This is a genomic window from Mycobacterium sp. NGS45, assembly GCF_059812645.1.
Map to the genome: position 1 here is coordinate 1 of NZ_JCALDB010000022.1, position 93,403 is coordinate 93,403.

Below are 93,403 nucleotides of genomic sequence, written 5' to 3' on the forward strand. Positions count from 1 at the left end.
TACCCCCGCGGCCTGCGTGAGTGACTTCACCTGTTTGGACCGGCCAATCCAGGTCTGCTGGCGGCCGCTGCGCACATCACGCAATGCCTCGTCCATCCAGGCTTCGTTGCGTCGTTCCATGCTGAGTGCGCTTTCGGCCAGCGCGGAGACCCGAGTACGCAGTTCGTCGCGGAGTTGGGGAGCGAGTTGCCGGACGAAGTCAAATGACTCGTGTGCGAAAAGTTCGGCGAAGCCGTCCTTTCGCGACGCCGCCTTCGCTTCGGTGGCAACCATTTCCGCGAAGTCCTGCGGCGCTGGAAGTTCCGACAGGTTCGGCAGCGCACGGGTAGCCTCATCCTCGTTGGCAGCGAGATCTTCACTGCAAAGGAGACTGCGCCATCGCTCGATCTCAGCGGTGGACACCGTCGTCCCGACGCCGTCGTGGTCCACCTCGAAGGTCCGAATCCACTCGTACTGCTGCTGGTTCTGCAAGTGTTCGAAGGCGATTGCGGCGAGGGTTCCAGAGACGGGCCCGTCCGTACGAGACTGCACCTCTTGTTCCCGTGCGACCAGCAGTCGGTTGCGGGTGGCCGCTCGTTGCCGACGCAGATCGTCGATGGTATCGAGATACCGCGCGATCTTGCGGCGGGATTCATCGGCATCGAAGTCGTCGGCGTAACGCGAGATGGTGTCGACGGCAGTACGCAGATCCGCCATGTCGGAACGAGATTGGCCGATCACCGCGACTGCCAGCGATCGGATCTCCTGCGGCAGCTTGTCCCGAACCTCGCGCAATGCCCGGTCGCTTTGCGCCGTAATAAGGATGCGTTTGCCCTGAGCGAGGAGATGCGACACCAGCGCTGCCGCCGTATGTGTCTTTCCGGTTCCCGGCGGGCCCTGCACCACGGTCTGGGCGCGGCTATCGACCCGCTCGATGATCTGGCGTTGTCGGTCGTTCACCGGCAATGGGAGAAAGTCCTCGTCGTCGACCGTGACGACGGCCCCCTACGTCGACGTACCCTCGGTCGCCGCGGGCTGCCGATCTGGGTCGATCAGCGGGAGGACACCTTCCGGTACTTCACCGGCATCGCGAATCTGCGCGATGATCTGCTCGTAGATCTGAACCAATCCCCGGTTGGTGCGCCGCCGCAAGATCAGCGCTGGGGCGAATGCGGCACGTGGTTCGGTTCCCGTCGGTGCAGCGACCTCGTCGTCGTACTCAGCGTCCGGGTCGAGCCGATGGATCAGCCGGCCACAGATCTCACCGATCGCCAGTTTGTCCAGGAGGTGGCCCTCGTAGGCTGAGGCGAGTTCTTTGACCTCGTCCAACTTCGCGGGGTTCGGGATAACTGCGGGATCGAGCATGTCCAACTCAACGCTTACCGCGTCCTGAGCACTCGCCTTCGCCACGGTCAGACGCCCGGAGACTTCGTCGAAGCGGATTTCCACCGGTGCTGTCGCCACGTGGCGCAGCACCCGCGGGTGATCTTCGGGTTGCCAGCTCAAGCAGCCGACGCCGATGACTAATTCGAACTCTTCGCTGTGTTCGGCGGAAGTCACCTGGAGACCGAAGAGCTCTTTATAGACGTCGCGCGCCGCGGCGTCGCGCCGCTCACGCTCGGCCCACAGTTCCCAGTCGACGAGCCAATTGTCGAAGGCTTCGCGGATGGCTGGATGCTCATCGAGCACTACCCGCCACGGTCCTGCGCCGCGCCCTTCCTTCTCTGCAGGTGCCAGTGCCGGATCGTGGGTGTAGATAGCTTCCCGGATGGTCGGCGGCTTGTTCGCGTCATCGATAGCATCGTCGAGCCATGCGTCGACGCCGTCCGGGACTGCCGGCGGATCGAGTTTGGCGACTCGATCGACAGTAAGCAGCGGCGCATCCGGTTCGAGTTCAGCCACCCGGTGCGCCGGCCGGATCGCTTGATGCTCCGGCAACATGCCGAACCAGACTGTGCGGTCATACTTCTCGACGGTACGGACGGTGTTGACCAGCTGTTCCTGGGCGCGGCCAAGAAAAGTGAAGAGGGCGACCGCCCGTTGCACCAACCGCTCGTTCACTGTTTCTTGGTCGCCGGTCACCGATCCCCCTCGTCACTGAGCCATACGCACGCGGGGGACATATCATCACCCCCGTCAATCAGCGACGATTATGGACTGTTGCACCGACAAGTTGACGCGCACCCCTCCCCAGTATCATCAACGGTGCCGAACCCGTTCCGCGTGCTCTGAGGCCTGAACAGCAGAACGTCGTCCATTCATCGACAGCTTCCATGTCAGCTGTGCAAGGACAAGATGGCGGGATGCGCAGAACACCCGCAACCCGAAGCAACTCGTCCCCCTTGCACCGCAAGACCTATGTTCTCCACTGCACCCATCTCCTCCAACTCGCACATCAAGACTGTGGTCGCGGCACCGTCGACGCCCCAAACCAAAGTGACCACAGCAACCCCTGAGACCCCTGTGACACGACACGCCCGACACGCCCCGCGCTGACGTCGTCGTCGCCCGGAGATGTCGCCCGGGTGCCCTAAGTTGGACCGGCCGAGCCCGCACACGCAGGCCCGTACGACACCGACAAGAGCACAGTGCGAGCAGGGAGGATGCAGGTGAACGAGCCCACGTCGCCCACCACCAGCGCCTCCGCACCGCCGTCCACCACCAGCGCCTCCGCACCCACCACCGCCGCCGACCTGCTCGAACTCAACCGCGACATCCAGTCCTCCCCCACGGTGCGGCTGCTCGCCGCGACCAACCTGAACCTGTACGCCACCCTGATGGAACGTCACCTGTCCGGCGGCGTGACCCCAGAGACCGAGTTGGTGGTGGCGCTGGAACGCGACCTGGCCGAACTCGGCGACGGCCAATCGGCCCTGGCGTTGATCAAGAACTGGGCCAGCCAGGGTTGGCTGCACCGGGTCGCCGACACCCGCTCCGGCCAGGAGCGCAACCTGTGCCACCTGACCCAGGAGGCCCGCCGCGCCCTGGACTTCGTCCGCGGCATGCGCCGCCAGGACACCATCGCCACCGGCGGCTCGATCAACGGCATCGCCGCCCGGCTCAAGCAGGTCGCCCTGCGCGTCGGCACCGACCCCGACCGCATCCGCGCGCACATCGAAGCCGAAATCGCTGCCCTGCACCGACAACTCGACGACCTCGCCAACGGCGCGCCCGCCGAGCGACCCGAACTCGATCTGACCGACTCCTACGACGAGGCGCGCGCCATCGCGCTGCAGATGGAACGGCTGATCACCGACATCGGCCAGTACGGCACCATGATCGAACGCGCCACCGCCGCCCTGGACGAGCCGATCGACTCCAACGCCGAATACCGCGACCGGCAACGCCAGATGTACGCCGACTATCAGGCCGCCTGGGATTCCCAGGGCCGCGACAGCCACCGCGCGTTCCTGCGGATGATCAACGACCCGGATCAGCGCGCCGAGTTCGAGGCCGACGTCGCCGCGGTCGCCGACGCGCTGCCGGCCCTGGACCCCGCGCTGCGCAAGGTGATGGCCGGCTTCTTCGAACTGGTCGGCCAGCAGATCGACGAGGTGGAACGCATCCAGCAGCGCTGCGCGCAGCGCGTCAAGCGGTTCACCGCGTTCGGCACGCTGGAACAGAGCCGCGGCGTGGCCCGCCAACTCAACGAGGCGATCGGCGCGGCCCGCAACCTGCTCAAGTCCTCGCTCACCGATTCACGCCTCGACCTCGAACTCCCGCTGGCTCGGCATGCCATCAGTTCGGTTGGCGCGCTGAGCTTTCGGATCGGCGACCTGTCCGCACCGCAACCGGCCGCCGCCGCGACCACCGAGGTGGATCTGTCCAGTTTCGCCGCGTTGACCACCCAGGTCGACGCGCCGGCGATGTCGGAGATGATCAACGCCGCGATCACCGAACGCCCGCTGTCGCTGCCCGAGGCCGTCGACCGGCTGGATTCGGCCTACCTGGGCCACGTCATCGTGCTGTGGTCCTGGGCGCTGCAACAGCCCGGCGCCGGCCAGGTGCACGAATCGACCACGGTGCGGTTCCAGTCCCTGGACGGCCGCGACCGTCAGATGGAGGTCCCGGCGTTGATGTTCACCGAACCGATCTCGACCCTGCAGGGAGCCGCTCCATGACCACCACTCCCGACGTCGACCTGGCCGCTTTCTCGTCGCTGCCGCAGGTCGACCAGGTCACCCGCACCCCGGCAGCGCGCCGGCCCCGCTTCGACGGCGACGTGTCCGAACTGCCGGACCGGGCCTGCTGGGCGCTGCAACACCTGCTGACCCGCCGCTACATCTCCGCCGACTCCGACCCGGACCTGTACAGCTGGGTCCGCGAATACCGCAGCCAGCTCACGGTGCGACTGTCCGAACTGGATCTGCAGTTGCGCATCGCCGAAGCCTCCGACATCGCGTTCATCGAGCAGGCCCGCTACGAATCCGCCCGCGGCGTCAAGCTTTTGCGCCGTGAACCGCTGGGCACCTACGACTCGATCCTGGCGCTGCACCTGGCCCAGCTGATGCGCGCCGCCGGGGATCAGAACGTGCTGATCAGCCGCGAGGAGATGCACGGCATGTTCTCCGGGGTGCTCAACGACGTCGACCGCGACACCGTCACGTTCACCGCCCGCATCGACGCCGCGATCACCCGCCTGACCGGTCTGGACATCCTGCGCCGCAGCCGCGACGACGAGGACTCCTACACCGTCAGCCCCGTCATTACCGCGGTGATGACGGCCTCGGTGATCAGCGAACTGCAGCAGCAGTTCGAGCTGCTGCTGCGCGGCGGCGCCCCGGCCGCCGCCGACACCGACGAAGAACAGGACGCCGACCTCGATGACTGAGCAGTTCCACCTCGCGCGCCTGCAGGTCATCAACTGGGGTGTGTTCGACGGCTACCACGACGTCCCGATCAGCGCCGGCGGCGCGCTGATCGCCGGCGCCTCCGGAAGCGGCAAATCCTCACTGCTGGACGCGATTTCGCTGGGATTCCTGCCGTTCAACCGGCGCAACTTCAACGCCTCCGGCGACAACACCGCCGCCGGCTCGAGTGCCGGGCGGCGCACCGTGGACAAGTACGTGCGCGGCGCCTGGGGCCAACGCAGCGACGGCGGCACCGCCAAGGTGATGTACCTGCGCGGTGAGGGCACCGCGTGGTCGGCGATCGCGGTCACCTACCGCAGCGACGCCGGACGCACCGTCACCGGCCTGGTGCTCAAGTGGCTGACCGGGGAATCCCGCTCGGACTCGTCGAGCCGGTTCGTGCTGGCCGACGGTGACCGCGACATCGAAGAGGTCTGCAACCGTTGGGCGGCACGGCGTTTCGACGCCGCGGTGTTCAAGGACGACTGGCGGTTCTCCACCAAGGTGGAATCGCAGTATCTGGCCCAGCTGTATGCCACCATCGGCATCCGCGCCTCCGACGCCGCCCAGCAGCTACTGGGCAAGGCGAAGTCACTCAAGAGTGTGGGCGGGCTCGAACAGTTCGTCCGCGAGTTCATGCTCGACGAACCCGAAAGCCTGGCCCGGCTGCCCGAGGCGCTCAAGCAGATCGACCCGCTGGTGGAGGCCCGCGAACTGCTGGCCGTCGCGCAGCGCAAACGCAAGATCCTCGGCGACATCGAGAAGATCCAGCAGCGCTACGCCTCGGAGTCCTCGGATCTGGGCATCATCGACCTGGTGGACGCGCCGATGGTGCGGGCCTACACCGATCACGTCCGGCTGGCCCAGTGCCCCGCCCAGATCGCGTCGCTGGATCAGACCATCGACCAGCTGGGCAACGAATACGAAGACGTCACCCGCTCCCTGAATCTGGCCAAGGCCGAAGCGGATTCGCTCAACGCGCAGATCAGCGGCTCCAGTTCCAGCATCGGCCCGCTGCAATCGCAGGTCGCCGCCGCCGAGGCCCAGGCCGAAGAGGTTTCCCGGCGCAGCGCCGCCTACGAGGCGTTGCTGGCCGCGCATGATCTGGACGCGCCGGAAAGCGCCGACGAGTTCTGGAACCTGCGTGAAGAGTTGACCAACCAGGCCACCGAACTTCTGGCCCGGCTCGACCGCGGCCGGGAGGCCTCCACCGACGCCGAGTACGCGCAGAAGGTGGCGCGGATGGCCCGCGACGACGCCGCAAAGGAACTCAAACGCGTCGAGCAGGTCGGCTCGGCGCTACCCGAGTCGGCGATCACGATGCGTGAGTTCATCTGCGCGGCAGTCGGAATCGACGCCACCGAGCTGCCCTATGTGGCCGAGCTGCTGGACCTGCGTCCCGAGCAGAGCCGGTGGCGGGTCGCGGTGGAGAAGGTGCTGCGCGGGGTGGGGCTGCGGCTGCTGGTGCCCGACGCGCACTACGGCGCGGTGCTGCGCTTCGTCAACGAGACCAACATGCGCGGCCGGCTGCAGCTGCACCACGTGCGTGCTTCCCTGGTCGGCGCGGTACCGCTCGAGGCCGAGCCGAATACGTTGGCGGGCAAGCTGTTCGTCGTCGACCCGCACCATCCGTGCGCGACCGAGGCCGCCGACATCGTCGCCGCCGCCGGTGACCACATCTGCGTCGACACCCCCGAGGTGTTCGACCGGTTCCGCCGCGCGGTCACCGACACCGGCCTGCACAAGGACTCCGACCGGCTCGCGATCAAGGACGACCGCCGCCCGCTGCGCCAGGCCGAATACATCTATCAGGGTGAGGTGGCCACCAAGATCGACGCGTTGACCGTCGAGCTGGCAGACGCCGAGCAGGCCTATCAGCAGGCCCGCCGGCGCGCCGACGACATCGCCGCCGAACGCCAGCAGTGGCGCGACCGGGCCGGGGCCTACAAGGCGATCTGCGAGCAGTTCCCGCAGTGGAACCACGTCGACACCGAGACCGCCGACAAGCACGCCGACCGGCTGCGCGAGCAGTTCGAGATCCTGCTGGCCGATCACCCTGACATCGAGGCGCTTTCGGCGCGCGCCGAGGAATGCTGGGCCGAGATCCAGACCCTGATGACCCGGCGCGGCGCGATCCAGACCCGCCGCGACGACCTCGATCACCGTCGCACCCAGCTGCTTGAGCTGTCCGAACGGTTGAACCCGACGTTCGTTTCCGAGCCGTTGACCGAACTGCTGCACCGCTATTCGGCCGACGTGCCGGTGCCCCTGGAGCTGCTCGGACCGGAACCGCACCGCGACGCACTGTTCGCCGCGATCCGCCGCGAACGTGAGCAGCTGCGCGAGAACCGCAGGCGCTCTTACGATGAGCTGGCCCGCATCCTCAACACCTTCGACACCGCGTTCCCGGATGCCATCCCGAATGACAGCGAGGTGTTCGACGAGCGGGTGCACGACTACGTGGCGCTGTGCCGGCACATCGACGAACGCGAACTGCCCGAGGCCTATGAGCGGATGATGCGGCTGGTCACCGAGCAGGCCCCGGATGCGATCCTGACCCTGCATCGGGTGGCCGAGCAGGAGACCCGCCGGATCAGCGAGCAGATCAAACGGGTCAACACCGGTTTGGGTGCGGTCGAATTCAACTCCGGCACCCGGTTGACGTTGCGCGCCAACCCGCGTCAGCTCACCGCCGAAGCCGAGCTGACCGAGATCGTGCGGGCCATCTCGCGCCGGATCGCCGAGGTCGGCCTGGGCGACAAGCAGGCCATCCTGGATCAGTACGCCGACATCCTGCGGCTGCGCAACCGGTTGGCGTCGTCGGCGCCGGAGGACAAGGCCTGGACCCGGGATGCGCTGGATGTGCGCAACCGGTTCACCTTCGACTGCGCCGAATGGGACGCCGCCAGCGGTGAGCTGATCCGCACGCACAGCAACGCCGGCGACAACTCCGGCGGCGAGCAGGAAAAGCTGATGGCGTTCTGTCTGGCCGGCGCGCTGAGCTTCAACCTCGCAGCGCCCGGTGCTGATGACAACCGGCCGGTGTTCGCGCAGCTGATGCTCGACGAGGCGTTCTCCAAGTCCGATCCGCAGTTCGCCCAGCAGGCGTTGCAGGCGTTCCGCAAGTTCGGTTTCCAGCTGGTGATCGTGGCGACCGTGCAGAACGCCACCACCATCCAGCCCTACGTCGACTCGGTGGTGATGGTGTCCAAGCGGGAAGCCAAGGGCCGCGACGCGCGCCCGGTGGCCAGCGTGGCGACCAAGACCATCAGCGACTTCACCACGTTGCGTCAGGAGATGACGGCGTCGGCAGCGGCCGGTCGGGTGCCGGCCGGTGTCTGACACACTGGGCATCGTGGTGTCAGTGCCGGACCCGGGCGAGGGACTTCGTGAGCGCAAGAAGGCCAAGACCCGCCTGGACATCCGGCGCGAGGCGATCCGTCTGTTCGCCGAGCAGGGCTTTGCCAATACGACCGTCGAGCAGATCGCCGAGGCCGCCGAGGTGTCGCCGCGCACCCTGTACCGCCATTTCGGCGTGAAGGAAGCACTGCTGCTCTCCGACGATCAGATCCCGCCGATCATCCAGGCGTTCATCGACGCGCCGGCTGAGTTGCCCATCGTGGATGCCTACCGTCACGGTCTGGCGGCGGTGTACGCCGGGTTGTCCGAGGAGGAGCGCGCGGACACCGCTGCCGGCGAACGGATGATGTATGAGGTGCCGGAGGCCCGGGGACTGATCTACTCCGAGTACATGCGGTTGATGGATGTCATCGCCGAGGCGCTGCTGCACCGGCCCGACGGCCCCCGCGACGAAGCCGAGCGACGGGTGATCGCCGGCGCGATGGTCGGGGTGCTGATGGCCGGTTCGTACAACAACCCGCTGCCCGACCAGGCGTTGGCGACCTACCTGGAGATCCTGAGCCGACGGCTGAGCTGACGGGCCACGGTGGCTGACCCTGAAAACACCGTCGGGCTGCGCATGACCGTCTAGCGTCGGTGCAGGGCAGATCACTTTCAGGAGGTTGGCAGTATGCGCGTTCTGGTCACCGGCGGTACCGGGTTCGTCGGCGGGTGGACCGCGAAAGCGATTGCCGATGCCGGGCATTCGGTGCGTTTCCTGGTGCGCAACCCTGCCCGGCTGGACACCAGCGTCGCCCAGCTCGGGGTGGACACCTCCGACTACGCGGTCGGCGACATCACCGATCGGGACTCGACGCTGGCCGCGCTGGACGGGTGCGACGCCGTCGTGCACAGCGCAGCGCTGGTGGCCACCGACCCGAGCCAGACCGCGCAGATGCTGGCGACCAACATGGACGGCGCGCAGAACGTGCTGGGCGGGGCCGCCAAACTCGGCCTGGACCCGATCATCCACGTCTCCAGCTTCACCGCGCTGTTCCATCCCGGACTGAAGACCTTGACCGCAGACCTGCCGGTGGTGGGCGGCACCGACGGCTACGGCCAATCCAAGGCGCAGGTCGAGATCTATGCGCGCGGTATGCAGGACGCCGGCGCCCCGGTGAACATCACCTACCCGGGCATGGTGCTCGGCCCACCGGTCGGTGATCAGTTCGGTGAGGCCGGTGAAGGGGTGGCCGCTGCGTTGCAACTCGGCGGGATTCCCGGACGCAGCGCTGCCTGGACCATCGTCGACGTGCGCGACGTCGCGGCCCTGCACGTCGCGCTGCTCGAACCCGGCCGCGGACCGCGCCGCTACATGGCCGGCGGGCAGCGCGTCACGGTTTCTGAGTTGGCCAGTCTGCTCGGCGACGTCGGCGACAAACGCATGCTGACCGTCCCGGTCCCGGACACCGCGCTGCGGGTGGCCGGGCAGGTGCTCGACCGGCTCGGGCCGTTTTTGCCGTTCGAGACGCCGTTCACCGAGGCCGGGATGCAGTACTACACCCAGATGCCGGCGTCCGACGATTCGCCCTCAGAGCGCGACTTCGGCATCGTCTACCGCGATCCGCGCACCACGCTGGCCGACACCGTCGCCGGGATCCGGGCGCTGCAGGGCTGAATCCTGTTCGCGGGCAGTTGGTTTCAGCCCCGGCGCCGCGACGCCCGCAGTCCCCAGGTGCGGCGGCCGATCTCGATCAGGATCTGCTCGAGTTCGTCGTCATCGATGTCCGACGACGCCGCACTGGCGGCGCCGGCCAGGCCACTGAACACCGCATGCGCGCGAGCTGAGGTAGCCGGGTTCGGATCGTCGCCGGTCAGCAGATGGAGTTGCCGCTCGATCAGGGCACGGGCCTCGGGTTGTTCGGACAGCGCCTTGCTGACATGCGCATCGAACGCCAGCACCGCACACACTGCCCGGTTGCGGGCCACCACCGCGGCGTAACCACGGATCATGGCGTCGGCGCGGGCGGCGGGGCTGCGTTTGTGTTCGGCGGCCTCGACGGTGACGCGGACCTGCTCGAGTTGCGGCGCCATGGCCGCCAGCAGCAGCTGCTCCCGGTTCGGGAAGTGGTAGAAGATCGCGGCCTTGGTGATGCCGAGCTCGTCGGCGATCATCTGCAGCGAGGTGCCCGCAACACTGTTCTGCACGAAGAGCGCCAACGCGGTGTCCAGCATCCGCTGCCGGGTGTCGGTGACTTCTTCGACGTTTGCTACTGCGGCGGGCACGGCGGCTCCTTCGTCCTCTTCGGGCCTCAGGCTAGCCGATCGACGCTGCGCAGCGCACTGACCGATCGGTAAGTGAGTTCGCTTACCTTTGCTTGTTCGGCCACTTACCGATCGGTTAGCGTTCGAGGTGATCGAGGAGAGCGGGCGATCCGCCCTGACCTGCCGAGGAGTTCCCAATGCGTTTGACGCCACTGCCCAACCACGAATGGGACGAGACGTCACGAAACTCGCTGGCCTCCGTGGTCACACCGGACCGTTTGAACGCCGAGGGCGCGGGCAACGCGCTGGCCACCCTGGTCCGCAATCCCACCTTGGCGGCGGCGTATCTGCCTTTCAGCGCGCACCTCAACGCCACCTCCGCGCTGCCCGTCGTTCCGCGCGAATTGGCGATCCTGCGTCTGGCGCACCGGACCAAGTGCGAGTACGAGTTGGTGCATCACACCACCGCTGCGCGCAGTGCCGGGATCAGCGAGACGGAGATCGAGGCCGCCGCCGAGGGCCGCTCGGACGATCCGCAGACCCAGTTGCTGTTTGCTGCCGTCGACGAACTGGTCGACGACTTCCGGGTCTCCGATGCCACCTGGGCCGGGCTGGCCGAACATTTCGACGAGCAGGCCCGGATGGACTTCGTGTTCACCGTCGGCGGCTACGCGATGTTGGCGATGGCGATCAATTCGTTCGGCGTGCAGGTCGAAGACGAGCAGTGGCGCGCCGAGGCGCAGGCCAGCCGTAAGCCGGCTGTGCTGCAGGGCTGAGCTCAGCGGCGGCGTCGGCGTTCCGCGAAGGCGTTCTGCAGCAGCTCGGCATCGAAGCCCGCAGGTGCCGCACCGCCGACGGCGTACTGGTAGACCGCGACCCGGAACACCTGGTTGAGCGCACTCGAGACCATCGCCACGGTCAGGAAGGCCACCGCAGCGATGACTCCGACCACCAACGCCAGCACATTCAGCTCGATCGCGGCCAGCGCCAGGACAGCGGCGAACCCGCCGAACATCACCGCCAGCGAGATCAGCCCGGTGATCAGTGAGATGGTCACCGTGCCGGTCACGCTCTCACCCCAGCGGTCCTTGATCACCGCCGTCGAGCGCTTGAGCGACTGCCAGGGCCCGACGCCTTCCAGGGCCAGTACCGGGACGACGAAGAAGGTGGCCACCGCCCAGGCCGCACCGGCCAACCACACCGCGATCTTGCCGCCGAGCGGCACCCGTTCCTCGAGCAGACGCAAGATCAACCCGACCGTCGTCGCCACGGCCGCCCACCCCAGGATCGGGCCGAGCCGGCGACCGGCGTCGGCGATCCCGATACCGATTCCGGTCGGCTGACCGCGCATGCCGCGCACCACGCAGGCGGCCAGCGCGACGTTGAAAAAGATCGCGATCGCCGTCGAGACGTAGGCGGTGACGGCGGCGGCGAGGTAGAGCACCGGGTCGTGCTCGCTGGTGCGTTCCATCGTGACTTGGAAGATCACCACCGGCACCCAGATCGCGATGACCGCCAGAGTGGCGAACAACGCCGACAACAACGGGAAGGCGACCAGCGACTTGTCTCGCTGCAGCACCGCCCAGCTCTGCTTGGTCAGTTCCCAGCCACGCGCGAACTTACCCATCTGCTCCTCATCTCTCGATGTCCGTAGCAAAGCCTAAAGGCAGTCGGGCCGCCGACCGGACGCCAATTTCGGCGAGCGTGACTAGATTGGCGAAGTGGCCGAACCCAGGAGCTGCGCATGATGGCGCGGAGAACCGTCGAGGAAGCCGGCTCGACCTGGGCGCCGCTGCGCTCGCCGATCTTCCGCGCGTTGTGGATCGCGCAACTGGTCTCCAACCTGGGCACCTGGATGCAGACCGTCGGCGCGCAGTGGATGTTGGTCGACGACCCCCGCGCGGCGGTGCTGGTTCCGCTGGTGCAGACCGCGACCACACTGCCGGTGATGCTGCTGGCGTTGCCGTCGGGCGTGCTGGCCGATCTGGTGGACCGACGACGGCTGCTGATCGCCACCCAGGGCGCGATGGCCGCCGCGGTCGGATTGCTGGCGACCCTCACCGGTATCGGCCTGACCACCCCGGTGCTGTTGTTGACCCTGTTGTTCGTGATCGGCTGTGGTCAGGCCTTGACCATGCCGGCGTGGCAGGCGATTCAGCCCGATATCGTTCCGCCCGAGCAGATCCCGGCTGCCGCCGCGCTGGGCAGTATGGCGATGAACAGCGCCCGGGCGATCGGGCCGGCCATCGCGGGCGCCCTGGTGTCGCTGTCCGGGCCGACGTTGGTGTTCGGGCTCAACGCGATCTCGTTCTTCGGCATCGTCGCGGTGCTGCTGATGTGGCGCCGCCCGGCCGCGGTGCAGGATCTGCCCTCGGAGCGGGCGCTGGCCGCGCTCAGCGCCGGCGGCCGCTACATCCGCAACTCGCGGATCGTGCGGCGCATCCTGCTGCGCACTGCACTGTTCGTCGGGCCGGGCAGCGCGCTGTGGGGTCTGCTGCCGGTGATCGCCCGCGACCAACTGGGGCTCGATTCCACGGGTTACGGATTGACGCTGGGCGCACTGGGATTCGGGGCGGTGCTGGCTGCCTTCGCGTTGTCCCGGCTGCGCGCCCGGTTCGGCCAGAACGCGCTGCTGACGCTGTCCGCGGTCGGATTCGGGCTGACCACCGCGGTGTTGGCGTTGGTACCCAACTTCGCGGTGGTGATGGTCGCGCTGGTGTTCGGCGGTTCGGCCTGGCTGCTGTGCCTGTCCACGCTGAACGCCTCGATGCAGCTGAGCCTGCCGTCGTGGGTGCGGGCCCGCGGGCTGTCGGTCTACCAGCTGGTGTTCATGGGCGGGCAGGCGCTGGGCTCGCTGCTGTGGGGCGTACTGGCCGGCGCCACCAGCAGTGTGACCAGCCTGCTGGTCAGTGCGGCTCTGCTGGGTCTGAGCGCCGTCTCCTCGGCGTGGTGGCCGCTGCACGCCAACACCGGGCGGCTGGACCTGACCCCGTCGACGCACTGGCCCGAGCCGACGTTGGTGTTCGAACCGCACCCGCTGGACGGGCCGGTGATGGTGACCACGACCTATCGGGTGCAGCCGCAGGACGAAGAAGAGTTCCTGACCGCGATGGCCAAACTCGGGCGTTCGCGTCAGCGCACCGGGGCCTCGCAATGGCGGTTGTACCGCAGCATGGAACGCGAGCACGTCTTCGTCGAGACGTTCATCGTGCGGTCCTGGGGCGAGCACCTGCACCAGCACCACACTCGTCTGACCGGTCAGGATCTGCTGATCGAGCAGGAGGTGCGGAAGTACTCCGAAGGCGCGTCGGTGGCCGAGCATCTGCTTGCCGTCCGCGAGATACGGTGACGGGACTGCGGGCCGGATCCTTTGCGCCGCACTGAGTCGCGCCGCGACGACGGCGTGCCGAGCAGCGTTTCGGTAGTGCTACGCGGCCGCTGTCGGCATTTGCGACTCTTGCGCGAGTGCCCGTAACACCGGCCAGATGTCCGGGCACATCGTATTTGCCGCAGCGATGACGATGATGCTGCGCTCGGCCGGCGCGTAATAGCCCGCCGAGATCAGCCCGGTGTTGACCTGCCCGACCGCGTAGCTGTTCTGACCGACCCGGATGGTGCGGCAGACCGACTTGCCGAGCTCGATGACGTCGAACATGTTGTTGTAGTAGACGCCGTTGGCGTCCAGTTCGTACACGAAGTCGTATTGGTCAGCGTGTGCCGGCGGTGCCCCCAACACCGCTGCGGCGACCGCCGTGACTACGACCAGAATTGCCTTCCTCATCTCGTGACCCCCACGAATTTTGCGTTCTTCCGTGAGGGTACGACCGGCCACCGACAAGTCCGGGCACTCACCGAAGGACCTTGCTCGCGCTTCCGTCCCTTCCCCGCGCGCTCTAGGTGTGAAGAGCGGAAGGAAACGGAAACCAGCCTGACAACGTGCGCAGGCAAGTGATGCAGCCCGCCTACTATTAGCATCATTTATACGGCTAAGTGATGCTAACGTGGTCCCATGGCCTCACTTGCCGGGGTTGCCTACGAAACCTTGACTTGGCCGGCCCCGACCGAAGCCGGTTACGGGCGGGCTGACTTGCGCGCAGCCCAACGGCAAGCCGGCAACTACCAAGCGGCCATCCCCGCCCCGATCGCCGAACTCGACATGTCGCTGCCGGGCAGTGTCGTCGCCCTCGCAGAGGAGGCCAGCCATGAGATCGCGAGGTTCGACGCCGAACTGGGCGACGAAATCGCACCGTTCTCTTCGGTGTTGTTGCGCAGCGAATCGGCTGCGAGCTCGAACATCGAAAACCTCACCGCCTCCGCGCGAGCGATCGCCGAAGCCGAGGCGTTGGGCGTGACCAGTCGACGCAACGCCGCATTGATCGTCAGCAACACCGCCGCCATGAAAGCTGCTGTGGCACTGGCAGATCAGCTCGATGAGGCGGCGATATTGGCGATGCACACCGCGTTAATGCAGAGCAGCGATCCCGATGGCGCCGGTAGCTGGCGCACGCAGCAGGTCTGGGTCGGTGGTGGCAGTTTCGGCCCGCGTGGAGCCGACTTCATCGCGCCCAGGCATGAGCGGATCCCGGCCGCGATCGCGGATCTGCTTGCGTTCTCGCGCCGCGACGACGTACCGGTGCTGCCGCAGATCGCCATTGCCCATGCGCAGTTCGAGACGATCCACCCGTTCGTCGACGGCAACGGCCGCACCGGACGTTCCCTGATCCAGGCGATGCTGCGCGGTAAGGGACTCACTCGGCAGGTCACCGTGCCGGTGTCGGCCGGATTGCTGACCGACACCGAGAAGTATTTCGACGCCCTCGGCGCCTACCGGGCTGGTGACCCCGCGCCGATGATCGAACGGCTGTCCGCCGCTTCGCTATTGGCCGTCGTCAACGGACGTCGACTGGTCGATGAGCTGCGGGCGATCCGGCGTGGCTGGGACGCGCTGATCACCGCGCGCCGGGACTCCGCTGTGCACCGGGTTGCGGATCTGTTGCTGCGGCATCCGGTGCTCGATGCCCGTCTACTGCACCGCGAACTCGGGATCTCAACGGGCAACGCCCGGCGCTACTTGGACCCACTCACCGAAACCGGCGTCATCGTCGAGTTCACCGACCGGGCCCGGAACCGGGCCTGGCGGGCACCCGAGGTGCTCAGTGCACTGGATGCGTTCGCCGAACGGGCCGGCCGGCGCCGGTGGAACGGATGATTGGCTGTTGGCTGTGCGCGCGGCTCGAACCCATAACCCGCGCATACGGCTTGATGAAATGCCGCGGTTACGGGACGTCGCGCGTGTCATCCTTTCGAACATGACCGTCGTACTGGTTCATGGCAATCCCGAGACCGACGCGATCTGGGACCCACTGGTCGATGCTCTGGCCCGTGACGACGTCGTGCGATTGTCCCCGCCGGGATTCGGCGCACCGCTGCCCGACGGCTTCGCGGCCACCTACCTCGCCTACCGGGATTGGCTCGAGGGCGAGCTGGAAAGGATCGGCGGGCCGATCGACCTCGTCGGGCACGACGTGGGCGGAATCCTCGTCGTCAACGCGATGATGCATCGACCCGAACTCGTACGCACCTGGACCACCGACTCCATCGGCATATTCGACCCCGAGTACGTCTGGCATGACCTTGCCCAGGTCTGGAAGACGCCGGAGGTGGGCGAGCAGGCGATCGAGGCCATGATGAGCACACCCGTCGAAGATTGGGTCGCCGCGATTGGGACGGTCGGAATGCCCGCCGACATCGCAACCGCAGTCGCGCAAGCCCATGGCCCGGAGATGGGACGGGCGATCTTGGCGCTGTACCGCTCGTCCGGACAGCCGGGTGCGATGGCCGAGGCGGCCGGGGGCTTGGAACGAGCCAGTGCGCGGCCAGGCTTGTCGTTGTTGTGCACCGCTGACACCTACGTCGGCTCGGAAGGGATCCGTCGCCGCGCGGCGGAGCGGGCCGGAGCGCGCACGGAAGTGCTCGACGGACTTGATCACTACTGGATGATCCAGGATCCCGCGCGCGGCGCTGCCGTGCTCACGCAATTTTGGGAAGCAGTTGGCTGACGGCGAGTTGGCCGGCCCCGACGCGGCGATCAGTTCGGACAGGTCGTTTGCGGATCGGGCACTCGCGGTGGGCTGATGGTGGGGCGGGCGGGGCTCGAACCCGCGACCAGCGGATTATGAGTCCGCGGCTCTAACCGACTGAGCTACCGCCCCCGGCGCGTTGCGCGGCCCCTATGTTCCCATGACCGGTTCGGAGTAGCGCACACCGCTCCCGTCCGCCGACCGTCCCCTCGCCTCCCGCGCCCGAGGAATGGAGGCGACAGCGCCCCGAAACCTGGCCTACATTGCCTCCATGGCCATCATCCGCGTCGTCTATTACGAGAAGTATGCGTACGAAGACGCCGTAGTGGCCGGAATGGATCAGGGCGGCGTCGTCGAGCTCAACGCCGCGATCAAGAAAGCCCAGCAACACGGCCACGCCCAGTTGAGTAACGGCGGCGTCACGCACGGGTTCGTCGTCGCCGAGGGTGGCCCAGTCGAGATCGAGTTGGGCGAGGATCACGTCAACTGGCGGCTGGATCCTCACACCGTCGACGAAATGTCCTGGATGCTGGATAGTCTCGCCGAACCCGATAGCGGTCCCGGTCATCACTACATCGACGACTTCACCGCCCCGTGTGCAACCTTGGTGCTCTCCCGCGACGAGTACGTCGGCCCGATAGCCCGCCAGAGAAACATCGTGCGCGCTTTCCTCGATGACTGACTCTGCACTCTGGCGGCCCAACGTGGAGGATGGAGCCCATCCCCGACCTGACAGGAGCCGCATGCCGCACGCCCTCCCGCCGTCGGCCCGCCGCCCCGGCACCCGTTCCGCCGCGTTCGCTTCGGACAACGCCGCACCGGCGCACCCGGCCTCGCTGGATGCGCTGACCAGGGCCAACGCTGGTTTCGCGCTGGCCTACGGCAACGACCCGACCACCGCTCGGGCCGCCGATGCGCTGCGCATTACGTTCGCCGCGCCCGAGGCCGAAGTGCTGTTCGCGTTCACCGGGACCGCCGCCAACATCATCGCGTTGACCGCCGCCACCGCACCGTGGCAGGAGATCCTGTGCAGCGACATCGCGCACTCCTTGCTCGACGAGGCCGGCGGCCCGGTCCGGCTCTCCGGCGCGCAGTTGACCGCACTGCCCAGCGACGACGGCCTGATCTCCCCCACCGAACTGGACAAGCGGGTCGCGCGCCGCGGCGATGTGCATCACTCCCAGCCGGCGGTGGTCACGCTGACCCAATCCACCGAGAACGGTCGGGTGTGGTCGACGGCCCAGATCGCGGAATTCGTCGACCACGCCCACGAACTCGGCTTCGTGGTGCATGTCGACGGCTCTCGGATCGCCAATGCTGTTGCCGCCTTGGGATGTTCACCCGCAGAAGCGGTCGGTGACGCCGACGTCGTCACGGTCGGCGGCACCAAGAACGGAATGCTGTTCGGGGACGCGGTGTTGATCCGCCGGCCCGAGCTGTTCTCCGGTATCAGGTTCGTGCAGAAGCAGATCGGGCACCTGGCCAGCAAGCAACGCTATGCCGCAGCACAATTCGAGCAGTTTTTCACCGACGATCTCTGGCTGCGCAACGGTGCACACGCCAACGCCATGGCCACCCGACTGGCGGCCGGTCTGACAGAACTGGGGCTGAGCTTGGCGTCGCCGGTCGAGGCCAACGAGGTGTTCGTCGACCTGGATCCCGCGGTGTTCACCGAACTGTCCGAACACTATGCCCTGCACCGGCCCGACCCGTTGGCCCCGACTGTGCGGTTCGTATGCTCCTGGGCGACGACCGATGAGCAGGTCGACGACGTGCTGAAACTGCTGCGGGACAGGCTGGTTCAGCCCAGGTAGGCAGTGGCCTCGATCTCGACCAGGAATGCGGGTCGACCCAACGCGGCGACGCCGACGACGGTGTGCGTCGGTGGTATCGACCCGGTGAACCAGCGGTGCCGGGCCGCCGAGACGACCGGCGCGTCGGCGGTATTCACCAGGTAGGTGGTGGTGGCCACGATGTCGTCCATCGTGCCGCCGGCAGCCTCGACGACCAACTTCATGTTGGTGAAGACCTGCTCCACCTGGGCTTCGATGTCTCCCTCGCCGACGATCGATCCGTCCGGCGCGAAGGCCACCATGCCGGAGATGTGCAGGGTGTCGCCCGCCCGCACACCGTAGGAGTAATTGCTCGGCGCGGCACCTTCGGCGGGCAACTCGGCGGGCATGATGGCTTCGATGCGACGTTCCGGCATGACTCTCCTGACCTAGACCTGGTCCTGGTATTGCGGCAGCCCGTCGGGACCGAGCCGATAGCGTTCGGTGCCCTGCGTGACTCGCGGTTGGTCGAACCCGAGGGACACCGCAACCTTGTTGCACGCGTTGCGCATGACGTCCAAGGTGAGCTCGACGGCTTCGGCTTGCGAGAAGTACATCCGCAGTTCGTCGGCGTTCACCTGCGCCGGGGTCCAGATCAGTGCGTCGACGTAGCGCAGCGCGGCCTGGTGGCGTGCCGACAGCGACGAATTCTCGAAACCGTCGATCGCGTCGTAGATCGACTCTGACCCACCGGCATCCAGCGCACCGACCTCACGCAGCGACTTGCACAGCCGGCAGTTGTGCTGTCGGGCCCCGCGCAACCGGATCAGTTCGGTGGTCAGCGGATCCAACGCCTGCATCCGGCCAACCGCCGCGACGAACGTCTCCAGCAGGTAGCCACCCGGCGAGGTGTCGTGATCCCATTCGACGGATGCGAAGTCGGCGTCGATGCCGATTGCCTGCAGACCGGCCCGCACCCGCGGGCCGAAATCTGCGATGAAGATCAACGCCGTCACGTCCAAGACGTCGGACTGCGTGGCATCGGCGAGGGCCTGACGCTGCTCAACAGTGATCGCGGAAACGTCGACGCTGAACTGTTCGGCGAACTCACCGATGCTCGGATCGACCGGGCCGCCGCCGGATTCGGCCGGCAACGCGGGCAGGCGCAGCGTCGTCGCACAGATTTCGCGGACGCCGGCGTTGACGTCGGACAGTTTCGGCGGCCACAACGCCACCAGGCGGGTCAGCTCGTCGAGCATCCGTCCAGTGTGCCCGCACGGACGCCGTTCAGCTGACGAATCGCTACCGTCGTGACTGCCGATTGATACGGGCACCGCGGCATGTCGCGTATGAAACCGCAGGCTCGGCGCGCGAGGGCGGGAGTTACCGTCCGAGGGCGGGAGTTACCGTCCGAGGGCGGGAGTTACTGCGCCTGGCTCACCGACGACATGTGGAAGTCCGGGATCACCAGCGCGGGCATCGCGGCGCGGTTGAACCAGTCGCCCCATTCCCGCGGCAAGGTCACCTCGGTGGCCGACGCGGCAGCGGCTCGGCGCAGCAGATCCAGCGGGGATTCGTTGAACCGGAAGTTGTTCACGGCCGCAACCACTTCACCGTCCTCGACCAGGTACACCCCGTCGCGGGTCAGCCCGGTCAGTAGCAGCGTGGTCGGGTCGACGGTACGGATGTACCACAAGGTGGTCAGCAGCAGACCGCGCTCGCAACCGGCAACCAGATCAGCCACCTCGCCACTGCCCCCGGTCATCAGCAGGTTGGTGCACGGAACCGCGACCGGCGCCGCGAACTCGGCGGCCGCCGCGCGCGAGTAGGCCAGCGCGTTGATCGTGCCGTCTCGAATCCAGTCCACCCGACCGACATCGAGACCGTTGTCGAAGACCGAACTGCTCTCCGAGGACGCCTCGGCGGTGACGAACGGCGCGCACTCCAGGCCGGGCGCGCCCGGATCGGAGTACAAGGTCAACCCGAGATCGCTGAGCTTCTCCCCCACTCGGGTTCCACCGCCGGGTGCGGACAGCGCGGTACGGCCCTCCTGCGCACCGCGGCCCTCCATGCTCCAGAACAGGTAGATCATCATATCGGCGACCGTCGAGGCCGGCATGATCGTGCGATACCGACCCGCGGGCAGTTCCACGGTGCGCGCCGACCAGTCCAGCCGCGTCGACAAGTCGGTCAGCATCGCATCGACCGGCACGTCGGCGAACCACGGTGTCCCCACCCCGGCCCAGGCGCTGCCGCCAGCACGTTTTGCGTTGATCTCCACCGAACCCGTCGGCTGGGTGAACCGGCGCCGCAACCCGGTTGAGGTACCCAGGTAGCTGGTCTCCACGACGTGGTGGGCGAACCCGTAAAGCGTGTCGTGTCCGCGGAATCCGCGGCTCAACGCCCCGGCCACATCGCCGAACACATCGGCCGCGGTGCCGGTCGACGCGGCATCCCAATCCGCGGGGCCACCATCACCGTCGAGCAGCGCGAATGAATCCCGGGCCTCTGGCGCAGCGGCTGCCGCGTCCTGGGAGGCCGCGACCAGGTCCGGCAGCGCGGCCGGATCCACGTCGCTGGTCTGCACCGACCCGACATGCGCGCGCTCGCCGCGCCACACGATCGAGATCACCGTCGTGGTCCGGCTGATCGATTCACCGTTGGTGGTCATCGAGTTTCCGGCCCAGCGCAGCGAAGCCTCGGAACGATCGGACACCAGCACGATGGTCTGATCGGCGCGACCGCGGCGGGCGGCTTCGGCCAGCACCGTGTCGATGGCCTGCTGCGCGCTGATCACTTTGCGCCCCCTTCTTCGCGGGTGTTGAGCACGTTGATGCCGCGGAACAGTGCCGACGGGCAGCCGTGGCTGACCGGCGCCACCTGTCCGGGTTGGGCCTTGCCGCAGTTGAACGCCCCACCGAGGCGCCAGGTCGACGCCCCGCCAACGGCTTCCATCGCATTCCAGAAGTCGGTAGTGGTGGCCTGGTAGGCGACGTCACGCAGCTGGCCATCGAGCTTGCCGTCGCGGATCCGGAAAAACCGCTGCCCGGTGAACTGAAAGTTGTACCGCTGCATGTCGATCGACCAGGATTTGTCGCCGACGATGTAGATGCCGTCGGGCACCCGGGCGATCAGATCCGCGGTGCTGAGGTCCTCGGCACCGGGCTGCAGGCTGACGTTGGCCATCCGCTGGATCGGCACGTGGTGCGGCGAATCGGCATACGAGCAACCGTTGGACCGCGTCAACCCGAGCCGGGGCGCGAAGACCCGGTCGAGCTGATAGCCGACGAACATGCCGTCGCGCACCAGATCCCAACTCTGCGCGGCCACCCCCTCGTCGTCGTAACCGACCGAGGCCAAACCGTATTCGACGGTGCGGTCGGCGGTCACGTTCATCACCGATGAGCCGTAGCGCAGCACATCGAGCTTGTCCGGGGTGGCGAACGAGGTGCCGGCGTAGGCGGCCTCGTACCCGATCGCGCGGTCGTATTCGGTGGCGTGCCCGATGGATTCGTGGATGGTCAGCCACAGGTTCGACGGGTCGATGACCAAATCGGTGGGCCCGGCGACCACACTGGGCGCCTTGACCTTCTCGGCGAGCAGCACCGGCAGCTCGGCCAGTTCCGATGTCCAGTCCCACACCTCGTCGGAGACGACGACTTCCCAACCGCGCCCGCTCGGCGGGCACAACGTCCGCATCGATTCGAAGCTGCCGGCGGCAGCGTCGACGGCGACCGCGTCCAGCGTGGGCTGCACCCGCACCCGCTGCTGGGTGATCGAAGAACCGAAGGTGTCGGCGTAGAAGGTCTGCTCCTTGACCGCATTCAGCGAGGTCGACACGTGGTCGACGCCGTCGGCGGCCAGCAGTCGCTGCGAGTACTCATCCAGCACAGCGATCTTGTCCGCGGTGGACACCGTGAACGGGTCGATCTGGTAGTTCGACACCCAGCGGGCGTCGCGGTAGACCGGTTCGTCGGCCAGTTCGATGCGTTCGGCGTTCAGCGGAGCCAGGGTGCGCGCCACCGCGACCGCGCGGCGCGCGGTGTGCGCGGCGACGTCCGGGGTCAGCTCTGCGTGCGAGGCGAAACCCCAGGTTCCGTCGACAATGACACGCACCGCCAGCCCGATCTCGGTGCTGGTCACCGCGGTCTCGAGCTCGCCGTCGCGCAGCTGCACGATCTCCCCGGCGATCCGGTGGATGCGCAGGTCGGCGTAGCTGGCTCCAGCGGCCTTCGCCGCGCTCAGCGCAGCGTCGGCGAGTTGCTGCCGGGGCAGGTCTAGGAAGTCGGCGTCGACGTCACGAACACTCACGGCTCCCCACCGTAGCGGGGAGCCGTAAGTCAGGCGGGCAGCGCCGAGTCCGTGTCCTTGTGCAGGCCGTAGGGCACCGCTGACACCAGGGTCACCTCGGCCTTGCCACCGTTGGGCAGCTCATAGGTCCGGGTCTCGCCGGGGCGGGCACCCATCAGCGCAGCACCCAACGGCGAGTCCACCGAGTAGACCTCGATGTCGCCGAAGTCGGCGCCGCGCACGCCGAGCAGGAAGGTTTCGACGTCGTCGTCGTCATCGCCGTAGCGCACGGTGCAGACCATGCCGGGTTCGGCGATACCGTCGTTGGGCGGATCCTCGCCGACGACCGCGTCGCCGAGCATGTCGTGGATCTGCCGGATCCGGTTCTGCATGGCCTGACGCTCATCGAGGGCACCGGCGTCGTCGCTAGAAGCGGTCTCCTCCAACGCCGCTCGCAGTTCGTTCACCTCGTCCTGCAGTTTCTCGCGGGCGGCTGGGGTAAGCCAGACAGTCATCGTGGGTCTCCTCAAGGTTGGTAGGGATGATCGTTGGTTGTTTTCGTTTCGAACGGGTTTGCCGTCAGGTGCGACGGACCGCGGTCTGGCGCACCTGGCAACTGTGAGAAAAGTCAGCGCAGCGGGTCGAACTCGCGGAGTGCGTCGGGTTGCTTGCCGGTGGTGATCTGTTCGGCCAAGGCCCGACCCGTTACCGGGCCGTGGGTTAGACCCCACATGCCATGTCCGCCAGCCATATACACACCTGGACGGACTTTCCCGATCAACGGTCGTCCGTCGGTGGTCACCGGACGTGGCCCCACCCAGACGTCTTCGCGTTTGTCCCAGTCCACGCCTTCGAGATAGCGCTGCGCGGCGTCGACGATGGCGTCCACCCGGGCCGGGACGATCGGGTCGTCGGGGCCGAGGAACTCCATGGTGCCTGCGATTCGCAGCCCGTCCCGATAGGGAGTGGCCACCACCCGAACCGGCGGCAGATACAGCGGACCGTACACCGGCCGGTCGATCGGCACGGTGAACGAATAGCCGCGACCGGCGCGCACCGGGACCTTGACCCACGGCTTGACCAGTTCGGAGATCCACGCCCCGGTGGCGACGACGACGGCGTCGGCGGTCAACTTGGGTCCGTCGACTCCGTCGGTGCCAAACACCATGGCGCCGTGGTTTGTTGAGGTCACGGCACCGACGCGCATCTGCTCCAGGCGCGCACCGCGTTCCAGCACGGCAGCACCGAGCGCGGTGACGAACTGACCCGGATCGACATAGCGCTGATGATTGATCGACAACGCGTTGCCGACGGTGCGCGAGGCCAGCGGAATCCGTTCGTGCAGTTCCTCATCGGGGATCACGCGCACGTCGATCGACTGTCCGGCGCGTTCCAGCGCACGCAGTTCGTCGCGCAGTTCCAGCAGGTCGGCGTCGAACCGGAACAGCGCGGTGATCGCGGCGTCGTGGATCTCGACGTCCACACCGTTGGTGGTCAGCACGTCGAAGGCTTCGAAGCACTCGTCGTTGAAGGGCAGGTTGGCCGCGACGTTGCGCCGCGCGTTCTTGTGCGTACAGCGACGCGCGAAGCCGGCCAGGAACTTGGCCAGTCCCAGGTTGGGGCGCAGCGGCACACTCAGCGGCGCGGCCGGGTCCAGCAGCGAACTCATGCCGTAGCGCAGCACGGCGGGTTGGTTCAGCGGCAGGGTCAGGGCAGGCGAGATCCAGCCGGCATTACCCCAGGAGGCACCCGCGCCGATGCCGTCGCGGTCCACCACCGTGACCTCGACGCCGCGTTCCTGCAGGAACCATGCCGTGGACAGGCCGACGACCCCGGCCCCGACGACGATCACCGAACGAGGGCCGCCGTCGATGCGTTCGACCATGCTGCACCTCCAACGATTGATCGGTCCGCTTCATATCCATGATCGTCGCCACGACCTGCCGAACCATTGCGAAAATCGACAACCACGGGTTTTCTGATTGTCGGCTCTCGACAATTATAGCGCAGCGAGCTCGATCATCATGGCCAAACGCTTACGCGGATCGTCCAGTCCTAGCTGCGTGACCTCGGCAATCTTGCGCAACCGGTACCGCACGGTGTTCTCGTGCACGCCCAAAGCGGCCCCGGCGGCCACCGGATCGCCCTGCGCCTCCAGCCAGGCCCGCAGCGTCGCGAGGTAGGGCGTGCCGTTCTCGTCGTCGTGTCGAGCCAGGTCAGCGACCGGTCCGCGGGTCGGGGCCCGACCCGATCCGGCGGCGGCGCGCAGCCGCTGCAGCAGCACGTCGTCCCAGCATTCGTCGTAGGCGGGCACGGTGTGCTCGTCGGAGTGCTGGTGCAACGCCAGGCATTCGTCGGCCTCGCGGCGCGCGGCGGCCAGCTCGGTCACCCCGGCCGGCCCACTGATCCCGGCGAGCACGTCGGCCTGACCGGGCAGCGCCTCCTGCAGGGCCGCGACCCAGCGCCGCGCGGTCTCGGCGTCCACCCCGGGCAACACGGTGTAGATCGTGGTCTCGGCCAGTGCGCTGCGGCCCGGCCGGGACCAGCCGAACCCCGAGGTGGCGTACTCGAAGGCGACCAGCGGGGCCAGCTGCGGCTCACCGGCGATCCGGGCCCGCGCGGCGATCACCCGCAGCTGCTCGGCGCCCAGCCCGAGCCGGCTGGCCACCGTCGCCGCGTCCGGGGCTCCGTCGAGTAGCCGCAGCACCGACTCGGACTCGACCTGCCGTTCCAGATCGGCGCTGGCCCGCGAACGCATCAAATGCAGCGCCACGGTGCGCCCGCCGGTACGCAACGCGTCGAGCGCGGCGCCCTGCAGCGGTTCGCTGCTGCTCACCCACACCGAGCCGAGCAGTTCGCGGCCCACCCGGGCAGCGACCACCATCCGGCCGGCCAGGCCCAGCTCGGGTTCGGGTGCGACGAACAGCGGCTCGTCGGAGCCGGCCAGGTGCGCGGCCACACCGTGCTGCTCGAAGTGCTCGACCAGCGCCGCGGGTGTGCGCCGGTCCAGAATGGCCTGCACCCGGGCCGGGTCGGCGTCGTGCCTGCGCGAGTACGCCAGCACCTGGGCGCGGCGACCTTCGATCACCAGTGGGGCGCCGATGGTTTCGGCCAGACTGTCGGCGAGCGCGAACAAGTCGGTGGGTCCGCGCCCGGATTCGGTTTCCCGGCCCTCCAGCACCAACCCGTAGACCACCGCGGCGATCTCGCTCCACGGCACGTGCTCGCCGACGGTCAGCACGGCGACGTCGTCGGGAACGTGGGCGGCTTCTGCACTTTCGGCGCGCACCAACACCGCGGCCGCGGCGGCATCGCGCGCCCACCCCACAGCCTCGGTCACCGACTCGGCGCCGATGGCCAACAGCAGGTCACCGCGCATGGCCGGTTCCGGGATCACCACCGAACGCAACTCCACCGAGCGGGGCACCGCGCCCAGGCGCGCGACGACGCCATATCCGCCAACCACGTTCACCAACCGGTCCAGGGTGATCACCTTGGCAGCGTAGCGACGGTTTAATGAGCAGATGCTCGGCATGGCCAAACCTCGCGCGCGCCGCGACACCGCGCTCGGCTATGCGTTGCTGGCGCCCAGCCTGTTCGGGGTGTGCACGTTCCTGCTGCTGCCGATGCTGGTGGTGTTGTGGCTCAGCCTGCACCGCTGGGATCTGCTCGGCCCGATCAGCTATGTCGGCCTGGACAATTGGCGTTCGGTGCTCACCGATCCGACGTTCGGCAACTCGCTGCTGGTGACCGTGGTGTTCATCGCACTGGTGGTGCCGACGCAGATGGCGCTGGGCTTGTTCGCGGCGTCGCTGTTGGCCCGGGAGCTGCCCGGGTCGGGACTGTTCCGCACTCTGTATGTGCTGCCGTGGATTTGCGCGCCGCTGGCCATCGCGGTGCTGTGGCGCTGGATCCTGGCTCCCACCGACGGCGCGGTGAGCACGCTGCTGGGCCATCGGATCGAGTGGCTGACCGACCCGGGTTTGGCGTTGCCGGTGGTTTCGGCGGTCACGGTGTGGTCAAACGTCGGCTACACCACGTTGTTCTTCGTGGCCGGGATCCTGGCCATTCCGCCGCAGGTGTACGCCGCGGCCCGGATCGACGGGGCCAATTCCTGGCAGCGGTTCCGGTATGTCACGTTGCCGATGCTGCGCCCGACGGTGTTCTTCGTGGCGGTCACCGGGGTGGTCAGCGCCGCCCAGGTCTTCGACACCGTCTACGCGCTGACCGGTGGTGGTCCGCAGCACCGCACCGATCTGGTCGCGCACCGGATCTACGCCGAGGCGTTCGGCGCGGCCGCTATCGGCCGGGCCGCGGTGATGGCGGTGGTGTTGTTCGTCATCCTGGTGGGCATCACCGTGATCCAGCAGCTGTACTTCCGCCGACGGATCAACTATGAGCTGGCGTAACAGCGTGCGGCGAGGCGCTGGGTGGCCCGGGTGGGCGCGCCCGGGCCGCACCGCGGTGATCTATCTGTTCCTGCTGCTGGGCGCCGCGATCACGCTGGTGCCGTTCGGCATGGGCCTGTTGACCTCGTTCACCTCCGCGCAGCAGTTCGCCACCGGCACCCCGCTGTCCTGGCCGGCGCCGCCGACGCTGGCGAACTACACCGGGTTGGCCGACGCCGGGTTCGGCCGTGCGCTGGCGGTCACCGCGCTGATGACCGCGGTGATCCTGGTGTTTCAGCTGAGTTTCTCGGTGCTGGCCGCATATGCGTTCGCGCGGTTGGACTTTCCGGGCCGCGAGGCCCTGTTCTGGGTGTATGTGGCCACCCTGATGGTGCCGGCGACGGTCACCGTGGTGCCGCTGTATCTGATGATGGCCCAGGCCGGTCTGCGAAACACGTTCTGGGCGTTGGTGTTGCCGTTCCTGTTCGGTTCGCCGTATGCGATCTTCTTGCTGCGCGAATACTTCCGCTCCATCCCGAACGATCTGATCGCGGCGGCCCGCCTGGACGGCGCCAACACGTTGGACATTCTGGTGCACGTGGTGCTGCCGGCCAGTAAACCGATCCTGGTCACGTTGACGTTGATCACCGTTGTTTCGCAGTGGAATTCGTTCCTGTGGCCGTTGGTGATCACCAGCGGCGAGAAGTGGCGGGTGCTGACCGTGGCGACCGCGGGCCTACAGTCGCAGTACAACGCGCAGTGGACGGTGGTGATGGCCGCGACCACGGTGGCGATCGTGCCGCTGGTGGCGTTGTTCCTGGTGTTCCAGCGGCAGATGGTCCGCTCGATCGTGCTGACGGGCCTGAAATGACCCGTCCCCGGTTTTCCACGCTGTTCGTCACCGCCCTGGCGCTGCTGGGCGTGCTGCTGCTGGTCGCCGCGATCCTGATGGGCCGCAGCAGTGCACCCGAGGGCAAGACGGTCTTGACAGTGCGGTTGTGGGATCCACAGGTGGCCGCGGCCTACCGGCAGTCCTTCGAGGCGTTCGGCGCCGCCCATCCGGACATCGAGGTGCACGTCGATGTGGTCTCCTACGCCAGCTACTTCGACACGTTACGCACCGACGTGGCCGGCGGCAGTGCGGCCGACGTGTTCTGGTTGAGCAACTCCTATTTCGCCGAGTACGCCGACAGCGGCCGGCTGCTGCCGATCGACCCGTCGCCGACCTGGGAACCCGCCGTCGTCGAACAGTTCACCCGCAACCAAACCCTGTGGGGTGTACCGCAACTGACTGACGCCGGGATCGCGGTGTACTACAACGCCGACCTGCTGGCCGCCGCCGGGCTGAGCCCGCAGGATCTGGCCGACCTGCGCTGGGGCGGGCCGGCGGACACTTTGCGCTCGACGGCCGCCCGGCTCACCCTGGACGCCTCCGGTCGGCGCGCCGATCAGCCCGGGTTCGACCCGAGCCGGATCCGGCAGTGGGGCTACAACGCGGCCAACGACTTTCAGGGCATCTACTTGAACTTCCTGGCGTCGGCCGGCGGGCAGTTCCACGACGGGCAACGCTTCGACTTCGCCAGCCCGGCCGGCGAGTTCGCCTTCGGTTATCTGGTGGACCTGATCAACCGCGACCACGTCGCCCCGAGTGCGGCCGACACCAACGACAACGGGGATTTCTCCCGCAACCAGTTCCTGGCCGGGCGGATGGCGCTGTTCCAGTCCGGCACCTACAACCTGGCCAATGTCGCCGAATCGGCCCAATTCGACTGGGGTGTGGCGATGTTGCCCACCGGCCCAGCCGGACGGGTCAGCGTCACCAACGGCATCGTCGCGGCCGGCAACGCCGCCAGTGCCCACCCGGAAGCGGTCCGACGGCTGCTGGGCTGGCTCGGCAGCACCGCCGGAAACCGCTACGTCGCCGAATCGGGTGCCGCGATCCCCGCCGTGCTCGACGCGCAGCCGGCCTACCTGGACTACTGGGCGGGGCGCGGCGTCGACGTCGGCCCGTTCTTCGACGCCCTCGACGGACCGCATGTCAGCGCGCCCGGCGGCACCGGCTTCGCCGCCGGATATCAGGCGATCAAACCGTATTTCGCCGAGATGTTCCTGGGCCGGCTCCCGGTGCCGGACGCGCTGCGCCACGCCCAGCAGGCCGCCAACGAGGCGGCGGCGCGGTAGCTTTTTGGGGGCGGCGGGGTGACACTCAGGAGTTGGGCGTCGGAACGGTCTTGAGCACGAACACCTCGAAGCAGATCGAGCCGATGCAGGCCAGCGCCACGACCGCGAGCACGATCCAGTCCCGTCGCTGCGGGCCGGCCGGGTTCGCGGCGAACTGCCCGGTGCCGCCGCGCGCGGTGATGGCGTCGCCCATCTCGTCGCCGCGGCGCAGCGCTGCGGTGATCGCCGCGGCCAGCAGGTCGACCAGTTCGAAGCCGACCCGACGCATCCGGGCCCAGCGGCGCGGCAGCACCGGCCGGGGCCGCAACCGCCGCGCGGCGTACAGCACCCGGAACTCGTCGATCAGCATCGGGAAGGACCGCAGCGCCAAGGCGGTGGCGACCGCCCAGTCGCCGACCGGGATGCGCAGCGCACGCAGCGGCCGGCCCAGTTTGGCGATCGCGGGCGCGATGTCGGCGACCTTGGTGGTCCAGGACACCATCATGCACAAACCCAACAACACGATCGCCAAGGTGGTGATCCGGCTGAAGTTCAAGAATCCGCCCAGCCCCAATTCCAGTCCAGCCAGGCGCAATTCGGGTGTACCACCGGCCAGCGCCGCGGTGAACCCGCCCAGGAAGATCAAGAACCACAGCACCTTCGGGATGGTGGGTAGTGCACCGCGCGGCACCCGGGCCAGCCGGGCGGCGATCAGCACCAGCGCGCCCATCAACAGGATCGGCAGCCAGCCCGGGTAGAAGGTCAGCAGCACCGAGATGGCGAACACCACGATCAGCTTGGTGCCGGCCCACAGCCGGTGGATCACCGAATCACCCGGCACCGGGCGCAGCAGCACCACCGGCCGGGGCTGCCGACGGGTGCGGGTCTGCTCGGCAGTGCTCATGACAGCTCCCCGGCGGTCGCGGTTGGGGTTTCCAGTGCTCCGCCGCGCAGTTGCAGCACGGTCGGGCACAGCCCGTCCAAGCCGACGAAGTCGTGCGAGATGATCACCACGGTCAGCCCCGCGTTGGTGCGCAGATCCTCCAGCAGCCGCAGCAGGTTTCGTTGGCTGGCGGCGTCCAGGCCGGCCAGCGGCTCGTCGAGGATCAGCGCCTTGGGTGCGCGGGCCAGCAGACCGGCGAGCACCACGCGCCGCATCTGGCCGCCGGAGAGCTGGTCGATCCGGCGTCGGGCCAGCGCCGCATCCAATCCGACCGCGGCCAGCGCCGCCGCCACCCGCTGCTGATCGGTTGGTGAAAACCCAGCTGCTGAAGCAACTTCCAGATCCACCCGGGGCCGCATCAACTGCAGCCGCGCGGCCTGGAAGGACAGCGCCACCGCACCGCACTGCTGGCCGGCGGGCCGGCCGTCGACCAGGCAGCTGCCCGAGGTCGGGGTGATCAGCCCGGCCATGATCCAGGCCAGCGTCGACTTGCCCGAGCCGTTGCCGCCGTGGATCAGTACTCCGTCGCCGGCGTGTACGGAGAAACTGATGTCGCGCAGCGCGGTGGTGGCCCACGGTGTGCCGCGGCTGAATTCGTGGCTGACCGAGTCGAGTTCGATCACGGGTTGCCCGCCGGACACCGGAACCGCGGCGCTGGCCGCCGGCGCTGCGACCGCGTCGACCATCGAGGTGTTGTCCAACGAATCGGACAGGTTGATCACCCGGTCGGCCGACTCGGCTTCGTTGCTGTAGTGCGTGATCTGCACGACGCCCATCTGGTGCTTGGCGGTCAGCCCGGCCAGCACGTCGCGCAGCGCGTCGCGGCCGGCGGCGTCGACCATTGAGGTGACCTCGTCGGCGATCAGCAGCGCGGGTTCGCGGGCCAGCGCTCCGGCGATCGCGAGTCGCTGCAACTCGCCGCCGGACAGCCCGCCGGTGTCACGTTCGGCCATGCCGGACAGGCCGACCTCGCCGAGCAACCGGTCGACGTCGACCTGCCGGCCGGGCGGAAGGCCCCAGACGACGTCGTCGGCGACCCGGGTGCCCAACACCTGAGTTTCGGGGTGCTGCAACACGATCGCGGTGCCGCCGGCCTCGCCGAGCCCGACGCCGCCGGGGCGGACCACCTGCCCGGTGCTGGGTTCCCGGCCGGACAGGATCAACATCAAGGTGGTCTTGCCGGAGCCGTTGGCGCCGCAGATCGCGACGTGTTCGCCGACGTCGACGCCCATGCTCAGTGGCCGCAGCGCGTCGTGCTCGGCGCCCGGGTAGCGAAAGCTGACGTCGTGCAGCCGGACCGGCAGCGGGCCGGCCGAAGCCGCCGGAGTGGGCTCGAGCTTGTGCACGTCAGGGATGCCGCGCAGCCGTTCGAGTACCCGGGACAGCACCCACCAGCCGATCAGCGAGACCACCACGATCGCGAACACCGCGTAGCCGGCCACCAACAGCGGCCAGTAGTTCAGCGCACCTTCGACGCCGTCGCGGATCAGCTGGCCCGTCGCATACAGCGCGACGGCCACCGGTTCGAGGGTCTCGCCGTCGCCGATGCGTTCGCCGGCTGTCGACACCCAAGAGGCAATGGTCTCCAGGAATCGGGCGGTGCCCTGGGCGTTGGCGGTGATGGTGTCGAAGATCAGCAGACGCAGCCGGGACAGCACGGCCAGCGCGGCCACCGCGAACACCCCGAATGCCATCCCGGCGAGGATCGAGGTGAAAAACACCGTCGGGGTGCCGCGGCCCTTGCGTTTCACGATGCCGGTCAACCCGCCGATGTAGGCGCAGTTCAGCACGGTCATGAAGCCGCCGACACCGGCGACCAGGAACGCGATCGCGCCGCCGGCGAACGCCGCGGCGATCAGCACACGCAACCGGTAGCGGTAGGCCAGCAAACCCATCGGGACCATGCCCAGCAGCGATACTCCCTGGGCGAACGGGACGACGACGGCGATCACCGCGCAGGCGGCGCACAGCGCGGCCATCACCGAGGCCTGGGCCATCTCGGCGGGGCGCATCGTCCGCGACGGACGAGACGCGGCGCCGATTTCGGTCATTGCACGATTCTGCCAGTCGCGCTGATCTGCGCGTCGACCCCGGTTGCGGGCCATGACGTTGGCCACAACCTCCGCTCACAGCTTGGATCACATAGGAAATCTATGTAATCTTGGGCGCATGTCCTCCTCCCCCACACCCGCCAGCAGTCTGGGCGTGGATCTGCTGGCGGTGGTAGCTCGGCTCAACCGGTTGGCCACCCAGCGCATCCGGCTGCCGCTGCCCTGGGCGCAGGCCCGGCTGCTGTCGACCATCGGCGATCGCGGCGAGGCCCGGATCTCGGATCTGGCAGCGTTGGACAACTGCTCACAGCCGACCATGACCACCCAGGTGCGTCGGCTCGAGGACGCCGGCATGGTCACCCGCGCGCCCGATCCCGACGACGCCCGCGCGGTGCTGATCCGGATCACCGACCTGGGTGTGGCCACGTTGGCGCAGGTCCGCGCCGATCGCGCCGCAGTGATCGACCCGGCGCTCGCGCAGCTGGATCCGGGGGATCTCAAGGTGTTGGAATCCGCCGTCGACGTCATCCGTCGGCTGGTGGACAACGCCGCCATCTGATCTGTAGTTAGGAGTCTTCGCCGTATGTGGCGTCAACCCAAGGCGGTTTGGGCCGTCGCGTTCGCTTCCGTCGTCGCGTTCATGGGTATCGGCCTGGTGGATCCGATCCTCAAGCCGATCGCCGACACGTTGAATGCGTCGCCGTCGCAGGTGTCGCTGCTGTTCACCAGCTACATGGCCGTGATGGGTGTGGCGATGCTGATCACCGGTGTGGTGGCCAGCCGGATCGGACCGAAACGCACGCTGCTGCTCGGGCTGGTGATCATCATCGTCGGCGCCGGGTTGGCCGGCATGAGCGAGACCGTCATGCAGATTGTCGGCTGGCGCGCGCTGTGGGGTTTGGGCAATGCGCTGTTCATCGCGACCGCGCTGGCCACCATCGTCAACTCGGCGCGCGGGTCGGTGGCCCAGGCGATCATCCTGTACGAGGCCGCGCTGGGCTTGGGCATTGCGGTCGGGCCGCTGGTCGGCGGGGTGCTGGGCTCGATCTCCTGGCGCGGACCATTCTTCGGGGTGTCGGTGTTGATGGTGGTGGCCGTCGCGGTGACCGCGTTCCTGCTGCCCGAAGCTCCGCGACCTGAACGGGCGACCACGTTGGCCGATCCGTTCCGGGCGTTGCGGCATCGCGGTCTGCTCGGGGTGTCGGTGACCGCGCTGCTGTACAACTTCGGGTTCTTCACGTTGCTGGCGTTCACACCGTTCCCGTTGGATATGACCGCGCATCAGATCGGGTTGATCTTCTTCGGCTGGGGTGTGGCGCTGGCGTTCACCTCGGTGCTGGTGGCACCGCGGCTGCAGCACCGGTTCGGCACCGTGCCGACGCTGCTGGGCAACCTGGTGGCGATGAGCGCCGTGCTGATGGTGATGGCCGTCGGTACCGACTCCAAGGCCGTGCTGGCCAGCTGTGTCGTGGTGGCCGGGTTGTTCATCGGCATCAACAACACCTTGATCACCGAGGCCGTGATGAAGGCCGCGCCGGTGGAACGCGGTGTCGCGTCGGCGGCCTACAGCTTCCTGCGGTTCGGTGGTGCGGCCGTCGCGCCGTGGCTGGCCGGGGTGCTCGGCGAGCAGGTCAGCGTGCACCTGCCGTACTGGGTGGGTGCGGCTGCGGTGTTGGCCGGGGCCGGCGTGCTGTTCGCAACGCGTTCGCATCTGACCGGGATCGACGTCGAGGAATCTGAACTCGACGAACTGATGGACGAAGCTGCCGCGGTGACGGTGAACTAGATTTCTCGTTCGTGAACCGTGAATTGTGTACGTCTCTACTCGGGCAATGCGTACACAATTCACGGTTCACGAACGGAATTCAGACGTATTGCGGGTGACCCCTGGCTCGGAGGGCGTCCGCGACGCGTCGGATGACCCCCGCTTGGTCGTGGTCGAAATGCCACGCCGAAACCCGGATGATCAACCAGCCCTGTTGCGCCAGGAACTCCAAACGCCCAATGTCCGAGGCATGCGCGCGGGAGTTGTTCCAATGCTGCGCCCCGTCGTACTCGACCCCGACCTTCCATTTCTGCCAACCCATGTCGACGCGGCGCACCACCCGGCCGGCCTCGTTGCGCACCGGTATCTGAGTAGTCACCCGGGGGAACCCGGCCCGGATGAGTAGCAGCCGCAGCTCGGTTTCCCGCGGTGACTCGGCACCACCGTCGGCGATCTCGAGGAGTTTTGTGAGCTGGCGCCGTTGACGGGCACGCGGATATCGAGCAGCGACGGCCTGCACCTCGCCGATCGGGCAGTCCGTGGCATTGAGCAGCGCGTCGATGCGGATCAGGGCGTCCTCGAAATCCAGCCAGCGGCCCAAATCGAAGATGGTGCGGGGAACCGTGGTGCAGCACAGACCGCCGAACAGCAGCGTGGTTTCATCCCGGGCGAGGGACTCGGTGTGCACCCGGATGCCCGGCGGCGAATGCCGCTGCGACCGAATCAGTTCCGGCGGGCGGTCGGCAGGCACCCACTTGCTGCCCAGTACGGCAGCAGCCGACAGCCCAGCAACTACGGCTTTCTCACCAGACCACAGCCAGGCGCCGACGGCCTTGTCCACCGCGGTGAGCTCGGTGCCGCGCTTGACGTAGACATTGCGGAATAGCTGCTCGTAGTGGCGGATCAGTTCGCGGCGGGTCAGGACGCCGGCTTCCATGCTCGAACTTGCCAGCACCAATTTGTCCAAGGCGCCGCTGATATCGCCCGGCTCGATTTTCCAGGACACGCCGCGATGGTGCTGCAACAGCGTGCGGGGCGGTATTCACTTGGCCGCAGGCCTGTGGACAGCGTGCGGGAAGTCCACAGGCCTGCGGGCAGGTGATCACCCTCGCGAGCCTGTGGCCGGGCCAGGTGATCACCCTGGCCGCAGCCTCGGGCCAGCCAGCCTTTGACCGCGTCGTGAACAGTGAATTGTGTACGCATCGCCCGAGTAGATGCGTACACAATTCACGGTTCACGACGCGGTCATCGCCGAACCGGGTTACGGGTGAGGCTAGAGGAGCAGCTGGGGCGGATGTGGCCTGCTGAGCGCGCCTGGGCAGGTCGGATTTGGCTGCTGAGCGCCCGGGCGGGTCGGATGTGGCCTACTGAGCGCCCGGGCGGGTCGGATGTGGCTTGCGGAGCGCCCGGACCGGCACGCCGGCTCAGACCACCGTCCCGATCATCGTCCCCACCAAATAGGTCGCACCAATCGCGGCGGCCCCCAGCAGCAGCTGGCGCGCCGCACCCAGCCAGACCGGCAGCTTGGTGAACCCGGCCGCCACCGCACCGGCCACCATCAGGCCCACCCCGCCGCACAGCAGGCCGGGCCACAGTTCCTCGTAGCCGAGCAGGAACGGGATCAGCGGAATCACCGCCCCGATTGCGAACATCAGGAACGACGAGCCGGCCGCCACGCCCGGGGACGGTTTCTCGGTCGGGTCGACGCCGAGTTCCTGCACCAGGTGGAAGTTGACCGCCTGCTCCTCGTCGCGATGCAGTTCGTCGGTGGCCTTGGTGGCGGTTTCCCGGGTCAGGCCGAGGTCTTCGAACATCGCGATGAGTTCGGCCTTCTCGGCCTTCGGGTGCTTGCGGATCGCGCGGGTTTCCACTTGCACCTCGGCGTCGATCTGCTCATTGGCCGTGGTCACCGAGGTGTACTCGCCCAATGCCATCGAGAACGCACCGGCCAGCAGTCCGGCCACGCCGGAGAGCACCACGGTCTGGGCGCTGGCGCTGGCCGCCACACCGGCAATCAGCGCGGTATTGCTGACCAAACCGTCCATCGCCCCGAACGTCGCGGCACGCAACCATCCGCCGCTGACATCGGCGTGTCGATGATGGAAATCGTGCGGCAGGCGAATCGAATTCGGACTCATGGCCACATTCAACGCCGAGTCGAAAAGCCGCTCGAACTCAGGATTACCTGAATTGACGCCAGCCAAATTCAACTTGCGATGGCCAGAGACACGTTTCTGTGACCGCGCAACGGGATACCGTCGGGTATGACCACCACCGCTGAGCACCTCCGCAACGCACTCGACGGCCGCTGGCGCGACGTGAAGAACAAGATGCGCGCCGAGCTCGCCAACGACGTCTTCAAACCGCACTACACCCCGAACACGGTGATCGCCCGCACCAAGGTTGCCGAACAGCTCAAGATCATGGCCGCCGCCGGAGCGGCCGAAGACGGCTTCAAGAAGGAACACGGCGGTAACGGCGACGTCGGCGCCGCGGTCACCCAGATCGAGATGCTCGCGATGAGTGACCTGTCGCTGATGGTCAAGGCGGGCGTGCAGTGGGGCCTGTTCGGCGGTGCGATCGAGAACCTCGGCACCGAACACCACCACGAAACCTACGTCAAGAAGCTGATCGACCTGGAACTGCTCGGCTGCTTTGCGATGACCGAGACCGGACACGGCTCGGATGTGCAGTCACTGGAGACCACCGCGACCTACGACCCGACCACCCAGGAGTTCGTCATCGACTCCCCCACTCCGTCGTCGCGCAAAGACTACATCGGCGGTGCCGCCGAAACTGCCCGGATGGCAGCAGTTTTCGCGCAGCTGATCACCCCGGACGGCGAGAACCACGGCGTGCACTGTCTGCTGGTGCCGATCCGCGACGACGACGGCAACGACCTGCCCGGCATCACCACCTCGGACTGCCACTACAAGGGTGGCCTGCCGGGCGTGGACAACGGCCGGATCATGTTCGACCAGGTGCGGGTGCCGCGGGAGAACCTGTTGAACAAGTACGCCGACGTCGCGCCCGACGGCACCTACAGCTCACCGATCGAGAGCACCGGTCGCCGGTTCTTCACCATGCTGGGCACCTTGATCCGCGGCCGGGTCACGGTCGGCGGCAGCGCCGCTGCGGCAGCCCGGGTGGCACTCGATATCGCGACCCGGTATGCGTTGCAGCGCAAACAGTTCGACGATCCCGACACCGGCCAAGAGACGCTGATCATGGACTATCTGGTGCATCAGCGTCGACTGCTGCCGTTGATCGCGGAGTCCTACGCGCTGCAGTTCGCGCAGAACGAACTGGTGGCCAAGTGCCACGAATTGCAGACCGCCGACGACCCGGATCCCGAAGAGCAACAGGAACTGGAATCCCGCGCTGCGGGTTTGAAGGCCGCCAACACCTGGCATGCCACCCGCGCCATCCAGGAGGCCCGGGAAGCCTGCGGCGGGGCCGGCTACATGGCCGAGAACCGGTTGATCGCGCTCAAGGCCGACACCGACGTGTTCACCACCTTCGAGGGCGACAACCACGTGCTCACCCAGCTGGTGGCCAAAGGATTACTGACCGCCTACGCCGACGACATCAAGAGCATGAGCCCGGTGGACTGGGTGCGCTTCGCCGCCAACTTCGCCGGTGATCGGGTGCTGAAACGCACTGCGGCACAGACGATCATGCAGACCATCCTGGACACCCGGCAGGACAACGAAGAGGAAGGCAGCCTGTTCAACCGCGGCACCCAGATGCAGATGTTCGAGGACCGCGAGGAGTACATGTTGGCCTCGGTGGCGCGGCGACTGCAGGGCAAGGCCAAGGAGATGAGCGCCTTCGAGGCGTTCAACGCGGTGCAGGATCATGTGCTGCACGCCGCGCAGGCGCACATCGACCGGGTGATCCTGGAGGCGTTCATCGCCGGCATCGATTCCTGCGAGGACAAGCAGGCCCGTGACCTGCTGGGTCAGGTGTGCGATCTGTACGCGCTGAGCGTGATCGACAAGGACAAGGCCTGGTGGATCGAACACCGCTACCTGTCCACCGAGCGGTCCAAGGCCGTCACCCGCGGCATCAACGAACGCTGCCGGTCGCTGCGCCCGCATGTTGAAACCCTGGTCGACGGGTTCGGGATCCCAGAGCAGTGCCGCTACGCCGAGATGCTGCACCCGGAGAACCTGACGGAGTCCGAGGAGTCCTAGGGTTGCGTCCCGCGGCCGGGTCTCACCCCGCGCCCTGCCGACTCGACCGCGGCGAGTGCTACCGGGAGGTGCGGGTCAGTTCCGCATCCCCCAGCGCGCCGTACGGAGTGTCCGAGGTCTCACATTCGCCTTGATCGAGAATGGCCCCGATCTCAAGCACCTGTACCCCGCGTAGCGGTTCGTCGACCCGGACCGTGCGCTGGGCATCGACGACGAACTCGTCGAGCACGTCGCCGTCGGCCCGCAGCGTCACTCGGGCGGTGAGCCCGTCGGGGGTGTGCGGTTGCAGGCCGGCGATCGCGGTCAGCCGGGTGAATTGTCCGTCGAGCCGGTATTCACCGATCGCCGGACTACCGTCACAGCCGATCCACATGCCGGTGGCGTCCTGATACTCCCTGCCGGCCAGCACCGCGTCCAGCGCCTGGCCGGTGGTTCCTTCTGCTCTGCTGCTCCGGCGCTGCTGATACAGCGGGACGGTGCTGGGCTGGGCCGGCGTGCTGGTCGTTCGCGTCACGGTGTTGCGCGGCGTCGCGGTGGTCGCTCGGGTGGTGTCCTCGGACCCGCTGCTGTTGATGTTGACAGTGCATCCGCTGAGCACCACCGTCGCGATTGCGACACCCAGCCAGCTGACGAACACCCGCCGTGCCATCTGATCTCCCCACGCCGACGACTCGGTGCGATTCAACCATGCGGCGGGGTCCGGAAAAGGAAAGCTCCCCCGGATGGACTCGAACCATCAACCGCCCGATTAACAGTCGGGAGCTCTGCCAATTGAGCTACAGGGGATTAACCGAGCCATGACTTTAGCGCACAACCCCCCGACTCGAAGAATCGGCTGCCTGTGGACTGCTTCCGCACCCGTCGTGAGGCAGGATGGAACCCAAGACGAGACCTGACGAACGATCTGGAGGCAACTGCAGTGTTGCAAGTTCTCGCCGTGCTGGGCGTCGGATACGTGCTCGGGGCCAAGGCTGGCCGCAAGCGCTACGACCAGATCATGGGCACCTACCGCGCGGTGACCTCGCACCCGGCGACCAAGAGCGCGATCGACGCGGGTCGACGCAAATTGGCCGAACGGGTCTCGCCCGACCCCGATTTGGTGAAACTGACCGAGATCGACTCGACGACGACGGTGATCGGTCCGGAAAGCCGGCGCTGACGGCTGTCGCGGCTGCGGATGTTGTCGACAGGCGGCTGTCGCGGCTGCGGTTTCATACGGCGCGACCGGCGTGTCGCGGATGAAACGGCAGGGGCGCCGAGAAGGGGCGGGCCGGGCGGCTGTCGCGGCTGCGGTTTCATACGGGTCGACCGGCGTGTCGCGGATAAAACCGCAGGGGCCAGCGACGTACGGGACGGCGGGGGCTAGTTCAGGGCTAGTTCAGCGGGATGTTGATCCCGGTACCCGGCAGCAATGGTCCGGTGCTGACGCCCGGGTTGCCGCTGCCTGGCGCGCCGACCGTCACCGGAGGAATCCCGCCGATGATCGGACCGCTGTTGGAGTTCGACCAGGCGATGCACTTGCCGTCGATCTTGCTGCCGAACCAGGCGGTGCAGCGGGCCTGCACGTCGGCGTCGGGTGTACTCACCGCGGCGTAGGTCGGGAACGCGACAGCAGCGGCCGCGAAGGCGCCCACCGCTGCGATCTTGGCAATACCCATCCGAAGCCCTCCATTGGTCCAGCATCGCTAGCCTAACTGTTGCCCCCGGAGGGCGCAGCGCCTCGCCGAGCTCAGGCGGTCAGGTCGTCGCCGGAGGCCTGTTCGAGCAGACTGCGCCGGTAGGCCTCCATGGCCACCAGGTCACCGAACAATGCGTGGTATTCGTCGCTGTCCTCGACCGGCGACATCCGCTGCAGCTTGGACTTCACCTCGGCGATCTGCCGGCCGATCCAGACCTCCTGCAGCCGGGCCAGCACCCCGCCGATATAGCGCGGCAGTTTCTCGTCATCGTCGACCCGGATCAGCTCGGCGCCGAGCTCGTTGACCAGCGCGCTGGCCGCCGGCGCGGTGGTCTGCCGGCGCACTGCATCGAGCCACTGGGCGCCGCTGGTCGCCGTCGAGGTGCCGCCGGCCGCCTCGATCGCGGCGCGCACCGCGGCATAGCCGGGATGGGTGAAGCTGTCCACGGGCAGCGAATCGAACACCGGCCCGGCCAGCGCCGGGTACTGCAGCGCGGACTTGAGCGCTTCGCGCTGCGGCCACAGCGTCGGATCCCGTGGGTCGGGGCGGTCGGCGGCCGGACTGCGCTCGGGTCGACGTGTCGTGGTCTCCCGCCGCGTGCCGCCCCCGGGTCCGCCCTTGGCGGTCTCCCGGACCCGCCGGATCACCTGCGCGACGTCGTCCCAGCCGACCCAGCCGGCCAGCTGGCGGGCGTACTCGTCGCGCAGGGTCGGATCCTTGATCTGGGCCACCATCGGCACGCAGCGACGCAGCGCACTGACGCGGCCCTCGGCGTTGTCCAGGTCGAACTCGCCCAGCGTGGTGCGGATCGCGAATTCGAACAGCGGGGTGCGCCGGGCCACCAGGTCGCGCAGCGCGGCATCGCCGTGCGCCAACCGCAGATCGCACGGGTCCATGCCGTCGGCGGCCACCGCCACGAACGACTGCCCGGCCAGGTTCTGCTCGCCTTCGAAGGCCTTGAGCGCGGCGGCCCGGCCGGCGGCGTCGCCGTCGAACACGTAGATCAGTTCACCGCGAAAGAACTTGTCGTCCATCATCAGTCGGCGCAGCATCGACAGGTGCTCGTCGCCGAACGCGGTGCCGCACGAGGCCACCGCGGTGGTCACGCCGGCCAGGTGCATGGCCATCACATCGGTGTAGCCCTCGACGACGACGGCTTGGTGGCTGCGCGCGATGTCACGCTTGGCCAGGTCGATGCCGAACAGCACCGAGGACTTCTTGTACAGCGTGGTCTCGGGCGTGTTCAGGTACTTTGCGGTCATCGTGTCGTCGTCGAAGATGCGCCGCGCGCCGAACCCGATCACCTCGCTCGACGAGCCGCGGATCGGCCACAGCAGCCGCCGGTGGAACCGGTCCCGCGGGCCGCGTTTGCCCTGCAGCGACAGCCCGGCGGCTTCCAGTTCCTTGAACTCGAATCCCTTGCGCAGCAGGTGCTTGGTCAAGGTGTCCCAGCCCGACGGTGCGAACCCGCAGCCGAACTGCCGGGCCACCGCAGCGTCGAAGTTGCGTTCGGTCAGATACTGCCGGGCCGGTGCGGCCTCCGGCGATTCCAACGCCTCGGCGTAGAACTCGGCGGCCGCGGCGTTGGCGGCGATCAACCGGCTGCGGCTGCCGCGGTCGCGCTGCACGTTGGTGGCCGAGGCGCCGGTGTAGGTGACGGTGTAGCCGATCCGGTCGGCCAGCATCTCGACCGATTCGACGAACGTGATGTGCTCGATCTTCTGCACGAACGCGTACACGTCGCCGCCCTCGCCGCAGCCGAAGCAGTGGAAATGGCCGTGGTTGGGCCGCACGTGGAACGACGGCGACTTCTCGTCGTGGAACGGGCACAGCCCCTTGAGCGAGTCGGCGCCGGCCCGGCGCAGCTGCACGTAGTCGGCGACGATGTCTTCGATGCGGGTGCGTTCACGAATGGCCGCGATGTCGCGATCAGGAATCCGCCCGGCCATCGCGTCAGTCTAGATCGGTGACATTCGCCGGGGAGGACCTGGCGGGGCCAAGCTGGGGATCCTCGGCTGCTACGGGAATTCCACCGAGAGCTGGCCCGGCACACACACGCTGGCCGCCGGGAACAGCGCCTCGAGCCGGGTCTCGGTGTAGGAGGCGATCTGGTCGACGATCACCCGCAGGCGGCCGGCGTCGTCCTCGGCGGCATTGAAGTGCGGGACCAGCAGCGGATCCAGGGTGGCCGGCGCGCCTTCGAGCAGGAAGATCGCGACCGCCTTGATGCCTTCGCGTTGCTCGGCCTGCAGCAGCAGGTGCTTGGGGTCGCTCATGATGAACTGCAGCGCCAGGATCTTCAGCACCGCCACCTCGGCACGGGCCAGCGCCGGCACGGCCAGGTCGACGTCGAAGCGGGCCACCGGGCGGTCGCCCACGATGGCGCGGGTTTCGGCGATCGCGGCGTTGGCGAACCGGCCGACCAGTTCGCTGGTCAACCGTTTCAATGCCACCGACGCGCTCAGGGTGCCGTCGTAGCGGCCGACGGCTTCGACCACCGGCAGCCGGGACAGCCGGGCCGCGGCTTCGCGCAGCTCGTCGGGTTCGGCGCCGAATGCCTTCTGGCCCAGCGTCGCCAGCGCGGTGGCGGCGTCGTCGTCGGCCAACACGCGCAGGTCGATGCGGCCGGTGATGACGCCGTCTTCGACGTCGTGCACCGAGTAGGCGACGTCGTCGGCCCAGTCCATCACCTGGGCTTCCAGACAGGTCCGACTGCCCGGGGCGCCGCTGCGCACCCACTCCGCGCCGGCCAGGTCGTCGTCGTAGAAGCCGAACTTGGTCTGCCCGTCGGCGCGCCGCCACGGGTATTTGGTCACCGCGTCCAGCGACGCCCGGGTCAGGTTCAGCCCGGCGGAATGACCTTGCCCGTCGAGCACTTTCGGCTCCAGCCGGGTCAAGATCCGGAAGTTCTGCGCATTGCCTTCGAATCCGCCTGCGTCGGCGGCGATCTCGTTGAGCGCCCGTTCGCCGTTGTGGCCGTAGGGCGGGTGGCCGATGTCGTGGGCCAGGCCGGCCAGGTCCACCAGATCGGGGTCACACCCCAGTCCGATCGCCATGCCGCGGCCGATCTGGGCGACCTCGAGGGAATGCGTCAGCCGGGTGCGCGGCACGTCGCTCTCCCGCGGGCCCACCACCTGCGTCTTGTCGGCCAGCCGGCGCAGCGCAGCGCAATGCAGCACGCGGGCCCGGTCGCGGGAGAAGTCGCTGCGGTGTTCACTGTTGGTGCCCGGCAGCGCGGCGCCCTTGGCGGGTTCGTCGACCATGCGCGCGCGGTCGAAGTCCCGGTAGACGTCTTCAGGTTGACTAGTCACAACAGTGCACAGTCTGCCAGCACAGCCGGTGTTTCATGGCCAGCGGTGTTCCGCGTCCCACTAGATTGACCTGCATGCGCATATCCCGTCTGTTGGCCGGTCTGCTGTCGGTGCTGATCGCCACCGGTCTGCTGCTGGCGCCGACTGCCGCCGCACAGGCGCCGTTCTGGCTGCAGGATCAGGTCACCGACACCGCCGACGTGCTGTCCAGCTCGGAGCAGGCGCGGGTGCAACGGGCCGTCGACCAGCTCTACGACGATCGGCGGATCCGGCTGTGGGTGGTCTACGTCGAGTCCTTCGACGGCCAGGGCGCGCTGTCCTGGGCGCAGCAGACCATGAAGCTGAGCGACTTCGGCAACGACGACGCGCTGCTCGCGGTCGCGACCAAGGACCGCGCGTTCGCGTTCCAGGTGCCCAACACCGTCTCGGTGGGGACCTCCACGCGGACCGATTCGATTCGCCGAGACGCGATCGGCCCCAAGCTGTCCGACAATGATTGGGCCGGGGCCGCGGTGGCCGCCGCCGACGGGCTGAACTCCAGTTCCACTCCGGGCGCCCTCAAGATCTCCTGGGTGCCGCTGCTGGTGACGCTGGGCATCATCGCCGTGCTGGCGCTGCTGCTCGGGTGGTGGCTGCGACGACGACGCGCGCGCCGGTTCGAGGCCGAGGTGGCTGCTGCGCGACGGGTCGATCCCACCGATGCCGCTGCGCTGGCTGGAGTTCCGCTGCACGCCCTCGACGAGCTGTCCAAGATCATCGTGGTCGACGTCGACAACGCGGTGCGCGCCAGTGAGCACGAGTTGGAGTTGGCGGCCGAGGAGTTCGGCGAGGCCAAGACCCAGCCGTTCAGCAAGGCAGTCGCCGATGCCCGAGCGGCTTTGCAGCACGCCTTCCAGGTGCGCGCGACCCTCGACGACGACGCCCCGGAGACCCCGCTGCAGCAGCGCACCATGCTGACCCAGGTGGTGACCACGGCCGCGGCGGCCGACCGCGCCCTGGAGGAACAAAGCCAGGCGTTTCGCGATCTGCGCGACCTGGTGATCAATGCGCCGAGTCGACTCGATGCGATGACCCAGCAGATGGTCGCATTGACGGCGCGGGTGCAGCCGGCCGGGCAGCGGTTGGCCGGGCTGCACGAGCAGTTCTCCGAGAGCGCGTTGGCGTCGGTGAGCGACAACGTGGATACCGCCCAGGACCGGTTGGCGTTCGCCGACCGCAACATCTCCGAGGCCCGTTCGCTGTTGAGCCGGCCGGTCACCGATCAGAATCCGCTGGTGGATGCGATCCGCTCGGCCGAGAGCGCGTTGGGTCAGGCGCAGACGCTGCTCGACGCGGTGGACAGCGCGGCCGGCGACATCAACCGGGCGATCGCCGAACTGCCCGGCGAGCTCACCGACATCGAATCCGGAATTGCTTTGGCGACAGCACAATTGGACGACCCGAAGACACCGTTGGCCGCCGAACTGCGGGCTGTCCGCGATGTTGCGGTCAAGGCCGTCGCGAACGCCAAGGCCAGCGGCGAGGTCGATCCGCTGGGCACGTTCACGCGCCTGACCCAGGCCGACGATGATCTGGACCGGGTCCTGGCCGCCGTCGACGAACGTCGGCGCGAGCAGGCCAAGCGCGACAAGCTGCTCGAGCAGGCGCTTTTCACCGCGCAGTCGCGGGTGCGCACGGTGGAGGACTTCATCGACACCCGCCGCGGCAGCGTCGGTTCCGAAGCACGCACCCGACTGTCGGAGGCCAAGCGTCAACTCGAGGCCGCCGTCGCCAAGAAGGCCAGCAATCCCGACGAGGCGATCGCGCATGCCAACGGTGCGTCGACACTGGCCGCGCAGGCCCAGAAGTTGGCCAACGACGACGTCAGCTATGCGCGCCAGGCCTACGGCTCGCACTACCGCGGACGGCGCGGCGGATCGGATCTGGAGTCGATGCTCGGCGGGATCCTGATCGGCAACGTGCTGCGCGGCGGCTTCGGCGGCGGGTGGGGTGGCGGTTGGGGCGGATCGTGGGGCGGTTCTTGGGGTGGCGGCGGTCAGCCGGGCCGGCCCACGAACTACGGCGGATCGTCGCGGTCCTCGACGCGCAGCTACAGCGGAGGCAGCGGACGGTTCTAGGCGCCGGGGTTTCGCTCGGCGTGCGCGGACCGGGGCGCAGTTTCCGTGGCTGTAGTTGCCGCGGCTGCGCCCCCGGTGCAGTTTCGGCGGCCCCCAAGCGATTCCGCTGCCACTCCACCCGCGCAATTCCGCGCAAAAAATGCCAACCGAATTGCCCTCCTCTGAGCGACTTTCGAGCGACTCGCGACGCTGACGCGAGATCGCGTCGGCGGTGACAACCCGCGTCGGCGGTGAGAACGCGCGTCGGCTGTGACAACCCGCGTCGGCCGTGACAACCCGCACCGGCTGTGACAACCCGCGTCGGCCGTGACAACCCGCGCGTCGGCCGTGACAACCCGCACCGTGCGTTGCGACCCAGCGCTGGAGGCTGTCGCTCAGGGTGAGCTTGTCGCTGAGAAGTCGCTCAGAGCTGAGACAGGCGGGTGTGTGCTCCGGCGCCGTGGCCATTGTTGCTCTTGTGGTTCCTGAGACTCACTTCCACCGAAATCGCGACGTCGAGTGAGGACATAGTTCCTCACTCCGCGACCGGCAACCCTGCCGGAGCCTCCGAGAGCCGGCAGGACTGCGACCTGCTCAGCAGCCCTTGAGGCGCACCGCGAGGTAGTTGGAGACCTCCGAGATCGCCACCCGCTCCTGGGCCATGCTGTCGCGCTCCCGGATGGTCACGGCCTGATCGTCGAGCGAGTCGAAGTCCAGCGTCACGCAGTACGGAGTGCCGATCTCGTCCTGGCGCCGATAACGACGACCGATGGCGCCGGCGTCGTCGAACTCGATGTTCCACGAACCACGCAACTCGGCAGCCAGATCCCGCGCCTTGGGCGACAGATCCGCGTGCCGCGATAGTGGCAGCACCGCGGCCTTGACCGGGGCCAACCGCGGATCCAGCCGCAGCACGGTGCGCTTGTCCACACCGCCCTTGGCATTGGGTGCTTCGTCCTCGGTGTAGGCATCGACCAGGAACGCCATGAACGAGCGAGTCAGACCAGCTGCCGGCTCGATCACGTACGGCACGTAACGGGTATCGGTGGCTTGGTCGTAGTAGGTCAGATCCACACCGGAATGCTTTGAGTGCGTGGACAAGTCGAAGTCCGTCCGGTTGGCGATACCTTCCAGCTCCCCCCATGGATTGCCGGCGAAGCCGAACTTGTACTCGATGTCGGTGGTGCCGTCGGAGTAGTGCGACAGCTTCTCCCGCGGGTGCTCGAAGAGGCGCAGGTTGTCCCGTGCGATGCCGAGGTCGACGTACCACTGCAGCCGAGTGTCGATCCAGTACTGGTGCCATTCCTTGGCGGTCGAGGGCTCGACGAAGAACTCCATCTCCATCTGCTCGAACTCGCGGGTCCGGAAGATGAAGTTGCCGGGTGTGATCTCGTTGCGGAAGCTCTTGCCGATCTGGCCGATACCGAACGGCGGCTTGCGGCGCGCCGTGGTCACCACGTTGGCGAAGTTGACGAAGATGCCCTGCGCGGTTTCCGGCCGCAGATAGTGCAGGCCCTCTTCGCTTTCGATCGGCCCGAGGTAGGTCTTGAGCATCATGTTGAAGTCGCGCGGCTCGGTCCACTGACCCTTGTTGCCACAGTCCGGGCAGACCACCTCGGTCATCGGGACGTCATCTGGATCGACGACCGTGTCGCGCGTGCTCTTCTTGGCCGCGTACGCCTCTTGCATGTGGTCCTGGCGATGCCGCTTGTGGCAGTTCAGGCACTCCACCAGCGGATCGTTGAACACGTCGACATGGCCGGAGGCGACCCACACATCGCGCGGCAGGATGATCGACGAGTCCAGGCCGACGACGTCGTCGCGACTGGTGACCATCGAACGCCACCACTGGCGCTTGACGTTCTCCTTGAGTTCCACACCTAGCGGGCCGTAATCCCAGGCCGACTTGGTGCCGCCGTAAATCTCGCCGGACTGATAGACCAGACCACGTCGTTTCGCGAGATTGACGATGGAGTCGATGACGGACGCCACGGAAGCGCTCTCCTTACTGGGGGGATGCAACCCGGACAGCCTACTGGCTGCGACTTTGCCCGCCTAAACCCGCATCGCTGGCCACGCTCACGCGGCGGGTAACTGCTCGCCTGAATCCGCGCGCCTCGGGCCAGCCACTCGTGGGACTTCGATCGTGAACCGTGAAATGTGAACGCATCGGCCGAGAAGAGCCGCTAACAATTCACGGTTCACGACGTCAAGGCTTGGGCGTCTGAGGCAGGTGGGACAGCAGAGGCGCGCGAGGCAGCGACGGGCGCGCGAGGCGGCGACGAGGTGCGGGGCGGCGGCAGGCCGCGGGCGGCGAGGGGCGCACGGGGCGGCGACGGGCATGCGGGGCGGCGACGGGCATGCGGGCCGCGACAGACGCGCCTGCGAACCCTTTGACATGCGTGAGCGTGCATGAAAGAGTGGCGGCTAAGTGAAAATGATTTCCAATAACTTAGCAGGAGGAGACGCCGCCGCCGTGTCCACCATCGCCGAAGCCTCCGCGCCGAATGCCACCGCCGATGACCGTGCCGGCACCCCGGCCGCGCCGCACGACCACGACGGCACCCCGGCCGCGCCGCATGACCACGACGGCACCCCGGCCGCGCCGCTGCCGGCGCGTGATGTCTTGGACACCGCCGGCGAGATTCTGCGCGCGCTGGCCGCACCGGTGCGCATCGCGATCGTGCTGCAACTGCGTGAGTCCCGTCGCTGCGTGCACGAACTGGTCGACGTGCTCGGGGTCCCGCAACCGCTGGTCAGCCAGCATCTGCGCATCTTGAAGTCCGCCGGGGTGGTGGCCGGCGAACGCTGCGGCCGGGAGGTGCTCTACCGCCTGGTGGACCACCACCTCGCGCACATCGTGGTCGACGCCGTCGAGCACGCAGCCGAAGAGCATCCGAGGTGACCGCGCCCGCCCCCGGTGTCCGCTCGACCCGGCAGCGCGCGGCGATCGCCGAACTGCTCGACACCGTGGATGAATTCCGCTCCGCCCAGGAACTGCACGACGAACTGCGCCGACGCGGCGAGAACATCGGCCTGACCACGGTCTACCGCACCCTGCAGGCGATGGCCGCAGCCGACCAGATCGACACGTTGCGCACCGACACCGGCGAATCGCTGTACCGACGCTGCTCCGATCACCACCACCATCACCTGGTCTGCCGGCAGTGCAGCGCGACCATCGAGGTGGACGGGCCCGAGGTGGAAACCTGGGCCGCCGACGTCGCCGCGCGGCACGGCTTCTCCGACGTCAGTCACACCATCGAGATCTTCGGCACGTGCCGCGACTGTCACGCCGCCCCGACGGCCTGAGCGGCGGAGTCGTGGGCCGCGCAAGCGTGGCGCGGGCCGCGGGAGCGTGGTGCGGGCCGCGGGAGCGTGGTGCGGGCTGCGGGAGACCGGCGCGCCGGTGATGTGACCGCCCCGCAGACCTGAGCCCCTACCCCAGCAGCGCGCGACGCACGTCGGCCCCGCCGGCGAGCACCATCAACACCAGCGTGCGCAGTGCGTCGTCGCTCAAACCGGCGCCCGGGAAGTTGTAGCGCAGCATCACATCGGCGATCTTGCGAGCCGGCGCCTTCCGCTTGGCGCCCTGAGCGGACGCACCATTGGCCGGCACCTCGACCGGCTTGGGCACCAACGCGACCGTGCCCAGCAGCGTCCGGCCGGCCTGTTCGGCCACCCGATCGCGGGTCTTGGCGTTCATCGGCAGATCCCAGGCCAGCGGCTGGGTCAGCGACACCAACTCCAACCCCTCGGAGATCTCGACCACCCGCAGCGAGGCCACCGACCCGTCGACGGTGATGGTCAGGGCGCCATCCGGCTCCTCGACCACCTCGGCCACCTCGGTCAACACCGAGGACAACCGCTGCGCCAGCGCGCTCATCAGGCCCGACCGAACCTACGGTTGCGCGACACGTACTCCTCACACGCCGCCCACAGATCGCGGCGGTCGTAGTCCGGCCACAGCTTGTCCTGGAACACGAACTCGGCGTACGCCGACTGCCACAGCAGGAAGTTGCTGGCCCGCTGCTCCCCCGAGGTCCGGATGAACAGGTCCACATCCGGAATGTCCGGGCGATGCAGGTGCTTGGCGAACGACGCCTCACTGATCCGGTTCGGGTTGATCTTGCCCTCGGCGGCCTCGGCGGCCAGCGTCTGGGCGGCCTCCACGATCTCGGTGCGGCCGCCGTAGTTCACGCAGTAGTTCACCGTGATGACGTCATTGCCGACCGTCATCTGCTCGGCGATGTCGAACTCCTTGATCACACTGCGCCACATCTTGGGCCGCGACCCGACCCAGCGCATGTTCACGCCCATCAGGTCCAGCGCCTCCCGACGCCGGCGCACCACCTCGCGGTTGAACCCCATCAAGAAGCGCACCTCCTCGGTGCTGCGCTTCCAGTTCTCGGTGGAGAACGCGTACACGCTCAAGTGCTTGATGCCGATCTCGATGGCCCCGCAGGTGATGTCGATCAGCACCGCCTCGCCCATCTTGTGACCCTCGGTGCGGGCCATGCCGCGCTGCTTTGCCCAGCGGCCGTTGCCGTCCATCACCACCGCGACGTGGTTGGGCAGCTGGTCGGCCGGGATCCGGGGCGCGGCGGCCTTCGACGGGTGCTGCGGCGGCCGACGGAACCGCCCATTGGCTGCCGGCAGGTCCGGGAACACCACGGGCCAGGTCGACGTGTCGGGGAAGATCGGGTAGTCGTCAGGCGCCGGCGGCAGCTGCGGATGCGCCGCCGTCTTCGAGTCCCGCTTCAAAGCCATGGACCTCATCCTGCCTGACCACGCGTGGGCCGTGCTCGCCCAGGGCGGTGGTTCGTTCCACCAGCGGCAGGGTGCGCAGCTGACGTTCCAGATGCCACTGCAGATGCGCGGCCACCAACCCGCTGGCCTGACTGCGGTAGGAGTTCGGCGTCGATTCGGCGTGCTCCCAGTCGCCGTCGTGCAGCGCAGACATCAGATCCAGCACGCCCTGCGGCGGGGTGGCCGAACCGGCCGGCCGACAGTGCACGCACACGCTGCCACCAGCGGCGACGTGGAACGCACGATGCGGCCCGGGCGTGCCGCAGCGCGCACATTCGGTCAAAGCCGGCGCCCAGCCGGCGATCCCCATCGCACGCAGCAGATAAGCGTCGAGCACCAGCTCCCGGGTGCGGGTGCCGTCGGCCACCGCACGCAGCGCGGCCACGGTCAGCCGGTGCAGCGCCGGCGCGGGTGCGCGTTCCTCACCGGCCAACCGCTCGGCGGTCTCGAGCACCGCGCAGGCACTGGTGTAGCGGCCGTAGTCGCAGACGATGTCGGTGGCGAACGCATCCAACGACACCACCTGCGTGACGATGTCGAGGTTGCGGCCCGGATGCAGCTGCACGTCGATGTGCGCGAACGGCTCCAACCGCGAACCGAACTTGCTGCGGGTACGGCGCACCCCCTTGGCCACCGCCCGGACCAGGCCGTGGTCGCGGGTCAGCAGCGTGACGATGCGGTCGGCCTCGCCGAGCTTGTGCTGGCGCAGCACCACCGCCCGATCCCGATACAGCCGCATTTCGTCGAGTCTGCCACCGCCCACCGACCAATCGGTGGACGCGCGCCGCGACATCAGCTTGGCGCCGATATCCGATAGGGTCGAGATGCGACCATGCCGACTTCCTCGTCACCCTCCCGTTTCCCCACCGTGGCCCAACAGCTCTATGAGCTGGCCAGCGGTTCCGCCACCTCGCTCGAGCTGACCCGACGGGCGCTGGCCGGCATCGACGCCAGCCAACGCACGCTGAACGCGTTCCGGGTGGTGCTGCACGACATGGCGCTGGCCGACGCCGCCGCCGCGGACCGTCGGCGGGCCGCCGGTGAACGCGCACCGCTGTTGGGAATCCCGATCGCGATCAAGGACGACACTGACATCGCCGGTGTGCCAACGGCTTTCGGCACCAACGGCTACATCCCGCCGGCCGCCGTCGACGCCGAACTGGTCCGCCGGCTGCGCGCGGCCGGCGCGGTGATCGTCGGCAAGACCAACACCTGCGAGTTCGGGCAGTGGCCGTTCACCAGCGGCCCGGGCTTCGGCTACACCCGAAACCCGTGGGGGCACAACCACACTCCGGGCGGTTCCTCAGGCGGCAGCGCGGTGGCGGTGGCCGCCGGGCTGGTGGCCGCGGCGATCGGGTCCGACGGCGCCGGCAGCGTCCGGATCCCGGCGGCCTGGACCAACCTGGTCGGCATCAAACCGCAGCGCGGCCGGATCTCCACCTGGCCGCTGCCCGAATCGTTCAACGGCATCACGGTCAACGGTGTGTTCGCGCACACCGTGGCCGACGCGGCCCTGGTGCTCGACGCGGTCTCCGGCCCCGCCCCCGGCGACCTGCACACCCCGGAACCGGTCAACCTGACCGAGGCGGTGGGTACCGCCCCCGGCGCGCTGCGGATCGCGGTGTCGACCCGGTTCCCGTTCACCGGCTTCGCAGCCCGGCTGCACCCCGAGATCTCCGCGGCGCTGCAGGCCGTCGCCGATCAACTGTCCGAACTCGGCCACACCACCTTGGTCGGCAACCCCGACTACGGGCTGCGACTGTCCTGGAGCTTCCTGTCCCGCTCCACCGCCGGGCTGCTGGACTGGGCGCACCGGGTGGGCTCCGGGGTGGACCTGGACCCGCGCACCACCGCCAACCTGCGGCTGGGCCGGCTGCTCTCACAACAGGTGCTGCGCCGCGCCCGCGTCCACGAAGCCCGGGAACGCCGGCGGGTGGGCACCATCTTCGACTCGGTGGACGTGGTGCTGGCGCCGACGACGGCGCAACCGCCGCCGCGCATCGACGCGTTCGACGGCCTGTCCGGCACCGCAACCGACCGCGCGATCATCGCGGCCTGTCCGGTGACCTTCCCGTGGAACGTGCTGGGCTGGCCGTCGATCAACGTCCCGGCCGGCTTCACCAGCGCCGGCCTGCCGATCGGGGTGCAGCTGATGGGCCCGGCCAACAGCGAACCACTGCTGGTGTCGCTGGCCGCCGAGCTCGAGGCCGTCACCGGCTGGGGCACCCGAGAACCCGAGCGTTGGTGGCAGGCAACCGACGCTGACTAATGTGTCCGGTGTGAAAGCACCGCTATCAGCGTGGGCGGCGGTGGCCGCGGTCGGGCTGCCGTTCGGCGCCCTGCTGACCGCGCCGACCGCGACCGCCGACAACCGCCGCTTCAACGACAGCGTGGTGGCCAACGTGCACACCATGCAGATGATTGCCGGCTGCGCCGACGACTACCGGATCGAACCGATGGTGCGGGTCAATCCAAAGCTGCGACTGGCCGCCCAGTGGCACACCAACGACGTGCTGAACAATCGCGCGCTGGACGGCGACATCGGCTCGGACGGTTCCACGGTGACCGACCGGGCCCGCAACGCCGGCTACGACGGCGTCGTCGCCGAGACCGTGGCGATCAACCCGGCGCTGTCGATGAGCGGCATCGAACTGATCAACCAGTGGTTCTACCGCCCCGACTATCACGCGATCATGTCGGACTGCTCCAACATCGACATCGGGGTGTGGTCGGAGAACAGCCTGGACCGCACCGTGGTGGTCGCGGTCTACGGCAAGGGCGACGCCAACGCACCGGCCACCGACCCGGGTCGGCAGTACGGTGGCCGCCAAGGCCAGACCCCCTGATCCGGCTGTCCTCGGCCACCCCGGCGCGTAGAGTCACCCGACATGAATTGGTTGTCGACGACGTCAGGCACCGCGGCCGTGCTGTCCGCGCTGGTTGTGACCGGCACTTTGTGCGCACCGGTGGCCGGCGCCGACAACCGACGACTCAATGACGGTGTGGTGGCCAACGTCCGGACCATGCAGCACCGGGAGGGCTGCACGAGCGAGATCCGGATCAACCCGAAGCTGCGGCTAGCCGCGCAGTGGCACACCAACGACGTGCTGAACAACCGCGCGCTGGACGGTGACATCGGCTCGGACGGTTCCACGGTGGCCGACCGGGCCCGCAACGCCGGCTACGCCGGCGCGGTGTCCGAAACCGTCGCGATCAACCCGGCGCTGGCGATCAACGGCGTGGAGATCCTCAACCAGTGGTGGTACCGGCCGGATTACTACGCGATCATGCACGACTGCTCCAACATCGACATCGGGGTGTGGTCGGAGAACAGCCTGGACCGCAGCGTGGTGGTCGCGGTGTACGGCAAGGGTGACGGCAATCTGCCGGCCACCGAACCGGGCCGGCAGTACGGCGGCCGCGAAGGTCAGACACCTTGACCCGGCACTGATCTGGACCGTGCGGGTCTAGAACCCGAGCCGGCCCAGCTGCTTGGGATCACGCTGCCAGTTCTTGGCCACCTTGACCCGCAGGTCCAAGAACACCTTGGTGCCCAACAGTTTTTCGATCTGGGTGCGCGCGGCGGTGCCGACCTCACGCAGCCGGGCGCCGCCCTTGCCGATCACGATGCCCTTCTGGCTGTCCCGCTCCACGTACAGCACGGCGTGCACGTCGATCAGGTCGTCACGGTCTTCGCGCTGCTGCACGTCTTCGATCACCACCGCCAGCGAGTGCGGCAACTCGTCGCGCACCCCTTCCAGGGCGGCCTCCCGGATCAGTTCGGCCATCAGGGTTTCCTCGGGCTCATCGGTCAGCTCGCCGTCGGGGTAGAACGCCGGGCCGGGCGGCAGCTGCGCGGCCATCACCTCGCACACCACATCCACCTGCTCACCGGTGGTGGCCGACACCGGCACGATCTCGGCCGCGTGCTCACCGAAAGCTGCATTGACGGCGATCAATTGGGCGGCCACCTGATCTCGGCTGACCTTGTCGATCTTGGTGACCAGCACGATCAGCGTGGTGCGCGGCGCGACCGCACGGATCTGATCGTAGATCCACCGATCCCCCGGCCCGATCCCTTCATCGGCCGGGATGCACAACCCGATCACGTCGACCTGCGAATAGGTTTCCCGGACCAGGTCGTTGAGCCGCTTGCCGAGCAGCGTGCGCGGCCGGTGCAGTCCCGGCGTGTCCACCAGGATGATCTGGTAGTCCTCGCGGTGCACGATGCCGCGGATGGTGTGCCGGGTGGTTTGCGGCCGGTTCGACGTGATCGCCACCTTGGTGCCGACCAGTGCGTTGGTCAGGGTGGACTTGCCGGTGTTGGGCCGGCCGACCAGACAGATGAATCCGGACCGAAACTCGTTGTCGCCGTTGGGCTCACTCATCGCCGCTGTCCTCGTCGTCGGGCTCGGGCGGTTCGATCGGATCGATCAGCACGGTGCCGATCCGGACCCGGCCGCGGTGGTCGTTGCCGCCTTCGGCGCGCAGCCGCAGGCCGTGGGTTTCCACCACCGCGCCGGGCAGCGGCACCCGACCCAGCTCCAGGGCCAACAGCCCGCCGACGGTGTCGACGTCGAGGTCGTCGGCGAACTCGACGCCGTCGTACAGTTCGGCGAGATCTTCGATCGGCAGCCGCGCCGAAACGCGATAGTGCTTGTCGCCCAACTCTTCTATCGGCGCAATCTCACCGGCGTCGTACTCGTCGGCGATCTCGCCGACGATCTCCTCGAGCACGTCCTCGATGGTGACCAGACCCGCGATGGCGCCGTACTCGTCGACCAGCAGCACCATGTGGTTGCGGTCGCGTTGCATCTCCCGCAGCAGTTCGTCGAGGCGCTTGGAGTCCGGCACGAATACCGCCTTGCGCATCACGTCGGCGACCTGGGTCTCCCGGCCGCCCTTGGTCGAGTAATAGGTACGGCGGACCAGGTCCTTGAGGTAGACCACGCCGACGATGTCATCGACGTTCTCCCCGACCACCGGAATCCGGGAGTGCCCGGAGCGCACCGCCAGCGAAGTGGCTTGTCCGGCATGCTTGTCCGCTTCGATCCAGACCATCTCGGTACGCGGCACCATCACCTCGCGCGCCGGGGTGTCACCGAGTTCGAACACCGACTGGATCATCCGGCGTTCGTCGTCGGCGACCACGCCGCGCTGCTGCGCCAGGTCGACCACCTCGCGCAACTCGATCTCGGAGGCGAACGGGCCGTTGCGGAAGCCACGCCCTGGCGTCAGAGCGTTGCCGAGCAGGATCAGCAGCCGGCTGATCGGTGTGAGCAGCACCGAAATGGCATGCAGCGGAACGGCTGCCGCCAATGCGATGGTGTAGGCGTTCTGCCGGCCGATGGTGCGCGGCCCGACGCCGATCACCACGAAACTGGTCACCACCATGATCAGCGCGGCCGAGAACAATCCCCAGCGCAAGCCGAAATGTTCGGTCAGGTAGACCACCAGCAGCACGGTGGCCGACGTCTCGCACACGATGCGCAGCAGCACCACCAGGTTGACGTAGCGGGGCCGTTCGTTGATCAGCCGGCCCAGCCGGACCGCACCGGGCCGCTCGTCGCGCACCATCTCCTCGACGCGGGCGAACGACACCGTGCTGATCGCGGCGTCGATCGCGGCGAACAGGCCGCCGAGAATCACCAGGGCTATCGCGCCCAGCAGCGCCACCAAGCCGGTCACGACTGGTCGAAGAACTGCGACTTGTCGAGCAGCCGGCGGTCCTTCTCGGTCTGCCTGGTCTGGTGGTACAGCCGTTCCTGATCGCCGTACCAGTCCTCGAGCAGCCGGCGCTGCAGCGCGAACATTTCCTTCTCCTCGTCCGGCTCAGCGTGGTCGTAGCCGAGCAGATGCAGCACACCGTGCACGGTCAGCAGCGCCAACTCGTGTTCGAGCGGGTGTCCGGCCGCAGCGGCCTGTTCGGCGGCGAACTGCGGACACAGCACGATGTCACCGAGCATCGACGGACCCGGATCCGGCGCGTCGGGCCGGCCGCCGGGTTCCAGCTCGTCCATCGGGAAGCTCATCACGTCGGTGGGCCCGGGCAGGTCCATCCAGCGCATGTGCAGATCGGCCATGGACGCCGAATCCAGCAGCACCATCGACAGTTCCGCGCCCGGGTTGACGTCCATCTGCGCCAGCACGAACCGGGCGACGCTGATCAGCTCGTTCTCCGATACGTCGAGACCGGACTCGTTGGAGACTTCGATGCTCATCAGTCACCGCCCCGAACGCCGGTGTGCGCGGTTCGACGCGGCGCCGGCTTGTTCGTAGGCATCCACGATCTCCGACACCAGGCGGTGGCGCACCACGTCGGAGCTGGTGAGCTGCACGACCGCGATGTCGTCGATGTCCTCCAGGATCTCGATCGCCGCCCGCAGACCGGATTTCGCACCGCCGGGCAGATCCACCTGGGTGATGTCGCCGGTGACCACGATCTTGGACCCGAAGCCCAGCCGGGTCAGGAACATCTTCATCTGCTCGGGTGTGGTGTTCTGCGCCTCGTCGAGGATGATGAACGCATCGTTGAGCGAGCGGCCCCGCATGAATGCCAGCGGAGCCACCTCGATCACCCCGGCCGCCAACAGGTTTGGGATCGCACCGGGATCCATCATGTCGTGCAGCGCGTCGTAGAGCGGACGCAGATAAGGGTCGATCTTCTCGGTCAACGTGCCGGGCAGGAAGCCCAACCGCTCCCCGGCCTCCACCGCCGGGCGGGTCAGGATGATCCGGTTGACCTGTTTGGTCTGCAGTGCATGCACGGCCTTGGCCATCGCCAGATAGGTCTTGCCGGTGCCGGCCGGGCCGATGCCGAACACGATGGTGTGCGCGTCGATCGCGTCGACGTAGCGTTTCTGGTTGAGCGTTTTGGGCCGGATGGTCTTACCGCGCCGGCTCAGGATGTCCAGCGAGAGCACTTCGGCCGGTGATTCGGACTCGGCACTGGTGAGCATCGCCACGCTGCGCCGCACCGCGTCCGGGGTCAGGGTCTGCCCGCCGGCGACCAGGGTGACCAGTTCACCGATCACGCGTTCGGCCAGCGCCAGATCGGCCGGGTCCCCCGAGCAGGTGACGGTGTTGCCGCGCACGTGCAGGTCGGCGTCAAGGCTGCGTTCCAGGGCCCGCAGATTCTCGTCGGCCGGTCCGAGCAAGCCCACGATGTAGTCGGGCGGCACATCGACCCGGATGGTGCTTCTCGCCGAGGTGCCCGCCGACGCTGGCGATGCGGGGGCGGCGCTGGTATCACGGGGCGTCACGTGGCTTTGTCTGCCTGCTTTCCGGGTCGACGACGATTTGCTCAGCTTTCGGCCAGTTTACCGCCCGCTGCTGCGGCCCGCCTCGAGTCCGGCCGGACCGGGCGGCAGCTCAGGAGTCCCAGCGCGAGGTCAGCACGCCCAGCGCGCCGAGCGCGACCGCGGCCGCAGTCGAGGTGCGCAGCACCGTGGGCCCCAACCGCACCGGATGTGCGCCGGCCTCGCCGAGCGCGACGATCTCGTCGTCGGTGGTGCCGCCCTCGGGACCGACGATCAAGGTGATGCTGGCCGCATCGGCGATCGCCAGCGTGGTCAACGGCACCGACGCGGCCTCGTGCAGCGCCATCACCAGCCCACCGGATTCGATCCGGGTGCGGATCAACTCCAGCACGTCGTCGGTCGCCAACACGCCACCCACCCGCGGGATGTGCGCGCGCCGCGATTGCCGGGCCGCCGACCGGGCCACCGCTTGCCAGCGGCGCAGTCCCTTCTCGGCGCGCGGGCCCTCCCAGCGCGCCACGCAGCGGTTGGCCTGCCAGGCGAAGAAGTCGTCGGCGCCGGCTTCGGTGGCCAACTCGATCGCCAGCTCGGAGCGTTCGGCTTTCGGGATGGCCTGCACCACGGTGACCGGCGGCTGCGGCGCGAAGATGCTGCGCTTGGCCAGCACCCGCGCGCTCAGTTCCTTCTTGCCGACGCTTTCCACGATGCAGTCGGCCAGTTCGCCGCACCCGTCGCCGAGCGCGATCTGCTCACCGACCCGGATCCGACGCACGGTGGCGGCGTGGAACCCCTCGTCGCCGTCGACGACGGCGGTGCCGCCCACGTCGGGCAGGGCCTCGATGTAGAACAGTGGTTGGCTCAACGCCCGGTGAACGTTTCTCGCAACCGGCTGAACAGACCGCTGCCGTTGTGCGAGGCCGTCGCCCGGGTGGATCGCACCTGGGCGGATTCGCGGTCACGGTTGGTCTTGAGCTCGCGCAGCAGCTCGGTGTCCTTGGCATCCAGCCGGGTCGGCACCACGACGTCGACGTGCACGTTGAGGTCACCGCGCACACCGGAGCGCAGATGCGGCATGCCGTGGCCACGCAGCACGATCACCGAACCGGGCTGGGTGCCGGCCGGGATGTCGATGTCGGTGGGGCCGTCCAGAATGGCGTCGACGGACACCGAGGTGCCCAGCGCGGCGTCGACCATCGGAACCTCGGCCGTGCAGTGCAGGTGGTCGCCGTCGCGCACGAAGATGTCGTGCGGTTGTTCGTGCACCTCGACGTAGAGGTCGCCGGCCGGGCCACCGCCGGGACCGACCTCGCCCTGGGCAGCCAACCGCACCCGCATGCCGTCGCCGACGCCGGCCGGGATCTTGACGCTGATCTCACGGCGGGCTCGCACCCGGCCGTCGCCGCCGCAGCGGTGGCACGGATCCGGGATCACCTCACCGACACCGCGGCAGGTGGGGCACGGCCGCGAGGTCATCACCTGGCCGAGCAACGAGCGCTGCACGCTGGACACTTCACCGCGGCCGCCGCAGGTGTCGCAGCTGGTCGGCCGGGAGTCGCCGTGGGTGCCGCGGCCCTGACAGCCGTCGCACAGGACCGCGGTGTCGACGGTGACCTGCTTGGTCACGCCGGTGGCGCATTCGACCAGGTCAAGACGCATCCGCAGGAGGGAATCCGAGCCGGGGCGGACCCGGCCGGACGGCCCGCGCGAGGTGGCGCCGCCGCCGAAGAACGCCTCGAAGACATCCCCGAGGCCGCCGAACCCGGAGAACCCGCCGGCACCGCCCAGGCCGCTGCTCTCCATCGGGTCGCCGCCCAGGTCGACGATGCGGCGCTTCTCCGGGTCGGAGAGCACCTCGTAGGCCACCGAGATCTCCTGGAAGGTGGCCCGGGCGGATTCGTCGGGGTTGACGTCGGGGTGCAGTTCCCGGGCCAGTTTGCGGTAGGCGCGTTTGATCTCCGCGTCACTGGCGCCCTTGCTCACGCCGAGCAGTCCGTAGTAATCGCGTGCCACTACCGTTTCCTCTTGATTTCCGTGCGCACCCGCGGGCTAGCGGGCACCCAAGACTTCGCTGATGTAAAGCGCGACCGCGGCGACGCTGGACATGGTGCCCGGATAGTCCATCCGGGTCGGTCCGAGCACCCCCATGCCGCCGTAGACGGTGTCCATTGTGCCGTATGTCGTGGACACCACTGAGGTGCCGGCCATCTGCTCGGCCCCCGAGACCACCTCGGCCTCGTGCCCGATGCGGACCGTCACCTTGCCGGCCTCCTGCTGGGCGGCCAGCAGCTTGAGCACCACGACCTGTTCCTCGAGCGCCTCGAGCACTGAACGCAGCGATCCACCGAAGTCGGCGGTGTTGCGGGTGAGGTTGGCCGTGCCGCCCATCAGCAGCCGTTCTTCGCTGTGCTCGACCAAAGTTTCCAGCAGCACCGTGGCCGAACGTCCGACCGCATCGGAGAGCGCATTGGTGGCACCGGAGCCGATCTGGGCGGCCAGATCGGCCACCGCGATCGAGGCGGCCGACAGTTTCTTGCCGTCCAGGGCCTGGCCCAGCAATTCCCGCAGCTGACCGAGTTCGTGCTCGTCGAGCGGATGGCCGAGTTCCACGATGCGCTGGTCCACCCGGCCGGAATCGGTGATCACCACCAGCAGCAGCCGCACCGGCGAGACCGCCACCACCTCCAGGTGCCGCACCGTCGACGAGGACAGCGTCGGGTATTGCACGACGGCGACCTGCCGGGTCAGTTGTGCCAGCAGCCGCACCGCGCGGCGCAGCACGTCGTCGAGGTCGACGCCGGATTCCAGGAACGTCAGAATGGCGCGGCGCTCCGAGGCGGACATCGGCTTGAGGTCGTCGATCCGGTCGACGAACTCGCGGTAGCCCTTCTCGGTGGGAACCCGCCCGGAGCTGGTGTGCGGTTGGGTGATGTAGCCCTCGGCTTCCAGGACCGCCATGTCATTGCGGATGGTGGCCGAGGACACCCCCAGGTTGTGCCGTTCGACCAGGGTCTTGGAGCCGATGGGTTCCTTGGTGTTGACGAAGTCGGCGACGATGGCGCGCAACACCTCGAACCGCCTCTCATCAGCGCTGCTCATGGGTGCCGGCCCCTCCTTTCTGGCGACCATTTTACGGTCCGGGTCGGCGAACCCGGTGCTGCGCATCGCGGCGGGCGAACACAATTCGTTGAGCGCCGCGACGTGGGCGATTAGCCTCTGGGGTGTCGCATGTCGGGCGGGGGCCGCAGAAAAGTGATCTGTCGATGATCTTCAAGGGTGTCCGAGACGGTAAACCGTATCCCGACCACGGCCTGACCTACCGGGATTGGTCGCAGATCCCGCCCCGCCAGATCCGGCTCGACGAACTGGTCACGACGACGTCGGTGCTGGCGTTGGATCGGCTGCTCTCCGAGGACTCCACGTTCTACGGTGACCTGTTCCCGCACGCGGTGCGCTGGCGCGGCATCGTCTACCTCGAGGACGGGCTGCACCGCGCGGTGCGCGCGGCGTTGCGCAACCGCACCGTGCTGCACGCGCGGGTGTTCGACATGGGCTGAGCCCGATGCGGGTCAGGCCAGCGCGTCACGCAGGCTGCGCGGCCGGATGTCGGGCCAGTTCTGCTCCACGTACTGCAGGCAGTCGGCACGCCCGGCCGGCCCGAACACCGTGCGCCACCCCGCGGGCACCTCGGCGAACGTCGGCCACAGACTGTGCTGCTCCTCGTCGTTGACCAGCACCGCAAAGGTGCCGTTCTCGTCATCGAAGGGGTTGGTGCTCATCGATACTCCTCGTGGTCGTGGTGTGTGAGCCGTGCGGGTCGGCAGTGTCGCCGTCGACCAGGGCCGCGCCCAGCACCCGGTCGGACAGCAGACCCAGACAGCTCAGGTTGGGGAAGCCCGGGCCCTGGTTGAGCCAGGACAGGTTGGGCAAGAACAACTTCGGCGCCAACCCGGTGACCGCCAAGTCGAAGCCGATGGCTTCGGCCAACGCGTCACCGCTGAGCGGGCCACCCAGACTCAGTTCGATCAGGTCCAGCGCGTCCTGGGAGAACAGTTCGGTGAACCACATCGCGTCGGCGCCGGAGCCGTCGATCACCAGGTCGAAACCGTGCACGGTTTCGACGTGCTCGCCGCCGCGGTTGGTCGACAACGTGAGCCGGATCTTGCCGTCCCGGCCGACGGCGTGTGCGACCCGGCCGCGCAGGTGCCGGATCCGGTCGTCGGCCAGCAGCGCCTCCTGCACGCGCGCGGAGAACACGCCGCGGTCGGTTCGGGCCATCGCGTCGCGCCGCTCGGCCGGGGTCAGCGACTGCCAGTCGGTGGGGTCGGAGAACAGCGCGTTCTCGAAGAACCCCTCACCCCGGGTGAACAGCGTGACCTGCGGCGAGATCACCGTAACCGTCGAAACCCGGTGGTGGAACAGCTCATTGAGCATGGCCGCAGCGGTTTCGCCGCCGCCGATCACCGCGACCCGTTCGGCGGCGATGCGTTCGTGTTCGGCGGCCCGATGCCAGAACTGGGCGATGGACAAGACCCGCGGGTTGCCGGGCAGGATCGAGCGCTCGGACTGACCCGGGCCGGTGATCATCAGGCCGTCGGCACGCACCGTGGTTTCCCGGGTCTGCAGTTCCCAGCGGGAGCCGGCCACTGCAATCCGGTCCACCTCGCCGCGCAGCACCCGCATCCCGACGTTGTCGCCCACCCAGTTCAGGTACTGCGCCCACTGCCGGTGGGTGGGAGCCGGCCGGCCGCGATCGATCCACTGGGCGAACCCGCCGGTGGTGATCAGGAACGACTGCCAGCTGTGCCGGGTCATCCGGGCGTCGAGTTCGGCGTTGCGCCGCGGCGCGGTCGCCGACCGGTACGGGAAGCCGATGTCCTTCTCCGGGCTGGTGCCCAGCCGGTGCTCACCGTCGGTCCAGCCGCCGACCGAGGTCCAGTTGGCGGCCACCCCGGAGCGTTCCACGACGACGACGTCGGGCACGTCGATGCCCATCTGCTGCAGTTCGGCGGCCTTGGCGGCCACTGCGACAGCCTTCGGCCCGGCGCCCAGCACGGCCAGCGTCGCGGTCATTGCGTCACCTCCCGGAGTGCATCCAGCCACAGCTCTTGCAGCGTCTCGACGTCCTCGGCGGTCAGGATGGTCGGCAGGGTGCGCCATTGGGTGGCCAGCGCAGGCCGGCCATCGGGCCCGTCGACCACCGCCGCGGCCAACGTGATCTCGTGGCGCACAGCCAAATCCGGCTCCGGCATGGCGGACACCCCGAGCAGCAGCATGCGCTCGGGCAGCAGCGCGCCGGCACCGGCGCCGGAATGGATCCGGCCCAGGTAGTTCAACAACAGTTGCGGTTCGGGGTGGACGCGCAACCGCTCCTTGGTGTCGTCGCGCAGGTAACGCAGCAGCGGGTAGTCGATGCCGGTGAGCGGATCGATCGGAAGCTGCTGCGCGGCCGGGTCGACCCGCAGCGGGTAGATGGCGCTGAACAAGCCCAGCGTGTCACCGGTGTCGCCGCCGGCCACCAGTGCGTCAGCGCGGCCGTGAGTTTCCAACGCCAGCAACGGGGTTGGGGTGTCCTGGCCGCGTCGAGCCCGCCATGCGGTGACCATCCGGGCGGCCGCGATCGCGAGCCGGTCGGTCACCGGTGTGCCGGCGGTCAGCAGCCGCGCGGTCAACGCGGCGTCCGCGGTGCAGAAGCTCAGCACCAGATCGGCGGCCCGGTCGCGGTCCCGGTCGATGCGCCGGGCACCCAACGCGGGGTCCGGGCCACGCAGTTGCCCGGCCCAGAAGTCCACCGTGTCCAGGGATTTCGCACGCTGGTGCAGTGCGGCCGACCAGCTGCGGTAGTCGGTGTCCTCGCGCACCGCGGCGGGTTCCCGGCCGGCGGCCAGGGCGTGCCAGGAGGCGTCGAGTTCACCGAGCGCGATCCGCCAGGACGCCGGGTCCAGAGCCAGCACATGCGCGGTCAGCACCAGCACCCCGGATCCGGTGCCGGTCCGCAGCCAGGTCGCGGCCAGCAGCCGACCCGCTTCCGGGTCCAGGCTTTCCACCGCCGCGGCGGTGTGTTGCACGACGGCGGCGTTCAGGTCGTGATCGCCGATGTCGACCTGGGCCAGGTGCACCGGTGGTGCGTCGGGCACCAGCGTCATGCTGGCGCGGTCCAGCCGGCAGCGCAGCACCTCATGCCCGGCGACCAGCGCGTCCAGCATGGCTTGCAGCCCCTCGGCGGTGGCGCCGTCGGGCAGCCGGATCGCTTCGGTCTGCGCCAGCCGCCGCGCCTGACCCCACTCGTAGAGCCAATGCACGTTGGCCAGCACCGGAATCGGGCCGCGCTCACCGGCCTCGGCGGCCCCTGCCGGGTGTGGCTCGGCTTCGCCGTCGATGACGGCGGCCAGGTCCCGGATGGTCAGGCAGTCCCGCAGCAGCCGGGCCCGCATCGGCATGCCGCGGCGGCGGGCCAACTGCACGAACGACAGCGCGACGATGCTGTCCAGGCCGAGTTCGAGGAAGTCGGCGGACACGTCGACCGCGTCGGCGTCGGGCAGGGCCAGCACTTCGGCCAGCAGTAGGGCCAGTTCGGCTTCGGTCGGGGTCTGCGCGGTGACTGCCGGCATGGCGTCGACCGTGGTTGCCGCCAGCGCGTTTTCGTCGATCTTGCCGTGCCCGGTCAGTGGCAGTTCGGGCAGCACCACGATGTGATGCGGCACCAGGTAGCGGGGCAGCTTGGCCATCAACCATTCCCGCAGCTCGGCGATCTGCGGGGCGGCCTCGGCACCCACCGCGGCGTAGGCCACCAGCCGCGGCCCGCGCGGCGTGCGCTGCACCAGCACGTGCGCGCCGCGCACACCGGCATGGGTGCTCAGCGTGGCGGCGATCTCGCCCGGCTCCACCCGGAAGCCGCGCACCTTGACCTGATCGTCGGAGCGGCCCAGGAACTCGAATCCGCCGTCGGCGCGGCGGCGCACCACGTCTCCGGTGCGGTACATCCGGTGCCCCGGCCGGTGCGGGTGCGCGACGAACCGGGCCGCGGTCTCCCCCGGCCGGCCCAGGTAGCCGCGGGTCAGCTGGGCACCGGCCAGGTACAGCTCGCCGGCCGCACCGTCGGGTACCGGGCGCAGCCAGGAGTCCAGCACCAGCGCCTCGGTGCCGGCGGTCGGGCTGCCGATCGACGGGCTGTGGTGGTCGGTCAGGGCCGCCACCACGGCTTCCACCGTGGTTTCGGTGGGCCCGTAGCAGTTGAACGCAGACATTCCGGTCGCCGCGCAGTGTTCCCGGATCCGTTGCCAGGTGGAGGATTTCACCGCTTCCCCACCCATGGCGAGTACCGGCAACGGCACCTCGGTGAGCAGGCCGGCGTGGTAGAGCTGGGTGAACATCGACGGCGTGGTGTCGATCAGGTCGATCTGGAACCGGTCGATGGTGGCCACCAGCGCTTCGGCGTCGCGTTGCACGTCGTCGCCGATGATGTGCACGCAGTGCCCGTCGAGCAGCGCCGCCAACGGCTGCCAGGCCGCGTCGAACGTGAACGACCAGGCGTGCGCCACCCGCAGCGGACGACCCAATCGCTGCTGGGCCGGGCGCAGCACGCGATCGATGTGGTCGGCTGCGTAGGCCAGCACCGCCTGATGCGTGCCCAGCACCCCCTTGGGCCGGCCGGTGGTGCCGGAGGTGAACACCGCGTAGGCCGCCTGCCCGGGATGGCGGTCTGGCATCGAATGCTGCGGCCCCACAGCTGATTCCGGTGTGTCGAGCAGGGTCTGGTCGATGACCAGCGGTGGACCGTGCGCGGCCGCGACCTGCGCGCAGATGTCCTCGATGCGTTCGGCTGGAAGTTCGGGATCCAACGGCACGATCAGGCCGCCGGCTTCCAGCACCGCCAGCATGGCGAGTACGTACTGCGGGCCGCGCGGCAAGCAGATGGCCACCGGGGATTCGGTGCGCACACCGCGGTGGTGCAGCCGGGCCGCCAACGCGTCGACCTCGGCGACGAGTTCGCGGTAGCTGAACTGCCCGCCGTCCCAACTCAGGGCCGGCGCGTCGGGGACTTTCTGCGCCACCTGCCGCAGCTGGGCGGTGATGCTGACATCGGTTGTGGTCCGGGCGGTTTCACCTGCGGGTGCGGTGTCTTGTTCGCCCGGCAACAGCACCGAGAGGTCACGCAGCGGGCGCTCCCAGCCGGCGATGATGCGTTGGGACATCTCGAGCACTCGCTGACCGAGGTCCTCGGGTGTCATCTGGCCCAGCGCGCCGTCGAGCACCTCGACCAGCACGGTCAGTTCCCCGCCGGTCAGGTGCGCGGCGATGGTGACCGGGAAGTGCGACAGGCTCTCCAGGGCCGACGGAATGAACGTGGCACCGCCGGCCTCGAATCCGGTGCTGCCGACCAGTCCGCCGGGCGGGAAGTTCTCGTAGACCAGCAGGGTGTCGAACAGCTCGCCGACGCCGGCCAGCGCACGCAGTTCGGCGTGGCCGAGGTAGCTGTGCTCGCGCAGTTCGGCCGCGCTGCGCTGCAGCCCGATGCACTGCTCACCGACACCGGCAGCCGGCTGCAGCCGAACCCGCAACGGGACGGTGTTGACGAACAGCCCGATCATGGTTTCCACGCCGGAGAGCTGCTCGGGCCGCCCGGACACGGTCACGCCGAACACCACGTCGCCGCGGTCGGTGAGCGCGGAAAGGATGGTGGCCCAGGCGAATTGGACGATGGCATTGAGCGTGACGCCATAGCCGCGGGCCGCCTCGGCCAGCGCTGTGGTGCGATCCGCGGGCAGTCGCAGTTCGGTGGTGCGCGGCAGTCCCGGTGCCGGCGCCGCGGCGGCCAGCGCCGGGGTCAGCAGGGTGGGTCCGTCGATGTCGGCCAGGTGCTGTCGCCACAACGCTCGGGTGACCTCGGTGTCGCGGGCGCCCAACCAGCCGATGTAGTCGCGGTACGGCCGCGGCGCCGGCGGCAGCGCCGAGACGTCCCCCCCGGTGCGGTACAGCGCCAGCAGCTCGGTGATGAACAGCGGCAACGACCAGCCGTCGATCACCAGGTGATGGGCCAGCACCACCAAATGCCAGTTGTTCGACGCGGTTTCGACCAGCAGGAAACGCACCAGCGGACCGCGGGACACGTCGAAGCGGCGGCGCCGTTCGGCGGCCACCACGTCGGCGAGGTCCTCCGGGCGGGCCGTGACGATGCGCCACGGCACGTCGACCTGACTCGGGATCACCTGCACCGGACGGCTGAGGTTGCCGTGCACGAAGCTGGCCCGCAGGTTGGGGTGCCGCACGAACAGCGCGTCAGCGCACCGGCGTAGCAACTCGACGTCGAGCGCACCGGTGACGTCGGCGGCCATCGCGATCACGTACGGGTCGGGCGCGGACTCTCCGGAGCCGTCCGGCGCGGCCGCGCCGGCCAGGGTGGCCATCGAGAACAGGCCCTGCTGCAACGGGCTGAGCGCCAACACGTCCTCGATCGCCGGCTTCGCGGTCTGCGCGCCGGTCCGCTGTGCCGTCGAGGTCACCCAAGACCTCCGTCCGGCTCCCAGGACGCCGTCAGGTCGGCCAGTTCGTCGGCGGACAGACCCGACACCGACATCGGGGCGTGCTCGGCGTCGGCGGCTTCGCCGGCGTCGTCCTGATCGCGGGCCGCATCCACCGCGGCTGCCAGTTCGGACAGCACCGGATGCTCGAACACCATGCGCGCCTTCAGTTTCAGGCCGGCGTCGCGGGCCCGGGCGGCCACCTGGACGGCCAGGATGCTGTCGCCGCCGAGTTCGAAGAAGTCGTGGTGGCGTCCGATCTCGGGTTCCTCGAGCACCTCGGCCAACACCACGGTCAGAATCTCGACCAGCACCCGCTCGGTTTCGGTGGCCGGCGCTTCCAGGACGGTCGGCCCGTCGGCGCGCGCCGGGGCGGCCGCAGCCGCAGTGCCGGCCAGGTCGGTCAGCACCAGCAGTTCGCCGTCGGCTTCCCAGCGGGCCTGCTGACCGGTTCGGAACATCCGCGAACCGGGCTGTCCGGCAGCCGGATTGGCCACCAGCCGGGTCGCGTTGGCGGCCGGCCCGGGCACCCGGGCGGCGGCCAACGGGCCGCCGGCGATATAGACCTCGCCGACCACGCCGACCGGCACCGGCGCCAGATCCTCGCCCAGCACCTGCACCTGACCGGCGCTCCAGACCTGGATGCTCTGCCGCTCCTGCGGGGCGGCGATGTCGACGTCGCGCAGCCGCTGCTCCGGGTCGGCTGCCAACGCCTCCAGCACCCGCTGCAGCCAGCCGACGAACCGCTGCGCAGTGGCGGTGTCGTACAGCTCGGTGCGGTAGATGACATGCCCGCGGTAACCGGCGTCGCCGGCGAAGAAGTTCAGCGACAGGTCGGCGTGTGCGGCGTCGAATGTGGGTTCCAGCGCGGTGAACGTGGTCTCACCGTCCGGGGTGGAGTCGATCACCTGAGCGGTCGGCAGCTCGTCGCGGACGTGCACCACCACCTGGAACAGCGGGTTGCGGGACAGCGACCGCACCGGGCTGACCGCGTCGACCACCTGGTCGAACGGCAGATCCTGGTTGGCGTAGGCGCCCAGCGCGGTTTCCCGGCCGCGCAGCAGCACCTCACGCAGCGTCGGGTTGCCGCTCAGGTCGTTGCGCAAGGTCAGGATGTTGATGAAAAAGCCGACCAGCTGGTCCAATTCGGCGACGGTCCGCCCGGCCACCGGCGTGCCGATCGGCACGTCGGTGCCGCTGCCGGCCTTGTGCAGGGTCACCGCGACCGCACTCTGCAGCAGCATGAACTCGGTGACCCCGAGGTCGCGGGCCAGTTCGGTGAGCCTGTCGCGCAGTTCCGGATCGACGGTGAACTCGACCGATTGTGCTTCCCCGGACAGCACCGGCGGCCGCGGATGGTCCGGGCGCAGACCGGTTTCGGCGGGCACCCCGGCCAGTTGGGTCTGCCAGTATTCACGTTGCGGGCCGGCCACGCCGGCGGCGTCGTCGAGCAGTGCGGTGTGCCAGGCCGCGAAGTCGGCGTACTGCACCGGCAGCGGAGCCCAGTCCGGGGCCTGCCCGCGCCGGCGGGCCCGGTAGGCGGTGGCCAGGTCGGTGAACAGCACCCCGGCCGACCAGTGGTCACCGGCGATGTGGTGCACCACCAGCGACAGCACGTTCATGTCCGGGGTTTGCAGCGCCGCGACCCGGATCGGCCAGTCGGCTTCCAGGTCCAGGATCTGCAACCGCTCGCGGTCCAGTTCGGCGCGTACCCAGTCCGCACCGTCGCCGTGCAGCCGCCGCACCGGCAGCGGCGCCGGTGCGTGCACGATTTGGTGTGGCACACCGTCGATTTCGCGGTAGGTGGTGCGCAGGATCTCGTGCCGGGTGACGACGTCGTCGATCGCGGCCAGCGCGGCGTCCAGATCGCACGGGCCGTGCAGTTCGGCGGCGAATGGGATGTTGTTGACCGCGCTGGGCCCGTCCACCCGGTAGGTGAACCAGCTGCGCAGCTGCGCCGAGGACAGCGGAGCCGGTTCGCGCACCCCGTCGCCCTGCCAGACCGGGACCAACGCCGGGCGCGCCGGGCGGGCGGCCGGGCCGTCCAGGAAGTCGGCCAGATCGGCCAGGGTCGGCAGTTCGAAGACTTCCCGCACCCCGAGCTCGACGTTGAACGCCGACCGCACCCCGGCCACCAGCTTGGTGGCCAGCAGCGAATGCCCGCCGAGTTCGAAGAACGAGTCGTCGGCCCCGATTTCGTCGACCTCGCGGCCGAGCAGTTCGGCGAACAGGCCGGCCAGCTTACGTTCGCTGTCGGTGCCGGGCGCGCGGTAGGGCCGGCGGGATTCGATCTCGGGTTCAGGCAGCGCGCGGCGGTCGATCTTGCCGTGCGCGTTGATCGGGATCTCGTCGAGCACCACGTAGCCGGCCGGCACCATGTACTCCGGAAGTGCTGCTGCCACCCGGGCTTTGATGCGTTCCACCTCGACCGAGTCGGTGCTGTGACCGGCCACCGGGGTGAGGTACCCGACCAGGCTCTTGCCCAGGTTGTGCAGGTCGGCGACCACCACCACGGCCTGGCCGACGCTGGGGTCCACCGAGATCGCCGAGGCGACGTCGCCGAGTTCGATCCGGAAGCCGCGGATCTTGACCTGCTCATCGGCCCGGCCGACGAATTCGATGTCACCGTCGGCGTTGCGACGGGCCAGGTCACCGGAGCGGTACATCCGTTGGCCGGGGTTGAACGGGTCGGCGACGAACCGTTCTGCGGTCAGCCCGGGCCGGCGGTGATAGCCGTGCGCGACATGTGTTCCGCCGATGTAGATCTCGCCGATCACGCCCACCGGAACCGGCTGCAGCGCATCGTCGAGCAGATGCATGGTGGTGTTGATCTTCGGGGTGCCGATCGGCACGATCCGGGTGCCCTGGCGGCCCTCCACCTTGTACCGGCTGGCGTTCACCACGGTTTCGGTGGGCCCGTAGAAGTTGTGCAGCAACGCATCGAAGGTGGCGCGGAACTTGTCGGCGACCTCGCCGGGCAGCGGTTCTCCGCCGATCGGCACCCGCTGCAGGGTGCGCCACTGGTTCACCCCGGGCAGCGCCAGGAACAAGCCGAGCAGCGACGGCACGAAGTGCATGGCCGTGATGCCCTCGTTGCGCAGCAGATCGGTCAGATACCCGATGTCGGTCAGGCCGCCGGGTTTCGGGATGACCAGCCGCGCACCGCAAGCCAGCACGCCGAACACCTCGGCCATCGAGATGTCGAAGCTCGGCGAGGCGACCTGCAGCATCCGGTCGCCGGCGTCGACCTGATAGTCGCCCTGGAACCAGACGAAGTACTCGGCGATCGGGCGGTGCGGAACCGGCACACCCTTGGGGGTTCCGGTGGTACCCGAGGTATAGATCAGGTACGCGGTGTTGTTCGGCCCGACCGGTGCCACCAGGTCGGCGGTGCTCGGGTTGTCGTCGCGGTAGCCGTCCAGGTCGGTGATCGGTTCCCGCACGATCAGCTTGGCGTCGCAGTCGCCGAGGATGAAGGTCATCCGGTCCTCGGGGTAGGTGGGGTCCACCGGCAGGTACACCGCGCCGGACTTGATCACCCCGAGTGCGGTGATGATCAGTTCCGGTGATTTGTCCAGCAGCACCGCGACCCGGTCCTCGGCGCCGATGCCCTGTGCGATCAGCCAGTGCGCCAACTGGTTTGCCGATGCGTTGATCTCGGCGTAGCTGTAGTGCCGGCCCTCGTAGACGATCGCGGTCGCCTGCGGGGTGCGTGCGACCTGCGCTTCGATCAGCGCGGTCAGCGTGGCCGGTGCGGTGTCGAACTTCTCACCGGCTGACACCTGCTGCAGCCACTGCGCACCGGCCGGGTCGATCAGATCCAGCCTGCTGCACGGGGTGTCCGGGGCGGCCAGTGCGGACTCCAGCAGCACCACGTAGTGCCGCAGCAGCTGATCGGCCAACTCGGGTTCCAGGATCTCGACCAGATGCTCGGCCTCCACCAGCGCGCCGGTCTCGCCGAACTCCACCATGAAGCTCAGTGGCAGCTGGTTGATGTGTCCGCGCAGTTCGGCTCGGCGGCAGCTGATTCCGGGTGGGCAGAAGCCGCCGCCGTCGGGTTCGCGGAACCCGAAGCTGATCCGGGTCATGCGTTCGGCGCCGTGCCGGCGGTCCGGGTTGATCGCGCGCACCACGGCGTCGAGGTTGATCCGCTGGTGCGCGAACGCGCCCACCGCGGTCTCCCGGGTCTGGGTCAGCAATTCGCGGAAGCTGGTCGCGCCCTGCGGCCGCAGCCGCATCGCGACGGTGTTGCCGTAGTAGCCGATCGGGTCGGCACCGTCGGCGGCACCCGGCCGGTTCAGCACCGGGGTGGCGACCAGGAAGTCGTCGGTGTGGGTGTAGCGGTAGATCAGCGCGCCGAAGGCCGCCAGCAGCACCATGTACGGCGTGGTGGCGGTCTGTTTGGCCAATTCGACTACCCGAGCGGTGGTTTCGGCGCTCAGCCGCACCTCGGCCAGCGCCGAACGGAAGTTGGTCGGGACGGCCGAGCCGGTGGCGCCGGGCAACTCCAGCGGCTCGGGCGGATCGGCCAGCACCGAGCGCCAGTAGGCAAGGTCGGTGTCGAGTTCGGCGGCGCTGACGGTGACCGCGGTGGGCCGGGTCGGCGGCCCCAACGGGGCACCGGTGTAGGCGGCGGTCAGGTCGTCGAAAAACACCCGCCAGCTGGCGTCGTCCCAGGCGATGTGGTGGGCGACCAGCAGCAGCACCACTTCGGTGGGCGCGGTGCGGATCACCGTGATCCGCAGCGGCGAATCGGTGGCCAGGTCGAACGGGGTGGCGAACTCGCGCTGGGCCAACACTTCCAGCCGCAGCTGCCGTGGACCGTCGGCGAGGTCGGTCAGATCGTGCACGGCCCACCCCGGTTCGAGCGTGTCGTGCACGCTGCGGTGCGGTTCGCCGTTCTGGTCGGCGCGGTAGGTGGTGCGCAGCGCTTCGTGCCGCGCGGCGACGGCGCTGACGGCCTCGTGCAGCCGCGTCACGTCGACGGCCCCGGTGATCCGGTAGGACACACAGATGTTGAGCAGTGACCCGCTGGGATCGGCCTGCTGCACGAACCACATCCGCCGCTGCCCGTCGGACAGTTCCGGGCCGGCCTCGGCGTCGTCGGCGGCGGCGGTCAGACCGCGCTCGAGCAGTTTGCGCCGCAACAACTCTCGGCGGGCCTGGCCCAGCGCGTCGGAGGCCTGGTCCAGGGTCTTGGTCTCGGTCATCTGGAGTTGCTGACTTTCTGTCGATCGAGTTCGGAGATGATGTCGTTGCCGGTGGCCCCACCCAGCAGGGTGGCCAGCGGCACGGTGCGGCCGAGCTGGCGTTTGAGCCGCTTGCGCAGCTCCACCGCCAACAACGAATCGACGCCCAGGTCGAACAGCGATTCGTCGAGCTCGATGTCCGCGGTGGCCCCCAGCACCGCGGCGAGTTGGGTACGGAATGTTTCGCTGGTGTCGGCCGGATTGCCGGGTTCAGCGGCGGCGGTTGCGGCGCCGGCACGCTGGTCTGGCCGCGGATCGGGTGCGGCGGCCAGCTCGCCGGCGAACAGCCGCAGTCGCCGTTGATCGGCGGTGTACACCAACGGGTCCTGGTGACCGTCGAGCAGGCCGGTGTCGACGGCGGCCGCAACCGGCATCGGCAGCAGCCCCGAGCGGGTGATGTTGGCCGCTTCGGCGTCGTCGACGATCCCGGCTCCACCGTCGCCGGCCGGCCACAGCCCCCAGCGCAGCGCCGTGCAGTCCCGGCCGCCGGCCCGGATCTGGGCGGCGGCCACGTCGACGATTCGGTTGGCGGCCGCATACGCGGCGTGCCCGCGACCGCCCCACAGACCGGAGACCGAGGAGCACACCAGAATTCGCGCGTCCGGGCGCAGCGGCCAGGCCGCCACGGTGCGGGTCAGGCCGCTGACCTTGGCGGCACAGCAGTTCCGCACGGCCGCGGCATCCAACTCGGCCGCGGCGCCGAAGCTGGCCGCCCCGGCCGCGTGGATCAGCAGGGTGGCGCCGGCGCCGGCGCGCTCGGCGGCCGCGGCCGCGACGGCCCGTGCGTCGGTGACGTCGCAGCGCACCGACACCACCTCGGTGCCCGGGTGGTCGTCCCAGCGCCGGCCGGTCGTCCCGGTCCGGCTCAACAGCACGATCCGGCGGGCCCCGCGGGCCGCGAGGTGCCGGGCGAAGTGCAACCCGACGCTACCGTTGCCGCCGGTGATCACCACCTCGTCCAGGCTCGGCGCGGGCCGCTGCGGGGTGCCCGCCGGCCGTTCGTGGAACCGGCGGTGCAGCAACACCGTTCGGTCCTCGTCGACGCGCACCGCTGCGCTGCCGTCGGTCTGCAGCACGGCGCTGACCACCGTGGCGGGGTCGGCGTCGAGGCCGGCCGGGTCGAGGTCGACGTGGCTGAACTCCACGTCGGGAAGTTCGAAACCGACGCTGCGGTGTATCGCGGCCAGCGCGGCCGGGCCGGGCTGCGGCGTCGGGTCGGCGCGGCCGGCCTGTTCGGCGCCCACGGTGACCAAACACACTCGGCGACAACCGGCCCCGAGCCGGCCGGCGTAGTCCAGCCAGCCGTCGTCGAGCAGGCCGGCCACGGCCTCGGCGGCGGCCTCCGGGTCATCGCCGGCCAGGTCCGGGGCGACCAACACCACGGCCTCGGCGTCGGCGTCGGTGCTCAACCGGACGGCGGGGTGGCCGTCCAGGGCCGCGCGCAGCGACTCGGCCAGCCGGGACGGTCCGGCGGCCCGCAGCGCCACCGCGACCGAATCCGGTGTGCTGATCGGGGTTTGGACCCACTGCTCGGTGGCCACGATAACCGTCGGCGGGGCCGGCAGCGGCTCCGGATGCGCCCACATATGCACGGCCCGCATCGGCGCCGGCGGGACATCGCGCAGCCGCGGCACGTCTTGGTCAACCAACTCGGCCCACGGGTAGCCGGGATCGGTCAGTGCGATGGCGGCGATGTTGGCCGCCGCGGCGTCGGTGAACGCGGCGTCCCGATGCCCGGTGCCGACCAGTGCAACCGGATCCGGGCCGGGGCCCTCGGCAAGCACCTCACTGGCGGAGTAGAGCAGCGCCGGGTGTGTCGACATCTCGGCGAAGGTCTGCGCGCCCAGCGTCGCGGTGGCCGCCAGCGCGCGGTCGAAACGCACCAGTTGGCGCAGGTTGGCGTACCAGTAGTCCTGGAACCGCGTGCCGGGCGGCACCACCTCACCGGTCACCGAACTCACGAATCGCACTGCGGTGTCATTGAACTCACGGTCTGCCAACTGCGCCCGCAAGTCGTCGCGCAACGGCTCCAGGATCGAGGTGTGCACCGGGAATCCGACCGTGATCTCGCGGCCGAAACCGCCGCGCTCGCGCACCCGTTCCACCGCGGCATGTACCGCAGCGCGGTCACCGGACACCGCGACCGACGTCGGTGCGTTGATCACCGACAGCTCCACCCAGCCGTCGATCCCGTCGATCAGTTCCCGGGCCTCCTCCGCGGTGATCCCGAGCGCGGCCACCGCGTAGCTGCCGGGCAGTCGGTCGACGACACCGGCGCGGGCCGACACCACCGTGACCGCGTCGTTGAGGGTGATGGCACCGGCGACGTAGGCCGCGGCCACCTCCCCGAGGCTGTGCCCGACCGCCAGATCCGGCAGTACGCCGCAGCTGCGCCACAGTTCGGCCAGGCCGACCGCGTGCAGGAACTGGGCGGCTTCGATGTCGAGTTCGGTGAACGGTTCGGCGCCGTTGCCCGCCGGCTCGAGCAGGTAGCGCAGCGGTCCCGCGCCGCCGCCCGGAAATCCCGCGGCGCACCGTGAAACGGTGTGCTGGTAGCTGGTTGCGGCATGGTAGGCCGCAGCACCCATGCCAGCCGCCTGTCCGCCCTGGCCAGGGAACACGAACGCCAGCGCCGGCCGGACGCCGGTCGAGGCGTCAGCCACCAGTGGGTGTTCATCACCGGCGGTGATCGCGCGCAGCGCCGAAATCAGCTCGGCGCGGTCGGCCGCGCGAATCACCCTGCGGTAGCGGCGTACTCGCCGGGTCCGTAGCAGCGCGACGGCCACACCCGCGACGGTCGCGGCCGGCGTCCGGTCCAGATAGTCGGCCAGCGCGCGGGCGTCGGCGCGGATCAGGTCTTCGGCGTGCGCACTGAGCAGCACCGGGGTCCGGCCGTCGGGCAGCCGGCGGGTGGGGCCGGCCATCAGCTCACCTCCGCGAGCTCGGGCACCGCAACGATGACGTGGGTGTTGGTGCCGCTCATGCCGAACGCCGAGACCGCCCCGATCCGCCGGCCGTCGACCGCCGGCCACCGAGTGAGTTTGTCGGCCAGTCGCAGTCCGGAAGCGCCCCAGTCGATCTCGGTACTGCGCTGATCGGCGTGCAGAGTCGGCGGCACGGCTGCGTGCGCAGCCGAAACCAAAACCTTGGCCAGTCCGAGCGCGCCGGCCGCGGACTGGGTGTGCCCCAGGTTGGATTTCACCGAACCCAGCAGCGGGCCGTCGCCGGGCGCTCCGGCGCCGTAGATCTGGTGCAGTGCACGAAGTTCGGTGCGGTCCCCGAGGCGGGTGGCGGTGCCGTGCCCTTCGATCATGCCGACCTGGCCGGGCTGCAGCCGGGCGCGGTCCAGTGCCCGCCGGAACACCCGTTGCTGCGCGGCACCGCTGGGCGCGGTCAGCCCGGTGCTGCGACCGTCCGAGTTCAGCGCACTGGCCAGCACCTCGGCCAGGATCGGCAGCCGCTCGGCCACCGCCCGGGATCGACGGGTCAGCAGGAACATGGCCGCACCTTCGGCCCACACCGTGCCGGAGGCGTGCGCACTGTACGGCCGGCAGTGACCGTCGTCGGAAAGGGCGTGCTGACGCGAGAATTCGACGAAGTATCCGGGGCTGCCCATCACGCAGACCCCACCGGTCAGCGCCAAATCGCAGTCACCGGCGGCGAGCGCGGTCACCGCGGTGTGCAGCGCGGCCAGCGCCGACGAGCATGAGGTGTCGATGGTCAACGCCGGGCCGGCCAGATCCATGGTGTAGGCGATCCGGCCCGAGATCACGCCCAGCGAGGTGCCGGTGATCAGGTGACCGCTGTGCGCCGAATAGGTCGACATCGGTGGGCCGTACTCCAGCGTGGAGGCACCGATGTAGCAGCCGACGTCGTGGCCGGCCAGGTCGTCCGGATTGATGCCGGCGTTCTCGCAGGCCCGCCAGGCCAGGCGCAGCGCGACCCGCTGCTGCGGGTCCATCGCGGTGGCCTCACGCGGTGAGATGCCGAAGAACTCCGGGTCGAACACCGCTGCGTCGGTGAGGAATCCGCCGATGTCGTGCATTGGCTTGAAACCGTCGCGTCGGGACCCGGCGAACAGGTCCGGCAGGTCCCAGCCCCGATCGGTGGGGAACGGTCCGAGCGCTTCGCGCTGGTCGCACAGCAGTTCCCAGAACCCGGCGGCGTCGGTGATCCCGCCCGGCGCCTCCAGTGCCATGCCGACGACGACGGGGTCGTCGGCGTCGGTGCGGTACCGGTCAGCCGCCATTCTGGCTCACCAGTTCGACCACGCGGTCCAGGTGTTTGTCGAGATAGAAGTGGCCACCGTCGAATTCGGTGTGCCGGAAGTCCGCTGCGGTGTGCGCCTGCCAGGCCAGCAACTCGGCGGCCGAGACCCGGTGGTCGTCACGTCCGCCGAGCGCGTGGATGTTGGCGCCGATCCGGACGTCGGGGGCACACGAGTAGCCGTCCAGCGCCCGGTAGTCGGCTTTGACCGCCATCATCAGCAGTTCGACGAAGTCTTCGTCGTCGAGCAGCCGCGGATCGGTGCCACCGAGGTCCACCATGTCGGCCAGCACGCCGGCGTCGCTGGTGGGCAGCGGCGGTGATTCGGCGACCGTGCAGGGCGCCTGCCCGGCCGAGGCCCACAACTGCTCGACCGGGATGCCGTTGCGTTCGGCGATCCGGGCGAACTCGAAGGCCACGGTGGCGCCCATGCAGTGCCCGAACAGCTGCAGCGGTGCGGTGTTGCCCCAGCTGCCGGCCTCGAACAGTTGCCCGGCCAGTTCGTCCACCGTGTCGGCCGGCGGATGCGTCAACCGGTCGGCGCGCTGCGGATACTGCAGGATGAACGCGTCGGTTCCGTTTTCCGCCAGCGCTTTCGCCATCTTCCGGTAAGCCTGCGCCGCTCCCCCGGCGTGTGGGAACAGCACTGCGGCACTGCCCGCTCCGGGGCCGGTGCCGGTCGCGGGAAAGTGCTTGATCCAGGGGGCGAATTGGGCACTCATGATGTCCGGGGCTCTTCGGTGAGATCGGTCAGCGCGGCCAGTTCGCCGAGCACTTGGTCGCCATCCATGCCGGCGATCTCCAAGTAGACCTCGGCGACCAGGTCCAGTCGGTCGCTGCCGCCTTCGCGACCGATCAGCAACTCCGCGAGGTCGGCGACGTTGCGGGTGGCGAACATGTCGGCGACCATCAGGTTCGGCGAGTCCAGGAACTCCCGGATCCTGGCCACGGCTTCGGTGGCCAGCACCGAATCCCCACCGAGCGAGAAGAAGTCGTCGAACACCCCGACCGGGTCAGCGGTGTCGAGGATGTCGGCCACGATGTGGCACAGCGCGCGTTCCACGACGTGGCGCGGCGCCTGGTAGGTCGAGGTCTGATCACCGCGCTCGGCGACCGCGGCCGCCAACTCTGCGGTGATGCGGGTCCGGTCGACCTTGCCGCCCATGGTGAACGGAATCTCGTCGAGCACCATCAGGTGGGTGGGAACCATGTGCGCCGGAACGAGTTCGGCCATCGCCCGGGTCAACTCCGGCACGGTCAGACTGCGGTCGGTGAGGCTGAGGGCCGCGACCAACTGTTCGTGCCGTTCGCCGGCGGCCGGCAGCACGGTGGCCACCGCGGCGTCCACGCCGGCGATCCGGGTCAGTGCGGCCTCGACCTCACCGAGTTCGATGCGGTACCCGCTGATCTTGACCCGGTGATCGGCGCGGCCGACGAACTCCAGTTCCCCGTCGGGCAGATACCGCAGCAGATCACCGGTCCGGTACCAGGTGCGGCCGTCGTGTTCGACGAACCGCTCGGCGGTCAGGTCGGGTCGGCCCCGGTACCCGCGGGCGATGCCGCCGGCGACCCACAGTTCGCCGGGGACCCAGTCCGGGCAATCCGCACCGTCGGTTGCGACCACGCGGCATTGGTTGTTGGGGAACGGTTTTCCGTACGGCACGGTGGCCCAGTGTTCGGGCAGCTCGTCGGGTTCGCAGATGGTGGCGTGGATGGCGGTCTCGGTCGCGCCGCCCAGTCCGGCGAAGCGGACGCCGGGCGCCATCCGGCGGAACGCGCGGACCAGATCCGGGCGCACCCGGTCACCGCCGGTGGCCACCGCACGTACCGTGGCCAGCGGCTGCCCGTGCAGGTGCGCGCCGACCGCGGCCAGCATTTCCACCCAGCCCGGAATCCAGTGCAGCACCGTGACTTCGTGGGTTTCGATCAGGGACGCCCAACGGTCCGGGTTGCGGCGGTCCTGTTCGTCGACCATCACGATGACACCGCCGGCCCGCAGCATGCCGAAGATCTCCAGGACCGACAGGTCGCACTCCAGGTGGCACAGCGCCAAGCACACATCCCGGGCGCCGATCTCGAAGTGCTGGTTGAGGAATTCGACGGTGTTCATCGCCGCGGCGTGGCTCAACTCGACGCCTTTGGGGGTGCCGGTGGAGCCGGAGGTGAACAGCACGTAGGCCAGGCCGTCCGGGTCGATCGAGATGGGAGCCAGGTCGGCGGCCGCGGCACGGCCCTGCGCGATCGCGTCCGCGACCGTGCTGCACGGCACCGGCACGTCCGCGGTCAGCGGCCCGCAGTGCAACGCCGAATGCACGCCCGCGGTGGTCAGAATCGTGTGCAACCGTTCGGCCGGTTGATCGACACCGACCGGCAGGTAGGCCGCACCGCTGGCGTGGATGCCCAGCAGCGCCGGAATCTGTTCGGCGCCTTTGGGTCCCAGCACCGCGACGACGTCGCCCGGACCAACGCCGCGACTGCGCAGGGTGGCCGAGATCGCCAGTGCCTGATCACGCAGCTGCCGGTAGCTGAGCCGGCCCAGCGAGGAATGCAGCGCGGGGGCGTCAGGCTGACTCTCGGCGCGCCGGAAGAACCCGTCGTGCAGGCAATCTCGGCTGCATTCCGCGGTGACGCTGTTGATCTGGGCGCGCAGTTGGCGCTGCGGCTCGGGCAGCGCCGGCGGGTCGTCGTGCTCCCAGGCCGCAGGATCGGCGGCCAGCCGGGACAGTTCGGCGACATGGTGGGCGAACATCGCGTCGATGACGCCGGGCCGGAAGGCTTGTTCGCGCACATCCCAGTTGATCAGCACACCGCCGTCGACTTCGGTGACCTGCGCGTCAAGCATCACCTGCGGGCCTTGCGAGATGATCCAGGCCGGCTTGCCGAAGGCGTCCAGCACTGCCGGAGAGAACAATTCGCCCAATCCGATGGCGCTGGTGAACACCACGGGCGCCAGCACCGGGGCGCCGCGGTGCCGGCCGAGGTCGCGCAGCACGTCCAGCCCCGAGTAGTCGGCGTGCGCGGCCGCGGCGTGCAGGGTGTCCTGCACCGATGCGGCGCGGGCCGCGGGGGTGGCGGCGTCGGTCAGATCGACGTCGAGCAGCAGCGACGACGTGAAGTCACCGACCAGGCGTTCAACGTCGTCGTGGAAGGGTTCGCGGCCGAACATCGGCAGGTTCAGCAGGAACCGCGGCGAACTTGACCACCGGCGCAGGGTGCCGGCGAACGACGCGGCGATCGCCATCGCCGGAGTGACGCCGCGTTGCCGAGCCGCGCCGTAGAGCTGGTCGCGGGCCTCGCGGTCCAGCCAGTGCCAGCGGCGTGTGGTTTGCCGCGGGTCACTCTGCTGATGGCGGGGCACCAGCGGCAGCGACGGCGGGTCCGGTAGCTCCGGGATCCGGTCGGTCCACCATTGCCGGGCCGCTTCGTCGGACCGCTCGGCCTGCATAGCGCTGAGTTGATCGCGGTACTCGCGGTAGGTGTAGCGCAGCGGATCCAGCGGCTCGCCACGGTAGAGCCGGGCCAGATCGGTCATCAGGGCGCGGTAGCTGACCGCGTCGGCGGCCTGCATGTCCAGGTCGACGTGCAGCCGGGTGCGCCCTGCGGGCAGCAGCGTCAAGGTCAGCTCCAGCACCCGATCGTCAAGGCGCTGATGCGATTTGGCGTGACGCGTCTGGGCCAGCTGCTGCTCGACGCCCGCCTCGTCGAGATCACGCAGGTCCTGCACGGTGACCGCGAGTTGGCGTTCCCCGATGCGTTGGGTGCCGTCCGGTCCGAACTCCACCCGCAGCATCGGATGGCGCGCCGAGAGTGCGACCGCAGCTGCGGACAGCGCGTCGGGATCGACTCCGGCGCCGTCGAATTCGACGTAGAGGTGCCCGGCGACGCCGCCGAGCTCTTGATTGTCGTTGCGGCCCACCCACATTGCGTGCTGCATCGGGGCCAGCGGGAACGGCGCCTCGGCATCGGTGGGCGCATCTGGCGCGGCTGCGACCGCAGCACCGTTGGAGTCGGCGGTGGACTCCAGGTCGTCGAGCAGCGCCTGCCAGGCCGCGATGGTGGGGTTGGCGGCCAACGTCGCGAAGTCGACGGCTGCGCCGCGTTTGCGCCAGCGTCCGGACAGCGACATCATCCGGATCGAGTCCAGGCCTTGGCCGATCAGGTCGGCGTCGGGAGCCAGCTGCGCCGCCGGCACGCCCAGCAGGTCTGCGACCTCCTCGTGCACGGTGGAATGACCAGCCCGCGCGCCACTCAAGGTTCGACTCCCCAATCTTTAGAAAGGCTGTCCTAACTTCTGGCAGGCTACCCTATTGCCGCGAACTCCAAGTCGTCTCCCCCGAGCCGCCGAAATGAGGCATATCAGCGATGGCGAATACCGACTCGACCCCGGCTGACCTGCAAGGTTTTGTGCCCTTCCCGGCCGAGCGCGGAGAGCGTTACCGAGCCGCCGGGTTGTGGCGCGGTACCCCGGTGGATCGGCTGCTGCGGGCGGCAGCGACGTCGTCGCCGCGGGCCGCGGCGGTCATCGATGCGGCACCGACCGGGCGTCGGCTGGACTTCGGCGAACTCGACGCGGCCGCCGAACGGGTGGCCGCCGCACTGCAGCAGATCGGGATCCGGCCGGGCGACCGGGTGCTGCTGCAGCTGCCCAACAGCACCGGGTTTGCCGTGGCCTTCTTCGGTCTATTGCGCGTCGGGGCGCTGCCGGTGATGTGCCTGCCGGGGCATCGGGCCGCCGAGTTGCGGCACTTCGTCGAGGTCAGCGATGCCGTCGCACTGATCATCGCCGACCAGGCGGGCGGCTTCGACTACCGCGAGATGGCCGCCGAGGTGCGCCGGACCCACCCGGGTCTGCGGCACGTGATCGTCGACGGAGATCCCGGCGATGTCGGGGTGGCGTTGGCAGACCTGGAGGCCTTCGCCGGCGCGCCGGCGACCGCACACCTGCCGGACCCGTCGAACCCGGCGTTGCTGCTGGTGTCCGGCGGCACCACGGGCTTCCCCAAGCTGATACCGCGCACCCACGACGACTATGTCTACAACGCGACCGCGAGCGCAGCGCTGTGCAGATTCAGCAGCGCCGACGTGTACGCCGCGACGCTGCCGGTCGCGCACAACTTCCCGCTGGCCTGTCCGGGGCTGCTCGGCGCCATCAGCGTGGGGGCAGCCACCGTGATGATCACCGATCCCAGCCCGGAGTCGGCGTTCGCGACCATCGCGGCCGAGGGCGTGACCGCCACCGCGCTGGTGCCGGCCCTGGCCAAGCTGTGGGCGCAGGCCTGCGACTGGGAGCCGGTGCTGCCCACGTCGCTGCGGCTGCTGCAGGTCGGTGGCGCCAAGCTGTCGGCCGAGGATGCCGCCGCGGTGCGTGCCGCGCTGCCGGGCACGCGACTGCAGCAGGTGTTCGGCATGGCCGAGGGACTGCTGAACTACACCCGACTCGACGACCCGGTCGAGGTGCTCGAGCACACGCAGGGCCGGCCGCTGTCGGAGGCCGACGAGGTCCGGATCGTCGATGAGCACGGGGTCGAGGTGGCGCCCGGCGAGGAGGGCGAGCTGCTGGTGCGCGGGCCGTACACCATCAACGGGTACTTCAACGCCGAGGCGATCAATGCACGGTCGTTCTCCGACGACGGTTTCTACCGTTCCGGGGACAAGGTGCGCCGCCATGCCACCGGCGCGCTGGCCGGTTACCTGGAGGTCACCGGGCGGGTCAAGGACGTCATCCACCGCGGTGGTGAAACCGTCTCCGCGCTGGACCTGGAAGAGCATCTGATGACCCATCCGGGCATCTGGTCGGCGGCCGCGGTGGCACTGCCCGACGAGTATCTGGGTGAAAAGATCTGCGCGGCAATCGTGTTCCGCGGCGGCGAGGTGTCGCTGGCCGAACTGCACAGCTACCTGGACGGTCGCGGCGTGTCCGCGCACACCCGTCCGGACCTGGTGGTGGCGATGCCGTCGCTGCCCACCACCGCGGTGGGCAAGGTGGACAAGAAGGCCATCGTCGCAGCCATCCAGCGGGGCTGAACAGCCGCCCCCTTCGGCCGGTGCCTGGGCGCCTGCCCGCCCGCCCGAGGGGCGCTGGCTCAGTCGCGGGCCACCAGGTAGGGCGCCAGCGTGCTGAGCTTCTCGCAGGTCTCTTCGAATTCCCGTTCCGGCGTGGAGCTTTCGATGATCCCGGCGCCGGCCCGCAGCCAGGTCTGGCCGTCGTGTTCGTAGGCGGCCCGCAGTACCAGCGCGGCGTCCATCCCGCCGCCGGGCGAAAAGCGGACCACGGCACCGGAATACAGTCCGCGTGGGGTTTGATCCAGCCGCAGGATGGCCTCGACACCGGGGGCTTTCGGGATACCGGAGGCGGTGACGGCCGGGAACAACGCCTCCAGCGCGTCCATCCGATCGCTGTCGTCGTCGAGCACGCCGGTCACCGTCGATCCGAGGTGCTGCACGCTGCCGCGCTCGCGCACGGTCATGAAGTCCCGCACCACGGCGGTGCCGGGTTCGACCACCTCGCCGATCTCCTGCAGCGAGGTACGCACCGAGATCGCGTGCTCGACGATCTCTTTGGGGTTGGACTCCAGATCGCCGCGCGCGTTGCGGTCGGCGACTTCACCGCGGCCGAAGGCCCGGGTGCCGGCCAGCGGCTCGGTGACCACGGTGCCGTCGTCGCGGACTGCTGCAACCAGCTCCGGACTGAATCCGACCGCCCGGACACCACTGAGCCGCAACAAGAATGACCGCGCTGGGGTGTTACGCAGTCGGGCCTTGCGGTAGGTGTCGCAGAAGTCCAGCGCAAACGGCAGATCCAACCGGCGGGACAAGATGACCTTGTCGTAGCGGCCGTCGGAGATTTCGGCGATGGCCGCCACCACCCGGTCGCGGTAGTTGGTGGTGTCGTCGCGGATCTCGATCGCGCGCGGCGACCGGGCCGGTGGCACGCCCTCGGCCACCAGCGCGCGGACCACCGCGAGGTGTTCGTCGTCGCCGTCGATCACCTGGATTCCGTCGGCGCCGACCACGATCCGGGTGCGCGGCCAGAACACCCGGGCCAGCGGCGTACCCGCCGGCACCCGGTCGGCCAGCCCGTGCCGGTAGGCGCCGAACTCGAAGGCCACCCAGCCGAAGGCTTCGCTGCCGTCGAGCAGCATCCGATCGATCGCGCTGCCCAGCACCGCACCGGGCGAACCGGACCAGCTCTGCCGCGCGGTGGCGCCGTCCCGGGCGACCCGCAGTTCGTCGCTGTCGAGCTCGAGTCGGGCCAGCACACCGAAGGCCAGCGTCCACTCGCCGTCCTGCTCGTAGACCAGGTATTCCTCGTCGAGCTGCTCGGGAAGTCGGGCGGCAAGCTCGGCGGCGATCTCGGCCGGGTGGACACCGACCGGAAGGGCGATCGTCACCCCTGTCTGAAAACTCACCGTAGGAGGCACGCAGGTAACCGTAGCCTAACCTTTGCAAGGCCGGGCTGTCGCGCCGAAATGCAACACGTTCAGTTGGACTCCAGGTAGGTGTTTCGGCCCGAAGTCGCTACCTCAGTACTAAATGAATGAGAGCTAGCCGAGCAGGGTGCGCACCACGCCGTCGGCCAGCAGCCGGCCGCGGTCGGTGAGCACCAACCGATCCGCGTCGGCGCGCAACAGCCCGTCGGCCAGCACGGTTTCGGCGCGTTCGCGTTCGGCGTCGGTGAGCACCGCGACCGGCAGACCGTCCCGCAGCCGCACGCCGAGCAGCACCTCCTCGGTGTGCCGCTGTTCGGCATCGAGCACCTCGAAACCGGCTACCGGCAGCTGTCCGCGCGCCAATGTCTCGGCATAACCGTTGGGATGCTTGACATTCCACCAGCGGGTCGAGCCCAGGAAGCCGTGCGCGCCGGGACCGACGCCCCACCACTGGCCACCGTTCCAGTAGCCGAGGTTGTGCCGGCATTCGCCACCGGGCCGGGCCCAGTTGGACACCTCGTACCAGTCGAACCCGGCTGCCCGCAGCCAGCCGTCGAGCAACTCGTAGCGGTGCGCCAGCACGTCGTCGTCGGGTTCGGGCAGCTCACCGCGGCGCACCCGGCGGGCCAGCGCGGTGCCGTCCTCGACCACCAGCGCGTACGCCGACAGGTGGTCGACTCCGGTGTCCAATGCGACGTCCAGGGAGCGCCGTAGATCGTCGTCGCTCTCCCCCGGTGTGCCGTAGATCAGGTCCAGGCTGACGTGCTCGAACCCGGCCGCCAACGCTTCGCCGACGGCAGCGAGCGCACGCCCCGGCGAGTGCACCCGGTCCAGCACGGCCAGCACGCCCGGAGCCGCCGACTGCATGCCCAGCGACACCCGGGTGTAGCCGGCGGCCCGGATCTTCTCGAAGAACTCCGGTGCGGTGGACTCCGGGTTCGACTCGGTGGTCACCTCGGCGTCTGCGGCCAGGCGGAACTCGGCACGCACGGCGTCGAGCACCGCGGCCAGGCCGTCCCCACCCAGCAGCGACGGCGTGCCGCCGCCCACGAACACGGTGTGCACGGTGGGCTCCGGCAGCAACTCGGCCGCCAACGCCAGCTCGGTGCGCACCGCGGCCAACCAGCTCTGCGGGTCGGTACCCAACCGCGCGGCGCGGTCGCCGCCCAGCTCAGCCGGGGTGTAGGTGTTGAAATCGCAGTACCCGCAGCGGCTGGCACAGAACGGTACGTGCAGATAGATGCCGAACGCCCCGCCGGGGGTCAGGGTGAACTCGGGCAACTGCACCCCTCGAGTCTCCCAGAGCGCATCCGCGACTCCCAGCTCGAGAGATCCCGCGCAGCCGGCCCGGATGAGATTTTGTTCACCGTGCGTCGAACTCTTTGCGCGGATTGGGTGGTACAGGGGGTTCCATGGCAGAATGGCCGCGTGATGACCGTTCGCAGCCAGACCCAGCGCGTTTCGCTGGTGGCGCGTCGGCACGTCGATTTCAAGCGCGTCTGTAGCTGTTGCTGTCTGCCCTGACGCCGTAGACCTTGCCCACCTGATTTCAGCTGGCCACCGGATCTGCGCCGCCGGAACGGCCCCCGGTGGAAGTGCGCGATCCGATCGGCTGGCTCCTTACGATGAGGAGTGTTGATGACCGAGACACCAGTCAAGCCCGCTCGTGCCGCGAAGACCCGCGATGAAGGCCAGTGGGCGCTGGGCAATCGGGAGCCGCTGAATCACCCCGAGACCTTCAAGCAGCAGGACGACGCCCTCAACGTGCGGCAACGCATCCTCGACGTCTACTCCAAGCAGGGTTTCGACTCGATCGCCATCGACGACCTGCGCGGCCGGTTCCGCTGGATGGGCCTGTACACCCAGCGCACCGAGGGCTACGACGGCACCTTCACCGGCGACGACAATGCCGACCTGCTGGAAGCCAAGTACTTCATGATGCGGGTGCGCACCGACGGCAAGGCGCTCTCGGCGCAGGCCGTGCGCACCCTGGGCCAGATCTCGGTCGACTTCGCCCGCGACAGCGCCGACATCACCGACCGGGAGAACCTGCAGTACCACTGGCTGCGGATCGAGGACATCCCGGAGATCTGGCGCCGGCTCGACGAGGTCGGCCTGCAGACCATGGAAGCCTGCGGCGACTGCCCGCGCGGCATGCTGGGCTCGCCGCTGGCCGGCGATTCGCTGGTCGAGGTCCTCGACCCCACCCCGGCGTTGCGCGCGATCGAAGAGCGCTACATCGGCAACCCGGCATTCTCCAACCTGCCGCGCAAGTACAAGACCGCGATCTCGGGCCTGCAGGACGTGGCCCACGAGATCAACGACGTCTCGTTCATCGGCGTCAACCATCCCGAGCACGGCCCGGGCCTGGACGTCTGGGTCGGCGGCGGGCTGTCCACCAACCCGATGCTGGCCCAGCGGCTCGGCGTGTGGGTCCCGCTCGACGAGGTGGCCGACGTCTGGGAGGGCATCACCTCGGTCTTCCGCGACTACGGCTACCGCCGGCTGCGCTCCAAGGCACGGCTGAAGTTCCTGGTCAAGGACTGGGGCGTGGAGAAGTTCCGGGAAGTTCTGGAAACCGAATACCTGAACCGCAAGCTGATCGACGGCCCCGCACCCGAGCAGGTGCCGCACACCGTGGACCACGTGGGCGTGCAGAAGATCCGCAACGGCCTCAACGCCGTCGGGGCCAGCGCGATCGCAGGCCGGGTCTCGGGCACCATCTTGACCAAGGTGGCCGACCTGATGGAGGCCGCCGGCTCGGACCGGGCGCGGCTGACCGCCTATCAGAAGCTGATCATCCTCGACGTCCCCGACGACAAGCTGGACGCGCTGCGCGACGGCCTGGACGCCCTGGGCCTGGATACCCGCCCGTCGCACTGGCGACGAAACCTGATGGCCTGCACCGGGATCGAGTACTGCAAGCTGAGCTTCGCCGACACCCGCGGCCGTGCCCAGCACCTGGTGCCCGAGCTGGAGGCGCGGCTCGGCGACCTGAACGCCGAACTGGACGTACCGGTCACCGTCAACCTCAACGGCTGCCCCAACTCGTGCGCGCGCATCCAGGTCGCCGATATCGGCTTCAAGGGCCAGATGGTCGACGAGGGCAACGGCCCCGAGGAGGGCTTCCAGGTGCATCTGGGTGGCAGCCTCGGCCTGGACAGCGGATTCGGTCGCAAGTTGCGCCAGCACAAGGTGCTGGCCACCGAGCTGGTCGACTACATCGACCGCGTGGTGCGCAACTTCGTGAAACAACGTGAGGACGGCGAGCGTTTCGCACAGTGGGCCATCCGGGCCGACGACGCCGACTTGAGGTGAGCACAGTGGGTTCAACCGCACCAACCGAGACCGATCTGCGCGCACTGGCACAGCGCGGCGCCGCCGAACTCGACGGGGCCGGCGCCGAGGAGCTGCTGCGCTGGACCGACGAGATGTTCGGCGGGCCGACCGGCGACCCCGACGGGGTCAAGTCCGGGTACGTGGTGGCCGCCAACATGCAGGACGGCGTGCTGGTCGAGATGGCCGCCAAGGTGCGTCCGGGTGTCGACGTGCTGTTCCTGGACACCGGCTACCACTTCGCCGAGACGATCGGCACCCGCGACGCCGTGGAGATGGTGTACGGGGTCAACATCGTCAACGTGACGCCCGAGCACACCGTGGCCGAGCAGGACCAACTGCACGGCAAGGACCTGTTCGCCCGGGACGCCGCGGCGTGCTGCCGGATGCGCAAGGTGGAACCGCTGTCCAAGGCCCTGCGCCCGTACGCGGCCTGGGTCACCGGGATCCGCCGGGTGGAGGCCCCCACCCGCGCCAATGCGCCGCTGATCAGCTACGACGAGGCCTTCGGCCTGGTCAAGATCAACCCGATCGCCGCCTGGACCGATGAGCAGATGCAGGACTACATCGACAACAACGGGATCCTGGTGAACCCGCTGATCGACGAGGGCTATCCGTCGATCGGTTGCGCACCGTGCACCAGCAAGCCGGCGCCGGGCGCGGACCCGCGCAGCGGACGCTGGGCGGGGCAGGCCAAGACCGAATGCGGGCTGCACGCGTCGTGACCCTCGTGCTGACCGCGCACGGCAGCGCTGACCCGCGCTCGTCGGCCAATGCGCACGCCGTCGCCGGGCATTTGCGCCGGCTGCTGCCCGACACCGAGGTGCTGGTGGCGTTCTGCGAGCAGAACTCGCCCAACCTGGCCGACGTGCTGCCCACGCTGGGCGCCGCCACCCCGACCGTGGTGGTGCCGCTCCTGCTGGCCCGCGCCTACCACGCGCGCATCGACATCCCGGAGCTGATCACCGCCTCCGGCGCGCAGGTGTGCCAGGCCGATGTGCTCGGCGATGACCCCCGGCTGCTGCAGGTGGTCCGGGAAAGGCTCAGCGCCCTTGGGGTTTCGCGGTTCGACGCGCAGCTCGGTGTGGTGTTCACCGGCGTCGGCTCTTCGCATCCGGTGGCCAATGCGCACACCGCGGCGCTCGCCGACCGGTTGGCCGAAGGCACCCGGTGGGCCGGCGTGGAGTTGGGGTTCGCCACCGATCAGGGACCGTCGGTGCCCGACGCGGTCGACGCGCTGCGCCGCCGCGGCGCGACCCGGTTCGTGATCGCGCCCTGGTTCCTGGCGCACGGCCGGATCACCGATCGGGTGGCCGGCTACGCGCGCACCCAGCAGATCCCGATGGCCGAGCCGCTGGGACCGCACCGGCTCCTGGCCGCGACCGTGCTGGACCGCTACGAGGAAGCGCTGGCCACCCACCGCGCCGGCTTCGCGGCCTGATCGCCCGGCCCGGATCACCGGCACCGGTCCGAGCCGCTGCAAGCTATACCCCAAGGGGTATATCCTGGTCCGGTCGGCCACCTGAATTGCGGTGCTGAATTGGACCTGGACCGGCCGACGATGGTCTACTCGCGGGAAATGCCCGCCGCGCGGCGGCGCGTCATCGCCCGCGTGCACCCTGGCCGAAGGAAAGAGATCCAGCGCGAATGACCCCTCAGCACAAGCACCAGGTCCTGATCATCGGCGGCGGCAGCGCCGGGATCAGCGTGGCAGCCCGGCTGCTGCGCAAGAAGTACACCGACGTCGCGGTGATCGAACCGGCCGAGGTGCACTACTACCAGCCGCTGTGGACGCTGGTCGGCGGCGGTCAGGCCGACGTCGACAAGACCGCGCGCCCGGAGGCTTCGGTGATGCCCGCCGGCACCACCTGGATCAAGAACTCCGTGACCGGTATCGATCCCGACACCAACACCGTCACCTGCAGCGACGGCACCCAGTACGGCTACGACGTGCTGGTGGTGTGTCCGGGCATCCAGCTGGACTGGGATCAGACCGAAGGCCTGCAGCAGACCCTCGGCATCGATGGCGTGTCGTCGAACTACACCTTCGATCTGGCGCCGCTGACCTGGAACTTCATTCGAAACACCCGTTCGGGCAGCGCGGTGTTCACCATGCCGTCCGGTCCGATCAAGTGCGCGGGCGCGCCGCAGAAGATCGCCTACCTGGCCTGTGACCATTGGCGGCGCACCGGTGTGCTGGACAACATCGACGTGCACCTGGTGGTGCCCACTCCGCGGGTCTTCGGTATCCCGGCGATCGCCGACAGCCTGGACAAGATCATCGCCGACTACGGCATCACCTTGCACACCAATTCCGAGGTGCGCGCGGTGGACCCGGCCTCGCGCAAGGTGACCGTGGCCGCGGTGGCCGACGGCGGCAGCGACACCACGCTGCCCTACGACGTCATGCACGTGACGCCGCATCAGTCGGCGCCGGACTGGATCAAGAGCAGTGCGCTGTCCACCGGTGACGCCAAAGGTTACGTCGACATCGACAAGCACACCATGCAGCATGTGCGCTACCCGAACGTGTTCGCCCTCGGCGACGCCGGATCCTCGCCGAACTCGAAGACCGGTGCGGCCATTCGCAAGCAGGCCCCGGCGGTGGTGGAGAACATCGACGCGTTGCTCGACGGCCGGCCGTTGACCGGTGCCTACGACGGGTACGCCTCCTGCCCGATCGTGACCTCGTCGCGCGACATGCTGCTGGCCGAGTTCGACTACTCGATGCAGTTGCGCCCGTCGCTGCCGCTGCTCGACCCGGTCAAACCGCACCGCGCGTACTGGTATCTGAAGAAGCACGGCCTGCCGCTGCTGTACTGGAATCTGATGCTCAAGGGCCTGGCCTGAGCCGGCCGGCGCAGCCCGATCCGCATCGGAAATATACCCCCACGGGTACACTGGACGTCAGCGCAGACTCCGAACCGAAAGGGCGGCAACATGGTCGGTGACCAGGAAGCCATCGACGCGGTGCTGAACCGGCTGCGTCGCGCACAGGGTCAGCTCGCCGGTGTGATCTCGATGATCGAACAGGGCCGCGACTGCAAGGACGTGGTGACCCAACTCGCCGCGGTGTCCCGTGCGCTCGACCGTGCCGGATTCAAGATCGTGGCCACCGGACTGCGGGAATGCATCGCCGGTCAGGACGCCGACGGCAACGAGCCGATGGCCGTCGACGAACTCGAGAAGCTGTTCCTGGCACTGGCCTGAAGCAGCTGGGTCAGTCGTCCAGCTGCGCCTGGAAGTGGTGCGAGGAAATCCGCATGTGCCGACTCATGTAGAGCCGGTGGGCAGCCGCCCGCTCGGGCCCGACACCGGAATCCAGATGCACCGCTTCACAACCCAGCCGGCGCGCCTCGTCGAACACCCAGTCCAGCAGCGCTGCCGCATGCCCGCGGCCGCGTGCGTCCGGTAGCGTGCCGAGGTCGTCCACGTAGACGAAGTGCCGCCAGGCGGTGTTGTGGCTCTCCCGGAATCCCAGTGCGGCCGCGGCGATTTCGGATCCGTCCTCGAAGGCACCCAGCAGCCGGTAACCGTCCGGCCGCAGCACGGTGTCGACGAACTCCACCAGCGCGGCCGCGGTCTGCCAGCGCGGCCGCAACTCCAGCAGCGCCGCTGCTGCCGCCGCGGTTTCGTCTGGTCCCAATTCTCGCACCGTGCCCACGGCGAACGACCCTAACCGACCAGAGCTGTTCGGGCAGCGGATTTTCAGCCGGCCGTGGCCGACACCGCGGCGTCGTCGGCGGGTTGCGGCACTTCCTGCGGGGCACCGGCGATCGGCGGAATCCGGGTGGCTCGCACGTATACCGTCTCCCCCGCCTTGATGCCCAGCGCTTCGGCGTCACCGCGGGTGATCTGCGCGGTGAACGGTGCTCCGGTGCTGGCGCTGGTCAACTCGACCCGCACCTCGAACCCGAGGTAGACCACGCGGTCCACGGTCGCCTTGGTCACCCCGGCGGACTCGGCGGTGCCGTCGCCGGCCGCAATCGCCAGGTCGGGGTTGCGACCCACGCGAATGTCGTGCGGGCGCACCAGGATTCCGTTCAGCGCCGACACGGTGCCGAGGAACGACATCACGAACGCGTTGGCCGGCGCGTCGTACACCTGGTTCGGTGATCCGACCTGCTCGACCCGGCCCTTGTTGAGCACCGCGATCCGGTCGGCGACGTCGAGTGCCTCGGCCTGATCGTGGGTGACCAGCACCGTGGTGACGTGCACTTCGTCGTGCAGACGGCGCAGCCAGGCCCGCAGATCCTCGCGCACCTTGGCGTCCAGGGCGCCGAACGGCTCGTCGAGCAGCAACACTTCGGGATCGACGGCCAGCGCGCGGGCCAGCGCCATCCGCTGGCGCTGCCCGCCGGAGAGTTGGTTGGGGTAACGCTTGTGGAAGCCCGCCAACCCGACGATCTCGAGCAGTTCGTCGACCTTGGCCGTGATCTCGGCTTTGGGCTTCTTGCGAATCTTGAGCCCGAACGCCACGTTGTCGCGCACCGTCAGGTGCTTGAAGGCAGCGTAATGCTGGAATACGAAACCGATTCCGCGTTTCTGCGGCGGAACGTTGGTGACATCGCGGCCATTGATCGTGATGGTTCCGGTGTCCGGCTGATCCAGGCCGGCGATGGCGCGCAGCAGCGTGGACTTGCCCGAGCCGCTGGGCCCCAGCAGCGCAGTCAGCGAACCGGACGGCACCACGAAGTCGACGTTGTCGAGGGCCGCGAAATCTCCGTAGTGCTTGTTGGCACCGGTGACTGTGATGGCGTTGGTCATATCGTCCTTCTCCTCGAAGAGGTCATTCCTGGGCGGCCTTGGACCGGCGGGCCTCCAGCAGCACCTGTGCGACGAGCACCAGCACGGCAACCGTCATCAACAATGTCGAAACCGCGTAGGCGCCGTACTCGTTGCCGCGGCTGTAGCGGTCCGCGACCAGCAGGGTCAACGTCTGCGAGCTGCCCGGCAGGTTCGACGACACCATGATCACCGCGCCGAATTCGCCGAGCGTGCGGGCCACGGTCAGCACCACGCCGTAGGTCAGACCCCACCGGATCGACGGCAGCGTGATCCGCCAGAACGTCTGCCACCACTTGGCCCCCAGCGTGGCGGAGGCCTCCTCCTGGTCGGTGCCCAGCTCGTGCAGCACCGGTTCGACCTCGCGGATCACGAACGGCACCGTGACGAAGATGCTGGCCAGCACGATGCCGGGCAGACCGAAGATGATCTTGAGGCCGAAGTCGTTCTCCACGAAACCGAACAGCCCGTTGGAGCCCCAGAGCAGGATCAATGCCACACCGACCACCACCGGGGACACCGCGAACGGCAGGTCGATGATCGCCTGCAGCAGGCTCTTACCGCGGAACTTGTTGCGCGCCAACACCAATGCGGTAGGGACACCGAACAACACGTTGAGCGGCACCACGATCGCGACCACCAGCAGCGACAGCTGCAGCGCCGAGATCGCGGCCGGGGTGGTGATCGAGCCGAAGAACGTGCCGATGCCCGGTTCGAAGGTGCGCCACAGGATCAGCCCGACCGGCACCACCACCAGCACACCGACGTAGGCCAACGCCAGATAGCGCAGCAGGTAGCGCACGGCCGGCGAGAGCGTCATCGGGACTGTTCCTCACGCTTGGCCGCGCGCGCTCCCACCGCCCGCAGGATGAACAGCACGATGAACGAGATGGTCAGCAGCACGATGGAAATAGCGGCCGCACCGGTTCGGTCGTCGTTCTCGATCAGGGTTCGGATCCACTGCGAGGACACCTCGGTCTCGCCGGGCACCGCACCACCGATCAGTACCACCGAGCCGTACTCACCGATGGCGCGGGAGAACGCCAACCCGGCCCCGGACAGCAGCGCGGGCAGCAGCGAGGGCAACACCACCTTGAAGAAAATGGTGGCGTTGTTGGCGCCCAATGAGGCGGCGGCCTGTTCGACTTCTTGATCGAGCTCGAGCAGCACCGGTTGCACCGAGCGCACCACGAACGGCAGCGTGACGAACAGCAGCGCCACCCCGATACCCCACTTGGTGTGCTGCAGTTGCAGCCCGACCGGGCTGGCCGGACCGTACAGCGCCAACATCACCAGGCTCGCGACGATGGTCGGCAACGCGAACGGCAGGTCGATCACGGTGTCGACCAACCGCTTGCCCGGAAAGTCGTCGCGGGTCAGCACCCAGGCCACCAGCAGCCCGAACACCGCGTTGATCACGGTGACGGCGATCGACACGGTCACCGTGACGCGCAACGCCTCCACCGCGGCGTTGGAGGTGACCGCCAGCCAGAAGGCCGCCCAGCCCCCCTTGGCGGACTGCCACAGGATCGCCGCCAGCGGAAGCAGCACGATCAGCGAAAGCCACAGCGTGGCCGCCCCGACCCG

General features: G+C 68.7%; 77 protein-coding genes and 2 tRNA genes. 32 read left to right on the forward strand and 47 right to left on the reverse strand.

The window, feature by feature from the left end:
- On the reverse strand, positions 1 to 939 hold a 939-nt coding region (locus AC5Y3P_RS18265), incomplete at its 3' end, for an AAA domain-containing protein (protein ID WP_500047414.1).
- 45 nt (positions 940 to 984) lie between these two features.
- Positions 985 to 2,061, reverse strand: coding sequence for a hypothetical protein (locus tag AC5Y3P_RS18270; RefSeq protein ID WP_500047342.1), 1,077 nt, complete (start codon positions 2,059 to 2,061; stop codon positions 985 to 987).
- Positions 2,062 to 2,582: 521 nt separating this feature from the next.
- Between AC5Y3P_RS18270 and AC5Y3P_RS18275 the strand changes: the two genes are divergently transcribed.
- The 5 genes from AC5Y3P_RS18275 (at position 2,583) to AC5Y3P_RS18295 (ending at position 9,846) form a co-directional block, all read left to right on the forward strand.
- Positions 2,583 to 4,100, forward strand: coding sequence for a DUF3375 domain-containing protein (locus tag AC5Y3P_RS18275; protein ID WP_500047343.1), 1,518 nt, complete (start codon positions 2,583 to 2,585; stop codon positions 4,098 to 4,100).
- Entirely contained in the window at positions 4,097 to 4,810 is a 714-nt protein-coding gene (locus tag AC5Y3P_RS18280) for a DUF4194 domain-containing protein (RefSeq protein ID WP_500047344.1), read from the forward strand. Before AC5Y3P_RS18275 ends, AC5Y3P_RS18280 begins: the two co-directional genes overlap by 4 nt.
- Positions 4,803 to 8,171: an ATP-binding protein gene (locus tag AC5Y3P_RS18285; protein WP_500047345.1), complete on the forward strand. Its 3,369-nt coding sequence runs from the start codon at positions 4,803 to 4,805 to the stop codon at positions 8,169 to 8,171. The genes AC5Y3P_RS18280 and AC5Y3P_RS18285 overlap by 8 nt, the downstream gene beginning before the upstream one ends.
- 16 nt (positions 8,172 to 8,187) lie before the next feature.
- Positions 8,188 to 8,766: a TetR/AcrR family transcriptional regulator gene (locus AC5Y3P_RS18290; protein WP_500047415.1), complete on the forward strand. Its 579-nt coding sequence runs from the start codon at positions 8,188 to 8,190 to the stop codon at positions 8,764 to 8,766.
- Between the two features lie 93 nt (positions 8,767 to 8,859).
- The gene (locus tag AC5Y3P_RS18295; RefSeq protein WP_500047346.1) at positions 8,860 to 9,846 is read left to right on the forward strand and encodes an SDR family NAD(P)-dependent oxidoreductase; all 987 of its coding nucleotides are present in this window, start codon (positions 8,860 to 8,862) and stop codon (positions 9,844 to 9,846) included.
- A 23-nt stretch (positions 9,847 to 9,869) separates the two neighbouring features.
- Here the strand turns inward: AC5Y3P_RS18295 and AC5Y3P_RS18300 are convergent, their stop codons facing one another.
- Positions 9,870 to 10,454 carry a TetR/AcrR family transcriptional regulator gene (locus AC5Y3P_RS18300; protein WP_500047347.1) on the reverse strand — a complete coding sequence of 195 codons (585 nt, stop codon included), beginning with the start codon at positions 10,452 to 10,454 and terminating at the stop codon, positions 9,870 to 9,872.
- 176 nt (positions 10,455 to 10,630) lie between these two features.
- On the opposite strand from AC5Y3P_RS18300, the gene AC5Y3P_RS18305 reads away from it, so the two are divergent.
- A complete protein-coding gene (locus AC5Y3P_RS18305; RefSeq protein WP_500047348.1) occupies positions 10,631 to 11,209 on the forward strand; it encodes a carboxymuconolactone decarboxylase family protein in 579 nt (192 codons plus the stop codon).
- A 2-nt stretch (positions 11,210 to 11,211) separates the two neighbouring features.
- Here the strand turns inward: AC5Y3P_RS18305 and AC5Y3P_RS18310 are convergent, their stop codons facing one another.
- Positions 11,212 to 12,060 carry a DUF6159 family protein gene (locus AC5Y3P_RS18310; protein ID WP_500047349.1) on the reverse strand — a complete coding sequence of 283 codons (849 nt, stop codon included), beginning with the start codon at positions 12,058 to 12,060 and terminating at the stop codon, positions 11,212 to 11,214.
- 120 nt (positions 12,061 to 12,180) lie between these two features.
- Between AC5Y3P_RS18310 and AC5Y3P_RS18315 the strand changes: the two genes are divergently transcribed.
- On the forward strand, positions 12,181 to 13,782 hold the full coding sequence (locus AC5Y3P_RS18315) for an MFS transporter (protein WP_500047416.1): 1,602 nt from the start codon (positions 12,181 to 12,183) through the stop codon (positions 13,780 to 13,782).
- A 78-nt stretch (positions 13,783 to 13,860) separates the two neighbouring features.
- On the opposite strand, the gene AC5Y3P_RS18320 is transcribed toward AC5Y3P_RS18315, so the two are convergent.
- Entirely contained in the window at positions 13,861 to 14,214 is a 354-nt protein-coding gene (locus AC5Y3P_RS18320; protein ID WP_500047350.1) for a DUF732 domain-containing protein, read from the reverse strand.
- A gap of 228 nt (positions 14,215 to 14,442) precedes the next feature.
- Between AC5Y3P_RS18320 and AC5Y3P_RS18325 the strand changes: the two genes are divergently transcribed.
- Positions 14,443 to 15,642 (forward strand): Fic family protein, encoded by a 1,200-nt coding sequence (locus AC5Y3P_RS18325; RefSeq protein WP_500047351.1) that lies wholly within the window; start codon positions 14,443 to 14,445, stop codon positions 15,640 to 15,642.
- A gap of 100 nt (positions 15,643 to 15,742) precedes the next feature.
- Entirely contained in the window at positions 15,743 to 16,492 is a 750-nt protein-coding gene (locus tag AC5Y3P_RS18330; protein ID WP_500047352.1) for an alpha/beta fold hydrolase, read from the forward strand.
- Positions 16,493 to 16,568: 76 nt separating this feature from the next.
- Here the strand turns inward: AC5Y3P_RS18330 and AC5Y3P_RS18335 are convergent.
- Positions 16,569 to 16,645, reverse strand: a tRNA-Ile gene (locus AC5Y3P_RS18335).
- A gap of 139 nt (positions 16,646 to 16,784) precedes the next feature.
- Between AC5Y3P_RS18335 and AC5Y3P_RS18340 the strand changes: the two genes are divergently transcribed.
- Together AC5Y3P_RS18340 and AC5Y3P_RS18345 are read left to right on the forward strand one after the other, a co-directional pair.
- Positions 16,785 to 17,195 carry a hypothetical protein gene (locus tag AC5Y3P_RS18340; protein WP_500047353.1) on the forward strand — a complete coding sequence of 137 codons (411 nt, stop codon included), beginning with the start codon at positions 16,785 to 16,787 and terminating at the stop codon, positions 17,193 to 17,195.
- Positions 17,196 to 17,256: 61 nt separating this feature from the next.
- Positions 17,257 to 18,327 carry a threonine aldolase family protein gene (locus tag AC5Y3P_RS18345; protein ID WP_500047354.1) on the forward strand — a complete coding sequence of 357 codons (1,071 nt, stop codon included), beginning with the start codon at positions 17,257 to 17,259 and terminating at the stop codon, positions 18,325 to 18,327.
- On the opposite strand, the gene AC5Y3P_RS18350 is transcribed toward AC5Y3P_RS18345, so the two are convergent.
- From AC5Y3P_RS18350 to AC5Y3P_RS18380, 7 genes are all read right to left on the reverse strand, one after another.
- Positions 18,315 to 18,722 (reverse strand): RidA family protein, encoded by a 408-nt coding sequence (locus tag AC5Y3P_RS18350; protein WP_500047355.1) that lies wholly within the window; start codon positions 18,720 to 18,722, stop codon positions 18,315 to 18,317. The genes AC5Y3P_RS18345 and AC5Y3P_RS18350 overlap by 13 nt on opposite strands.
- 12 nt (positions 18,723 to 18,734) lie before the next feature.
- The gene (locus AC5Y3P_RS18355; protein WP_500047356.1) at positions 18,735 to 19,544 is read right to left on the reverse strand and encodes a carboxymuconolactone decarboxylase family protein; all 810 of its coding nucleotides are present in this window, start codon (positions 19,542 to 19,544) and stop codon (positions 18,735 to 18,737) included.
- Positions 19,545 to 19,708: 164 nt separating this feature from the next.
- Entirely contained in the window at positions 19,709 to 21,082 is a 1,374-nt protein-coding gene (locus AC5Y3P_RS18360) for a metallopeptidase TldD-related protein (protein ID WP_500047357.1), read from the reverse strand.
- Complete coding sequence (locus tag AC5Y3P_RS18365; RefSeq protein WP_500047358.1) at positions 21,079 to 22,596, reverse strand: TldD/PmbA family protein; 1,518 nt, start codon at positions 22,594 to 22,596, stop codon at positions 21,079 to 21,081. Before AC5Y3P_RS18365 ends, AC5Y3P_RS18360 begins: the two co-directional genes overlap by 4 nt.
- 29 nt (positions 22,597 to 22,625) lie before the next feature.
- Positions 22,626 to 23,090 carry a GreA/GreB family elongation factor gene (locus AC5Y3P_RS18370; protein WP_500047359.1) on the reverse strand — a complete coding sequence of 155 codons (465 nt, stop codon included), beginning with the start codon at positions 23,088 to 23,090 and terminating at the stop codon, positions 22,626 to 22,628.
- Positions 23,091 to 23,203: 113 nt separating this feature from the next.
- Positions 23,204 to 24,460, reverse strand: a complete 1,257-nt coding sequence (locus AC5Y3P_RS18375; RefSeq protein ID WP_500047360.1) for an NAD(P)/FAD-dependent oxidoreductase — start codon at positions 24,458 to 24,460, stop codon at positions 23,204 to 23,206.
- A 114-nt stretch (positions 24,461 to 24,574) separates the two neighbouring features.
- A complete protein-coding gene (locus AC5Y3P_RS18380) occupies positions 24,575 to 26,068 on the reverse strand; it encodes a PucR family transcriptional regulator (protein WP_500047361.1) in 1,494 nt (497 codons plus the stop codon).
- 40 nt (positions 26,069 to 26,108) lie between these two features.
- Between AC5Y3P_RS18380 and AC5Y3P_RS18385 the strand changes: the two genes are divergently transcribed.
- From AC5Y3P_RS18385 to AC5Y3P_RS18395, 3 genes are read left to right on the forward strand one after another with little or no spacing between them, the layout of a single operon-like run.
- A complete protein-coding gene (locus tag AC5Y3P_RS18385; protein ID WP_500047362.1) occupies positions 26,109 to 26,984 on the forward strand; it encodes a carbohydrate ABC transporter permease in 876 nt (291 codons plus the stop codon).
- Positions 26,971 to 27,834: a carbohydrate ABC transporter permease gene (locus AC5Y3P_RS18390; RefSeq protein WP_500047363.1), complete on the forward strand. Its 864-nt coding sequence runs from the start codon at positions 26,971 to 26,973 to the stop codon at positions 27,832 to 27,834. Before AC5Y3P_RS18385 ends, AC5Y3P_RS18390 begins: the two co-directional genes overlap by 14 nt.
- A complete protein-coding gene (locus AC5Y3P_RS18395) occupies positions 27,831 to 29,144 on the forward strand; it encodes an ABC transporter substrate-binding protein (RefSeq protein ID WP_500047364.1) in 1,314 nt (437 codons plus the stop codon). Before AC5Y3P_RS18390 ends, AC5Y3P_RS18395 begins: the two co-directional genes overlap by 4 nt.
- 25 nt (positions 29,145 to 29,169) lie before the next feature.
- Here AC5Y3P_RS18395 and AC5Y3P_RS18400 read toward each other — a convergent pair whose 3' ends face one another.
- Both AC5Y3P_RS18400 and AC5Y3P_RS18405 read right to left on the reverse strand, forming a co-directional pair.
- Positions 29,170 to 30,027 carry a CbiQ family ECF transporter T component gene (locus tag AC5Y3P_RS18400; protein WP_500047365.1) on the reverse strand — a complete coding sequence of 286 codons (858 nt, stop codon included), beginning with the start codon at positions 30,025 to 30,027 and terminating at the stop codon, positions 29,170 to 29,172.
- Entirely contained in the window at positions 30,024 to 32,117 is a 2,094-nt protein-coding gene (locus AC5Y3P_RS18405; RefSeq protein WP_500047366.1) for an ABC transporter ATP-binding protein, read from the reverse strand. Before AC5Y3P_RS18405 ends, AC5Y3P_RS18400 begins: the two co-directional genes overlap by 4 nt.
- Before the next feature lie 118 nt (positions 32,118 to 32,235).
- On the opposite strand from AC5Y3P_RS18405, the gene AC5Y3P_RS18410 reads away from it, so the two are divergent.
- Together AC5Y3P_RS18410 and AC5Y3P_RS18415 are read left to right on the forward strand one after the other, a co-directional pair.
- A complete protein-coding gene (locus AC5Y3P_RS18410; protein ID WP_500047367.1) occupies positions 32,236 to 32,676 on the forward strand; it encodes a MarR family winged helix-turn-helix transcriptional regulator in 441 nt (146 codons plus the stop codon).
- A gap of 24 nt (positions 32,677 to 32,700) precedes the next feature.
- A complete protein-coding gene (locus AC5Y3P_RS18415) occupies positions 32,701 to 33,903 on the forward strand; it encodes an MFS transporter (protein WP_500047368.1) in 1,203 nt (400 codons plus the stop codon).
- A 79-nt stretch (positions 33,904 to 33,982) separates the two neighbouring features.
- On the opposite strand, the gene AC5Y3P_RS18420 is transcribed toward AC5Y3P_RS18415, so the two are convergent.
- Together AC5Y3P_RS18420 and AC5Y3P_RS18425 are read right to left on the reverse strand one after the other, a co-directional pair.
- Positions 33,983 to 34,888: an endonuclease domain-containing protein gene (locus tag AC5Y3P_RS18420; RefSeq protein ID WP_500047369.1), complete on the reverse strand. Its 906-nt coding sequence runs from the start codon at positions 34,886 to 34,888 to the stop codon at positions 33,983 to 33,985.
- 418 nt (positions 34,889 to 35,306) lie between these two features.
- Complete coding sequence (locus AC5Y3P_RS18425) at positions 35,307 to 36,020, reverse strand: VIT1/CCC1 transporter family protein (protein ID WP_500047370.1); 714 nt, start codon at positions 36,018 to 36,020, stop codon at positions 35,307 to 35,309.
- 126 nt (positions 36,021 to 36,146) lie between these two features.
- On the opposite strand from AC5Y3P_RS18425, the gene AC5Y3P_RS18430 reads away from it, so the two are divergent.
- The gene (locus tag AC5Y3P_RS18430) at positions 36,147 to 38,078 is read left to right on the forward strand and encodes an acyl-CoA dehydrogenase family protein (protein ID WP_500047371.1); all 1,932 of its coding nucleotides are present in this window, start codon (positions 36,147 to 36,149) and stop codon (positions 38,076 to 38,078) included.
- Positions 38,079 to 38,136: 58 nt separating this feature from the next.
- On the opposite strand, the gene AC5Y3P_RS18435 is transcribed toward AC5Y3P_RS18430, so the two are convergent.
- Together AC5Y3P_RS18435 and AC5Y3P_RS18440 are read right to left on the reverse strand one after the other, a co-directional pair.
- Positions 38,137 to 38,727 (reverse strand): hypothetical protein, encoded by a 591-nt coding sequence (locus AC5Y3P_RS18435; RefSeq protein ID WP_500047372.1) that lies wholly within the window; start codon positions 38,725 to 38,727, stop codon positions 38,137 to 38,139.
- A gap of 64 nt (positions 38,728 to 38,791) precedes the next feature.
- Positions 38,792 to 38,864 (reverse strand) — tRNA-Asn (locus AC5Y3P_RS18440).
- Between the two features lie 133 nt (positions 38,865 to 38,997).
- Between AC5Y3P_RS18440 and AC5Y3P_RS18445 the strand changes: the two genes are divergently transcribed.
- Positions 38,998 to 39,237, forward strand: coding sequence for a hypothetical protein (locus AC5Y3P_RS18445; RefSeq protein ID WP_500047373.1), 240 nt, complete (start codon positions 38,998 to 39,000; stop codon positions 39,235 to 39,237).
- Between the two features lie 214 nt (positions 39,238 to 39,451).
- On the opposite strand, the gene AC5Y3P_RS18450 is transcribed toward AC5Y3P_RS18445, so the two are convergent.
- The 3 genes from AC5Y3P_RS18450 to AC5Y3P_RS18460 form a co-directional block, all read right to left on the reverse strand.
- Positions 39,452 to 39,736: a DUF7155 family protein gene (locus tag AC5Y3P_RS18450; protein ID WP_500047374.1), complete on the reverse strand. Its 285-nt coding sequence runs from the start codon at positions 39,734 to 39,736 to the stop codon at positions 39,452 to 39,454.
- 71 nt (positions 39,737 to 39,807) lie between these two features.
- Entirely contained in the window at positions 39,808 to 41,706 is a 1,899-nt protein-coding gene (dnaG, locus tag AC5Y3P_RS18455; protein ID WP_500047375.1) for a DNA primase, read from the reverse strand.
- Positions 41,707 to 41,775: 69 nt separating this feature from the next.
- Positions 41,776 to 43,020: a deoxyguanosinetriphosphate triphosphohydrolase gene (locus tag AC5Y3P_RS18460; protein ID WP_500047417.1), complete on the reverse strand. Its 1,245-nt coding sequence runs from the start codon at positions 43,018 to 43,020 to the stop codon at positions 41,776 to 41,778.
- Between the two features lie 122 nt (positions 43,021 to 43,142).
- Here AC5Y3P_RS18460 and AC5Y3P_RS18465 point away from each other — a divergent pair, with 122 nt between their 5' ends.
- Positions 43,143 to 45,185 (forward strand): TPM domain-containing protein, encoded by a 2,043-nt coding sequence (locus AC5Y3P_RS18465; RefSeq protein WP_500047376.1) that lies wholly within the window; start codon positions 43,143 to 43,145, stop codon positions 45,183 to 45,185.
- A 573-nt stretch (positions 45,186 to 45,758) separates the two neighbouring features.
- On the opposite strand, the gene AC5Y3P_RS18470 is transcribed toward AC5Y3P_RS18465, so the two are convergent.
- Positions 45,759 to 47,156 (reverse strand): glycine--tRNA ligase, encoded by a 1,398-nt coding sequence (locus AC5Y3P_RS18470; RefSeq protein ID WP_500047377.1) that lies wholly within the window; start codon positions 47,154 to 47,156, stop codon positions 45,759 to 45,761.
- A gap of 445 nt (positions 47,157 to 47,601) precedes the next feature.
- On the opposite strand from AC5Y3P_RS18470, the gene AC5Y3P_RS18475 reads away from it, so the two are divergent.
- Together AC5Y3P_RS18475 and AC5Y3P_RS18480 are read left to right on the forward strand one after the other, a co-directional pair.
- Positions 47,602 to 48,069, forward strand: a complete 468-nt coding sequence (locus AC5Y3P_RS18475; RefSeq protein WP_500047378.1) for an ArsR/SmtB family transcription factor — start codon at positions 47,602 to 47,604, stop codon at positions 48,067 to 48,069.
- Complete coding sequence (locus AC5Y3P_RS18480) at positions 48,066 to 48,476, forward strand: Fur family transcriptional regulator (RefSeq protein WP_500047379.1); 411 nt, start codon at positions 48,066 to 48,068, stop codon at positions 48,474 to 48,476. Before AC5Y3P_RS18475 ends, AC5Y3P_RS18480 begins: the two co-directional genes overlap by 4 nt.
- A gap of 127 nt (positions 48,477 to 48,603) precedes the next feature.
- Here AC5Y3P_RS18480 and AC5Y3P_RS18485 read toward each other — a convergent pair whose 3' ends face one another.
- From AC5Y3P_RS18485 to recO, 3 genes are read right to left on the reverse strand one after another with little or no spacing between them, the layout of a single operon-like run.
- Positions 48,604 to 49,050, reverse strand: a complete 447-nt coding sequence (locus tag AC5Y3P_RS18485) for a hypothetical protein (protein WP_500047380.1) — start codon at positions 49,048 to 49,050, stop codon at positions 48,604 to 48,606.
- Positions 49,050 to 49,934, reverse strand: a complete 885-nt coding sequence (locus tag AC5Y3P_RS18490; protein ID WP_500047381.1) for a decaprenyl diphosphate synthase — start codon at positions 49,932 to 49,934, stop codon at positions 49,050 to 49,052. Before AC5Y3P_RS18490 ends, AC5Y3P_RS18485 begins: the two co-directional genes overlap by 1 nt.
- A complete protein-coding gene (gene recO / locus AC5Y3P_RS18495; protein ID WP_500047382.1) occupies positions 49,876 to 50,712 on the reverse strand; it encodes a DNA repair protein RecO in 837 nt (278 codons plus the stop codon). The genes AC5Y3P_RS18490 and recO overlap by 59 nt, the downstream gene beginning before the upstream one ends.
- 93 nt (positions 50,713 to 50,805) lie before the next feature.
- Here recO and AC5Y3P_RS18500 point away from each other — a divergent pair, with 93 nt between their 5' ends.
- From AC5Y3P_RS18500 to AC5Y3P_RS18510, 3 genes are all read left to right on the forward strand, one after another.
- Positions 50,806 to 52,242, forward strand: a complete 1,437-nt coding sequence (locus AC5Y3P_RS18500; protein WP_500047383.1) for an amidase — start codon at positions 50,806 to 50,808, stop codon at positions 52,240 to 52,242.
- A gap of 73 nt (positions 52,243 to 52,315) precedes the next feature.
- On the forward strand, positions 52,316 to 52,819 hold the full coding sequence (locus AC5Y3P_RS18505; RefSeq protein ID WP_500047418.1) for a CAP domain-containing protein: 504 nt from the start codon (positions 52,316 to 52,318) through the stop codon (positions 52,817 to 52,819).
- A gap of 42 nt (positions 52,820 to 52,861) precedes the next feature.
- The gene (locus AC5Y3P_RS18510; RefSeq protein ID WP_500047384.1) at positions 52,862 to 53,413 is read left to right on the forward strand and encodes a CAP domain-containing protein; all 552 of its coding nucleotides are present in this window, start codon (positions 52,862 to 52,864) and stop codon (positions 53,411 to 53,413) included.
- 27 nt (positions 53,414 to 53,440) lie between these two features.
- Here AC5Y3P_RS18510 and era read toward each other — a convergent pair whose 3' ends face one another.
- From era to hrcA, 7 genes are all read right to left on the reverse strand, one after another.
- Entirely contained in the window at positions 53,441 to 54,361 is a 921-nt protein-coding gene (gene era / locus AC5Y3P_RS18515) for a GTPase Era (protein WP_500047386.1), read from the reverse strand.
- Complete coding sequence (locus AC5Y3P_RS18520) at positions 54,354 to 55,661, reverse strand: hemolysin family protein (protein WP_500047387.1); 1,308 nt, start codon at positions 55,659 to 55,661, stop codon at positions 54,354 to 54,356. Before AC5Y3P_RS18520 ends, era begins: the two co-directional genes overlap by 8 nt.
- The gene (gene ybeY / locus AC5Y3P_RS18525; protein WP_500047388.1) at positions 55,658 to 56,194 is read right to left on the reverse strand and encodes an rRNA maturation RNase YbeY; all 537 of its coding nucleotides are present in this window, start codon (positions 56,192 to 56,194) and stop codon (positions 55,658 to 55,660) included. The genes AC5Y3P_RS18520 and ybeY overlap by 4 nt, the downstream gene beginning before the upstream one ends.
- A gap of 3 nt (positions 56,195 to 56,197) precedes the next feature.
- A complete protein-coding gene (locus AC5Y3P_RS18530; RefSeq protein ID WP_500047389.1) occupies positions 56,198 to 57,235 on the reverse strand; it encodes a PhoH family protein in 1,038 nt (345 codons plus the stop codon).
- A 109-nt stretch (positions 57,236 to 57,344) separates the two neighbouring features.
- Positions 57,345 to 58,094 carry a 16S rRNA (uracil(1498)-N(3))-methyltransferase gene (locus tag AC5Y3P_RS18535; RefSeq protein WP_500047390.1) on the reverse strand — a complete coding sequence of 250 codons (750 nt, stop codon included), beginning with the start codon at positions 58,092 to 58,094 and terminating at the stop codon, positions 57,345 to 57,347.
- Positions 58,091 to 59,242: a molecular chaperone DnaJ gene (gene dnaJ, locus AC5Y3P_RS18540; protein WP_500047391.1), complete on the reverse strand. Its 1,152-nt coding sequence runs from the start codon at positions 59,240 to 59,242 to the stop codon at positions 58,091 to 58,093. The genes AC5Y3P_RS18535 and dnaJ overlap by 4 nt, the downstream gene beginning before the upstream one ends.
- A 36-nt stretch (positions 59,243 to 59,278) precedes the next feature.
- Positions 59,279 to 60,328 carry a heat-inducible transcriptional repressor HrcA gene (gene hrcA / locus AC5Y3P_RS18545; RefSeq protein ID WP_500047392.1) on the reverse strand — a complete coding sequence of 350 codons (1,050 nt, stop codon included), beginning with the start codon at positions 60,326 to 60,328 and terminating at the stop codon, positions 59,279 to 59,281.
- Positions 60,329 to 60,492: 164 nt separating this feature from the next.
- On the opposite strand from hrcA, the gene AC5Y3P_RS18550 reads away from it, so the two are divergent.
- On the forward strand, positions 60,493 to 60,786 hold the full coding sequence (locus AC5Y3P_RS18550; protein WP_500047393.1) for a type II toxin-antitoxin system VapB family antitoxin: 294 nt from the start codon (positions 60,493 to 60,495) through the stop codon (positions 60,784 to 60,786).
- A 12-nt stretch (positions 60,787 to 60,798) separates the two neighbouring features.
- On the opposite strand, the gene AC5Y3P_RS18555 is transcribed toward AC5Y3P_RS18550, so the two are convergent.
- Genes AC5Y3P_RS18555 through AC5Y3P_RS18590 form a run of 8 tightly spaced genes read right to left on the reverse strand, consistent with a single transcriptional unit; the run spans position 60,799 to position 80,517 of the window.
- On the reverse strand, positions 60,799 to 61,008 hold the full coding sequence (locus AC5Y3P_RS18555; RefSeq protein WP_500047394.1) for an MbtH family protein: 210 nt from the start codon (positions 61,006 to 61,008) through the stop codon (positions 60,799 to 60,801).
- A complete protein-coding gene (mbtG, locus tag AC5Y3P_RS18560) occupies positions 60,986 to 62,302 on the reverse strand; it encodes an NADPH-dependent L-lysine N(6)-monooxygenase MbtG (RefSeq protein WP_500047395.1) in 1,317 nt (438 codons plus the stop codon). Before mbtG ends, AC5Y3P_RS18555 begins: the two co-directional genes overlap by 23 nt.
- On the reverse strand, positions 62,299 to 66,732 hold the full coding sequence (locus AC5Y3P_RS18565; protein ID WP_500047396.1) for an amino acid adenylation domain-containing protein: 4,434 nt from the start codon (positions 66,730 to 66,732) through the stop codon (positions 62,299 to 62,301). Before AC5Y3P_RS18565 ends, mbtG begins: the two co-directional genes overlap by 4 nt.
- Positions 66,729 to 71,960, reverse strand: a complete 5,232-nt coding sequence (locus tag AC5Y3P_RS18570; protein ID WP_500047397.1) for an amino acid adenylation domain-containing protein — start codon at positions 71,958 to 71,960, stop codon at positions 66,729 to 66,731. The genes AC5Y3P_RS18565 and AC5Y3P_RS18570 overlap by 4 nt, the downstream gene beginning before the upstream one ends.
- A complete protein-coding gene (gene mbtD, locus AC5Y3P_RS18575) occupies positions 71,957 to 74,923 on the reverse strand; it encodes a mycobactin polyketide synthase MbtD (RefSeq protein ID WP_500047398.1) in 2,967 nt (988 codons plus the stop codon). Before mbtD ends, AC5Y3P_RS18570 begins: the two co-directional genes overlap by 4 nt.
- A complete protein-coding gene (locus AC5Y3P_RS18580) occupies positions 74,923 to 76,248 on the reverse strand; it encodes a beta-ketoacyl [acyl carrier protein] synthase domain-containing protein (RefSeq protein ID WP_500047399.1) in 1,326 nt (441 codons plus the stop codon). The genes mbtD and AC5Y3P_RS18580 overlap by 1 nt, the downstream gene beginning before the upstream one ends.
- Positions 76,238 to 76,987: a thioesterase II family protein gene (locus AC5Y3P_RS18585; RefSeq protein ID WP_500047400.1), complete on the reverse strand. Its 750-nt coding sequence runs from the start codon at positions 76,985 to 76,987 to the stop codon at positions 76,238 to 76,240. Before AC5Y3P_RS18585 ends, AC5Y3P_RS18580 begins: the two co-directional genes overlap by 11 nt.
- Complete coding sequence (locus AC5Y3P_RS18590) at positions 76,984 to 80,517, reverse strand: non-ribosomal peptide synthetase (RefSeq protein ID WP_500047401.1); 3,534 nt, start codon at positions 80,515 to 80,517, stop codon at positions 76,984 to 76,986. The genes AC5Y3P_RS18585 and AC5Y3P_RS18590 overlap by 4 nt, the downstream gene beginning before the upstream one ends.
- A 110-nt stretch (positions 80,518 to 80,627) precedes the next feature.
- On the opposite strand from AC5Y3P_RS18590, the gene AC5Y3P_RS18595 reads away from it, so the two are divergent.
- Positions 80,628 to 82,289 (forward strand): (2,3-dihydroxybenzoyl)adenylate synthase, encoded by a 1,662-nt coding sequence (locus AC5Y3P_RS18595; protein ID WP_500047402.1) that lies wholly within the window; start codon positions 80,628 to 80,630, stop codon positions 82,287 to 82,289.
- Positions 82,290 to 82,348: 59 nt separating this feature from the next.
- On the opposite strand, the gene AC5Y3P_RS18600 is transcribed toward AC5Y3P_RS18595, so the two are convergent.
- Complete coding sequence (locus AC5Y3P_RS18600; protein ID WP_500047403.1) at positions 82,349 to 83,674, reverse strand: salicylate synthase; 1,326 nt, start codon at positions 83,672 to 83,674, stop codon at positions 82,349 to 82,351.
- Between the two features lie 135 nt (positions 83,675 to 83,809).
- Positions 83,810 to 84,982, reverse strand: a complete 1,173-nt coding sequence (gene hemW / locus AC5Y3P_RS18605) for a radical SAM family heme chaperone HemW (RefSeq protein WP_500047404.1) — start codon at positions 84,980 to 84,982, stop codon at positions 83,810 to 83,812.
- Positions 84,983 to 85,126: 144 nt separating this feature from the next.
- Between hemW and AC5Y3P_RS18610 the strand changes: the two genes are divergently transcribed.
- The 6 genes from AC5Y3P_RS18610 to AC5Y3P_RS18635 all read left to right on the forward strand — a co-directional run bounded on the left by AC5Y3P_RS18610 (position 85,127) and on the right by AC5Y3P_RS18635 (position 90,241).
- Positions 85,127 to 85,219 carry an Ms4527A family Cys-rich leader peptide gene (locus AC5Y3P_RS18610; protein WP_500047405.1) on the forward strand — a complete coding sequence of 31 codons (93 nt, stop codon included), beginning with the start codon at positions 85,127 to 85,129 and terminating at the stop codon, positions 85,217 to 85,219.
- Positions 85,220 to 85,333: 114 nt separating this feature from the next.
- Positions 85,334 to 87,013, forward strand: a complete 1,680-nt coding sequence (locus AC5Y3P_RS18615) for a nitrite/sulfite reductase (RefSeq protein WP_500047406.1) — start codon at positions 85,334 to 85,336, stop codon at positions 87,011 to 87,013.
- Between the two features lie 5 nt (positions 87,014 to 87,018).
- Complete coding sequence (locus AC5Y3P_RS18620; protein ID WP_500047407.1) at positions 87,019 to 87,756, forward strand: phosphoadenylyl-sulfate reductase; 738 nt, start codon at positions 87,019 to 87,021, stop codon at positions 87,754 to 87,756.
- Positions 87,735 to 88,472 carry a sirohydrochlorin chelatase gene (locus tag AC5Y3P_RS18625; protein ID WP_500047408.1) on the forward strand — a complete coding sequence of 246 codons (738 nt, stop codon included), beginning with the start codon at positions 87,735 to 87,737 and terminating at the stop codon, positions 88,470 to 88,472. The genes AC5Y3P_RS18620 and AC5Y3P_RS18625 overlap by 22 nt, the downstream gene beginning before the upstream one ends.
- A 206-nt stretch (positions 88,473 to 88,678) precedes the next feature.
- On the forward strand, positions 88,679 to 89,881 hold the full coding sequence (locus AC5Y3P_RS18630) for an NAD(P)/FAD-dependent oxidoreductase (RefSeq protein WP_500047409.1): 1,203 nt from the start codon (positions 88,679 to 88,681) through the stop codon (positions 89,879 to 89,881).
- Between the two features lie 90 nt (positions 89,882 to 89,971).
- Positions 89,972 to 90,241, forward strand: a complete 270-nt coding sequence (locus tag AC5Y3P_RS18635) for a metal-sensitive transcriptional regulator (RefSeq protein ID WP_500047410.1) — start codon at positions 89,972 to 89,974, stop codon at positions 90,239 to 90,241.
- A gap of 10 nt (positions 90,242 to 90,251) precedes the next feature.
- On the opposite strand, the gene AC5Y3P_RS18640 is transcribed toward AC5Y3P_RS18635, so the two are convergent.
- The 4 genes from AC5Y3P_RS18640 to cysT form a co-directional block, all read right to left on the reverse strand.
- Entirely contained in the window at positions 90,252 to 90,686 is a 435-nt protein-coding gene (locus tag AC5Y3P_RS18640) for a GNAT family N-acetyltransferase (RefSeq protein WP_500047419.1), read from the reverse strand.
- 53 nt (positions 90,687 to 90,739) lie between these two features.
- Positions 90,740 to 91,798 (reverse strand): sulfate/molybdate ABC transporter ATP-binding protein, encoded by a 1,059-nt coding sequence (locus AC5Y3P_RS18645; RefSeq protein ID WP_500047411.1) that lies wholly within the window; start codon positions 91,796 to 91,798, stop codon positions 90,740 to 90,742.
- A gap of 22 nt (positions 91,799 to 91,820) precedes the next feature.
- Positions 91,821 to 92,636 carry a sulfate ABC transporter permease subunit CysW gene (gene cysW / locus AC5Y3P_RS18650; protein ID WP_500047412.1) on the reverse strand — a complete coding sequence of 272 codons (816 nt, stop codon included), beginning with the start codon at positions 92,634 to 92,636 and terminating at the stop codon, positions 91,821 to 91,823.
- On the reverse strand, positions 92,633 to 93,403 hold a 771-nt coding region (cysT, locus tag AC5Y3P_RS18655; protein WP_500047413.1), incomplete at its 5' end, for a sulfate ABC transporter permease subunit CysT. The genes cysT and cysW, both read right to left, overlap by 4 nt.

Excerpts from the sequence above, each read along its gene's own strand:
- AC5Y3P_RS18610 (WP_500047405.1), top strand. The coding sequence starts at position 85,127 with ATGACCGTTCGCAGCCAGACCCAGCGCGTTTCGCTGGTGGCGCGTCGG.
- AC5Y3P_RS18370 (WP_500047359.1), bottom strand. The coding sequence starts at position 23,090 with ATGACTGTCTGGCTTACCCCAGCCGCCCGCGAGAAACTGCAGGACGAG.
- AC5Y3P_RS18385 (WP_500047362.1), top strand. The coding sequence starts at position 26,109 with ATGGCCAAACCTCGCGCGCGCCGCGACACCGCGCTCGGCTATGCGTTG.
- AC5Y3P_RS18285 (WP_500047345.1), top strand. The coding sequence starts at position 4,803 with ATGACTGAGCAGTTCCACCTCGCGCGCCTGCAGGTCATCAACTGGGGT.
- AC5Y3P_RS18550 (WP_500047393.1), top strand. The coding sequence starts at position 60,493 with ATGATCTTCAAGGGTGTCCGAGACGGTAAACCGTATCCCGACCACGGC.
- AC5Y3P_RS18595 (WP_500047402.1), top strand. The coding sequence starts at position 80,628 with ATGGCGAATACCGACTCGACCCCGGCTGACCTGCAAGGTTTTGTGCCC.
- AC5Y3P_RS18585 (WP_500047400.1), bottom strand. The coding sequence starts at position 76,987 with ATGAGTGCCCAATTCGCCCCCTGGATCAAGCACTTTCCCGCGACCGGC.
- AC5Y3P_RS18310 (WP_500047349.1), bottom strand. The coding sequence starts at position 12,060 with ATGGGTAAGTTCGCGCGTGGCTGGGAACTGACCAAGCAGAGCTGGGCG.
- AC5Y3P_RS18395 (WP_500047364.1), top strand. The coding sequence starts at position 27,831 with ATGACCCGTCCCCGGTTTTCCACGCTGTTCGTCACCGCCCTGGCGCTG.
- AC5Y3P_RS18510 (WP_500047384.1), top strand. The coding sequence starts at position 52,862 with ATGAATTGGTTGTCGACGACGTCAGGCACCGCGGCCGTGCTGTCCGCG.
- AC5Y3P_RS18330 (WP_500047352.1), top strand. The coding sequence starts at position 15,743 with ATGACCGTCGTACTGGTTCATGGCAATCCCGAGACCGACGCGATCTGG.
- AC5Y3P_RS18320 (WP_500047350.1), bottom strand. The coding sequence starts at position 14,214 with ATGAGGAAGGCAATTCTGGTCGTAGTCACGGCGGTCGCCGCAGCGGTG.
- AC5Y3P_RS18430 (WP_500047371.1), top strand. The coding sequence starts at position 36,147 with ATGACCACCACCGCTGAGCACCTCCGCAACGCACTCGACGGCCGCTGG.
- AC5Y3P_RS18340 (WP_500047353.1), top strand. The coding sequence starts at position 16,785 with ATGGCCATCATCCGCGTCGTCTATTACGAGAAGTATGCGTACGAAGAC.
- recO (WP_500047382.1), bottom strand. The coding sequence starts at position 50,712 with ATGCGGCTGTATCGGGATCGGGCGGTGGTGCTGCGCCAGCACAAGCTC.
- AC5Y3P_RS18615 (WP_500047406.1), top strand. The coding sequence starts at position 85,334 with ATGACCGAGACACCAGTCAAGCCCGCTCGTGCCGCGAAGACCCGCGAT.
- AC5Y3P_RS18435 (WP_500047372.1), bottom strand. The coding sequence starts at position 38,727 with ATGGCACGGCGGGTGTTCGTCAGCTGGCTGGGTGTCGCAATCGCGACG.
- AC5Y3P_RS18485 (WP_500047380.1), bottom strand. The coding sequence starts at position 49,050 with ATGAGCGCGCTGGCGCAGCGGTTGTCCTCGGTGTTGACCGAGGTGGCC.
- AC5Y3P_RS18410 (WP_500047367.1), top strand. The coding sequence starts at position 32,236 with ATGTCCTCCTCCCCCACACCCGCCAGCAGTCTGGGCGTGGATCTGCTG.
- AC5Y3P_RS18555 (WP_500047394.1), bottom strand. The coding sequence starts at position 61,008 with ATGAGCACCAACCCCTTCGATGACGAGAACGGCACCTTTGCGGTGCTG.
- AC5Y3P_RS18305 (WP_500047348.1), top strand. The coding sequence starts at position 10,631 with ATGCGTTTGACGCCACTGCCCAACCACGAATGGGACGAGACGTCACGA.
- AC5Y3P_RS18405 (WP_500047366.1), bottom strand. The coding sequence starts at position 32,117 with ATGACCGAAATCGGCGCCGCGTCTCGTCCGTCGCGGACGATGCGCCCC.
- cysW (WP_500047412.1), bottom strand. The coding sequence starts at position 92,636 with ATGACGCTCTCGCCGGCCGTGCGCTACCTGCTGCGCTATCTGGCGTTG.
- AC5Y3P_RS18490 (WP_500047381.1), bottom strand. The coding sequence starts at position 49,934 with ATGGCTTTGAAGCGGGACTCGAAGACGGCGGCGCATCCGCAGCTGCCG.
- AC5Y3P_RS18500 (WP_500047383.1), top strand. The coding sequence starts at position 50,806 with ATGCCGACTTCCTCGTCACCCTCCCGTTTCCCCACCGTGGCCCAACAG.
- era (WP_500047386.1), bottom strand. The coding sequence starts at position 54,361 with ATGAGTGAGCCCAACGGCGACAACGAGTTTCGGTCCGGATTCATCTGT.
- AC5Y3P_RS18580 (WP_500047399.1), bottom strand. The coding sequence starts at position 76,248 with ATGGCGGCTGACCGGTACCGCACCGACGCCGACGACCCCGTCGTCGTC.
- AC5Y3P_RS18645 (WP_500047411.1), bottom strand. The coding sequence starts at position 91,798 with ATGACCAACGCCATCACAGTCACCGGTGCCAACAAGCACTACGGAGAT.
- AC5Y3P_RS18625 (WP_500047408.1), top strand. The coding sequence starts at position 87,735 with ATGCGGGCTGCACGCGTCGTGACCCTCGTGCTGACCGCGCACGGCAGC.
- AC5Y3P_RS18460 (WP_500047417.1), bottom strand. The coding sequence starts at position 43,020 with ATGGTCGACGAACCCGCCAAGGGCGCCGCGCTGCCGGGCACCAACAGT.
- AC5Y3P_RS18315 (WP_500047416.1), top strand. The coding sequence starts at position 12,181 with ATGGCGCGGAGAACCGTCGAGGAAGCCGGCTCGACCTGGGCGCCGCTG.
- AC5Y3P_RS18400 (WP_500047365.1), bottom strand. The coding sequence starts at position 30,027 with ATGAGCACTGCCGAGCAGACCCGCACCCGTCGGCAGCCCCGGCCGGTG.
- AC5Y3P_RS18295 (WP_500047346.1), top strand. The coding sequence starts at position 8,860 with ATGCGCGTTCTGGTCACCGGCGGTACCGGGTTCGTCGGCGGGTGGACC.
- hrcA (WP_500047392.1), bottom strand. The coding sequence starts at position 60,328 with ATGAGCAGCGCTGATGAGAGGCGGTTCGAGGTGTTGCGCGCCATCGTC.
- AC5Y3P_RS18570 (WP_500047397.1), bottom strand. The coding sequence starts at position 71,960 with ATGACCGAGACCAAGACCCTGGACCAGGCCTCCGACGCGCTGGGCCAG.
- mbtD (WP_500047398.1), bottom strand. The coding sequence starts at position 74,923 with ATGGCCGGCCCCACCCGCCGGCTGCCCGACGGCCGGACCCCGGTGCTG.
- AC5Y3P_RS18275 (WP_500047343.1), top strand. The coding sequence starts at position 2,583 with ATGCAGGTGAACGAGCCCACGTCGCCCACCACCAGCGCCTCCGCACCG.
- AC5Y3P_RS18345 (WP_500047354.1), top strand. The coding sequence starts at position 17,257 with ATGCCGCACGCCCTCCCGCCGTCGGCCCGCCGCCCCGGCACCCGTTCC.
- AC5Y3P_RS18375 (WP_500047360.1), bottom strand. The coding sequence starts at position 24,460 with ATGGTCGAACGCATCGACGGCGGCCCTCGTTCGGTGATCGTCGTCGGG.
- AC5Y3P_RS18635 (WP_500047410.1), top strand. The coding sequence starts at position 89,972 with ATGGTCGGTGACCAGGAAGCCATCGACGCGGTGCTGAACCGGCTGCGT.
- AC5Y3P_RS18280 (WP_500047344.1), top strand. The coding sequence starts at position 4,097 with ATGACCACCACTCCCGACGTCGACCTGGCCGCTTTCTCGTCGCTGCCG.
- AC5Y3P_RS18355 (WP_500047356.1), bottom strand. The coding sequence starts at position 19,544 with ATGCTCGACGAGCTGACCCGCCTGGTGGCGTTGTGGCCGCCGAAACTG.
- AC5Y3P_RS18465 (WP_500047376.1), top strand. The coding sequence starts at position 43,143 with ATGCGCATATCCCGTCTGTTGGCCGGTCTGCTGTCGGTGCTGATCGCC.
- ybeY (WP_500047388.1), bottom strand. The coding sequence starts at position 56,194 with ATGAGCATCGAAGTCTCCAACGAGTCCGGTCTCGACGTATCGGAGAAC.
- dnaG (WP_500047375.1), bottom strand. The coding sequence starts at position 41,706 with ATGGCCGGGCGGATTCCTGATCGCGACATCGCGGCCATTCGTGAACGC.
- AC5Y3P_RS18350 (WP_500047355.1), bottom strand. The coding sequence starts at position 18,722 with ATGCCGGAACGTCGCATCGAAGCCATCATGCCCGCCGAGTTGCCCGCC.
- AC5Y3P_RS18630 (WP_500047409.1), top strand. The coding sequence starts at position 88,679 with ATGACCCCTCAGCACAAGCACCAGGTCCTGATCATCGGCGGCGGCAGC.
- AC5Y3P_RS18450 (WP_500047374.1), bottom strand. The coding sequence starts at position 39,736 with ATGGGTATTGCCAAGATCGCAGCGGTGGGCGCCTTCGCGGCCGCTGCT.
- AC5Y3P_RS18475 (WP_500047378.1), top strand. The coding sequence starts at position 47,602 with ATGATTTCCAATAACTTAGCAGGAGGAGACGCCGCCGCCGTGTCCACC.
- AC5Y3P_RS18390 (WP_500047363.1), top strand. The coding sequence starts at position 26,971 with ATGAGCTGGCGTAACAGCGTGCGGCGAGGCGCTGGGTGGCCCGGGTGG.
- AC5Y3P_RS18325 (WP_500047351.1), top strand. The coding sequence starts at position 14,443 with ATGGCCTCACTTGCCGGGGTTGCCTACGAAACCTTGACTTGGCCGGCC.
- mbtG (WP_500047395.1), bottom strand. The coding sequence starts at position 62,302 with ATGACCGCGACGCTGGCCGTGCTGGGCGCCGGGCCGAAGGCTGTCGCA.
- AC5Y3P_RS18425 (WP_500047370.1), bottom strand. The coding sequence starts at position 36,020 with ATGAGTCCGAATTCGATTCGCCTGCCGCACGATTTCCATCATCGACAC.
- AC5Y3P_RS18415 (WP_500047368.1), top strand. The coding sequence starts at position 32,701 with ATGTGGCGTCAACCCAAGGCGGTTTGGGCCGTCGCGTTCGCTTCCGTC.